The sequence below is a fragment of the Bradyrhizobium sp. CCBAU 53415 genome, from assembly GCF_028128735.1.
Classification (GTDB): Bacteria; Pseudomonadota; Alphaproteobacteria; order Rhizobiales; family Xanthobacteraceae; genus Bradyrhizobium.
The window spans coordinates 627,939-743,281 of sequence record NZ_LBJF01000001.1 but is presented as its reverse complement, the minus strand read 5'-3'; the positions used below and the strand labels follow the sequence as shown (position 1 = coordinate 743,281).

Genomic DNA, 115,343 nt, shown 5'->3' with positions numbered 1-115,343 from the left:
CGGCATCGGTCGAGCCGCAGCTCTCCGTTTCGCCAGCCAAGGCGACAGGGTGCTCATCACCGGCCGTCGTGCCGGGCCTATTGAGAAGACGATGGCGGAGCATCAGAACATCACGGGCCTGATTGCGGATACCGCTTCCGCAGAAGACGCCGGGCGGACCATTGCCGAGGCGATCGGTAAATGGGGCCGGCTGGACACGCTCGTCAACAACGCCGGCGCAGGAGCCATCCTTCCGTTGTCGGATGTTGCGGCCGAGCGGATCGCGGACATCTTTTCCGTCAATGTGGTCGGTCCAAGCCTGCTGGCCCGCACCGCCCTTCCTCACCTGCAGTCAACGCGGGGCACCATCATCAACATCTCCTCGACATTTGGTCACCGGCCGGCCGCGGGACTGTCCCACTACGCTGCGAGCAAGGCGGCGCTGGAACACCTGACACGCTGCTGGGCGCTCGAGCTCGCGCCACTTGGAATAAGGGTGAATGCGATCGCGGCCGGCCCGACCGAATCCGGCGCCTTGACCGGAATGATGGGGCTGTCCGCGGAAGCGGCAGAAGCCGTCAAGGACGAAGAGCGCGCGCGAATTCCGCTCGGTCGGCGCGGCGTTCCCGACGACATCGCGCGATGGATCGTGCAGCTTGCAGGTCCCGCCTCGCAATGGATGACGGGCCAAGTTCTCGCAGTCGATGGTGGCCTGGGACTGGCCTAGTTTCATGATCCGGAAAAGTGCAGCGGCTTTCCGGAACGATCATGCCCGAAGAATAACCCGAAGCGCGACAACGAATCGTCCCTACCGCATCGCGCTTTGAGTCCTGCGCCGACATTGAATCCGCCGCGCTTCGTATACGCCTAGAACGTCACCCGCATCCCGGCATAGAACGCGCGCGGCCGTGCCGGGCTCAGCGAACGCGGGTCGATGAAGTCGTTGCCGCCGTTGGTGAAGTTGGGCAAGGCCTCACGGTCGAAGAACTGGCCGTAGGTGACGTAGCGCTTGTCGAACACGTTGTCGACGCGGCCGTAGAGCTGGATGTTCTTCGTCACCTGGTAGGACGTGTGGAGATTGAACACCGTATAGGACGGCAGCTTCGCGAACTGGTTCGACTCGTCGCCGACGAGATATTGGCTGGAGACGAACAGCGCGTTGCCGCCGACCTTCCAGACGTCGGTCACGGCGTAATCGACGCCGACCTTGACGCGGTGGCGCGGGATCGCAGGGATCTGGTTGCCGGGTCTGACCTGGATGGTGTCAGTGGCGTCATCGGCGAACGGGCTTTCCGAGCCGAGCTCGAGCGGATCGAGGAAGCGCGCGTCGACGAAGGCGTAGCTGGCCTGGAATTGGAGCGTGGGCGACTTGATGTTGACCTCTGCTTCCAACCCTTGCCGCCGTGTCCGGCCGACATTGGTGAAATAGCCAAAGCCCGTCCGCCCAACGACGGGCACCGCTACGATGTCGTCATAGTTGGTGGCGCGAAAGCCGCCGATTTTCCATCCGAGCGTGCCGATATTCAGCTCCTTGGTGCCGCGGAAGCCGGCCTCCACGGTCTTGGAGACGACCTGCTTCAACGGCGGGTCGGAAACAAGGAACGCCGCGATGAGACAGGGCCGGGCGGGATCCGCGCAGCCGAGCTCGAGCGGCGTCGGCACGCGGTTGGCCTCGGAATAGCCGGCATAAGCGGTCAATCCCGGCGTGATCTTGTAGGTCCCGCCGATCATCGGATTGAAGCGGGTAAAGGTGTGATCGCCGTTGAGCGCGGTCCCGAGTTGATCCTCCAGCGAGATCCGCGCCGCGTTGAAGCGGCCGCCGCCCGTGATGGCGAAGGCATCCGTGACGTTGAACGTGTCCATCGCGTAGAGACCGTTGTATTGATTGACGGTCCGCAACGAGACGGGGCCGGCAACGGGGTCTACCGTGGGAGTCGCTCCCAGGAAGACACCGCTGCCGCTGACGACGTAGTTCTCTCCCATCGAGCCGATCTCGGCGGTGGCGTTGTAGCGCGTGACACTGGCGTCATAGGTTGCGCCCATCACGAAGCGGTTGTCGTGGCCGGACAGTTGATCGGTGTTGGTGGCCTGTCCCGACACGCCGAACGTGGTCGAACGTATCGAGCCCCGGTCGATTTCGCCGAGGATCGTTCCCGGAGCAAAGGGGTTGGCAAGCTGCACGCCGCCCGCACCGTTGGCGGGTGTGGTGTCGTCGCCAAAGCAGAGCAACGCCGGATCTGCACCGCACTCCTCCACGTCGGTCGGATTGCCGTCGACGACCTTCTGCTCGAACCTGCGCACATGGGCGGTACCTTCGAGCGTCCAGGTCGGTGTCGCGTCGACCTTGCCGGTCAGGTTGAGATAACCGACGCGATTGGAGGTGGTCTGCGGCGTGGTGTAGGTCGCGCCCCAATATTTGTCGAGTAGCTCGGCCGGAACGGTCGCGCTGGCGCCGAAATCGTTCTTGGCCACTCCCATATTGGCGTGGAATTCGCTGTCGCCGGCCTTGTAGCCGACGTCGCCGTAGAAGCGCCGTACGTCCGATTGAGAGAAATTGCGGAAGCCGTTGTCGTGCAAGCCTTCGAGCGCGGCATAGACGGCGTAGTTCTTGTCGACCTGCTTGCCCCATTGCGCCGAGCCCTGGATGCGGCCGAACGACCCGCCCATGATGTCGATCTCGGCGCCCTGATAGGTGAAGCCGTCCTTCATTTGCAGGTTGATCGCGCCGCCCAGCGCGTTGAGACCGAAGGCGGGGTTGTTGGTCACCAGCGTCACCGACCTGATCGCGGCGGTAGGGATCAGGTCCCAGTTGACCGCGTCCGAGAACGCCTCATTGATACGGACACCGTTCTGATACACGGCAAGGCCCTGCGGCGTGCCGATCACGGGGGAGGCGACGAAGCCGCGAAACTCGACATCCGGCGTGAACGGATTGCCCGTGACTTCGCTGATATTGACGCCCGGCACGTAGTCGCGCAGCGCATCTGTGACGTTCAGCGAACCCGTGCGCTTGATCTGGCTGGCATCAACGGCATTGATCGCCGACGGGACCTTGTCGACATCGAGACCCCTGCCCGTGCCCGGCGCGGTGGGGTAGACGTAAAGACGTGTCCTGGGGCCGGCGGACCCCGGCGCTCCCACGCGCGCGACCGGTCGCACCGGCGCGGTGCGCCTCGCCGCCGAAGGCGGCGGCGCCGCCACCTCGACCGGCGGCAGGTTCTGGACGTTGGTCTCTTCGTCCTGAGCGGCCTCGGCAGGGCTCGCGAAAACCAACCCGGACACCAGCCCGGTCGAAACCGACGCCATCAACAAACGACGCTTGAACCACAGACGCTCGCCCATCCCTGCCTTCCCATCCGTCACCACCGGCTGTTCTGATTTTCGCCGTTTGGTCGAGCGAGGAGTGTAATCTGGGGCCGTTCGCGCGCCAGCCACAAAAGGTCGGGCAGTATCCGCACCCGTTTTCCCGACAGAATCGGGAATTTTTCCCGATTAACCTGAAGCGCGATGAGATCATCGCGCTTCAGGTTATTATTTTGAGCATGACCGTCTCGGAAATCCGCCCACACTTTTCCGGATCATGCCCCGGGCGCGATCAGGCAGAAGCGGTCGGAACCAGCGCCTCGACGGTCAAGCCGGCATCGCCGGAGACGACGTTGAGCGTGCCGCCCAGCGCCAGGATCCGCTCGCGCATGCCGACGAGGCCAAAGCCGAGCTTCTGGCCCGGCTCCATGCCGCGGCCGTTGTCGCTGACCCGCACCCGGGCGCAGAAGCGGCCATCGTGAGCCATCTGCTCCGCCGGCTCGATGACGACATTGACCGAGGTCGCACCGGCGTGGCGGAAGACATTGGTGAGTGCCTCCTGCACGATACGATAGATGGTGAGATCGGCGGTCTCGCCGGTTGCGCCCAGCGCCGGCGAGATCGAGGTCTCGATGGCGACGTCGGGATGCGACTCCCGCCACAGCCGCGACAGGGATTCGAGCGCCTTGCGCAGGCCGAGCTCGGCAAGGCCCACGGGCCGAAGGCGCTCCAGCACACGGCGGTTGAATTGCTGGAGTGCATTGATCTGCTCCAGCATGGCGCTGCCGTGTTTTCGCACGGCATCCGCGCTCGGGTCGCGCCCGTCCGCCTGCTTCGCCAGCGCGCTCGCATGCGCGCGCAGCGAGAACAGGTAAGGCCCGAACTCGTCATGAAGCTCGCGCGCAATCTCCTTGCGCTCGATGTCCTGAAGCGACACCGCACGCTCGGCAAGACGCCTCTTGTCCTCGACCGCCTCACCGAGCGTCGCGGCAAGGTGATTGAGCTTGGTGCAGATCGCGGCGAGTTCCGGCGCGCCGCCCGGCGCGGCACGGGCATCGTAGCGTCCGCCTTCGAGCTTCCCCATTGCCTCCGCCAGCGACTGGAGCGGTGCCAGCGCCCGGCCGACCACGTTCGTCATGACCAAGAACAGCGCGAACGCGATCACCGAGCCGACCTCGAGCTGGGTCACGATCCCGTCCCAGATCTCGGCGATCTCGTCGTCGGGATGCGAGGTGATCACGAGTGAGGCGGGCGTGCCGCGGATCGAGACCGGCACGCTGACCGCGGTCTGCTCGGGATGAACCAGGGCGACGAACCAGGCCGGCGGCGCGCGCGTGTCGGCGTCGGCGTCAAGCCGGGGGGGCGTCAGCGGATGGCCGCCGCCGTCCCGAAGCGTGATGCTGACATGGCGCAGGCGGCTGAGATCGCGCGCGATCCGGTCGAGCCTGGCATCCGGATCGGTGGCCTCGTTGAGATCCGCCACGATCATCTCGATGAACTCGCGGGCAAGGCGGATCACGCTCTGGTCCTCGGCCTGCACGCGCGGCCCGGCTTCCGCGACCTGGCGGCCGATATTGACGGCGAGCCCCAGCGCCAGCAGCAGCGCCAGCAAGAGGTTGATGCGTCCGCGCAAGGATAAATTCTGCCACATTGGTATCGCCCGTGCCTCGCGAAGGATGCCCGCGCCTGTCCGATGACGTTGACAGAGGCGAAGCGCCCGATATCTAATCGGAAGCGTACAGCAATTCCGGCCGGGTTGCATGAAGCCACATAAGACACACGCGTCTTGCCTGGCAGTTCATGCGGCGCAGAACAGGCCGAGGCTGTCGCGGGGAACGCCTATGCGCATTCTGATCGTCGACGATCATCCCATCGTCGCCTCCGGCTGCCGTGCCGTGCTGGCGGACGAAGGCGAGGTCGAGATTTTGGAGGCCGCCGACGCCGAAGACGGCGAGTGCGTCTTCATCGTCGAACGCCCCGACCTCTGCATCATCGACATCAATCTGCCGACCGTCTCCGGATTCGAGCTGGCACGCCGCATCCTCGAGCGCGCGCCGGAGGCGCGTATCATCATGTTCAGCATGAACGACGATCCTGCTTTCGCCGCGCGCGCGATCGAGTGCGGCGCCAAGGGCTACGTTTCCAAGACCGGCGATCCCCACGACCTCGTCGAGGCGATCCGCGCCGTCGGCGGCGGCGGCACGTACCTTCCGACCGCGATCGCGCGCAGCATCGCCTTTGCGGGGCCGACGCTGGCGCAAAGCCCGCTGTCGAAGCTGAACGCGCGCGAAATGGAGATCCTGCGGCTGCTCAGCGCCGGCAAGAGCCTGTCCGAGATCGCCTGGCTGGTGCAATCGTCCTACAAGACGGTGGCCAATACCTCGTCCATCATGCGCCAGAAGCTCGGGGTGAAAACCTCGGTCGAGCTGGTGCGGCTGGCGATCGACAGCGGCGTCGCCTGACGACGCCGCAAAATTCGGTCACACAAGCGTTGCAATGTTGGTGTGGTGAGATGCCACGGAGCTCTAGGGCATGACGATCCAGACTGTCTCGACGAATAAATCCTATGGCGGTGTGCAGGGCGTCTATCGCCATGCAAGCCAGGCGACCGGAACCGACATGGTGTTCTCGGTCTACGTTCCGCCGCACGCGAACGACGCCAGGCTGCCCGTGGTCTGGTACCTCTCCGGGCTCACCTGCACGCATGCCAATGTCACGGAGAAGGGCGAATTCCGTAAAGCCTGCGCCGAGCTCGGCCTGATCTTCGTCGCGCCCGACACCTCACCGCGCGGGCCGGACGTGCCGGGTGACGCCAACAACGCCTATGATTTCGGCCTGGGCGCCGGCTTTTACGTCGACGCGACGCAAGAACCGTTCGCTCGCAACTATCGGATGTGGAGCTACGTCACCGACGAGCTGCCCAAGCTGGTCGCCGAGAACTTTCCAGTCGACGCCAAGCGGCAATCGGTGATGGGCCACTCGATGGGCGGCCACGGTGCGCTGACGGTGGCGCTGCGCAACCCGCACCGGTTTCGCGCTGCGAGCGCGTTCGCGCCGATCGTGGCGCCCTCGCAGGTGCCCTGGGGCATCAAGGCGCTGACCGGCTATCTCGGACCGAACAAGGATGCCTGGCGCAACCACGACACGGTGGCGCTGATCGAGGACGGTGCGAAATTTTCGGGCTTCCTGGTCGACTATGGCGATGCCGACAATTTCTTGAAGGAGCAGCTCAAGCCGGAGCTGCTGCAGGAGGCCTGCACCAAGACCAACATCCCGCTGACGCTGCGGCGGCAGGCGGGATACGACCACAGTTATTATTTCATCTCGACATTCATGAGCGACCACTTGCACTGGCATGCGGCAAGATTGACGGCGTGATCTTACGTCTCCCTCGCCCCGCTTGCGGGGAGAGGGTCGGGGTGAGGGGGACTCTCCACGCGGTCGGTCGCAGTTGGACTCGCGGAGACTCCCCTCACCCGGAATTTGCTCCTGCAAATTCCGGCCTCTCCCCGCAAGCGGGGAGAGGCGAAGACCTCACGGTTTTCCGTAATTCGGCGCCAGCAGACGGTTGCGGATGAGATAGCTCATCGTGCGTGACCAGGATTCATCCGTGTTGCCGCGCATGTCGGCGCTGGCGACGGTGATCATGTTGCCGGTCTTCACGTCGCGCAAATAGATGTTGAGATTGATGATCAGGTTCGAGACCTTCTGTACCAGGCCGGTAATCTCGAGCTCGGCGCCCAATTGTCCGGCGAGTTTGAGGTCGCAGCCGCCGCACGCCTGTAAGTTTGCGTGACTGGCGGCGTCCCTGACCGGCGCGATATCGAGCACCTGGAACTTGCCTGACTCTGCCAGTTCCTTGCGCAGCTGCTCGCTAATGCGCTCGAGCCGCGCCTCCTCGGGCCTCGACCCATAGAACTCGCCGGGCAGGCTGGTGTCGATCAGCTCGAAATCGAACACTGCGAGTTTCGGCGGATCGGCAAGAGCGACTGAACCCGTCAACAACAAGGCGGCGGGACAGATCAGCGCTCGCAGGATCGTGATTCCCGGCCTCGCGCGCGCGAGGACGAAATGCGGGGTTGCATGCCCTGACAAATTGGTCATGCTTGAAGCAGAAACAATTCTCCAGCGGCGGTCAAGCCGGGGAGAACGCCTGGAGGAAACATGATCCGATGGCTGGTCGGCCTGATCGGCTGGAGTCTTGCCGCAACGAGCGCACTCGCGGCCGACCCCGTCATGATCGGCGTCGGTTATCTCGGCGTCGCCGGCACCAGAGCGACTCTGTCGCTGGTCGAGCAGCCCGCGGAGAATGACGGCGTCGCGGGCGCGCGCCTCGCCATCGAAGACAACAACACCACGGGAAAATTCCTCAACCAACGCTTCACGCTGGAGGAGCGCCGCGTCAAGGAGGGCGAGGACGTCGTGCAGGCGGCGACCGACCTCGCCGCACGCAACGGCTTCATCGTCACCGACCTGCCGGCGGACGCGCTGTTGAAAGTCTCGGACGTCTTGCGCGAGCGCGGCACGCTGCTGTTCAATGCGGGGGCGATCGACGAACGGCTGCGCGAGGCCGATTGCCGCGCCAATGTGATCCACACCGCGCCGACGCGCGCGATGCTGGCGGACGCGCTCGGCCAATATCTCGTTTGGAAAAAGTGGTCGCGCTGGCTGCTCGTGGTCGGCTCGCATGACGAGGACAAGCTGTTTGCGGACGCGCTCCGGCGCACCGCTACGCGGTTCGGCGCCAAGATCGTGCAGGAGCGCACCTTCGAGGACAAGGGCGGCGCACGCCGCACCGATAGCGGCGTCACGCTGATCCAGCGGCAGATGCCGGTGTTCACACAACAGGCGCCGGCCTATGACGTGCTGGTCGCTGCCGACGAGAGTGAGGTGTTCGGCGCCTATCTACCCTATCGCACCTGGGATCCGCGGCCCGTCGCGGGCTCCGCCGGCCTCGTGCCACGCAGCTGGGACGCGGCGCAAGACCAGTGGGGCGCGATCCAGATGCAGAACCGCTTCTTCAAGCTGAATTCGCGGCGCATGACCGCGCTCGACATGCAGGCCTGGACCGCGGTGCGCATGATCGGCGAGGCTACCTCGCGCACCAATTCCGGGGACGTCAAGAAGGTCACCGACTTCATCAAGAGCCCGGATTTCTCGGTCGCCGCGTTCAAAGGCACGCGGCTGACCCTGCGCGACTGGAACCTGCAGCTGCGCCAGCCGATCCTGCTGGTCGACGGCCGCATGGTGGTGTCGGTGTCGCCGCAGGAGGGCTTCCTGCACCAGGTCTCCGAGCTCGATACGCTCGGATACGATCGCCCGGAGAGCAAATGCAAATTGAAGTGAGGACGCAGATGTCGCGCATATGGCGTGTTGGGCTTCTCTCCGGACTGGCGCTCGTCGCGGCGCCCGCGCATGCGTTCATCGCCTACGTCTCGAACGAAAAGAGCAACACGATCTCGGTGATCGACACCGACACCTGGACCGTGACGAAAACCATCAAGGTCGGGCAACGCCCGCGCGGCATCGATTTCACGCGCGACGGCAAGTTCGTGATGGTCGCGGTCGGCGACGACGACACCATCCAGGTGATCGACGCCAAGACGCAAAGCGTGGTGGACAGCCTGCCCTCGGGGCCCGACCCCGAGCTGTTCGCGCAGGATGCCGCCGGCAAGACCCTCTATGTCGCCAACGAGAACGACAACACGGTCACCGTGATCGACCTCGAGAAGCGCGCACGCCTCGGCGACATCCAGGTCGGCGTCGAGCCCGAGGGCATGACCATCAGCCCTGACGGCAAGACGCTGATCAACACGTCTGAAACCACCAACATGGCGCATTTCATCGACACCGCCTCGCGCCAGATCGTCGCCAACGTGCTGGTCGACGCGCGCCCGCGCTTTGCCGAGTTCAGGCATGACAGCTCGGAAGTGTGGGTATCCTCCGAGATCGGCGGGACGGTGTCGATCATCGATCCCGGGAAGCACGAGGTGATCGGCAAGGTCACGTTTGAGATTCCGGGCTTGCGGAAAGAGGCGATCCAGCCGGTCGGCATCGGCATGACCAGGGACGACAAGACCGCCTTCATTGCGCTCGGTCCCGCCAACCGCATCGCCGTGGTCGATGTCGCCTCGCGCAAGGTGACGAAATATCTTCTGGTGGGGCAGCGCGTCTGGCACATGGCGTTCACGCCGGACGAGAAATATCTGCTCACCACGAACGGCGTGTCGAACGATGTCTCCGTCATCGACGTTGCTGCGCAAAAGGTGATCAAGACCATCCAGGTGGGCGAACTGCCCTGGGGCATCACGATCGCGCCATGACCAGCCCTGCCCCCATCACCGAGCCACACGATGCCGCACCAGGGCCTGATCCCGCCGCCGTGCCGGCGCTGTCGATCGACGGCGTCAGCCATACCTATGGTCCGCGTCGCGCGTTGATAGACGTCTCTTTCAATGTGCAGCCCGCGAGCTTCACTGCGCTGCTTGGGCTCAACGGCGCCGGCAAGAGCACGCTGTTCTCGCTGATCACGCGGCTGTTCGGCATCCAGTCCGGCCGCGTCGGCATTTTCGGGCATGACGTCGGCAAGAATCCCGGCGCGGCGCTGCGGCTGCTCGGTGTCGTGTTCCAGCCGCGCACGCTCGATCTCGATCTGTCGCTGACGCAGAACCTGCTCTATCACGCCGCGCTGCACGGCATCGGCCGCCGCGAAGCCGCCGCGCGCAGCGGCGAACTGCTCGACCGCATCGGGCTCGAAGAGCGCGCCGGCAGCAAGGTGCGCGATCTCTCCGGCGGACAGATGCGGCGGCTGGAGATCGCCCGCGCGCTGCTGCATCGGCCACGTCTGCTCCTGCTGGACGAGCCGACCGTCGGCCTGGATGTCAAGGCGCGGGCCGATATCATCCGCCATGTTCGCCAGCTCGTGACGGAGCACGGCATCGGCGTGCTCTGGGCCACGCATCTGTTCGACGAGATCATGCCCGGTGACGATCTCGTCGTGCTGCACCAGGGCAAGGTGCTGGCGCGGGGGCCGATGAGCCGCGTCATCGCGGAAGCCGGCGCGCAGGACGTCAACACCGCCTTCATGCGCCTCACCGGCGCGCAAGTGATGCCGGGAGGCGGCGCATGAGCAGCATCGCCACGCGCGAGACGCCGCGCGGCTTCTCGGTCCAGGAGTACCTGACCTGCCTCACCGGCATCGTCTGGCGCGAGGGGCTGCGCTTCCTGCATCAGCGCGAGCGCTTCGTCTCGGCGCTGGTGCGCCCGCTGGTGTGGCTGTTCATCTTCGCCGCCGGCTTCCGCCAGGTGCTCGGCATCTCCATCATCCCGCCTTACGAGACCTACATTCTCTACGAGGTCTATATCGCGCCCGGACTGATGGCGATGATCCAGCTCTTCAACGGCATGCAGTCCTCGCTCTCGATGGTCTATGACCGCGAGATGGGCAACATGCGCACGCTGCTTGTGAGCCCGCTGCCGCGCGGGTTCCTCTTGTTCTGCAAGCTGCTCGCGGGCACCGCGGTGTCGCTGCTCCAGGTCTATGCGTTCCTGCTGATCGCCTGGTTCTGGGACATCACCCCGCCGCCCTCGGGCTATTTCACCGTGCTGCCGGCGCTGATTCTGTCCGGGCTGATGCTGGGCTCGCTCGGTATGCTGATCTCCTCGGGCATCAAGCAGCTGGAGAACTTCGCCGGCGTGATGAATTTCGTCATCTTCCCGATGTTCTTCGCCTCCTCCGCGCTCTACCCGCTCTGGCGGGTGCAGGAGGGTAGCCCTTATCTATATTATCTCTGCGAAGCCAATCCATTCACCCATGCGGTCGAGCTGATCCGCTTCGCGCTGTACGGGCAGATCAACTGGGTCTCGCTGGCGGTGGTCGCCGCTTGCACAATCGTCTTCATGATCGGAGCGATTTTGGCCTATGATCCCTCGCGCGGGCTGGCGCGACGCGGGCCTGCGGGAGGCGAAGGATGAAGGTCAGGCTCTTGGCTGCCATGGTCGTCGCGCTGTCCGGCACAGCCGCGCGCGCGGCCGATCCGCGCTACCCGGACTGGCCCTGCACCCAGGCCAAGGTGCCGGAGATCTCCCTGGCCGCCGTGTGGGCCGGTCCGCCGCTCGACGATGTCCAGAACAAATGGAAGGACGACGCCAAGGTCAGCGCGCTGGTCGCAAAGCTGTCCGCGCGCAAGACGCCGCTGGACGAGGCCGAGAAGTCCGTGAAGGAATTTCTGGCCTCCTCTGCCGACAAGACCGCGAACGCAAAGCTCCTGTTCGCCGGCCTATTCGACACGCTCAATGCCCAACGCTTCCAGGTCATGAACGGGCTCGAACGCGTCAGTCGCAAGCAGCGCGAGGCCGCCGACAAGATCCGTGAGGAGACGCTTCAGCTCCACGCCCTGCAAGGGGCGACACCGCGCGATGAGGCCAAGGTCGAGGCACTCGGCAACGAACTGATCTGGAAGACCCGCATTTTCGAAGACCGCAACAAGGTCGTGCGCTTCGTTTGCGAGGTTCCAACAGCGATCGACCAGCGCCTGTTCGCGCTCGGGCGCGTGATCCAGCAGGAAATGGAATAGCGGCAGCTCCGCTGGCGGCTCGCGACGAGTTCCCGCGATTGCCACGGGATCGTTAACTGTTTTGCGGCGCTATCTGCCGGAACCAAATCGATCTAGGATGGCTTGTCGAAGTGAATTCCAGACGTCGGGAGGCCTCGATGGGAACCACAAGAATCATCTTCGCGAGCGCTGCGGCCCTCGGCATGCTCGCAACCAGCGCCCTTGCTGACGATATGACCGGGATGATCACGCGGATTGATCGGCTCAACGGCACGATCTCGATCCAGCAGACCCAGAAGGGTACGGTCGGCACCAGCGCTGGCAGCGCCGGCGCGCTCCAGCAGTACAAGGCAAAGGACGCTGCGATGCTGGACGCCGTACATGCCGGCGACAGGGTGACGTATTCGGCGACCGATAGTAACGGCACCGGCACGTTGACGAAGCTGCAGAAGCAGAAGTAGTCGCTTCGCCTCTACCGCTTGTAGGCGAAGCTGCGCCCACATCGTCTTTGCGGGCGGGAGGTTTACCCGTGCCCGATCGCTACTGCTCCGGCCGCGGCTCCGGTTGTACCTCCTCCGTGGGAAGCCTCGCGCGCTCCCAGCCGTCGGTGCCGTCGGGGTACCAGGCAACGTTGGAGTAGCCGTAGGCCAGCGCACGCTTGGCGGCGTTCCAGGACATCCAGCAGTCGGCCAGACAATAGATCACCAGCAGTGCGGCCTTGTCGTCACGCGACGCGCGCGCGAGGCCGTGCCGGAGATAGTCGTCCATCGCCGGCGGGAGCGTGCCGTAGCCGGTATCCGGCAGCCACAGGCTGCCCGGAATGTCCTTGCGCGGCGCATCGCGCCACACCGTGCCTGCGGGAAGGTTCTTCGGCTTCGGCGGACGGGGCAACACGTCGACGAACGCGCCGCTCTTCGCGCGCCAGATCGCCTCCGCCTCCTCGGTCGTGAGCACGCGTGCGCCGGCGAGGGTCGCCGGCACCGGCGCGCGATAATTGTCGGTACGATAGCCCTCCGGCTCGAACGGCTCCTGCTGCTGCGCCAACGCCGGTGCCGCGAGCAGGGCAACGACGATCGCAGCGGCAAACGGCGGTCTCATGGCGTCTTCTTGGCCGTCTCCGCGCCAAGCGGCCGGTCGCTCTCATCCAGCAGCGGGATGCCGAAGTCGAGCAGGATCCTGTTGATCTCGCCCTGGTTCTCCTGGATCAGTTTGTTGAGCTGCCGCTTCCAGTTCTGATCGGCGGGACGCACGCCCATGCCGATGCGATAGACCAGCTTCGGCCCGGTGGTCTCCTTGACCAAGGGCGTGACATGGAGCGAAGGGCCGGCCTTCTTCGCATAGTAGCCGGCCATCGGTCCCCACAGCACGCCGGCATCGATCTTTCCAGCGGCGAGGTCGTCGATCATGGCCTGCGCCGAATTGTCGAAGCGCGTGTCGATCATCAGCGGATAGGGCTTAGCGTCGGCCATCAAGCCGGCCAACGCCATGTTGGTCGCCGGCGGCGTGCCGGCGACGATGCCGACATGCTTGCCCTTCAACTTGGGGTGCTCGAGCGTATCGACATCCTCGAGCCCGCTGCCGGTCTTCGCGACCAGCGCATAGGTCGTGCGGTAATAGGGATTGGTGCCCTGCACGAGGTCATCACCTTGCGGAAAGCCCATGATGACGTCGCAGCGATGCGCACCCAGCGTCATGCGCACGAAACCGGTAGCCTGCGGAAAGAAGACGTAGTCGAGCTTCTTCTGCAGCTTGTCCGCAAAAAACTCGGCGAGCTTGTTCTCAAACCCCTCGCCCTTCTCGTTGGAGAACGGCAGATTGCGCGGGTCCGCGCAGACGCGCAGCACCTTGGGATCGACCAGCTCGAACGAAAGATCGCCGGTCTCGCTGGTCTGCGCGATGGCGCCAGCGCCGATCGCACAGGATGCAACCACGACCCACAGTGAAAACAACCAGCGACGATGTCGTCCGGCCTCCGTCATCGCGCTTCCTCCTCGTTCTGGTTGAATGTTATCCATGCAACGCATGACGCGCCATGTGTGCCAACTTTGTCTGGCTTTGTTTTGTTGCAGCGCAATGAGAGAAACCCTTTGAACTGAGGCAGAAAAGTGTCTCGCATCGGCCTCTTGATCGCAGCCTTGTCCCTGCTTGAAGCAACGCTAGCATGCGCGTGGGCTGCCGAATTGCCTGTGAGCGAAATCGCACCGGGAATCTTCGTACACTCCGGGACTATCGCCCTGATGACCCGCGAGAACGAGGGCGGCATTGCCAATGTCGGCTTCATCGTCGGCGATGAGGCCGTGGCCGTAATCGACACCGGCGGCAGCCTGCGCGAAGGCGAGGCGTTGCTGGCCGCCGTGCGGGCCCGCACGCCCAAGCCGATCCGCTACGTCATCAACACCCATGGCCATCCCGATCATGTCTTCGGCAATGCCGCCTTTGTTGCGGAGAGAGTGAGCTTCGTCGGTCATAGCAGGCTGCCGCAGGCGCTCGCGACGCGCGGGCCATTCTATCTCGACAATTTCCGCCGCATCATGGGCAGCGAACTGATCGATCCCGTCAAGATCATCGCCCCTGCTCTGCTCGTGACCGACACGATGACGCTCGATCTCGGGTCGCGCCGCCTGAGCTTGCGCGCCTGGCCGACCGGACACAGCGACAGCGACCTGACCGTGTACGACGAGATGACCAGGACCCTGTTCGCTGGCGACCTCGTCTTTCTCCGCCACATTCCGGTCATGGACGGCAGCATTCGCGGCTGGCTCGACACATTGAAGCGGCTCGAGGCGATCCCGGCGCTGCGGGTCATTCCCGGTCACGGCCCCGTGAGCGACTGGCCCGCCGCGCTGACCGATGAACGGCGCTACCTGTCAAAGCTGCTGTCCGACATCCGCACGCTGAACAGGAACGGCGAGCCGATCCGCGCCGCCGCGGACAAGGCGGCCGCGTCGGAGCGGCCGCATTGGCAGCTGTTCGACGATTACAACGCCCGCAACGCAACCGCAGCATTCTCGGAAATTGAATGGGAGTAGCAGGCGCGCTAGGCTGTATCCAACGACTGTTTCGTCCGCGCGGGATCATGACCATGACGGGATGCACACGCCGCCTCACTCTCACCGCGCTCCTGCTCGGCCTCGCTTTCGCCATGCCGGCACAGGCGGAAGAGGCCTACGATCCCTGGCCCGGCCTGGTGCAGGACATATTCAGCAACCGTCCGATGAATGACGGCAGCGCCGTCATCGGCATCGAGATGCCGTATCGCGCCGAGGACGCGGCCATCGTGCCGGTGACCTTGCGCAGCAAGCTGTCGCCCGGCGATGCGCGGCGCATCCGTTCGATCACGCTGGTGATCGATCGCAATCCCGCGCCGATGGCGGCGCGGTTCGAGCTCGGGCCGGACGCCAATGTCACGGAGATCTCCACACGCGTGCGCGTCAACAACTACACCGATGTCCACGCGGTCGCCGAGCTTAGCGACGGCCAGCTCTATGTGTCCAAGACTTACGTGAAGGCGTCCGGCGGCTGCTCGGCGCCGGCAGGAAAGAACGTCGAGGAAGCCCGGAACCGGCTCGGCCAGATGCGCTACCGGCAGTTCGCACGCGAGGAGGCGCCGGCGAGCCGCGTCCGCGAAGCGCAGATCATGATCGGCCACCCCAACAATTCCGGGCTCCAGATGGACCAGGTCACGCAGCTCTATATTCCCGCCTTCTTCATCAACCAGCTCAAGCTGACGCAGGACGACAGCCCCGTGCTGTCGATGGAAGGCGGCATCTCGATCTCGGAAGATCCCAATCTGCGCTTCACCTACGTGTCCAACGGGGCCAAGCGCTTTCGCGCCGAGGCGAAGGACACGGATGGGCACGTGTTCCGTAACGAGTGGGACGTGGAGAAGCCGGGGACTTGATGGTCACGCCGTCATTCCGGAGCGCGCAAAGCGCGAGTCCGGAATCTCGAGATTCCGGGTTCGGTCCTACGGGCCGCCCCGGAATGACGGTGCAAAATCAGAAACACCTCACCTCGGCTTCCGCCTGGGCGCGCCTCAAATCATTCACCGCCGAGTTCGCCTGCTCCGAGGTGCGGAACTGGACGCCGAGATTGCCGCGGACCTGAGACATGCTGAGCGCAGTCTCGGCTGTAACATAGCGCGCGTAGGGCACGATCGAAGCCACCACGTCGATCGAGCAGGAGCATTGCTCGATTGCAGCCCGTGTCTCGCCGTTGGCCTTCATGCAGCCATAAACGTACTCCGCGCGCGCCGAGGTGGGATAATCATTGGCCTCCTCGGCCCGCGCCGCGCACGCGGTCGCAGCGAGCACCGCCAATGCGGCGACAATCGGTCGTAGCCGTCCGGCCAGATTCATGCGCGTCCTCCCGCTGGTTGCGACCGAGGCTATGCTATGCGTATTGTCCTGAAAAGCACTCTGTCAGAGGAAACGGCTCACAAGGCGATGAGAGCATTTGGCGTGACAAGGGCATTTGGTCGAACAGTAGCGCTCGCGACGATGCTGGCGCTGACGCTAGCCGCGCCCGGCCGCGCCGCGGATACGATCCGCCTTGCGGTGCAGAAAACCGGAACATTCTCCTGGGAGCTGGCCGCGATCCGCGCGAGCGGTCTCGATAGGGAGGCCGGCCTGTCGCTCGAGGTCACCGAACTCGCGAGCACCGAGGCCGGCAAGATCGCGATGCGCGCCGGCAGCGCCGACATCATCCTGTCGGACTGGCTGTGGGTGTCGCGCGAACGCGCGCTCGGCGCCAAGCTCACTTTCTATCCTTATTCCAGCGCGCTGGGCGCGGTGATGGTGCCGGCGGCTTCTCCAATCAAGACGCTCGCCGACCTCAGGGGCCGCAAGCTCGCCGTCGCCGGCGGGGCGATCGACAAAAGCTGGCTGCTGCTCCAGGCGCGGATGAAGCAGGACGGCATCGACCTGAAGTCGGAGGCAACCATCGTCTACGGCGCGCCGCCCCTGATCGCCGCCAAGGCGCTCGACGGCGAGATGGATGCAAGCCTCAATTTCTGGAATTTCTGCGCCCAGCTCGAGGCCAAGGGTTTTCGCCGCCTTGCCGGCATCGAGGACATCCTGCCGAAGCTCGGCGCCAAGGGCGCGGTCTCGGCCGTCGGCTATGTCTTCGACGAGAGCTGGGCGGCGAACCATCGCGAGGCGATAGCGCGCTTCATCGCGATGACCCGCAAGGCCAAGCAGTTGCTGGTGACCTCGGACGCGGCCTGGGAGCAGATCGCGCCGCTCACGGGCACCACTGATCCGGCCATGCTCAAGACCTACCGCGACCGCTATCGCGATGGTATCCCGCGCCGAAGCATCGATGAAGAGGAAAAGGACGCACGCGTGCTCTACCGCGTGCTGGCCGAGATCGGCGGCCGCGATCTCGTTGGCCCGGCGGCCGAACTCGATCCCGGCACCTTCTATCACGCAGTCCCCGGAGACTGAGTTGCTGCGTCTTCTCTCGTTCGCCCTGTTCCTCGCAATCTGGTGGATCGCCGCGTTGTTCGCCGGCGGCGCGAAGCTGCCCTCCCCGCCGGCCGTGCTCCAGGTGATGATCGCGGAAGCTTCGTCCGGGGCGCTGTTCCTGCATCTCGGCGCCACACTGGCACGCGTCACGCTCGCCTTCGTGCTGGCGATGTCGCTCGGCAGCGCGACCGGCTACCTGATGGGTCGGGTGAAGCTCGCCGACCGGCTCGGCGATCCCTGGCTGATCCTGCTGCTCAATCTCCCCGCATTGGTCGTGATCGTGCTGGCCTATATCTGGGCAGGGCTCACTGAAGCCGCCGCGATTGCGGCGATTGCCATCAACAAGCTGCCGACCGCAATCGTCACCTTGCGCGAGGGCACCCGCGCGCTCGACCGCTCGCTCGACGAGATGGCGAGCGTGTTCGCGATGCCGCGCTGGCGCGCGTTCCGCCACGTCGTGCTGCCGCAGCTTGCGCCCTATATCGCGGCCTCGGCCCGCTCGGGACTATCGCTGGTGTGGAAGATCGTGCTGGTCGCCGAACTGCTGGGACGGCCCAACGGCGTCGGCTTCGAGATCGGCGTCGCCTTCCAGCTGTTCGACACGCCGCGGCTGCTGGCCTATTCCCTGACCTTCGCCGCCGTCGTGCTCGTCATCGAAACCGTGCTGGTGCAGCCGTTCGAAGCCCGCGCAAACAGGTGGCGCCCCCGTGCGGCTTGAGGTCGAGATCAAAGGCAAGACCTTCAGAAGTGCCGCGGGCGGAATGCACGAGGTGCTGGCGCCGGTCCAATTCGCGCTTCAATCCGGCGAGGTCGGCGTGCTGATCGGACCGTCCGGCTGCGGCAAGAGCACGATGCTGCGCATCATCCTGGGATTGGACCATGACTTTGCAGGCCACGTCGCGCGACCGCCGGAGGCGCGGATTGGCATGGTGTTCCAGGAGCCGCGGCTGCTGCCGTGGCGCTCGGTCGAGCAGAACGTGCGGCTCGCTGCACCCGACGTCACCGACGCCAAGCTGTCGGAGCTGTTCAAAATCCTGGAGCTGGACGCGCATCGCAGCCATTTCCCGGGCGAATTGTCGCTGGGCCTTGCCCGGCGCGTCGCGCTGGCCCGCGCCTTTGCCGTCGAGCCGGATATTTTGGTGCTCGACGAACCGCTGGCATCGCTCGATGACGCTCTCGCTGGACGCCTGCGCGATGAGATTGCGACGCTCGTCGCGAGCCGGCCGGTGATGACGCTTTTGGTGACGCACAGCCTGGACGACGCAGTGCGGCTGGGCGATCGGCTGTTCTTCCTGTCGCCCCGGCCAGCGCGGATCGTGGCGGAAGTGCCTATCGACGTCCCGCGTGACACACGCGGCGAGGCCGAGATTGCGGCGATCAAGGCCGGCCTCGCCCAACGAACTCAAGGCAACCGCGTCGAACGAGATATCTCATAGCCGGTCGCCTGGCGGACGTGCTAGAAAGGCCGGCGGCGGAGTTGATGATGACGCGGACGCTCGCCCTCTCAACGCTTGCAACGCTTGGTCTTGCACTCGTCACCATGACGGCGGGCGCGCAGGACATGATGCGTGACGTCGACCTCACCTCCCCCGCGATGGTCTCGGCCGAAATGACCAGGCCAGAGGTCGAGGCGGTGCTGGCCAAAGCCAGTGCTGCCCAGCCCGCCGATTTCACCGGCAAACGCCTGTCGGGCCTCGATCTCTCGGGCCTGGACCTGTCCGACGCGGTTCTCCGCGCCGCGCGGCTCAACAGGACGATACTCCGAGACGCCAGGCTTGACCGTGCAATCCTCGATCAGGCGTGGCTGCTGGATGCGGATCTTACCGGCGCAAGCCTGAAGGGAGCCAATCTGTTCGCGTCGCAAATGGCCCGCGCACGTCTCGACGGCGCGAACCTGTCGGGAGCGCGCATCGCGGCCGATCTCACCGGCGCAAGCATGGTCGGCGCCTCGATCGCGGACGCGAAGCTTGGCGCCGATATGCGCAACCAGTCGATGGGGCTGATCCGCGCGGTGCTGCGATCCGCCAACCTGGAACGGCTGAACGCGCGCAACGCCGATTTGTCACGCGTCGACCTCGAATTCGCGGTCCTCAGGAGCGCCGACCTGAGCGGTGCATCGCTGAAGAACGCCCAACTCGGCGGAGCCGATCTGACCGGCGCCATCGTCATCGACGCCGATTTCGACGGCGCCGATCTCGCCTCCGCCAAGCTGATCGCGCCGAACGGCCTTGACCGCGCCAAGAATTTCGACAAGGCAAGGAACCGCGAACGCCTGATCAGGGAATGACGGCGCGCCTTTGGGAGGACTTCTTGATGCGTTGGGTTCTGGCATTGATCGCGTCGCTGACGCTTGCCGGCGAGGCCGCCGCGCAGGCCAAGGGCAAGGGAATCCGGCTCTGGAATCTGACGACCGAAACCATCTCCGGCTTCCAGCTCGCTCCCGCTGGCAGGACCGATTGGGGTCCGAACCAATGCTTGAACGACAAGGACAAGGAGGTCGACCACGACGAGCGGCTGCGCATCAACGGCGTCGAGCCGGGCCATTACGACGCCAGGGTAAGCTATCCCAACGGCCGGCAGTGCATCGTCCGCAGCATCGAGATCAGGGCCGACGCGGTGTTCTCAATCGCCGACAAGGATTTGAAGGATTGCACCAAGTAGCGCCGCCGCTCACGCCTTGTCATGCGTGTGCGGATATTCGCAGCGCCACCGCACCGCGTGCCATTTCGGATGCTCGCCGACCCATTGCGCGATATAGGGCGGCGCGGCCATCACACATTGCCGCGGCGACCCGAAATAGTTGAACACCAGGTGCTGCTCCTCGCAGGTCGCCGGCGAGAGCACCGCACACACAGTCACCACCAGGTCAATCGGGTTCATGCCGGGATCCTCTCGCAAGGGGCAATGGAGGTTAGCACGAAAGATTACGTGCCAAGGAGGGGGAAGTTTCAAGCGGGTGAGGAATGCAGTGGGAACTATCTCACCTCCCCCTCGCTGTTGTGGCGAAGCAAAACGCCGAAGCCGCCACATCGTCATGGCCGGGACAAGTCAGGACACGCCCGGGGATCACGACCCGCAGCTAGAAGTTGATCCCGAACACCATCCGGGCCTGGTGCCGCTCGAAATTCACGAGGTCGAGATTGGCGCTCGATCCGACCGGACGTCCCCAAGCCTGCATGCTCCAGCTCAAGGTCAGCCGCGAGCGCTCGGACAGCTGGAAATAGGCGGTGGGGCCGACGAACAGGGCCTGGCCTGAAAACTCGCCAAGGCCGATCCCCTCATACTGCCGGAAATAGCGCAACTCCCCACCGAGCAGCACATTCGGCCGCACGCGCACCAGGCCGGCAAACGCCGCGCCGATCGTTGAACTCTTCTCGGATACCCCTCCAACCTCGAAGCGCGCCCATTCCGGTTGATAGATCAGGTTGACGGCGCCGATGGCGAAGTTCGGGATGAGTTCGCGGTCGAGGGCCAGCGTGAACTCGGTGCCGTACATCTGCCCTTTCGCGCCGCTGGTCTCGTCGATCCGGTCTCCGTGCAGTTCGGCAGCGACGGTGAGGCCAAACGGCGCGCGGTTGCGATCCAGCAGCCGATAGCGCAGGTCGAGCGAGGCGCCCTGGAAGCTGAACTGGCGGCGGTCGTCGATTTCAGGGACGCCGGTGATGTCGTGCAAGCTGGCGGTGCCGCCGACCTCGACACGAAAATTCGGCAGCGGCACCACCTCGATCTCGACCTCGTGATCGAGGGCGCGATAGGCCCCTCCGCCCTTGCCGAAGCGCCCCGTCGTCTGGGTCTGGAATTCGCGCTCGCCGGCATTGCCGACATCGGTGCCGATCATGAAGCCGAAAATGTGCTCGGTATCAAAACCTTCTTCGGCGCTGGTGCGCGCCGGTGCGAGCGCAATCGCGCACCCGATCACCATCCAAGACTTAAAGGCTTTGCCGCGCATCCCTTGTCCCGAAGGCGCACGCCGCCGTGGATGCGGCGGCAGCGCTGACGAGCGTCAGCGTAACACACCGCCGCGGAGCGCGGTCGAGATTTTGATGGGAGAGGATTGAAGCCTGCACACGCGCAGCTCGGCGTCACTCGCGAAGCACGGAGGAAGCACGGAGCACGACGAGGCCAGGCCGAAGTCCGACACTGCCGCGGCTTCGACCGCATTCGCCATCGAAGCCGCCGCAGGTCGTCGATCTTACTTGCGCGAAGCGCAGGCGTACATGTTGATTTCCATGCCGACCGGCACTTCCACGATCTTCGGAGCTTTCCAAGCCATTCGGGTCTCCCAAGGTGTTGAGCGCGACATCGCGCGGCGCAAAACCTAGGGCTGCGTCAGGTGCAGTTCAAGCCTCGATTCGACTCCCGCGACCGTCAGCGTCGATTCTTCGCGGCTGCATTTCACTCTCGGACAAAGCCAGTTCCCTCTTGGTCAAACGAGACCCGGGAAACAGCACCTTGTGCGATGCACCGCACTTCGAATCGACAACGGCGCCGTCAGCAGCCCTTCTCGGCCATTGCGGCGTTCGGCCTGGCAACTTCGGCACGCCGGGCCGCCGCCGGCTCACTCTGCATTTGCCGCTGCGCATCCTCGGAGGAAGCCGCGGTTTCGCCCACCAGGACGATTTATCGTGCTGGTGGGCGGATGTTGCGCGGGCCCCGAGCGTCAGGCCGGAATCATCGCAAACGCTGCCCTCGGCATGTCCGTTCCGATTGCGGCGCTCACCGCAACAATCGCAGCAGCGAGCGGCCGGCGCGCGAATTCAGCTCCTTCGCATCCAGCGTTCCATCCCTGTCGGGATTCGCAGCGTTGAAGCGCTGCTCGACCACGGACAGATATTCGTCGAGCGTAAGTGTCCCGTCGCGGTCGGGATCTGCGGCGGCGAGCTCCTTTGCCGTCAACCGCCCACGCAATTCGCGTGCATCAAGCGTGCCGTCGTGATCGGGATCGAGCTTTGTGAACAATGCGGCGGCCGCCTTCTTCACCTCGGCAAGATCGAGCGTGCCGTCATTGTCGGTGTCGAACAACTTGACCGCGTTGCCGGAGGCCGACCACGTCGGACCGGCTGACAATGCAATCGTAAGCGCAAGAGCAATTGAACGACGCGAAATCATCTGGACCTCCCTGACGAAGAGCCCCGATCGGTGGGGACAGGAACGACATAAATCCACAAGCGAGCCTCGGTTCAAGTCTGGACCTGCAACTTGCGCGGGCCACAACCCGGGACAACCCGGCCATGCGCCCCGCGACCTGCGCCCGAGACTGCTTCGTGCCGCGGAATTTTATCAGCGTCTCCGCACAAGTAGGAGTTGCTTGCGTCAGGTTTCCGTCGGGTGACCGGCACCGCGTCCAACCATATCGGCACGACGCTCACGACTTTCGTATTGACGTGTTTTGCTTTCAGGCCGAGTGTTGCAGTCGCAGCGTCAAAAGGCGCGCATATTGGGAGGAACGGATGAAACGCTTTGCGATGGCCGCGAGCCTCGTCATGCTTGCGTCAACCTGTGCAAATGCACAAACCACCGATCAGCTGGTCAAGGGCGCGACCGACACGTCGAACGTTCTCAATTACGGAATGGGCTACAATCTCCAGCGCTTCTCGACGCTGAACCAGATCAACAAGGACACCGTCAAGAACCTCGTCCCGGTCTGGAACTACTCCTTCAACGACGATCGAAGCGAGGAATCGCAGCCGCTGGTGTACCAGGGCGTGATCTACGTGACCTCGCACAACGCGACCATGGCGGTCGACGCCAAGACCGGCAAGCAGATCTGGAAGACCAAGGTCGAATATCCCGCCGAGACGCCGCGCATCGTCTGCTGCGGCATCATCAATCGCGGCGCCGCGCTGTATGACGGCAAGGTATTCCGCACCACCCTCGACGCGAACGTGATCGCGCTCGATGCCAAGAACGGCAAGGAGCTGTGGCGGCAGAAAGCGGCCGACATCAAGGAAGGCTATTCGATGACGGTGGCGCCGCTGGTCGCGGACGGCGTCGTCATCACCGGCATCTCCGGCGCCGAATTCGGCACCCGCGGCTTCATCGACGGCTGGGATCCGGCGACGGGCAAGCATCTGTGGCGCACCCACTCGATCCCCTCGCCGGACGAGCCCGGCGGCGACACCTGGAAAGGCGACACCTGGAAGCTCGGCGGCGGCTCGACCTGGATCACGGGCTCTTACGACCCCGAGCTGAACACGGTCTATTGGGGTATCGGCAATCCCGGGCCGTTCAATTCGGCGGTCCGCCCCGGCGACAACCTCTACACTTGCTCCGTGCTGGCGATGGATCCCAAGACCGGCAAGATCAAGTGGCACTATCAGTTCTCGCCGAACAATCCGTTCGACTACGACGCCGTGGCCGAGATGGTCCTCGCCGACATGACGATCGAGGGCAAGCCGACCAAGGTGCTGATGGACGCCAACCGCAACGGCTTCTTCTACGTGCTCGACCGCACCAACGGAAAGCTGCTGGCGGCGAATCCTTACGTGAAGGTCAATTGGGCGACCGGCATCGACATGAAGACCGGACGTCCGATCGAGACCGACGTCGCGAAGGATGCGCGCGAGGGCAAGAAGGTGACGGTCTACCCGTCGATCCTCGGCGGCAAGAACTGGGAGCCGATGTCGTTCAATCCGCAGACCGGATTGGCCTACGCCAACACGCTCAACTTCGGCGGCAAGTACAAGGCCGAGCCCGTCACCTTCAAGCAGGGTGAGTGGTATCTCGGCATGGACCTGACCGACCCCTGGGAGTTCGGCGATGGCCCGCGCGGTCACCTCAAGGCCATCGACCCCATGACCGGCAAGTCGAAGTGGGAAGCGCCGAGCGACATTCCGCGCTTCTCGGGCGTGCTGTCGACGGCCGGCGGCGTCGTGTTCTCGGGCGCACTGACCGGCGAGTTCGAGGCCTTCGACGCCGACACCGGCAAGAAGCTCTGGCAGTTCCAGACCGGGTCGGGCATCGAGGGACAGCCGGTGACCTGGCAGCAGGATGGCGTGCAGTACGTCGCGGTGACGAGCGGCTATGGCGGCGTCTACTCGTTGTTCTCCGGCGACGAGCGGCTTGCCAAGGTGCCGCCCGGCGGCTCGCTGTGGGTCTTTGCGGTCAAGCAATAGCCACGGCACGATGCTGAGAGAAGTATTGCACAGGACGGTGGCGACGATCGCCACCGTCGCGGTGCTGACGGTCGCGCTTGCGGCGACCGTTCGCGCCGCGGATGACGCAACCGGAAATCCCCTGCAGGCGCAGATCGACCACGGCAAGTCGACCTATGCCGAGAAATGCTCACACTGCCATGGCCCCAACCTGATGAACTCCGGCACCATCACGCCGGACCTGCGCGTCTTCCCGGACGACAGGACGCGCTTCGTCACCACGGTCAAGAACGGCAAGAACAACAGGATGCCGCCCTGGGGCGACATCCTCAGCGACGACCAGATTGGGGATCTCTGGGCCTTCATCTCCAGCCGGAGGAAGCCATGAGGGGCCGGCACATTGCGTGGAGCGTTGCGGCCTTTCTCTCCACGATGGCGTCGGTCGCTCTTGCGGCCGACGATCCCCTGAAGATCTGTCTCGACGAGGACCGGCCGCCGCTCTCGATGCACCACCGCGGCAAGCCGGATGCCGGCTTCGACGTGCTGCTGGCAAAGGCGATGGCGGAGCGGCTCGGACGGCCGCTGGCGATCCAGTGGTTCGAGAGCAGGCTGGACGAGGATTCGAGCCCGCAGCTCGAGGCCAACGCGCTGCTCTCGGATGGGCGCTGCTCGCTCGTCGGCGGCTACGCACTGACGCAGGATTCGCTCGTCGTGCCCGGGATGAAGACGGCGCGCTTGCCGGATTTCGCCGGGGCCACGCGTGACGATCGGCGGCGCCGCGTCCCGCTGGGCGTGCTCGCGCCGAGCCGGCCTTACGTCTATTCGCCGATGACGGTGGTGCTCGGGCCGAAGGCCCGCGGCCGCAAGATCGGCGACATCGGCGATCTCGCCGGCCTTCGTCTCGTCATCGAAAGCGGGTCGCTCGGCGACGCCATCCTGATGACCTTCGACAAGGGCCGACTGATCGACAGCATCACTCATCTCGTCCCCGGCCGCGACGATCTCCTGGGCGGGCTCCAGCGTGGCGACCATGACGCGACGCTGATCGATCTTGCGCGCTTCGACGCCCATCGCGCCGCGCACCCCGACACGTCGATTACAGCCTCCGGCTACTATTATCCGATCGGCGCCAATCGCGGCTATGTCGGGCTCGCCAGCGATGGCGCGCTGATCGAGACCGTCAACAAGGCGCTGGGCCAGCTTGCCGCCGAAGGCAAGATCGCCGAATTCGGCAGGCAGGCCGGCCTAACCTATCTGCCGCCACGCGAGCCCGCGATCCTGGGCGACGTCTGGACGAAAATCATTCAGCGGTGACGCCAATCTGTCTCGCCTGGCGGCCATGAAGGAGGTTCTCGCCACCTTCGTGCTCGAACCGGCAATTGGCTTCAAGGAAACCAATGCGCTGTACCAGCGTGAGCTGCCGATCCGGATCGAGAGCGCACGGTCGCTCGGCCTCGAGCCGGCCTGAACGTTAGGACAATTGTCATCGCGCTCAAGGTTGCGGTTTGAGCATGATCTCCGCGCAAACGCGTTCCGCGTTTGTCGCGAGGGAAAACCGCTGCGCGCCTTTCCGGATGATGCTTTGGGGGCATTCGCTCGAAAACGTCTAGTGCTCGTTCGAACTCGCCGTGCCCTGCTGCGCCTTGTGGATCGAGGACGGCACCACGCCGAAATATTTCCGGAACACCCGGCTGAAATGCGATGAGCTGGAGAAACCCCAGGAGAACGCGACGTCGGTGATGGTCTTGCCGGCGTGGGCCTCGAGCTCCTGGCGGCAGTTCTGCAACCGCGCCTGCCAGATGTAGTCGCTCACCGTCGTGCCGCGCTCCGAGAACAACATGTGAAGATATCGTTTGGAGCAGCCGAGCTCGGCCGAGATCTGGTCGATGCACAGATCCGGATCGCGCAAGTGCTCGCGGATGAAGAACTGCGCGCGCACATACATCGCTTCGGGCCCGACACGATCGAACATCGTATCGGCCTCCCGCAGCGGCAACAGCAACAGATCAATCAGCGAATCGGCGACGCCGACCGCGCTGTTGGCCGACAGCTTTGCCGCCTCGTCGAAGGTCGCGTGGACGAAATCATGGGCGATACGCCCCGTACCTGTCTTCGACGACAGCTTGCAGGCGGGCATCCGCTGCGACGGGAATCCGCGATCGCGCAGCAGCGCCTTCGGCACGATCACCACGTCGTGACGCGTGAACGCGGGGCTGATGATCGAATGCGGGCAGGAGACGTCGTAGGCGATGATGTCGCCGGGGTTGATTTCGATGTGGCGGCCTTCTTGTTCGAAATAGGACACCCCGTAGGTCTGGAAGTGGATCTTGATGTAGGGGTGTTCGTTGGCCTTGGCTCGCGCCAGCGTGTGCGCGATGCGATGCTGGCTCACCTCGATCTGGCAGAGCTTCAGGCGCGAGACGCTGGTGTAGTCGATGCGACCTTCGAGCGAGGACGCCTCCAGCGGATCGACGTCGAAATGCCCACACAGGCTCGTCAGCCCGTCGATCCAGCTCTGGATCTGCCGCTTCGGCGTCAATCCGGTCGTCGAGAGCGTGTGAATTGTGTCGGACATTAATCCAGCCACTGGTTTGATCGGGAGATTCGACGCGAATCGCGACCAGCGCTGCCGGAGCCCTCAGCCGTGATTGCGTGACGTTTACCTCGAAATCGAGCGATCTTGTGGAACAAGGCGCCATCGTTCCATTGCCACCCTTGGGTACAATCCTCCGCCTTAGTTGCACGGCCGTCAAGGGGAACCTGAGCGCTGAGCTTCCGCACGGCGCAGCGCCGAAGCCGCTGAATTCGCTACTGCAAAATCAAAATCTTTACCCTCGTGCGCTGTCGAGCAAACTGGCTTCTCTCTTGGGCAAGTTTCCCGTTGCCGAAGTCGTTAGGGATTGCGGCAGGAACAACAAGGACGGGCCGCTCCTGCACGTGGACCCGTGGCCCTCATCAGGAGGAGGAAACAGCACAGCATCGTTTCTGGTCCCAATCGTGACCGCCCTGCACGAGCAGACGCCGGAGAGAAGCCCGGTGAATCGGTAATGCTTCGGAAACAATAAACGAGACCAACGGAGGAATGACTATGCGCAAGGTGCTACTGGCGACCTTTCTCGGCTCCGCGGCGGCTCTCGCCGTCGGGGGCGCCTCAGCCAATGACGAGCTGATCAAGATGTCGCAGAACCCGAAAGACTGGGTTATGCCGACCGGCGACTATGCCAATACCCGCTATTCCAAGCTCAACCAGATCAACGCGCAGAACGTGGGCAAGCTCCAGGTTGCCTGGACCTTCTCGACCGGCGTGCTGCGCGGCCATGAAGGCGGCCCGCTGATCATCGGCAACATCATGTACGTCCACACGCCGTTCCCGAATAAGGTCTATGCCATTGACCTTTCGCAGGAGAACAAGATCGTCTGGAAGTACGAGCCGAAGCAGGATCCGAACGTCATCCCGGTGATGTGCTGCGACACGGTCAACCGTGGCCTCGCCTACGGCGATGGCAAGATCTTCCTGCATCAGGCCGACACGACCCTGGTCGCGCTCGATGCCAAGACCGGTCAGGTTGCATGGTCCGCCAAGAATGGCGATCCCAGCAAGGGCGAGACCGGCACGTCGGCGCCCATGGTCATCAAGGACAAGGTGCTGATCGGCATCTCCGGCGGCGAGTTCGGCGTCCAGGCTCATATGTCGGCCTACGACATCAAGACGGGCAAGCTGGCCTGGCGCGGATATTCGGAAGGGCCGGACAACCAGCTTCTGGTCGACGCCGAGAAGACCACCGCGCTCGGCAAGCCGATCGGCAAGGACTCCAGCCTCAAGACCTGGCAGGGTGATCAGTGGAAGATCGGCGGCGGCGCTACCTGGGGCTGGATCTCCTACGACCCAGAACTGAACCTCGTCTATTACGGATCGGGCAATCCCTCGACCTGGAATCCGAAGCAGCGTCCCGGCGACAACAAATGGTCGATGACGATCTGGGCGCGCAACCCGGACACCGGCGTCGCCAAGTGGGTCTATCAGATGACGCCCCACGACGAATGGGACTATGACGGCGTCAACGAGATGATCCTCTCGGATCAGTCGATCAACGGCCAGCCGCGCAAGCTGCTGACCCATTTCGACCGCAACGGTCTCGCCTACACCATGGACCGCGCCACCGGCGAACTGCTTGTTGCCGAGAAGTACGATCCGAAGGTGAACTGGACCTCCGGCGTCGACATGGACAAGAACTCGCCGACCTACGGCCGTCCGAAGGTGCTCGACGCAGCTTCGACCGACAAGGCGGGCGAGGACGTCAACGTGAAGGGCATCTGCCCGGCCGCGCTCGGCACCAAGGACGAGCAGCCGGCGGCCTACTCGCCGGACACGCAGCTGTTCTACGTTCCGACCAACCACGTCTGCATGGACTACGAGCCGTTCAAGGTGAGCTACACCGCGGGCCAGCCTTATGTGGGCGCGACGCTCTCGATGTATCCGCCCCCGGGTGAGAGCCACATGGGCAACTTCATCGCCTGGGACGGCAAGACCGGCAAGATCGTCTGGTCGAACAAGGAGCAGTTCTCGGTCTGGTCCGGTGCGCTCGCAACCGCCGGCGGCGTGGTGTTCTACGGCACGCTCGAAGGCTACCTGAAGGCGGTCGATGCCAAGTCCGGCAAGGAGCTCTACAAGTTCAAGACTCCCTCCGGCATCATCGGCAACGTCACCACCTATGAGAACGGCGGCAAGCAGTACGTCGCCGTGCTCTCCGGCGTTGGTGGCTGGGCCGGTATCGGTCTGGCGGCAGGTCTGACCGATCCGACGGCCGGCCTCGGCGCAGTCGGCGGCTACGCGGCCCTCAGCAACTACACGGCACTCGGCGGTACGCTGACCGTGTTCTCGCTGCCGAACTAGGCCTATCAGCATCGCTCCGGCGCGTGGATAACCTCCACGCGCCGGCTCGTCTCCCCCCGGGCTCCTCGAGGAAAAATCTCTTGCGTAAAATCCGCTCTCTCATCGCTGCGATGGTCTTGGTTGCGTCCGGAGGAATTGCTGTTGCGGACGGCTCGGGCGATCCGACTGCCGTCAAGCAGAACGACACTGGTGAATGGCTCGATAAGGAAGGAAACCCGACCTACAAGATCACCGAAGGATCCGTGGACTGGTACACCTATTCGGGATACCGCCGCTATCACTCGGACTGCCATGTCTGTCATGGCCCGGACGGAATGGGTTCGACCTACGCGCCGGCGCTGAAGGATTCGCTCAAGACGATGAGCTACGCCGATTTTCTGGGCGTCGTCGCCTCGGGCCGCAAGAATGTCTCAACTGCCGCAGAGAACGTGATGCCGGCCTTCGGCGACAACCCGAACGTCGCCTGCTACATGGACGATCTCTACGTCTATCTGCGGGCCCGCTCCAACGAGGCCTGGGGCCGCGCCCGACCGAGCAAGCACGAGGACAAGAACGCCGCCTACACCAAGAACGAAGACTCGTGCATGGGCAAGAAGTGAACGTTTGGAAGCCCACCGATACTTGGTCCTGGGCGTCCTTTCGAAAATCTGAGGAGTTTTACGATGAAGACACGTGCCGCGGTCGCCTTCGAGGCGAAGAAGCCGCTCGAGATCGTCGAGGTCGATCTGGAAGGTCCGAAGGCCGGTGAAGTCCTGGTCGAGATCAAGGCCACGGGCATCTGCCATACCGACGCCTACACGCTCGACGGCTTCGACAGCGAGGGAATTTTCCCGTCGATCCTCGGACATGAGGGGGCGGGCATCATCCGCGAGATCGGTCCGGGCGTGACCTCGGTGAAGCCGGGTGATCACGTCATCCCGCTCTACACGCCGGAATGCCGGCAGTGCAAAAGCTGCCTCAGCCAGAAGACCAATCTCTGCACCGCGATCCGCGCGACGCAGGGCAAGGGCGTAATGCCCGACGGTACCAGCCGTTTCTCCTACAAGGGCAAGCCGATCTACCACTACATGGGCTGCTCGACCTTCTCGAACTTCACCGTGCTGCCCGAGATCGCGGTTGCCAAGATCCGCGAGGACGCGCCGTTCGACAAGAGCTGCTACATCGGCTGCGGCGTCACCACAGGCGTCGGCGCCGTCGTCAACACCGCCAAGGTCGAGCCGGGCGCCAACGTGGTCGTGTTCGGCCTCGGTGGCATCGGCCTCAACGTGATCCAGGGCGCCAGGATGGCCGGCGCCGACAAGATCATCGGCGTCGACATCAACGATTCCAAGGAGGAGTGGGGCAAGCGGTTCGGCATGACCCACTTCGTCAACCCGAAGAAGGTCACCGGCGACATCGTCCAGCACCTCGTCGGCCTCACCGACGGCGGTGCGGACTACACGTTCGACTGCACCGGCAACACCACTGTGATGCGCCAGGCGCTGGAAGCCTGCCATCGCGGCTGGGGCACCTCGATCATCATCGGCGTCGCCGAAGCTGGCAAGGAGATTTCCACCCGCCCGTTCCAGCTCGTCACCGGGCGCAACTGGCGCGGTACCGCCTTCGGCGGCGCGCGCGGCCGCACCGACGTGCCGAAGATCGTCGACTGGTACATGAACGGAAAGATCCAGATCGATCCGATGATCACCCATGTGCTCAAGCTCGAGGAGATCAACAAAGGTTTTGACCTCATGCACGAGGGCAAATCCATCCGTTCCGTCGTCGTGTTCTAGCTCACAGCCATCACACCAAGGAGGATCGACCCATGACTGTTGCACTCCATCCATCGATCGACAACGGCATCAAGCAGGGCAGCGGCACCTTCGCCGGCGGCACGCTGGTCTGCAAATGCAAGGACCATCCGGTCAAGGTCGGCATCAAGGGCGACGTCGCACACAACCACGCCTGTGGCTGCACCAAGTGCTGGAAGCCGCAGGGCGCGACCTTCTCCGTCGTCGCCGTGGTACCGCGCCAGAACGTCACCGTGCTGGAGAACGGCGACAAGCTGCAGATCGTCGACCCCTCCGCGGTGATCCAGCGCCACGCCTGCAAGGCCTGCGGCACCCACATGTACGGCCGCATCGAGAACAAGAACCATCCGTTCTACGGCCTCGACTTCATCCATCCCGAATTGTTCCAGGAGCAGGGCTCGCAGGCGCCGCAATTCGCCGCCTTCGTCTCCTCGGTGATCGAATCGGGGGTGAAGCCGGAGCAGATGGCCGGCATCCGATCGCGGCTGAAGGAGATCGGGCTCGAGCCCTATGACTGCCTGTCGCCGGCACTGATGGACGCGATCGCGACCCATGTGGCGAAAGCCAAGGCCGCCTAGGAAGTCCCTGGCTGGGCCGCGAGCCTTAGGCCCAGACCTTCTTTCTTCGGCTCGCTGGCTGCCTATCGCCGCCGGCGAGCCGCACAGGTCCCGTTCCGGGACCCCCGCGGCGATGCCGCCGCTTCGGCACCGTAGTGAGGGCCACCAAATCCTCAGTCCTGGTCTTCTGAATGACTGCGCAGGGGCCGTCCGCTTCCTGCTTGAAGTTCGCGGCACTTGCGTTTCTCCCTCCCTCGACTGAGGCCTCCTGCTTCGTCCGTGCAGTCTTCCTGGCGGACGAAGCTTTTCTGTTTGGGCCCCTTTCGCGCAGCACGCGGCGCGATGCCGCGCCCTGCTTTTGACAAACCATCGATGCAATCTTTTCCCGGTGAGAACACTCGGCTGTGAATGCCGAGCCGGAGCGGTCTCTGCTACGATCGCGCCGTCACGATGCCGCACGAAACACAATCAATTAAGAACAAAACGGGAGGTATCGAGCACATCCAGACATCGCCATTGGCGTTCCTGCTCCCCTTCGGGATTTGCCCGTGCGGGATAACGGCGGGACCTGGCGAAACGACGCAACAACCGTCGCCGACCGGCGGCGGACTCTGAATTTGGCATGCTTATGAAGAGCGAGGGACGATCATGATCAAGGTGAAGATCAACGGCCAGGAACAGAGCTGGGACGGCGACCCGGATCTCCCGCTACTCTGGTTCCTGCGTGACGAGGCCGGGCTGACCGGCACCAAATACGGCTGCGGCCAGGCCCTGTGCGGTGCCTGCACCGTCATCGTCGACAAGGAAGCGGTTCGCGCCTGCATCACGTCGATCAACGACGTCGCCGGACGCGAGGTCACCACGATCGAGGGATTGCACCCCAACGGCGACCACCCGGTGCAGAAGGCCTGGCGCCAGGTCAACGTGCCCCAATGCGGCTTCTGCCAGGCCGGCCAGATCATGCAGGCGGCAGCCCTCCTGATGGACAACCCCAAGCCCTCGCACGACCAGATCCGCGAGGCGATGTCCGGCAACATATGCCGTTGCGGCTGCTACCAGCGCATCGAGAACGCCGTCCATCTCGCATCGACGGGAGTGTGACATGAATTTCATCGACAATCCCCGCAGGCTTCGCGGTTTCGAGAAGCAGATCAGGGTCGAGAAGGTTTCGCGCCGCAGCATCCTGAAGGGGCTCGGCGTCACCGGTGGCTTCGTGCTCGCCGCCCCCGTGATGTCGCGCCAGGCGCTCGCCTATGAGACCGGCGCCGGCAAGATGCCACACGGCGTCGTGGTCGATCCGCGCGTGTTCGTTTCGGTCGCGCCCGACGGCATCGTCACCATCATTGGGCACCGTTCGGAAATGGGCACCGGCGTGCGCACCAGCCTGCCGCTGATCGTGGCCGAGGAGATGGAAGCCGACTGGTCCAGGGTCAAGGTGCAGCAGGCCCATGGCGACGAGGTCAAGTTCGGCAACCAGGACACCGACGGCTCGCGCAGCACGCGGCACTATCTGATGCCGATGCGCCAGATCGGCGCCTCCGCCCGCGCCATGCTGGAGCAGGCCGCGGCCAAACGCTGGGGCGTACCGGCGACCGAGGTCAAGGCGGTCAACCACGAGGTCGTCCACAGTGCCAGCGGCCGCAAGCTGGGCTTCGGCGAGCTCGCAGCAGACGCGGCCAAGGAATCGGTGCCTGCTATCGAAGGCCTCAAGCTGAAGGATCCCAAGGACTTCCGCTATCTCGGCAAGGGCGAGGTCAGCATCGTCGATCTCCACGACATCACCACCGGCAAGGCGCGTTACGGCGCGGACGTCCGCTTGCCCAACATGAAGTATGCGGTGATCGCGCGCCCGCCGGTGACGGGCGGCAAGCTGGTCTCGTTCGATCCCGATGCGGCGCTGAAGGTCCCCGGCGTCGAGAAGGTCATGCAGGTGCGCGGCTGGCCGTGGCCGTCGAAGTTCCAGCCGCTCGGCGGCGTCGCCGTGATCGCGCGCAACACCGGCGCGGCGATCAAGGGCCGCGACGCACTGAAGCTGGTCTGGGACGACGGCCCCAACGGCAAATACGACTCTGTCGCCTATCGCAAAGAGCTGGAGGAAGCCTCGCGCAAGCCCGGCCTCGTCCTGCGCAAGGAGGGCGATGCGGACGCTGCCCTGAAGGGCGCCGACAAGGTGATCGTCGGCGAGTACTACATCCCGCATCTCGCCCATGTCGCCATGGAGCCGCCGGTGGCTGTGGCAGACGTCAAGGGCGACAAGGCGGAGATCTGGGCGCCAGTGCAGAGCCCTGGCGGCACCCGCGAGGACGTCGCCAAGACGCTGGGCATCCCCGAAGGCAACGTCACCGTCAACGTGACGCTGCTCGGCGGCGGGTTCGGCCGCAAGTCGAAATGTGACTTTGCGCTCGAGGCCGCCTTGCTGTCGAAGGAGCTCGGCGCACCGGTGAAGGTGCAGTGGACGCGGGAAGACGACGTTCACAACGGCTTCCTGCACACCGTCTCGGTCGAACGGATCGAAGCCGGCCTCGACAAGAGCGGCAAGGTGATCGCCTGGCGCCACCGCAGCGTGGCTCCCAGCATCGCCTCGACCTTTGCCGCCGGCACGGTGCATCAGGCACCGTTCGAGATCGGCATGGGTCTCGTCGATATGCCCTTCGAGATCGCAAACATCTCCTGTGAGAATCCGGAAGCAGCCGCGCATACCCGCATCGGCTGGTTCCGCTCGGTCTCGAACATCCCGCGCGCCTTCGCGGTGCAATCGATGGTCGGCGAGATCGCGCAGGCGACCGGCCGCGACCAGAAAGACATGTTGCTCGAACTGATCGGCTCGCCCCGTATCGTCAAGCCCAACGTGAAGGACCTCTGGAACTATGGCGAGCCCCAGGACAGCTACCCGATCGACACCGCGCGCCTGCGCAAGGTGGTCGAACTGGTCGCCGAGAAGGGCGAGTGGGGACGCAACGTGCCGAAGGGCCACGGTCTCGGCATCGCCGTGCACCGCAGCTTCGTCAGCTACATCGCGACCATCGTCGAGGTGGCCGTCGACGACAAGGGCAAGCTGACGGTGCCAAGGGTCGACACCGCAATCGACTGCGGCACCTACGTCAACCCCGAGCGCATCGCCTCGCAGATCGAAGGTGCGGCGATCATGGGGCTCAGTCTCGCCAAATACGGCGAGATCACCTTCAAGGACGGCAAGGTGCAGCAGAAGAATTTTGACGACTTCCAGGTCGTCAGGATCGACGAATCTCCCTTGGTGACCAACGTCTACATCGTGCCGCCCGGACCCGACACGCCGCCGAGCGGCGTCGGCGAGCCCGGTGTTCCCCCGTTCGCGCCAGCCCTGATCAATGCGATCTTCGCGGCGACGGGAAAACGCATCCGCTCGCTTCCGATCGGCAAGCAATTGGAGGCGTGAGACGGAACTGAAGCGTGAGGCGGAACACTGGGCGCCTCACGCGGTTTCCATCGATCTGACAGGAGCAGATCGATGACCAACATCTCGAAGGCGCTCGCAGTGTCGCTGTCGGGCGCCTTTCTTTTGACGGCCGCAGGCGCGTTCGCCCAAAGCAACACCAGCCCGCCGACCACAGCCACGCGCCCCACAGCGCCGGACCAGAGTTCGCTGCCCAACGCCAACGCCCCGCCAGCCTCGACCACCCAGACCACGGGGCAGCACAATCCCGATCCCAAGATTCGTGAAATGAACCAGAAGGAAAAGGACAAGGTGGATCGTCAGGGGAAGTAGAGCCCTTGCGCACCTCACGCCGCGGCGGCCGGGCTTGTCTCGGCGACCCACGGCTTGTGACGCAGCAAGAAGAACGTGGATGCCCCGGACAAGCCCGGGCATGACGACGAGTACGTGGCACGCCGGCGATCCCGCTCCGCAGCAAAAAATGCGGCGGACGTACCCGTCCGCCGCATTCGCCACCCCCCGGCTGCTCAGCCTCTTTCGATCCGCCAGCGGAGCTATTTCTTCAGCGCGAACACCCAGACGACACCGCCCTGCGGCACGTTGGCTTCGATACCGATATTGTTGGTCACCAGCGCATCCTGGATGCGCTGTGCGTCCACGCCCCATCCCGACTGGATCGCGATGTACTGAGTGCCGTCGATCTCGTAGGACACCGGCATGCCTACGATGCCCGAGTTGGTCTTCTGCTCCCACAGGAGTTCACCGGTCTTGGCGTTGAAGGCGCGGAAGTTGCGATCATTGGTGCCGCCGACGAAGACGAGATCGCCCGCAGTTGCCGTCACCGAGCCGAACAGCTGCGACTTCGGGAAGTTGTGCTGCCACACCTTCTTGCCGGTCGCGGGATCCCAGGCCTGGAGTTCGCCGAAGTGATCCGCGCCCGGCTTCGTCTTCAGGCCGATGTCCTCCGGCTTGGTGCCGAGCCAGAGCTCGCCGGGCTTGAGCGCGACCTTCTCGCCGGTGAAACCGCCGCAGAAATTTTCGTTGGCGGGCACGTAGACGAGGCCGGTCTTCTGGCTGTAGGCCGCCGACGGCCAATCCTTGCCGCCCCACAGCGACGGACAGAACTCGACGCGCTTGCCGATGACCGGCTTGTGCGCGGGATCCACGATTGGCTTGCCGCTCTCGGGTTCGATGCCCTTCCAGACGTCGGTGGAGACGAACGGCCAGCCGGCGACATAGTTGATCTTGGTCGGCGTGCGCTCGAGCACCCAGAAGATCGCGTCGCGTCCCGGATGGACCAGGCTCTTGATGTTGCGGCCGTCGCGTTGCAGATCGATCAGCATCGGCGCCTCGACCTCGTCCCAATCCCAGGAATCGTTCTGGTGATATTGGTGATAGGTCTTGATCTTGCCGGTGCTGGGATCGAGTGCGAGCACCGAGGACGTGTAGAGATTGTCGCCGGGATGGGTCTCGCCGGGCCACGGTGCGGCGTTCCCGACGCCCCAATAGATCGTCTTGGTCTCCTTGTCGTAGTTGCCGGTCATCCAGGCCGAACCGCCGCCGTTCTTCCAGTCGTCACCCTGCCAGGTGTCGTGACCCGGCTCGCCTTCGCCCGGAATGGTGAAGGTCCGCCACAGCTCCTTGCCGTCCTTGGCGTCATAGGCAGCGACGTAACCGCGCACGCCGAACTCGCCGCCGGAGCCGCCGACGATGACCTTGCCGTCGACGATCAGCGGCATCAGGGTCATGTACTGGCCCTTCCTGTAGTCCTGCACCTTGGTGTCCCACACCACCTTGCCGGTCTTGGCATCGAGAGCGACGACGTGGTCATCCGTGGTGGCGAGATAGAGCTTGTCCTCCCAGAGGCCGACGCCGCGGCTGGTCGGATGCAGCTGAAACAGATCGTCGGGAAGCTGCCGCTTGTAGCGCCAGTATTCGTCGCCGGTCTTGGCGTTCAGCGCGATCACCTGTCCCATCGGGGTCGCTACGAACATCACGCCGTTGTTGACGATCGGCGGTGCTTCATGGCCTTCGACCATGCCGGTTGCAAACGTCCAGACTGGCGTGAGATTCTTCACGTTCGAGGTGTTGATCTGGTCGAGCGGGCTATAGCCCTGCCCGTCATAGGTGCGCCGGTAGAGCATCCAATTGCTCGGCTCCGGATTTTCCAGCCGCTGCGCGGTGACCGGAGAATAATTCTCGATCGGACCCGACACGGCGGCGGTCGAGGCGAGGCAGGTGAAGGCGACGAAGCCGGACAGTAACCATTGCTTCCTGGTCATGGAAGATTTCATGGACGTTCCCCTTTTTCATCCGTTTGAATTCTTGTTGTGAATTCTTGTCGTTCGTCCCGTCGTCCGCCCATCGGCGGAGGCGGCCTCTCGTGCGCGGGCCCAACCCGCAACGCCCATCATCCTGGTTGCGCGCCACCTACCTTTCCGATGAAATTGCCGGCGACGCTGAGCGATCCGTCAGCCAGCGCCAGCGGCAACGCCGCGAGCCGTCGCGGCGCCGGTCCGAACACGACCTGCGCGCCCGCGCGAGGGTCGTATTCGGAGTTGTGGCACATGCACTTGAACACCTCCTTGTCGCCGACATCGCTCTTGACCCAGGCGGTGACGGGACAGCCGGCATGAGCGCAGATCGCCGAATAGGCGATGATACCATCCACGGCGCGCGCGCGGGTCTTCTCGTCGAGCTCGGCTGGATCCAGCCTGATGACCAGGATCTCGTTCAGCCGCGAAGCGCTGCGCACCACCGATGTCTGGGGATCTTTCGGCCAGGCATGGACCGGCGGTCCGCCGACATGCAGATCGGCCGCGGTAATGAGCTTTCCTTCCTGGTCACCTTCGGAGAAGACGAGCAGATCGCCTTTCTGCGGCCGTTCGTCCGAGCCGGGCGGATCCTCGCCCGCGCGCGCCGGCGGCGAACAGCCGAGGCACGCGGTGGTCGCAAGCGCGCCAAGCAGCAGCGTCCGCCGTGTCTGCTCGGTGCCCGCGTCGGCTTCAGCTTCCGCAATGTTCTCGGATGGTGAGGAATTGGCGTTGAACGGTGCACTCGACATGCCCGCTAGCAGGCGCTGGAACTCTGCCGAAAACAAGGCGAAGAATTGGCGCCGCAGTGCATCAATATGGCTTTGCTCGCGATGATTGAATCATACTGAACGCGTTCAAGCGCGTTTTCGCGAATTCTACATCGCATTGCGCGAACAGCATGATGATTTTGCAGATCAGACCGATGAGGTTGGAATTGGTGCAGCGCGCCATCGCGCGATGCGAGCTGCGCGTTTCTCGGGCAAGTATTTTGTATTCACGGCCTGAGCACGTGACGCGGCGATGCGATACGACCCGCAACAGTTGCCGATGCCATCTCGAAACTGTCGGCGATGCGACGCGCCTTGTCGATGAAGAGCGCCGCCGCCGCCGGCGGGCAGACCTCGCGCGCGGTCTGCTCGAACAAATCGAGCCAGCGGTCGAAATGATGGCCAACCAGGCTCAGCGGCAGATGCGCCCGCATCGGCGAGCCATGATAGCGGCCGCTCATCAGCACCACCGAGGACCAGAAATCCCTGAGCCTGGCGAGGTGCTCGTCCCAGTTCCGGACGATCGCAAAAACCGGACCAAGCAGCGCGTCCTCGCGCACGCGTCCGTAGAAGCGGGTGACGAGCTCCCCGATCATCTCCTCGGTAATCCCGGTGCGCTCGATCGCATCCTGGGTCAACAGGTTCCGCCGCGCGGCCGCAGCTTCCCGCTCGGCCTTCAGTCGATCCGACATGTCCCTTGTTATCCGTTCTATGTTCCCGCACGCCGCCCGTTCGCCATTGTCGGGTCAATTGCGCGCGGCGTCTTTGTCGCAGCGCAAATTGCGGGATCTGGTGGCGGGCTCCGAGTGCCCGCCGCCGATGCCTTCATCAGGCGCTATAGGTGTAGAAGCCCTGCCCGGTCTTGCGGCCGAGATGACCGGCATCGACCATCTCTTTCAGCAGCGGCGCTGGCCGGTATTTGGGATCGTTGAAGCCTTTGTAGAAGACCTCCATCACCGAAAGCATGGTGTCGAGCCCGACGAGATCGGCCAGAGCCAGCGGCCCGATCGGATGATTGCAGCCGAGCTTCATGCCGGCGTCGATCTCTTCCGCGGTCGCAATGCCCTCCTGGAGCGCGAAGATCGCCTCGTTGATCATCGGGCAGAGGATGCGGTTGACGGCGAAGCCCGGGCTGTTCTTCGCCGTGATCGCCACCTTGCCGACGCGCTTGGCGAAATCGAGTGCCTTGGCATGAGTGTCGTCCGAGGTCTGCAGCCCACGGATGAGCTCGAGCAGCGCCATCACGGGCACCGGGTTGAAGAAATGCATGCCGATGAACCGATCGGGACGATCGGTCGCCGCAGCGAGCTTGGTGATCGAGATCGACGATGTGTTGGTCGCGACCAGCGTGCGCGGCGACAGCGTGGCGCAGAGATCCTTCAGGATCTTGACCTTGAGCTCCTCGTTCTCGGTCGCTGCTTCGATGACCAGATCGCAATCCGACAGCTTCGCCCGATCGGTCGTGCCGGTGATGCGCTTGAGCGTCGCCTCGCGGTCGGCCGCCGTCATCTTCTCCTTCTTGACCAGGCGCTCGAGGCTGCCGCCGACGGTCGAAAGGCCGCGGTTCACCGCCGCATCGGAGATATCGACCATCACGACCGAGAGTCCGGCTGCAGCGCAGACCTGCGCGATGCCATTCCCCATGGTCCCTGCCCCGATGATGCCAACGGTTTGGATCATTGCGTCACATCCTTCATCCTTGCGGGCGAGCCAGTCGCGGCCCGGCCCCATTGCTCCTGCATCAGGGTCTAGCACCGCCACCCCGCGTGTGCGACCTGATCCTGTCCCTTCCTTAGTGCATCCACGGGCGGAATAAAGCCGTCCACGGCCGCGCCGCGCCAGGATTTGGGCTCTCCCTGCCCGAAATTGCCGGATCTTGTGCCTTCCGGCCCCTGGAGCGCCCAATGAAGGCCGGGCATCGGGCATCCCATTCGTATGGACAAAAGCTCTCCATGAGGACTCTGGATTGCGCCCCCTTGATTGTGGCGACCGCAGCGGCCAGAACCGGCGCGGTTGCCATCCGAGGATGCGCATGGAGGAGCCGGCCTGCCGCCGAGGCGGGCCGAAGCTGTCAGGGGCAGGCTGCCGGGGACGAGGGGATTTCGCGATGGACGTGGTCAGGATCACCGGCATGGAGCCGCCGCAACGGCGTCGGGCCGGATGAACGATTTCGCACGATCCATCGGTGCCGCGTTCGCGCTGATCGGCGAAGCCGACGCCGAGCTGCTGGGCATCGTTGCATTGTCGGTTCGGGTCAGCCTGACCGCCAGCATCGTCGCGCTCCTGGTCGGCGCACCGTTCGGGGCCCTGCTCGCGATCACCCGGTTCCGGGGGCGTCAGGTCATCATCATTCTGACCAATGCGCTGCTCGGCCTGCCGCCGGTCGTGGTCGGGCTCGCCCTCTATCTCCTGCTGTCGCGGTCTGGGCCGCTCGGGGCGGCGGGCTTGCTGTTCACGCCGGCCGCCATGGTGATCGCGCAGACGCTGCTGGCCACGCCGATCGTGGTGGCGCTGGTGCATCGGCCGGCGAGCCTGCTGTGGGCGGAATATGGCGATCTGGCACGGATCGACGGACTGTCGGCCCTGCGCAGCATGGCGCTGCTGTTCGCGCTCGGCCGGACCTCGTTGCTGACGGCCTTTCTCGCGGCGTTCGGGCGCGCCATTGCGGAAGTCGGCGCCATCATCATCGTCGGCGGCAACATCCGCGGCTTCACCCGCACGATGACGACAGCGATCGCACTGGAAACCAGCAAAGGCGACCTGCCGCTGGCGCTCGGACTCGGTCTGGTCCTGCTCGCACTCAGCGTGGCGGTTTCGACCGTCGCCTTCGTGCTAGTGGGACGCGTTGGGGAAAAATAGCTGCTCGCCACCGACCTTGTACCCGGCGATCGCTTCCTGCCCCTTCGACGAAACCAGCCAGTCGATGAAAGCCTGCCCGTCTTTCACCTTCACGTTCGGATGCTTGGCAGGATTCACCAGCATGACGCCGTACTGATTGAACAGCCGCTTGTCGCCCTCGGTCAGGATGGCGAGCTCGCCGCGATTCTTGAACGACAACCAGGTGCCGCGATCCGACAGAAGATAGGCGTTCGACGACGAGGCCATGTTCAGCGCCGGACCCATGCCCTGACCGATCTCCCGGTACCAATGGTCCTTGGCGGCACTGAGGTCGACGCCCGCCTCTTTCCATAGCCTCAGCTCTGCCGCGTGCGTGCCGGACTTGTCGCCGCGCGAGATGAACGGCGCCTTTGCCGCCGCGATCTTGCGCAGCGCATCCGCGACATCCTTGCCGCCGGCGATCTTCGCGGGATCGCTCTTCGGGCCGATAATGACGAAGTCGTTGTACATGACGTCGAAGCGCTTCACGCCCTGCCCTTCCGCCATGAACTTGTCTTCGGCAGCCTTGTCATGGACGAAGACCACGTCGGCATCGCCGCGTCGTCCGATATCCAGCGCCTGGCCGGTGCCGACGGCGACGACCTTCACGCCGATGCCCTCGGCCTTGGTAAACAGCGGCAGCAAATGGCTGAACAGCCCCGACTGCTCAGTCGAGGTCGTCGAGGCCACGGTGATGGTGCGATCCTGTGCGAATGCGACGGTGGACCAGAGCAGAACCGCTCCGATAGCGACTATTCGTTTCATACCTCGTCCCTCGCACCAGATGCTTCCAAACTATCCCGAGACAACGACGCAGGGAACCCCACCTTCGGTACAATACTTCAGCACTACGCTGCGAGGCGGTCGGCCAGGAACGTCCTTTCCGCGCGCAAGTTGTTTGACGATGAACCCAGGAGGAGAACGAGATGAAGAAGGTCATCTTGGCATCGGCATGCATCATGGCGCTGGCGACCGGTAGCGCCTCCGCGCAGACACAACCCGCTCCCGGCGCCGCCAGTCAAGGCGACGTCGGGCCTTGATCGCGAGGTCCCGCCACCAAGGGCATGACCACCGGACGTTCGTCGAACCTGCAGAACGAAACCAGCGACAGCAAGGGTGCGCAGCAACCATCGGCCGGCGGCACCAACACCAACAACATGGGCAGCCAGGCCGGCGGCGGCTCCGGCTCGGGCAAATAGCCGGACGATCGAAAATCCCGAGAGGGGGTCTTCGTCCCCCTCCCACGGGCCGACAGGCGTCGATCACCGGCCGGGGCAATATCTCATCACGCTACGCACGCCCCGCGGCTCCGGCTCCTTCATCCATTCGACCTGCCAGGCCAGCCAAAGCTTGTCGTCGTCGATGACATACGCAAACGTCGATGTCGAAAACGAGTGGATGTTCTGCAATTGATCTCACCTAGATTGACAGGGGTGTGACGGCCGGGGCAGTTTTTCACATTGCTGGCGAATCAGCGATTGCCTCACGCCGAGTACCTCTTGGACAACTCCTAGTGCTTTCGAGACTGATATCGTTGCTGCGCCGTATCCCGGCGGTGAAATGGGCATTCACTCGGCTTCGGCCCGTGCCGCATGACGGGAGCATTGACGCCACACCGGTCGCCGCAGACGTCTCGCCCGTCATCGCCGAAGCCGTTGCGGCCGAAGGCATCGCAGCCGGAGCCATCGCGGAAGCTGCTTCGACTGACACCAGCGAAATCAGCACGCTTCCGGCGCGCGACGAAGCCGAGATCGCGGTCGTCGCTTCTTCCCAGGATGATACTGCGATCTCCATCATCGCGGAGAGCCCGCCGGCCGCGCCAATCGATGCCAGCGCCTGCGAAGATTCCTCACCGGAGACGCCGCCGGACATCGAGCCCGTCGTCGCGCCGAAGGTTTCGGTCCCCGCCGCCGAGATTGTCACCGCGGCAGAAGATGCTGCCGAACCCGCCGTCAGCAACCATCCGGCTGTGGAGGTCTCGGCGACGGTCGAGTCCATCGACTCGGAGCAGGTCGTGGTCGATGCCGCCGAAGTCGCCATCAGCAGCGATCCACTCCCGCCCGAGGCCGAGCCCGCCGTCACGGCGGAGACGTCGCCGCCGCCCGTCGACGTCGAGACCGCTCCGGTCGACGCTCCTGCCCTCGTCGTGGACGACCATCGTTCCCCTGATATCATCGTGGACGTCGAGCCGACTGTAGACGAGCCGTGCATCACGTCTGCCGATGCCGAAGTTCTGACGGAGCCTGTTCCCGAGAATCATTTCGACAGCGATTGCTCGACCGGCGATGCTGTGGCCATCGAGCCGGCCGCCGCAGATATTGCTGCGTCCGTGGTCGCAGAGCACGGTTCCCCTGATGCCGCCAGCGCCGTCATCGACATCGATCCGGCTCCGGCGCTCGAGTCTCCTGCTCCGGAGATCCGCAGCGCACCGAAACTGCGCGCGAGAGCTGCGGAGCCCGCCGATCGCGCCGCGCTGATCCGGCAGCGCTGGGCGGAGACCGGGATCAGGATGTGGAATCCGCGGCTTCACGGCACCGGCGAGGCCGCGCTGAACATCCAGGGAAGCGTCGGGCTGCTGCCGCCGGCGCCCGGCGAGACGATGCCGCGCTACGACAAGCTGGAATTCAAGATGCTCGGCGGGCAGATCGTCTGCGAGGGCGTCATCGTCGAAGCCCCTGCGCAGGCGAGCCATCGCAGCTTCACGCGGCTCGCCGAGCCCGGGAAAATCGAGCGCGTTCGCGAACCGACGCGTGAACGCCAGGCCGCTTTGGCCTGATCCTTTCTCCTGCGACCACCGCCACGATGTGCTAGGCTGAAATCCCGACACGGGAGGTCGCACATGCGCGCAAGGCCGTTGCTTCTGGTCGTGATCGCCTTCTCCTTCTCACAGCCAGCGCTCGCCGCGAGCAAACGGCCACGTCCTGCAGCCACGGCCGTTCCCGCCACCGATCCGGCTGCGCCCTACAAGGCCGATCGGCTCTCGTCCTCGCGCGGAGAGACCATCCTCGACACGCCCGGCCAGACCACGGTGCTGACGCGACAGGTGCTCGACGACATGAACGCAACCAGCCTGAGAGGCGCCATGCGCTCGACCGCCGGGGTGACGATCGGGCGCTGAGAGGTGCGGCAAGACGTTGCGCCGACCCGCATGGTTAGCAGAGCGTAGCGGCGGCCCTGCAGGACTTTGCAGCCGACGCGCCTCCCGACGCGTCCCCTGATCGTTAACGCCGCCTCACCAATGCAAGCGACCGGAAACATCTGCGATCGCGCGCAACCTGCGCTGGCTTCCGGTGCAGGATCGATCTAACGCGCCCTTTACCCCTGCCATGCAAGATCGGCCGCGTTTTCAGGGGAATCCGGGGCTCGTATTTCAATGCCTGTTGCCGATTTGAAGTCTCGCTTTGCCACCGCAATGCAGCTGTTTCGCGTTCCGGCGGACAACCCGGACCTGACGCGCGCGCAATTCGATGCCTTCTCGAAGCAGATCCCGCTGCTCTACTTCATCCTCATGAGCAACACGATCGCCGTCGCCTATACGTATGTGAACGTGGCGCCGGACTGGCTGACGATGATCGTGCCGAGCGTGCTGACCGTGCTCGCGGGCTTGCGGACCTTCTGGTGGCTGCGTCAGCGTCACCTCGTGCGCAGCGACGCCGACATCCTGCGCAATCTGCGCGCCACCAACTGGCTGACCCTGCCGATCGGCGCCGGTTTCACCGCCTGGTCCTTCGCGCTCTACCCCTACGGCGATCCGTTCGCCAAGAGCCAGGTCGCTTTCTACATGGCAGTCACCGTGATCGGCTGCATCTTTTCGCTGATGCATCTGCGCTCGGCAGCACTGATCGTGACGCTGATCGTCGACGTGCCCTATGTACTGTTCTTCTTCGCCACCGGCGAGCCGACGCTGAAGGCGATCGCCGTCAACAACCTGCTGGTTTCCGGCGCGATGGTGACGGTGCTGTTCATTTACTACCGCGACTTCGCCGATCTCGTCGCCAGCCGCAAATCGCTGCTGGCACAACAGGCGGCGACGCAGGCGCTCTCGGACGAGAACTTCCGCCTCGCCAATCTCGATTCCCTCACGGAGCTGCCGAACCGCCGCCGCTTCTTCGCCGAGCTGTCGAGCGCCTTCACCGATGCCGAGCGCAGGACCGTTCGCGTCGCGGTCGGCATCATCGACCTCGACGGCTTCAAGCCGATCAACGACAATTACGGCCACTCGGTCGGCGACCGCGTCCTGATCGAGGCGGGCCGCCGCATCCGCGAGGTCTGCGAGGGCTTCGGCCCGCAGCGCGTGGAGTTCGCCCGGCTCGGCGGCGACGAGTTCGGACTCGTCGTGTGCGGCGATCCCGATGATGCAGATCTGATGCGGCTCGGCGAACGCATCGCCAGCCACGTCAAGCTGCCCTACCAGCTCGACACCGCCCATACCGGATTGTCCTGCTCGATCGGCTTCGCATCGTTCCCGGACTCCGCGACGACGTCGGAAGCGCTCTATGAATGCGCCGATTACTCGCTCTACCACGCCAAGCGTCATCTGCGCGGCCGCACCGTGATCTTCTCGAGCGAACTCGAGGCCGAGATCCGGAGCCGCGGCGTCATCGAGAATTTGCTGCGCACGGCAAATTTCAGCACCGAGATGGAGCTGGTGTTCCAGCCGATCGTCGACGCCATGAGCGAGCACACCGCCGGCTTCGAGGTCCTCGCGCGCTGGCACAGCTCTCGCCTCGGCCTGGTTTCACCGGCCGATTTCATTCCGGCCGCCGAGCGCATCGGCCTGATCAGGCCGTTGACGCAGGCGCTGCTGGTTCGCGCGCTCGCGACCGCCAGAACCTGGCCCGATCACATCCGCCTGTCGTTCAACCTCTCCGCCCACGACATCTGCGCGGCCGAGGGCATTCTGCCGCTGATCCCCATCATCGAGAAGAGCGGACTGCCGCCGCACCGGATCGATTTCGAGATCACCGAGACCGCCGTCACTTTCGACTTCATGCGCGCACAGCAGTCGATCGCGACGCTGAAGGCGATGGGTTGCGGCATTTCGCTGGACGATTTCGGCACCGGCTATTCCTCGCTGAGCCACGTGCATCGGTTGCCGCTCGACAAGATCAAGATCGACCGCAGCTTCGTCGCCGAGATCAACGAGAATCCGGTGAGCCACAAGATCATCAAATCGCTCACTGGCCTGTGCGACGACATGGAGATCGCCTGCGTCGTCGAGGGCGTCGAGACCCGCGCCCAGCTCGACAGCTTGCGCCGCCTGGGATGCGACTTCATCCAGGGCTATTATTTCGCAAGGCCCATGCGGGGCGATGCGATCGGCGACTATCTCGCCAGGGAAGGCCAGCGCCTCGAACAAGCCGGGGCCAGGGTCGTGGCGTGAGCCGCGACTACTTCGGCAGACTCGGCAGATCGAGCCCCTTGTCCCGGGCGCAGTCGATCGCGATGTCGTAACCCGCGTCGGCGTGACGCATGACGCCGCTCGCAGGGTCGTTCCACAGCACGCGCTCGATGCGCTTCGCCGCTTCCGGCGTGCCGTCGGCGACGATCACCATGCCGGCGTGCTGGGAATAGCCGATGCCGACGCCGCCGCCATGATGCAGCGACACCCAGGTCGCACCGCTGGCGCAATTGAGCAGCGCGTTGAGCAGGGGCCAGTCGGAGACGGCGTCCGAGCCGTCCTTCATCGCCTCGGTCTCGCGGTTGGGGCTCGCCACCGAGCCGCTGTCGAGGTGGTCGCGGCCGATCACGATAGGCGCCTTCAATTCGCCGCGCGCCACCATCTCGTTGAAGGCAAGGCCGAGGCGATGGCGATCGCCGAGACCGACCCAGCAGATCCGCGCCGGCAGGCCCTGGAACTTGATGCGCTCCTTGGCCATGTCGAGCCAATTGTGCAGATGCTTGTCGTCAGGCATCAGCTCCTTCACCTTGGCGTCGGTCTTGAAGATGTCCTCGGGATCGCCCGACAGCGCGGCCCAGCGGAACGGCCCGATGCCGCGGCAGAACAGGGGACGGATATAGGCGGGGACGAAGCCCGGGAAATCGAAGGCGTTGTTCAGACCCATGTCCTGCGCCATCTGGCGGATGTTGTTGCCGTAGTCGAGCGTCGGAATGCCCTGGGCGTGGAAATCCAGCATGGCCTGGACATGGTCGACCATCGAAATCTTCGACGCGCGCTCGACCGCCTTCGGATCGGACGCGCGCCTGGCTTCCCAATCGGCAAGCGTCCAGCCCTTCGGCAAGTATCCGTTGATCGGATCATGCGCGCTGGTCTGGTCGGTGACGATGTCGGGCTTGACGCCGCGGCGGACCAGTTCCGGGAAAATCTCCGCGGCATTGCCGAGCAGGCCGACCGAGACCGCCTTCTTCGTCCTCGCGGCCTCCGCCATGATCGCGAGCGCCTCGTCGAGCGTTGCGGCCTGGCGATCGAGATAGCCGGTGCGCAGGCGCATCTCGATGCGGCTCGGCTGGCATTCGACCGCGAGCATCGAGGCTCCGGCCATGGTCGCGGCCAGCGGCTGCGCTCCACCCATGCCGCCAAGGCCGGCGGTGAGGATCCACTTGCCGGCAAGGCTGCCGCCATAGTGACGCCGCCCGACCTCGACGAAGGTCTCGTAGGTGCCCTGCACGATGCCCTGGCTGCCGATATAGATCCATGACCCCGCCGTCATCTGGCCGTACATCATCAGGCCCTGGCGATCGAGCTCGTTGAAATGGTCGAGCGTCGCCCAGTGCGGCACGATGTTGGAGTTCGCGATCAGCACGCGCGGCGCATCGGCGTGGGTCCGGAACACGCCGACGGGCTTGCCGGACTGCACCAGCAGCGTCTGGTCGGATTCGAGCTTGCGCAAGGCCGCAACGATCCGGTCAAAGCTGTCCCAGTCGCGGGCGGCGCGGCCGATGCCGCCATAGACGACGAGCTCGCTCGGGCGCTCCGCGACATCCGGATCGAGATTGTTCATCAGCATGCGCAAGGGCGCTTCCGTCAGCCAGCTCCTGGCGCTGATGTCGCTGCCGCGGGGAGCACGGATGGTGCGGTCATTGTCCAGTCGGCGGTTCATGCGGAGCACCTCATCAGTCGAGTCGCGGAAACGGATCGGTTGAAAGCGCGGCAGTCGCGACGCCCGGCAGCATGTCGGCCTCGATCAACGCAGCCGCCCTGGCGAGATCGCCGGCCATGTAGCGGTCGATACCGAGTGCCGGCACCTGCTCGCGCAGCGCCGCGATGACGGCAGCGAGTGGCTCGCTTGTCGCATGCGGCGCGCGCAGCGTGATGCCCTGGGCGGCGACCAGAAGCTCGATGCCGAGAATGGCGGCGAGATTGTCGGCCATGTCGGACAGGCGCCGCGCGGCATGCGCGGCCATCGAGACGTGATCTTCCTGATTGGCGCTGGTCGGGGTCGAGTCGATCGAGCAGGCAGCTGCGCGCTGCTTGTTCTCGGCATAGAGCGCGGCCGCCGTGACTTCGGCGATCATGAAGCCGGAATTGATGCCGGGATCGGGGGTGAGGAACGGCGGCAGGCCGAAATTCAGCGCGGGATCGACCAGCGTCGCAATGCGCCGCTCGCTGGTCGCGCCGATCTCCGACAGCGCCAGCGCGATTGTATCGGCGGCAAAGGCCACCGGCTCGGCGTGAAAATTGCCGCCGGAGACGATCTCACCGGTCTCGACCAGCACCAGCGGATTGTCGGTGACGGCGTTGGCCTCGACGATCAGGGTGCGCGCGGCCTGCGTGATCAGGTCGAGCGCAGCGCCCGCGACTTGCGGCTGGCAGCGCAGGCAATAGGGATCCTGCACGCGCTCGTCGCCTTCGAGGTGCGACAGGCGGATGTCGCTGCCGTCCAGCAGCGCGGTCAACGTCGCAGCCGCGGCGATCTGCCCGGCATGGCCGCGCAACGCCTGGATCTCGGGGCGGAACGGCGCCGTTGAGGCCATCGCCGCGTCCACTGACAATGCGCCGGTGACAAGCGCGGCCCGCGTCAGGCGAAATGCGCGCAGCACGCCAGATATGGCGTAGGCGGTCGAGAATTGCGTGCCGTTGATCAGCGCAAGACCTTCCTTGGGCCCGAGGGTCAGCGGCGCAAGGCCGGCAGCTGCCAGCGCCTCAGCACCGGACACGGTTTTCCCGTCCACGATCGCCTGGCCCTCGCCGATCATCACCGCGGTCATATGCGCGAGCGGCGCGAGATCACCGGAGGCGCCGACCGAGCCCTGCTGCGGCACCAGTGGATGGACACCGCACGCCAACATTCCCTGCAGCTGCTCGATCACCACGGGGCGCACGCCGGAGGCGCCGCGGCCGAGCGAGACGATCTTCAGCGCCATCATCAGCCGCACGATCGATTCGGGTGTCGCCGGGCCGACGCCGCAGCAATGCGAGACGATGAGATTGCGCTGGAGCAGCGTGGTCTGATCCGGCGGGATGCGCTTCGAGGCCAGTTTGCCAAAGCCGGTGTTGATCCCGTAGACGGGGACGTCGGCTCGCGCGGCCTTGGCGACGATCTCCGCAGCCGCCTCGACGCGCGGCCAACATGATGGATCGAGGATGACCGAAGCGCCCGCGAGCACCTGCGCGAGATGGTCGAGGCTGACCGTCCCCGGCGTGACGACGATCGCTGCGCCCTGCTCCCTCATTGTCCCCTCCACACCCGGCGGTGCAGCGGATTGAAGCCGATGCGGTAGACGAGTTCGGCGGGCCTCTCGATGTCCCAGATCGCGAGATCGCACCATTTGCCGGCCTCTAACGTGCCGGCTTCACCGAGAATGCCGAGCGCGCGCGCCCCCTCGCGCGTGACGCCCGCGATGCATTCGGCCACATTCATCCGGAACAACGTCGCGGCCATATTCATCGCGAGCAGGAGCGAGGTCAGCGGCGAGCTGCCGGGATTGCAGTCGGTCGCGAGCGCCATGGCAACGCCGTGGGTGCGGAACGCCTCGACCGGCGGCTTGCAGGTCTCGCGAATGAAGTAGAAGGCGCCGGGCAGCAGCACCGCCACTGTGCCGGCCTTCGCCATCGCGGCGGCGCCGGCTTCATCCGTGTGCTCCAGATGATCGGCCGATAGAGCTGAAAATCCTGCAGCGAGCGCGGCACCGCCGAGGTTCGAGAGCTGATCCGCATGCAGCTTGACGGGTAGCCCGAGCTCCCTCGCCGTCTCGAACACGCGCGCGGTCTGCTCGGCCGAGAATGCGATGCCCTCCATGAAGGCGTCGACGGCATCGGCGAGGCCTGCCTTTGCAACCGCCGGCAACATCTCCTTGCAGACGAGATCGATGTAACGGTCCTTGTCGCCATCCGCCTCCACCGGCAGCGCATGTGCGCCAAGAAAGGATGTGCGGATCGCAACCGGTCGCCGGCCTCCGAGGCTGCGCGCGGCTGCGAGCTGCCGCATCTCGGTAGCAGTGTCGAGGCCGTAGCCCGACTTGATCTCGACCGTGGTTGCGCCCTCGCCGATCAACGCATCCAGCCGCGGCAGCGCGCTTGCGACGAGATCGGCCTCGCTCGCCTTGCGCGTCGCGGCCACCGTAGAGACGATGCCGCCACCGGCGCGCGCGATCTCCTCATAGCTCGCGCCCTTCAGGCGCAGCTCGAATTCGTGCGCGCGGTTGCCACCGTAGACGAGATGGGTGTGGCAGTCGACGAGGCCGGGCGTGATCCAGCGCCCCCCGCAGTCGATCCGCTCCATGGCATCCGCGCTCGCAGGGAAGTCTGCCCTTGTTCCCGCATAGACGATGCGACCGCCGCGCACGGCGATCACGCCCTGTTCGATCTCACCGAGATCGGGACGGTCGGCTCGTAGCGTGGCGAGCCGGGCATTGTGCCAGATCCGGTCGAAGCGCTCTGCCATGCAACGGCCCCTTCGTGGGATGCTTGACTTATATGTCTAGACATATAATCGTGGGGCGGTCCTGTCCAGCCGGCGTGTAATCATGACCCGACTGCATTTCGCCTCCGCGCTCCTGCCCTCGGGCTGGGCCAATGACGTGCAGGTGGTGATCACCGCCGGCGCGATCGCGGAGGTGACGCCGGGCGTGGCCCCGGTCGCCGGCGACGAGCGTCACCAAATCGCGCTTCCGGGACTTGCGAGCCTGCACAGCCACGCGTTCCAACGCGGCATGGCGGGACTTGCGGAGTTGCGTGGCGACAGCACCGACACGTTCTGGACCTGGCGCGAGACGATGTACCGCTTCGCGCTGGCGATGACGCCCGACGACGTCGCCGCCGTCGCGACCCTGCTCTATGTCGAAATGCTCGAGCAGGGTTTTACCCGCGTCGGAGAATTCCATTACCTCCATCACGATTGCGACGGCTCGCCCTATGCCGATCCTGCCGAGATGGCCGCGCGCATTGCGCAGGCTGCTGAAGCATCGGGCATCGCCCTTACGCTGCTGCCGAGTTTCTATGCGCATGGCTCGTTTGGGGGAGCAGCACCGCATGCCGGCCAGCGTCGCTTCATCTGCTCGCTCGATCAGTTCGCGGCATTGATGACTGCCTCACGCAAGGCGATCAGCGCATTGCCCGGCGCCAACGTCGGCATCGCGCCGCACAGCCTGCGCGCGGTGATGCCGGAGGAACTGGCGGCGATCATTCCGCTGGCCGAAGGCGGGCCGGTGCACATCCATGCTGCCGAGCAGGTGAAGGAAGTCGAGGATTGCCTCGCCTGGTCGAGCCGCCGTCCGGTGCAGTGGCTGCTGGAGCACGCGCCCATCGATCAGCGCTGGTGCCTCATCCACGCGACCCACACGACGGATGAGGAGGTCGCCGCGTTCGCGAGGACGGGTGCAGTGGCGGGCCTATGTCCCATCACGGAAGCGAGCCTCGGCGACGGCATCTTCCCGGCGCGCGAATTTCTTGCCGCCGGCGGTGCGCTCGGTGTGGGCACTGATTCCAACGTGCTGGTGGGCGTCGCCGACGAGCTCCGTCAGCTCGAATACGGCCAACGTCTGAAACATCGCGAGCGCAACGTGCTCTCCAGCGGCGCGGGCCGTTCGACCGGACGCACGCTGTTCGATCATGCGCTCGCGGGCGGTGCACAGGCGCTGGCGCAGTCGACAGTCGGCCTCACGCCCGGAGCGCGCGCCGACATCGTCACTCTCGACACTGCGCATCCGTCGCTGGCTGGACGTCGGGGAGATGCGGCCATCGACGGCTGGATCTTTGCGGCCGGCAGCGGCGCGATCGATTGCGTCTGGGCCGGCGGCGACAAGGTCGTCGAAGGCGGCCGGCACAGACTGCGTCAGTCATCGCGCGAGCGCTTCAATGCGTCGGTGCGGAGGCTCGTCGCATGAGCCTTGCCACCGATGCGGCCGACAAGCCGACTCTCTACAAGCGCATTCGCGCCGATATCGAGAAGCGCATCCTGACCGGGGAGTGGCCGCCCGGCCATCGCATTCCGTTCGAGCACGAACTGGTTGCGCGCTACGGCTGCTCGCGCATGACCGTGAACAAGGCGCTGTCGGAGCTGGCGCAGGCCGACCTGATCGAGCGGCGCCGCCGTGCCGGCTCGTTCGTGCGCCGGCCGCAGCATCAATCAGCGGTGCTCAAGATTGCCGACATTCGCGCCGAGATCAGCGCGCTCGGCCGCGCCTATGGCTACGAGCTGATCAGCCGCAAGCTGCGCGCGGCGACTACTGCCGATCGCGATCGTCTCGGCGTCAAGAAGGCCGGCAAGGTGGTCGCGATCACCTGCCGGCACAGCGCGGACAACGTGCCCTTCGCTGCGGAGGACAGGCTGATCGACCTGTCGTCCGTGCCGGATGCCGCGACCGCGGATTTTTCGCGCGAGCCGCCCGGTTCCTGGCTGCTTCACCATGTCCCATGGACGGAGGCCGAGCACACGATCAGCGCCATCGTCGCGGACGATCGCACCGCGGAGGCGCTCGACATCGCCGTCGGCGCGCCCTGCCTCGTCATCGACCGCTACACCTGGCGCAGCGCACGCACGATCACCGCCGTGCGCCTGCTTTATCCCGGTGATTCTCACCGTCTTGTCGCGCGGTTCAAGGGAGGCTGAGAGATATGTCGGCACAAATCGTGCAACGCTTCGGGCAACGGTCCAGATGGACCGACATGAAGAGATCAACACGGCGTCAATCCATCGATCGGTAAGAGGACGACAATCATGCGTAGCTCAAAAGTATTTGCGACAATCATTGCTCTCGCGGTCTCCACTCCGGCGCTCGCCGACGACGTCAAGGTCGGCATCGGCATCTCCGGATGGACCGGCTTCGCGCCGCTGACGCTGGCGAAGGAGGCGGGCATCTTCAAGAAGAACGGCCTCGACGTCACCATCAAGAAGATTCCGCAGAAGGACCGGCATCTCGCCATCGCGTCCGGCGACATCCAGTGCGCCGCGACCACGGTCGAGACTTGGATCTCCTGGAACGCCAACGGCGTTGCGACCAAGCAGATCTTCCAGCTCGACAAGAGCTATGGTGCCGACGGCATGGCCGTGCGCAACGACGTCGCCGCGATCAAGGACCTGAAGGGCAAGACCGTCGCCGCCTCCGCGCCCGGCACCTCGCCGTATTTCGCGCTGGCCTGGATGCTCAAGAAGAACGGCCTCACCGTGAAGGATGTCACCGTCGTCAACCTCGAGCCGGCCGCGGCCGCGCAGGCTTTCGTCGCCGGCCAGAACGATGCCGCGATGACCTATGAGCCATATCTGTCGACGGTGCGTGCCGCGCCCGACAAGGGCAAGATCATCGCAACCACGCTCGACTACCCGATGGTGATGGACACTTTCGGCTGCACGCCGAAGTTCCTGACGGATAATTCCAAGGCCGCCAAGGCGCTCGCCGACAGCTATTTCGAGGCGCTCGACATGATCGCCAAGGACCAGGCCAAGGCCTACGAGATCATGGGTGCCGACGTGAAGCAGACCGGCGAGCAGTTCGGCAACTCGGCGAAATATCTGCGCTGGCAGGACAAGGCCGCGAACCAGAAGTTCTTCGCCGGCGACTTCCTGACCTTCAACAAGGACGCCGCCGAACTCCTGCTCGAGATCGGCATCATCAAGGCCGCGCCGAAGGTCGAGGACCTCTACGACGCGAGCTTCATCAAGTAAGTCTCTGCAAGCCGTCGGTTCCGCCTGGAAAGGGAGCCGGCTCGTGATCGACTATTCGGATAGACAGTTTGATGCGTCCCCTGGACCCTGTTACATCGAGGCAGCGCGTGGCCTATGGCCTCGCGTTCTTCGTTCTGTTCGTTGCGCTCTGGTCATGGGCGACGCTCGGCGGCCATGTGTCGAAGACCTTTCTCGCCAACCCGCTGACCATGGTGCAGGAAGGCTTCGACCTGCTGACCAAACAGGGATTCGCGTTCGACATCGGCATGACGATCTGGCGTGTCGTCGGCGGCTTTGTCCTCGCGGCGATCATCGCGGTGCCGCTCGGCGTGCTGATGGGCGCCTACAAGCCGGTCGAGGCGTTTCTCGAACCGTTCGTGTCCTTCGCCCGCTACCTACCCGCCTCCGCCTTCATCCCGCTCCTGATCCTGTGGGCGGGCATCGGCGAGCTGCAGAAGCTGCTCGTCATCTTCATCGGCTCGGTGTTCCAGGTGATCCTGATGGTCGCGGTCACCGTGGGCACCACGCGACGCGATCTGGTCGAGGCGGCCTATACGCTGGGGGCCAGCGACCGCGGCATCATCCGCCGCGTGCTGCTGCCTTCCTCCGCGCCCGAGATCGCCGAGATCCTGCGGCTGGTGCTGGGCTGGGCCTGGACCTACGTCATCGTCGCCGAGCTGATCGGCTCGTCCTCCGGCATCGGCCACATGATCACCGACAGCCAGGCGCTGCTCAACACCGGTCAGATCATCTTCGGCATCATCGTGATCGGACTGATCGGCCTCCTCTCGGACTTCCTGTTCAAGGCGTTCAACGCCTGGCTGTTTCCGTGGAGGCTCGCATGACGATCCTCAAGATCGAACAAGTCTCGCGCACCTTCCCCGCGCGCCACGGCAACGCGCCGACCCGGGCGCTGGAGCCGACCGACCTCACCATCGGCAACAACGACTTCGTCACCATCCTCGGCCCGTCCGGCTGTGGCAAGTCGACGCTGCTGCGCATCGTCGCCGGCCTCGACCGTCCGACCAGCGGCCGCGTCACGCTCGACGGGCGCGTGGTGACCGGCCCGGGCGCCGATCGCGGCATGGTGTTCCAGTCCTACACGCTGTTCCCCTGGCTGACGGTGCGAGAGAACATCGCCTTCGGCCTGCGCGAGCGTGGCGTGTCCGAGGCGGAGCGAAACAAGGTCGCGGATGCCTTCATCCGCCAGGTCGGATTGTCCGGTTTCGAGAACCACTGGCCGAAGCAGCTCTCCGGAGGCATGCAGCAGCGCACCGCGATCGCGCGCGCGCTCGCCAACGATCCGAAGATCCTGTTGCTCGACGAGCCCTTCGGCGCGCTGGACAACCAGACCCGCGCCTTGATGCAGGAGATGTTGCTGGGGATCTGGGAGCGCGACCAGAAGACGGTGCTGTTCGTGACCCACGACATCGAGGAAGCCATCTTCCTCGGCAGCCGCGTCATCGTCATGAGCGCGCGTCCCGGCCGCATCAAGGCCGAGATCAATGTGGACCTGCCGCATCCGCGCTCCTACAAGATCAAGACCACGCCCGAATTCGTCCAGCTCAAGGAACGGCTGGTCGAGGAGATCCGCACCGAGGCGCTGAAGGTTGCCGAACATGCTTGACACTCAGCCCCGCGCCGACGGGAATCGCGTCCTCTCCGACCTCAATGCGCTGCGCGCCATCGGCGCCTACAAGTCCGGCGTGCACAAGCCGACCTTTTCCGAGCCGCACAAGCAATCGCTGGAGTGGCTCGCTCAGAAGCTGCCCGAGGCCGACCTCTCCGTGACGATCGACGGCATCGGCAATGTTTTCGGCACCAGCACGAAGCCCGGACCGAAGCTGTTGGCGGGCTCGCACCTGGAAAGCCAGAACTACGCCGGCTGGCTCGATGGTCCGCTTGGCGTCGTCTACGCGCTCGAGGCGGCGCGCGTGCTCAATCCCGATCCATCGCTCAAGGGCGCGGTGGAAGTCGCCGCATGGTGCGACGAGGAAGGACATTTCGGCCATTTCCTCGGCTCACGCTCCTATGTCGGGCAGGTGACCGAAGCCGACATCGACGCCGCACGCGACCGCACCAGCGGCCGCGCCATGCGCGATGCACTTGCCGAGATGGGGCTGGCCGGACATTCGCGCATCACCGCCCCGCTAGGCCGCCATGTCGGATATCTGGAGGCCCACATCGAGCAGGGCGACACGCTCGAAAGCGGCCGCCTCGCGATCGGCGTCGTCACGTCCATCGTCGGCATCTGGCAGTACCAGATCAATTTTAGCGGCGAACAGAACCACGCCGGCACCACGCGCATGGCGGTGCGGAAGGATGCCGGCCTGGCGCTAGCCAAATTCTGCGTGGCGATCGACCAACGCTTCCCGGCTGCCTGCGGTCCGCGCACGGTCTGGACCACCGGACGCATCACGCTCGATCCGGGCGCGCCGAGCATCATTCCGGGTGGAGCAGAGATGCTGTTCCAGATCCGCGACGACGATCCGGCTGTCATCGCGCGGCTGGAACAGCTGCTGCGGACCATGGCGGACGAGGCCAGTGCGAACGGTCCCTGCACCGTCACCGTTACGAAGCTGCGCACCGGTGCGCCCGCGATGATGAATTCCGGCTTTCAGGATGCGATCGAGGGCGCGAGCAAGGCCCTGGCCGGCGGACGATCCATCCGCATGCCCAGCGGCGCCGGCCACGATGCGCAGATGCTCGCGACCGTCATGCCCGCGGGCATGCTGTTCGTGCCGTCGATCGGCGGCATCAGCCATCACTGGACCGAGAACACCGCCGACGTCGATATCGTCACCGGCGCAGAGGTCTTTGTCGACGCTTGCCGGCGGATCCTCGGCGGCTAGAACGAGGCTTGCAGCTTTCGAGCGCCAGCCGCGACAATCCGAGCACGCCGCGGACACAAAGCCGCGACATTTCTCGGCTTTGACCTCGGCCCTGCCGCTGCTTCCCCCGGAGTTCTCATGTCTTCTGCCGACCGGCCGGCGACCCGCCTTGCGACCCGGCTTGCCTTCCTCGTTGCGGGCTTCGGCATTGCGTGCTGGGCGCCGCTGGTGCCGTTCGCGAAGGCGCGGCTCGCCGTCGACGACGGGGTCCTCGGCCTGCTCCTGCTCAGCCTCGGCATCGGCTCGGTCGTCGCGATGCTGCTGACCGGCGTTCTCAGCGCGCGCTATGGCAGCAGGCCGATCATCATCGCAGGCGGGCTCGGTCTTGCGCTGGTCCTGCCGCTGCTCGCGGTCGCAAGCTCGCCGATATTGCTGGCGCTGGCGCTCTTTGCATTCGGCGCCGCGCTCGGCTCGATCGACGTCGCCATGAACATCCACGCCGTGGAGGTGGAGCGCGCCGCGGGACGCCCGCTGATGTCCGGCTTCCACGCCCTGTTCAGCATCGGCGGCTTTGCCGGATCCGCGCTGATGACGGCGCTGCTCTCGCTGCAACTCGGTGCCCTCACCTGCACGCTGATTTGCTCCGTGCTGATGCTGATCGCGATGTTCGTGAGCTGGCCGCGCCTGCTTCGCTCGGTGCAGGTGCAGGAGAGCCCACTGTTCGTGCTGCCGCACGGAGCGGTGCTGCTGCTTGCTCTGCTCGCCGCCATCACCTTCCTCGTCGAAGGCGCAATGCTCGATTGGGGCGCGCTGCTCGTGATCGGCGCGGGGCTCGTCACCGAGGCGCAAGGCGGAGCCGGCTACATCGTGTTCTCGATCGCCATGACCATAGGCCGGCTCGGCGGCGACGCGGTGGTTGCGCGCATCGGGGACCGCACGACATTGGTCTGGGGCAGCCTCATGGCGATCGCGGGTTTTGTGGTCCTGCTCGCGGCGCCCGTCGCAGCGGTCGCCATCGGCGGATTCCTTCTGATCGGGCTCGGCGCGTCAAACCTCGTGCCGGTGCTGTTCCGCCGGGCGGCGCGGCAAACGGTGATGCCTGCCGGGCTTGCGGTCGCGGCGATCACGACTGCGGGGTACGCAGGGGTCCTGATCGGCCCTGCCGGCGTGGGCTTCGTCGCGCGTCTTGGCGGATTGCCAATGGCGTTCTGGCTGCTCGCTGCGTTGATGGGCCTCGTCACGTTGTCGGCGCGGATCGTCACGGCGGAGCACCGCCAGATGTCGCGCGTCGATGGCTGAGGGCCTTGCGCCGAATTTACGGATGAAAGAGCCAGGGGCCATAGTGGTCCTCGGCGGCGCGTCCGGGCCATCGTCCTGGCATGTCAACCTAAGCCCTTCTTCCGCAGGCACTTTTTTGGCAGGTCGACGCAAACCCAAGCCATCTGCGCCGGACTGTCTGCCATGCGGCTTTCGGCCAGTTTACTGGACGCGTCGTTCTGCTAGACCACAATAAAATACCTTTTGACTCCCGTGGCGGGGGCAATGGCACGTGCAGGCTCACAGTAATCACGACTCGCACATTTCATTCGGGCCATTTCGGCTTTTTCCAAAGTCCCGGCTCCTGGAGAAGGAGGGGGCGCCGCTTCACATCGGCGGCCGCGCGCTCGATATTCTGATCTTGCTTGCCGAGCGCCCCGGTGAAGTCATCGACAAGAGGGAGCTGGTCAAGCGCATCTGGGCCGACGTGAATGTCGACGAGGGCAGTCTGCGCTTCCATGTCGCAGCGCTGCGCAAGGCGCTCGGCGATACCGGCAAGTCGGCCCGCTATGTCCTCAATGTGCCCGGTCGCGGCTATTGCTTTGTCGCTCCGTTCGCCCAGGCGGCTCAACCGGTCCTCTCGGCCGAAATCATCCCTCCTCGCTCCCTGCCTGCTCAGCTTGCGAAGATGATCGGACGAGAGGAGGTCATCGAGAAGATCTCGACTGGACTGACGCTCTATCGCTTCATGACATTGGTCGGCCCGGGCGGCATCGGCAAGACTGCGGTTGCCGTTGCGGTCGGGCATCGCCGCTCGGTGGATTTCGGCGGACGCGTCTTCTTCGTCGACTTCGGTCCACTGCGGGAGGCCAGCCATGTCACAACCACCATTGCCTCGGTCCTCGGACTGACCACCAGCTCGGAGGACCCGACGCCGGCCCTCCTGACATTTCTGAGGACCGGACCGTCCCTGCTGATCTTCGACAGCTGCGAGCATGTGCTGGACACGCTGGCCCCGCTCGTGGAGCGCATCGTTCGCGAAGCGCCGCAGCTTCGTGTTCTCGCGACCAGCCGCGAGTCGTTCCGCAGCGAAGGCGAGCGGATCTTTCGGCTGTTCCCGCTGGATTGTCCGCCGGAGCGCGAGGGCCTCGATGTCGGCGAGGTTCTCGCCTACCCCGCGGCTCAGCTCTTCGTCGAACGCATCGCGCAGAGCTCGGGCCCGTTCCAGCTCAGCGCTGAAGACGCGCCGCTGGTCGCGAACATCTGCCGGCGCCTCGACGGCATTGCGCTGGCGATCGAGCTCGCGGCGGGCCGTGTCAATGCTTACGGCATCGCCGGCACGGCCTCCCTGCTCGACAGCCGCTTCTCACTGCAATGGCGGGGGCGACGCACGGCCGTGCCGCGGCACCAGACGCTCGCCGCCGCCCTCGACTGGAGCTACGACCTCCTGCCTCCGGCGGAAAGCGCCACCTTGCGGCGACTGTCGGTGTTCGCCGGACCCTTCGCACCGGAGGCAGCCGCCGCGGTCGCATCCGGCGATGGCCTCAGCACCTCGGAGACGTTGGAGGCGATCGACAGCCTGGTCACCAAATCGCTGATCTCGCCATCCGGTTCGCGGGCGCTGCGCTATCGCCTGCTCGACACCACCCGCACCTACGCGCTCGGAAAGCTGAACGAGCGCGGTGAAGTCAGGCAGTTCGCGCGGCGCCATGCCGAGCATTTTCGCGATTTCTTCGAGCATGCGGAGGCCGATGTATCGACACCGCTGCCCGAATGGCTGAGCATCTATGCGGGGGAACTGGACAATGTGCGCGCTGCGCTGGACTGGGCCTTCGCGCCCGACGGCGACGCAAGGCTCGGTATCGCGCTGACGGCGGCCGCAATCACCCTGTGGGTGCGTCTTTCGCTGTTCGCGGAATGCCGTGAGCGCAGCAGAACGGCATTGGCGGCGCTCGGAGACGGCGGGGACGACGACCGCATCCGCATGCAGCTGCTGTCGGCACTCGGCTGGTCGCTGATGTATGGCGAGGGTCGCGCGCGCGAGGCGCGCCCGATCCTCGAGACGACTCTCCAGTTGGCCGACAGGCTCGACGACAAGGATTTCCGGCTGCGCGCGCTCTGGGGGCTGTGCATCGACCAGTTCAACAACGGACAGTTCGGCAAGGCCCGCGTGTTCGCCGATCGTTTTGCGAGCGCGGCGGCGAACTCTCCCGACAGGACCGACCTCATGCTGGGCGACCGGCTGATGGCCGTCGCGCTGCACTATCTCGGCGACCAGAACGAAGCGCGACAGCGCATCGACCGGGTCAACGCATCGCTGCACGTGCTGGCGGAGAAGCCGAAGATCTTCCCGCTCGATCTCAGGATCTCGACGCAATATTTCCGGGCCCGCATCCTGTGGCTGCAGGGCCTCGCCGACCAGGCCCGGGCGCTGGCGGCAAGAAACATCGAGGAAGGCCGTGCCAACGGCCACGCCCTGACCTTCTGCAGCGTGCTGGGGCAGGCCGCCTGCCCGATCGCCTTCTGGGCCGGCGATCTCGACGCCGCGGAACGCCACGGCAGCGAGCTGCTCGAGCACACCGAACGGCACGCGATCCGGCTGTGGGGCCTGTGGGCAAGGGCGTTCAATGCGGCCGTCATCGCCAGGCGCGGCGACGTCGCGATCGGCCTGCCGCTGCTGCGCGAAGAACTCAATCGCGCCGGCGATGCGCGCTTCCTGCCGCGCTTTCTTCCCCTGCTTGGCGAGCTCGGGGCGTGCTTCGGCGAAGCCGACCAGGTCGATCGCGGCCTCGATGTCATCGAGGACGTCCTGACCCGTTGCAACGACCGGCAGGAGCTCTGGTATCTGCCTGAGCTGATCCGCATCAAGGGAGAGTTGATGCTCAGGAGCGCGCGGCATTCCGCGGACGCCGAAGCACGCGTTCGCGAGGCCATGGAGATTGCCATCCGGCAGGGCGCGCGCTTCTGGGAGTTGCGCTGCGCGATCAGCCTCGCGCGGTTCAAGATGGCCGCCGGCCAGAACGCGGACGCTCTGGCCGTTATGGAGAACGTCTCCGGTTCGTTCACGGAGGGCGCCGACATCGCCGACATGAGCACTGCGCGCGAGCTGATGGCGCAACTCCGGAACTGACCGCGCGCTGATGCCCGTTAGCCTCCTACCGCAGCCGCGCGCCGCGGCAGCTTCCAGCCGGGCCGGATGAAGTGGCAGGTGTAGCCGTCAGGATAGCGCTCGAGATAATCCTGATGCTCCGGCTCGGCTTCCCAAAACTCGCGAGCGGGCGCGACCTCGGTCACCACTTTGCCGGGCCAAAGCCCAGATGCCTCGACGTCAGCGATGGTGTCTTCGGCAATCCGCTTCTGCTCGTCGCTCGTGTAAAAGATCGCCGAGCGGTAGCTCGTGCCCAGATCATTGCCTTGGCGATTGAGCGTGGTGGGATCATGGATCTGGAAGAAGAACTCCAGCATCGCGCGGAAGCTGGTCCTGGCGGGATCGAACATGATCTCGATAGCTTCGGCATGGCCTTCATGATTGCGGTAAGTGGCGTTCTTCACCTGCCCACCCGTGTAGCCGACGCGGGTGGAGATCACGCCCGGCTGCTTGCGAATGAGATCCTGCATGCCCCAGAAGCAGCCTCCGGCCAAAACTGCGCGTTCCGTCGTCATTTGTCCGCTCCCAATTGATCGCTCTGCCCGTCCTGCATCTGCCACATCATATATGCCTTCGGCCGCCCGGCCGAAAGCCACGCATTGCACGCGCGTCCACCCGGATCCCAGACCCGGATGGACCCCGGGGAAAACTGCCTCTAGCCCAGCTTGGCGTCGAGGGTGACTGCGGCATTGAGCACCTTCGACACCGGGCAATTCTTCTCGGCCTCGCCGGCGATGCGGGCAAAGCCTGCGTCGTCGAGATTCGGCACTTTAGCCCGCAAGGTCAGCGCGGATTTGCTGATCTTGAAACCCTTGCCTTCGGGCTCGAGCGTGACGGCCGCTTCCGTCGAGAGCTCATCCGGCGTGAACCCCGCCATCTGAAGGCCGAAGGCCAACGCCATGGTGAAGCAGCCGGCATGGGCCGCCGCAATCAACTCCTCGGATTGGTCCCTTTCTCGTTCTCGAAGCGGGTCTTGAATGAATAGGGCGTCTCGGCGAGCACGCCGGATTCACTCGAGAGATGGCCCGTGCCATCACGACCAGTGCCCTTCCATACTGCCTTTGCCTTGCGGATCATCCTCGTTCTCCTGGTTTGTTTTTGAGTACCGACGCTCGGTACCGGTGGAAGGCGACATCGGCGTGACCGCCTGTCGCCAATCCAACCGACCGAGCGCCGCGGCGGTTCCGTTCACGACGGCAGCGGCTGGCCGGCCTGCTCACGAACGATATGGTCGGCGTACCAGTCCGCCCAATTCTCGTCGTGTCCGCCGGTCCGCGTCTCGTGCTCGCCATGGGCGATTGCCGCACGGCGCAGCGCCGCGGCCAAATCGGTCGTCGATGCGAACGTCGCGCCGCCGCCGGCGATGCGCCCGGGCAATCGTGTCGTGACCTCCTGGAACAACCAGCCATTGCCGTCGGGGTCGCTGAACGATGCAAACGAGCTATAGCTGCCGCGTTTCGGGTCAGCACCGCCGACCCGGACGCTACCGAACAGATACGGCTCGTCGGGTCCGACATGAACATCGCCGGCACCGTGGAATGGCTCTGTGACCTCGACGCCGCGGTCGAGCAGATCCTGCCGTGCCGCATCGAGATCGGAGACGATCAGGTACAGGCCTCGCGCTGAGCCCGGCGCTGCAGCCGTCACGTTCCTGCCGAAGATCACCGAGCAGGCCGAGCCCGGGGGCGTGAACTGGATCACGCGCCAGTCGTCGCCTGACGAGAAATCGGCGTCCAGTCGCCAACCGAGGCGCGCGTAGAACGCCTTGGCACGGTCGACGTCGGACACGGGGATCACGACGACCTCGAGCTTCAAGTCAACGCTGCGCGATGTCGAGGGCTTTGTCCCGGTTTCGCGATCGATTTCGATGGTGGTCATGCCGAACTCCCTGGTGTGAGACGCGATTTCCAAACTCGGACGGCCTTCATGCGAGGGCCGGCATCGCAATGGTCACCCGCGTGCCGCCCTGCCCCGCCTCGCCGTGCAACCTCGCGTGGATGCTGCGTGCGAGTCCTTCGAGGATCCGGCTGCCGGTGCCCCGAAGCGGCCCGGTCGCACCAATGCCGTTGTCCGCCACCGTGCAGAACCAGGCGTCGTCGCGGTTGACCAGGTCGATGCGGATCAGCGCACCATTCTTGTTCGGGAACGCGTGCTTTGCCGCGTTCGTAACCAGCTCGGTGAGCATCAGCGCGAGCCGATGACATTTTGCGGCCGGCAGCCTGCCGCTCTCGATCGCAGCCTCGCAGCGGATGCCTGCCGGCTCCAGCACCGCTTCGGAGAGGGCTCCGCACAGATTTTCGAAGAACGGCTCCACGGCGATAGCCGATGGATCGTCGGTGTCGCACAGGAGCTGATAGAGCCGGCCGAAGGCGACGATGCGCCGCTCGAACCGGTCCACCGCCAGCGACACATCCCTCTTGCTCGCGCGCGTGAAGTCGCGGCGGACTGACGCACCGAGCAGCGTCAGCGTGTTCTTCATGCGATGGTGTGACTCCCGCAGCACAAGCTCCCAATCACGCGACTGATCATCGAGACTGGCGACGAATTGAGGTCGACCGACGTGGTCGTTCGCCCGAGCGTCGATACCGGACATCATGGCCTCCCCGTTGAAATAGGGTCTCACCCGAAGGCCATACTGGATGGGTCGCGCGCGTTTTGCCCGTTAGACGTTGCAAGATTCTGTTATGAATTCTGTTATGATCGGCGCCCATGATCTCGCGGCCGACACCGTGGCCTCGACGGTCAGGCACGCTGACGAATTGTCGCGGTCCCGCCGTAAACTGCTCGCGTTTAAGCAAAATTTGCAACACGGGTCCCGTGCGATCGGCGGTCGCCACGCGATTTCGCCACTTTCGGCCAGTTTACTGGACGTCTCGATCTGGTAATCAGATTGCACACTTCAGCTCATTCACTGGAATTGTTGGACCGTGCCGGACACTAACGAGCAGGATTCGGTCATTGCCTTCGGGCCGTTCCGCCTGTTCGCGAAATCTCGGCTGCTCGAAAAGGACGGCGCCTCGCTTCACCTCGGCGGCCGCGCGCTCGACATTCTCATTTTTCTCGCCGAGCACGCAGGAGAGGTCATCGACAAGCGGGAGCTGATCAAGCGCATCTGGGCCGACGTCAACGTCGACGAAGGCAGCCTGCGCTTCCACATCACGACGCTGCGCAAGGCTTTGGGCGATTCGGGCGAAAGCTCCCGCTACGTCGTCAACGTCCCCGGACGCGGCTATTGCTTCACCGCTCCGCTGCTCCGGCCTGCAGCATCGGAGAGCCGGACGAGCCCGCCCGCCGCTTCGCCCCGCTCGCTGCCCTCGCCGCTCGCGAAGATGATCGGCAGGCACGATGCGGTTGAGAGGATTTCCGCCGAACTTGCCCAGCATCGCTTCGTCACAATCGTCGGGCCCGGCGGGATCGGCAAGACGTCGGTTGCACTCGCTGTCGCGCAGGGCGAACTCGCGGCCTTCGACGGCCAGGCGTGTTTCGTCGATTTCGGCGCGCTGACGGATACCCGGCTCGTCCCCGGAACGATTGCGGCCGCGCTGGGCCTGACCGTCAATTCCGAGGACCCGATACCGGGCCTGCTGACGGTCCTGCGCAGCCGGCGGGTCCTGCTGGTGCTCGACAGTTGCGAACATATCCTCGACGAACTCGCCCCTCTGGCCGAGCGCCTCGTCCGCGAGGCGCCGCAGCTGCATATCCTGGCCACCAGCCGCGAATCCTTTCGCGCCGAGGGCGAACGCGTCCATCGGCTATTTCCGCTGGATTGCCCGCCGCAGCGCGACGGGCTCGGCATCGCTGACATCCTTGCCTATCCCGCAAGCCAGCTCTTCGTGGAACGCATCGCCGAGAGTCTGAGCGAATTCGAACTCCGCGAGGAGGATGCGCCGCTCGTCGCCGAGATCTGCCGGCGACTGGACGGCATTGCGCTCGCGATCGAGCTCGCGGCCGGGCGTGTGAACGCCTATGGCATAGCCGGGACCGCCTCGCTGCTGGACAGCCGCTTCTCGCTGCTGTGGCGGGGACGGCGTACCGCAATTCCGCGGCATCAAACCCTGAGCGCGGCGCTGGCCTGGAGCTACGACCTGCTGCCTCCGGCCGAAAGCGCGACGCTGCGCGGATTGTCGGCGTTCGTCGGGCCGTTCACGCTGGAGGCCGCGCTTGCCGTCGCGTCCTGCCAGGGGATCAGCGAGCCTGAAGCGGTCGAGGCGATTTCGAACCTGCTATCCAAATCCCTGATCGCGACCTCGCCTGCGGAGCGGCGGCTGCGCTATCGCCTGCTCGATACCACACGTGCCTTCGTCGCGGACAAGCTCGTCGAGCACGGGGAAGCGGACCGCGTCGCGCGCGCCCACGCCGAATATTTCCGCGACTTCCTGCACGACATTGCCCTCAAATCCACCGGCATGCAGAGCGCGGGCGGCTTCCTTCCCTATGCCGACCATTTGCCGAATGTCAGGGCCGCGCTGACCTTCAGCTTTTCGGAGCGCGGCGATCGGACGCTCGGCGTGGATCTGGCGGCGGCGGCGGCCCAGTTCTTCCTCGAACTGACATTGCTGACGGAATGCTACCGCTGGACCCAGCAGGCGCTGGTGTCCCTCGATGCGAGCGCCGTCGACGGCCGCCAGGAGATGATCTTGCAGGCCGCGCTCGGCGTCTCCGTGATGTTCTCGCAGGGCAATGCCGACGTGGTTCGGGCGGCGTTCACGCGCAGTCTCCAGCTTGCCCGGGAGCTCGAGGATCTGCACTGGCAGCTCTGGCTGCTGCGCGGATTGCACATCTATCTGACCAGGGTCGGAGATTTTCACGGCGCGCTCGGAATCGGCGAACAGAGCGAGAGCGTCGCGCGGAAGCTGAACGATCCCGCCGCCACGCTGAACGTCGAATGGATGCTTGGCGTGGCGCATCATCTGATCGGCAACCAGGACAAGGCGGTTCGGTACTGCGACAGCGCCATGGTGCACAATCCCGGCTCGCAACGGCTGAACATCGGCCATCTCGGGTATGACGACCGCATCGTCGCGCTGGTGGCGCTGGCGCGCGGGCTCTGGCTCACCGGCCGGCCCGAGCGTGCGATCGAAGCCGCCAGATACACGGTTCGCGAGGCTGAGCTGCTTGAACAACCGCTCACCCTCGGCATCTCCCTGATCTGGACGATTTACGTATTCCTCTGGGTCGGCGACTGGGAGAACGCTGAAATCCTGATCGAGCGGCTGATCGATCATTCGGCGCGGCACTTCCTCGGCCCCTATCATGCGGTCGGCATCGGCCAGAAAGGCGAGCTACTGCTGCGCCGCGGCGACGTGGCTGCGGGTATCGAGCACCTTCGCCGCAGTCAGGCCACGTTGCATGCGACACGGCACCGGATCATGACGACCGTGTTTGCGACCGCGCTCGCGGAGGGGCTCGCCTCCCAGAATCAGCCCGGCGAAGCCCTGCAGACCATCAACGAGGCGATCGGCCAGATTCCCGATCACGGGGAGTCCTTCGACATGCCGGAGATGCTCAGGATCAAGGGCGACATCCTCGCCCGGTCGGGCAACGCCGTGGAGGCCGAGAGCTTCCTGCGCAAATCGCTCGATCTATCGCAGCGGCAATGTGCGGTCGGCTGGGAGCTCCGGGGCGCGATCAGCCTCGGCCGCATCTGGCGCCAGGCCGGAAAAGCCGGCGAAGCACGCAACCTGCTCGCCCCGCTCGTCGCGCGCTACCAGGAGGGACTCCAGACCCGCGATCTGGTCGCCGCAAGGGAGCTGCTGGGCACCCTGAATTGACAGCATGTTCAACGGGATACCGCCAAAAGGCCTGCTCGCAAATCCTAACAACTTCTAACACGCCAAGCCGCATACGCCCCGCCATGGTGGCGACACTTCATGGCGGATATGGCGGGACATGACGCTTCTTGACGATGTAATCGATGCCAGCGGCGGCTTGGCCCGCTGGAACAGCTTGAGCCGGTTCACGCTCCACCTTTCCGTCGGCGGATCGCTATTCTCCAGCGCCGGGCATGCTCGGGAATTCAAGGATGTGACCGCGGAAGGCTCGACCCGCACACAGTCGCTCCGGTTCACGGGCATCACCGGAGGCGAACACTCCGGCTCCTTTCAACCCGATGCGATCACGATCGAGAGCCTGGATGGTGAAGTCCTGCGGAGCTGGCGCAACCCGAGCCTCGCGTTTCCGGAGGTCGGCGTCCCCGCGCTCGCGGACGAGCTGCATCTGGTCTTCTTCTGCGGCGTCGCGATCTGGAACTATCTGACCAACCCATTCCTGCTCGCCCATCCCGATGTCGTGGTCGAGGAGTTGCCGCCGTGGCGTGAGGGCGCCGAAACGTGGCGGCGGCTGCGGGCGCAATTCCCCTCGCACCTCATCACGCTCGCGCCTGAACAGATCTTCTATTTCGACGAGAGCGCCCTGCAACGGCGGACGGACCACGATCTCTTCGGGATCAAGGTCGCACAATACTCGTGGGCTCATGACAGCTTCGGCGGCATCGTGGTGCCGACACTTCGGCGCGCGCAGACGCTACAGTCCGACGGAACGGTGATCGCCAAGCCTGTGCTGATGGACGTCGAGATCTTCGACGCCGTCTTCGAATAGGGACGATCCGCCAGCCGGCTTCGGCAACAGCAGCGCGCTGCCGCCTTCCGCTTTCACCTACACGTTCGACAACATCGCCGGCGTGTTCGCGAGCTCACGACGAAGCTCGCTCTCATCATCTGCGACGAGTTGTCACATCTGATGCACATCTACAGAATCTAACAGATCCTAATCACCACTAACGGGCGTCCTGGCCAGCTCACGTCTATCCTCTCAGCGTGGAAAGCATTGGTTTGCGCGCCTGCCGGTCGTTGCAAGCTGCGGCGAAGCCAGGAGAGGACCAACGATGTCGAGTAACTTGCACACGGTGCATGCCTGGATTGAATTTCCGACCACCCCGCGGGATCATGAGGGTCTTCGCCCCGTACAGGCGATCGCCAGGGAGAGCCAGTGGCGTCAGATCGATCGCGCTCCGGAGGGTACGATCGAAGAGATCACGATCTCGCGATGGGACGACCCGCGGAGCACCTCGTCGCACGAAACGACGACGCCGAATGATCGCTATTTCGTCGGCATTGCCCTGAAGAACACGCGCGCGAAGCTGGTACGGGACGGCCGGATCATCTTCGAAGGCACCATGCCAGCGGGATCGCTGTATGTCACCGCGCCGTCGAAGCCTCTCGGCGCGCAATTCCAGTCGCCGTGCGCCTTCCTGCACGTCCACATCTCCGTGGACCATCTTCCGGCGCACGCCGACGGGCTGGATGACCTCGTGCTGTTGCGCGATCCGCTCGCCGCGGAGCTCGCCAAGGCACTGATCGAACATGGTGATGCCGCGGATCGGCAGTTTACGCGCTGCATCGGCCAGACCCTTGCAATGCATCTCACCCGGATGGAATTGCCCCGCGTCAGGGTCAATGCCTTGCCGAAATGGCGGTTGCGGCGCGTCGAGCAGTACATCGCCGATCATTTCGACCGCTGCATCAGCCTGTCCGAGCTTGCCAATGTCGCCGGCCTGTCCCGGATGCACTTTGCGGCGCAATTCCGCGCCGCGACCGGTTACCGTCCGCGCGAATATCTCCTTACGCAGCGGGTCGAACATGCGAAGACGCTGCTCGCGACCACCGAGCGGCCATTGGCGGAGATCGCGCTTGCCGTGGGCTTCAGCACGCAGGCGCATTTTTCCACCGTCTTCAAGCGCATCAGCGGTCAATCTCCGGCACGCTGGCGCCTTGCCAATGAGGGCGGGCAGCTCGAGGTCGAAGCACGGCCGAGGCGGCGTGCGTCTCCGGAGAGGGATTGGATCGCCAGCGCAGCCGCGTAGCTGATCCGCCAACGGCCAGACGACAGGGATGCCGAGGTATGCCCCCCTTTTCCCGTTGAATGCTCCTGCGTCGATCTCATCATTGCAACTCGTCGTGTCCCGGACAAGCTGCAACGCGTAGAGCGTTGCGGCTCAGAGCCGGGAGCCGGAAGGCGATAAGGTGAAGCGCGCGGTGCGAGACAGGCTCCGCGAAGCAATCCAGAATTCCTCCGCGGAAAGACTCTGGGTCAAGGCCGGGCGATGACGGCGCGTGTGTGGCTGCGGACATGCCTTCGCATTCTCGCGGCGCGTTTCGCCCGAGTTTTGCCTGGTCACTCCACCCTCTCGATCCAAGAGGGCACAGGGAAGGCCGGGTGCTGACCTCGCACCCGCGGTCTGCTGCGCGAAAGGCACGCGCAGGAAGAACCGCACAGCAGCATACAGGTGGTGCCAATCACTCGGCCTTCCCTGCGCGATGGTCGGACGGCTTATGCCGTGATCTCCCGGGAGCCGAACTTTCCTTTGGCCTCCCTCGCCCCCGCGGAATTCACCGGCACCGCGCCGGTTGACGCAGATGCCGCCTCCGCAAGAGCTTGACCGTAGCAACGACGGCCAGGACCACACGGTTTTGCCGTACGCGCGGCCCGCCATGTCGCCGCAGTTTTCCCGGCCCCGTCGACGGAGCCGGAAACTTACAGACGAGACGAACCTGTCAGCGCCGCTCGTCCGCACGATGCCTTGGGCTCACGGAGAGCAATCCGCCCTGCCCCTGACATCTCGTGCACGACGCTGCCGCGTCCACCGCAAGCCCGGCTCGCGAAAATGACGACCTCATGATCGCCCCTCGAGGATGAGCCGGGATGGACGACACATACGCCATTTCCGAATTTCGGTAAAGTGGAATATTTTTGCCCGAAGGGATTGACAAAGCGCGACACGGGCGCGGCGGACAAGCCGCTCCATCGGGGCCACGACGTAACGAGAGCCCCTACACCGGATCGAACGCCCGGATCGGCGGCAGATTGCCCGTGAACTTCTCCACCTCGACGGTCGTCAACTGACCGGTGCAGCCCTGCGCCAGGGACGAGGTGCCGACGTCGCGGGTGAGCACGTTCGGATTGCCGTGAACGCAGAGCGGCGCATCGTCCTCGGGATCCATCGGATCGTACCAGGCGCCGGTCGGAAGCTGCACGACGCCGGGCGCGATGCCGTCGGTGACGTGAACTGCGGCGAGGCAGGCGCCGCGCTCGTTGAACAGGCGAATGATGTCGCCGTCCTTGATGCCACGCGCGTCCGCATCAACCGGGCTCATGCGCGCGACCTCGCGGCCGCGATGCTTCGCGGCAAGCGAATGTCCGCCGAAATCGAGCTGGCTGTGCAGGCGCGTCACCGGCTGATTGGCGACGAGAAAGCACGGCGCCCCGGGCTTCGGCATATCGGTCTTGTCGAGCCAGACCGGATGGCCGGGACAATCCGCATCGCCATGACCCGCGATCCTGGCGGAGAAGATCTCGATCCGCCCACTCGGTGTCGGCAGGGCATGATTGACCGGATCCTCACGGAAGCGGCGCAGCCGGCCGCCGTCGTCCGCCTGCTGCGGCACGACCAGGCTGCCGCGCTGCCAGAATTCGTCGAAGCTCGGGGCTTCAAGGCCGCGCTTGGCCAGCGAGACCCGGGTCGGCTCGTAGAGATGTTCCAGCCACTGCCGCGACGTGCGCCCTTCGGTGAAGGGTTCGCGCGCGCCGAGGCGCTCGGCGAGATCGGCAAAGATCTCGTAGTCGTCGCGCGAAAGGCCAAACGGCTCGGCGATCCGGTGCATGGCGACCATGAGAGGATCGTTGCTGGAATAGCCGATGTCCTCGCGTTCGAGCGTCATCGTCGAGGGCAGCACGATGTCTGCGTGACGGGCGGTGGCGGTCCATGCGAGCTCGTGCACGACGAACGTGTCGACTTGCGCGAACGCCTTGCGCAGGCGGTTGATGTCCTGGTGGTGATGGAAGGGATTGCCGCCCGCCCAGTAGACCAGGCGAATGTCCGGATAGGTGCGCGTCTCGCCATTATAGCGATACGTGCTGCCGGGATTGAGCAGCATGTCGGCGATGCGCGCCACCGGGATGAAATCGGCGACACCGTTGCGGCCCTGCCCCAGCGTTGGCCCCGGCACGTCGTTGACGCGCCGGCCGTAATAGCCGATCGCACCCAGCGAATAGGCATAGCCGCCACCGGGAAGGCCGATCTGGCCGAGCGCCGCCGCCAGCACCATCCCCATCCACACCGGCTGCTCGCCATGCTCGGCGCGCTGGAGCGAATGGGAGATGGTGATGAGCGCGCGCCGTCCGGCAAGACGCCGCGCCAGCTTGCGAATCGCATCCGCCCCGACGCCGCAGATTGCGGCGGCCCATTCGGCGTGCTTGGCTTGCCCGTCGCCCTCGCCGGTGAGATAGCGCAGGAAAACCGGCCAACCCTCGGTGTAACGATCGAGGAAGGCCTGGTCGTGCAGACCTTCCGCAACCAGCGTGTGGACGATGCCGAGCATCAAGGCGGTGTCGGTGCCGGGCACGCAGGTCATCCATTCGGCGCCGGCTTCGACCGGCAGATCGTCGCGCAGCGGGCTGACCAGGACGAACTCGCAGCCGCGCCGGCGCGCCGCTGCCATCGCACCGCGCTCGACATGCTTGCTGATCGAGCCGCCGGCCACCATGGAGTTCTTCAGCGCCATGCCGCCGAATGCCAGCACGATCTCGGTGTTATCGGCGATTTGCTCCCAGGTGACGTTGCGCTTGGTGATGTCCTCGTAGCCCGCCAGGATCTGCGGCAGCAGCACCGAGGACGCACCCGACGAATAGGAGTTGACCGAGCGCACATAGCCGCCCATCGCAATGTTGAGGAAGCGATGCACCTGGCTTTGGGCGTGATGGAAGCGGCCGGCACTCGACCAACCATAGGAGCCGCCGAACACCGCGCCCGGCCCGCGCGTGTCGCGGATGCGGCACAGTTCGTCGCCGAGAAGGTCGAGCGCCTTCTCCCAGCTCACCGAGACGAACTCGTCGCGGCCGCGGCGATCGTCGGGGCCCGGCCCGCGCTCCAGCCAGCCGCGGCGGACCGCCGGCTGGGCGATGCGCGCCTGGTGACGGAGCGCGCCGGGAAAATTGTCGATGATGCCGTTCGGATCTGGATCGCCCGCATAGGCCCTGACCTCCAGCCCGGCCGCGCCCTGACGCGCGGAGAACACACCCCAATGCGAGGTGTGCGGCTTGAAGCCGTCCGACAGGTCGAGACCGGGGTCGGGGAAGCCAATCGTATCGTCCATCATCTGATCCTTGTCCGGGCGGCCTGCAGTCGAGGTGGTAATATACCGATCCGCTTCGGACGTCGTCGAGATCAGCGTTGACGGAAACGCTGGCCTGCCCCGCGCAAAGGCGTCGAAGGCGTCGCTGAGGCACCTGCAACGATGATGGCAGTCACCTGCACCGGTCGAGAGCCGCAGGGGCAACTTGCCTGGACCGCCGGCTAGTGTCGCTGGGCCTGCGAGGAGAATTCGTTGCGAGGGCGATCGTCTATCCCGGCATGCGCCGGGCACCGGAGCCCGCACAGGGCGAATGCGTCATGCCTCCGGGCCGGGCATCAACCGCGTGCGCAGCAATCGACCAGCAGATCCCAGATCCGCTGCGCCTCTGCTCTCTTGTGAGCCTCCTGCGCCCTGTCCGCACTCGACCGATCATACGCTGCGATGGTGCGTGTTTCGCGAGGCGCGATCCACCGCTCCGAAATCGGGTCATACCATTTTCCGATGTTCATCTCGATCACGCCGGTCGGCTCACAGATTTGATCCAAGGTTGGGCGATGCGCCTGCCGCGGCCTGTTCGAGGCCGTTCGGCGGCGCGACACCCGTCTCACCAATCAGGAGTTCGCGCGATCGTTCCAGGCCGCTGCGTCAGCCTGGCCGGGCCGGATGAAGCGTGCGCGGATGCCGCTCGTGCAGCAACCGCGCGAGCTCCTCACGCTCCGTTGCGCGTCCCTTCATGGCGGTCTCGAACAGCGCTTCCTGGATGTCGCGGGGCATGTCGCCCCACACCTCCATCGCCGCACGTCCGAGCAGGCCCGCAAGATGATCCACTCCATCGCTCATTCGGCTCTCCTGATCTGCACACCGGAATGGAACAGCCGCAGCCGCACCGCGTTCCACTGCCATCATTGTGGAGCGACCAACACGCAGGTCGAGCGCCTCGACGAGATCTTCGCGAAGCTCGGCAAGGGAAGCTCGGCAAGGGAAGCTCGGCAAGGGCCGAGCGGCGCGCATCGTCCGGCCATCGACGGCCCGATCGAGGAAACCGACGTACACTCGGATCAAAGCCGTCTCGGCGGATCAATTCACCTCGGCAAAGCCGAGCGAGGCCTTTACGCCCGGCGAGATCATCCAGGGCTGCCAGGGCGGCTCGAACGTCATGGTGACGTCGACCGATTCCACGCCCGGAACGAGACACGCGCTGCTCGCGACACCCTCCTTGAGAAAGGACGCGGCGGGACAACCTCGCGTCGTCGCCGTCATGACGATGCGCGCGACGCCGTCATCGACCGACACATCATAGACAAAGCCCAGGTCGACGATGTTGTGTCCGAGTTCCGGATCGATCACGACCTTCAGGGCCTGCCTTATCCGGGCCACGAGATCATCGTCCTTGGTCGTCATGTGCGCACCCTCACCGTCAGTTGATAGATGTCCCTCTGTGGCGTGAAGCCCCCGCGCCACTGATGGCCGCGCCTGGTCAGCTCCCGAAACAGGAAGACCGGTTCACGACTGAGCAAGGCGGAGAGCGTCTGCCCGGGCGCAAGCCGCTCCACCGAGGCCAGAATCCGGACCATCGGCTCCGGCGGATCGAGGTCGCGGTTGTCGAGATGAACGGTGGGCTCGGGCCAGTCGCCATCGCTCGGCGCAGCAGGCGCCGGTTCGGCCGCTGCGGACGAGCCGTCGTCCGGCATGAACCGGATCTCCCATTCGCCGCCTTCGAGCTCGGCTTCGCGATGCGCGAAGCCCTTGCTCGCCATGACGTCGAACAGAGGAACCGGCTTGAAGGGGGCTAGGAGCCGCAGGCCTTCCCAGGGCTCCAGCCGCTCGAGCGCGGCCATGATGATCGAGAACGGCTCGCCCCCTGCACGAAGAATCGGCCGGACGTCGACGTCGATGAATTCGGTCATTGCATTTTCCTTCAGTTGCGTGAAACCAGAAGACGGGGCACGGCTGCTCCCGCCGGCAGGCGCAACGGCTCCGCCACATCCGCAAGCCGTCTGGCCCTGACGAGCTCCTCAACGAGGCCGAGTGTTGCAACCGTCACGACTGCGACAGCAATGCGAAAGCCGGGCGCCGCGTCGATCCACAGCATCATCGTGGCCGCCCAGATGCCGGCAAAGAACAGGACGAACCATTTTGACGCGCGACGCTCGGCGACGAGATCCTGTACGCGGGGCGTCGGCACCCTGCCCATCACCGGACCATAGGTCTCGAGCCAGGTCAGGAACGGAACGATCTTGTAGAGATTGGCAAGCACAAGGCCGGTGAGCCAGCCGAACGCGACGAGAAAGACGAGCGCTCCGGCATGCGACTGCAACGAACCGGTCGCAGCAGACGCGGCGCCAAGGATGGCGACTGCGACGAGGCTCCCCAGCGCAAGCAGGCTCATGCGCGTGTTGAGCTCGAGCGCGCGGCGCTTGCGGGTCCTGTACAGGCCGAGCACGTCACGGCCGTAAGCGGCCAGCGATAGAAGGGCCGCAGCTCCGGCAAGCAGAAGCACCAGGTTCAGTCCGCTCGCGCGCCAGGGTGCGAGCACGCCACCGACAACACCGACCGCCAAGGCGGCGGCTCCGGCACGCCAGGCAGGCCGACCCAGCCTCGCATCGCCATCGGGCGCGAGCATGAACATCGCAAGCAGGCGATAGCTGACGCCCATGGCCGTGAATGTCAGCCATCCGCCAAGCCCCGCAATCGCGTGGATCGGAATACCCGATAGCAACAGGTCCGGCCATGGTGCAGCGACAGCCGTCCCGGACAGCACCAGAGAGAACATGCCGCCGAATGCCGCCGTGACACAGATGCAGGCAAGCCCGACTGCGACGAACCGCGCAGGCCCCGGCAGCGGGCGAGCCGACCAGAGCGTCATGCCGAGATTGGCAGCGACCAATGTGAAACCGGATGTCAGCAGCCCCGCGCCGACCGGAAGCAACCAGCGCGGCCCGTTGAAGTGGCCGCCGAGAGCCAGAAAACCCGCGAGCAGGACCATCAGCCCAAGCGCCAGCAGCGCCAGAGCCGGCAGCGTCCAGCGCTCCGCATAGAGCGGCCTTGCGACCAGCACCGGCACGAACTGGAACAGCGCGCCACACACCGCCGTGCTCAACCAGCCGATGCAGACGATATGAACGATGACGAGCGTGTCCGGTCCGCCGATGTCGTCGTGCGGAAAGCCGAACCCGGCGACCATCACGCCTTCTGCGAGCAGCAGCCACACGACGGCGAGCGCGAAGTAACTGACGGTCCATTTGCAGAGGCTTGTTCCGATCACCGGCTTGCTTCCCATCGCCTGCACGCGATCCCGTGGCAGCGCCCGAAAAGGTAAGCAGTTGCAGTCACGGCCTCTTTGTCGAGGCGCAAACTCCGGCACCTATGGGACGTGGACCATCGCGATGGACTCGGATTCGAGCCGGAGGCACATGACCTCCGCGACAGCGTGCGGTTATCGGGCCCGCGCATGCACGCCGTCCATCATGGAACCATATGTACGGTAGCCAGTTGGCTTGCTGTCGGCGCTCGGCAGAGCGGCTCGACGACCGGCATGAGTTCTAGCGCCGGTCATCCGTCGGGGGCCAATCCCGTGATGGACCACGCGACCAGAGTCGGTAATCGATTGTTAGCCGCGTTGCCGCCAGCAGATCTTGCCCTGCTTGCGCCCCATCTGCGGAAAGTCGTCATCGAACGCGATTCCGTGCTGGTCCGATCGGGCGATCGGGTCGAGCATTTCCTCTTCCCCCTGAGCGGCGCGATCGCCGCCATCACGGAGCTGCCCAACGGGCAGACGGTTGCCACGGCGATCATCGGACACGAGGGGGCAGTGGGTCTGACTTCTGCGCTCGGCGCATCCCGCTCGCCCACGACGGCGATCGTTCGCTTGCCAGGGTCTGCGCTGCAGATCTCGCCGGTGCAATTTCTGGCGGCGCAACACCGCAGCCCGCCCATCAGATCCATGATGCAGGTCTTCACGAGATCGTTGTTGACGCAGCTTCAGCACGTGGCGGCCTGCAATGCACTGCATTCCGTCGAAGCCCGCCTGGCGCGCTGGCTGCTTCATATTCACGACCGGGCGAATGGAAGCGATCTCCTCCCGCTGACCCAGGAAACGTTGTCAGAATTGCTGGGCGTCCGCCGCACCACCATCACGCATGTCGTGAGCACAATGCGCGCGTCACGAGCGCTGAAATCCAGTCAGCGCGGCCAGCTCGAGATCGATCGGCCGCGACTCGAAGCCATGGCGTGCGAGTGCTACAAGGTCATGAGCCGCAAGATCGACCGGATCGTTTCGCACGGCGCGGTCGGGCTCGTTCATGGGGCGCCAGCGCGGAGCGTCCCACTCGCCCGGTAGCCGACTATCCAAGGCAGGCTCGTAAAGCGCGATGCGATTAGGATGAATCGTCATCGCGCTTTAGGTTGTTGTTTGCGCATGATCTTTCCGGAAAACCGCTGCGCACTTTTCCGGATCATGCTTTAGACCCAGGCCTCTCTCGCGAACCACTCGTGTGTCGCCGCGCAGACCCGGCAACAGGCGCGCGAGAAGAATACTGAAATTCAAACCGGCCAGGTTGCAGCGACCGCTCGCTTGCCCTCCGAGCTCGCTCATCTTCCGGGGATAGCTCGAGTTGCGAAGGCGGCGCCGACGGTTCTCTTCCCAAGACGCTCAGTCTCCGAGACTCTCAAGTCCAGCTTCTTCGACGCCGGCGCAGCTCGAATTTCGACTTGAAATCAGCATTTAATTTATTTATTTCTCGCTCATATTAATCGGGTGACGGTCCGACCACCGCAATGGAATCATTGCCATGCCACTGCAGTTTCATCGCCCCGTCGAGAACATCGAGATATGGAGCGCGAGCAGCGATGGCTTCTCGTTCGTGATCAGCTTCGGAAGCCCTACCGGTCCGGGCTTCCACGGACGTACCGGCTACCTGGCGAGCTGGCGACCGCTCTACCGGAACGACGGCGCGATCAAGATCAGCGGCTCGCCCTTCCGAACGCTGGCCGAGGCCGAAGGGGCCTGCCGCGACATGGCCGAGCATCTGACCGCGACAACCGACACTCCCCACCCCAGCATGATGAACGATACACGGCGAGGCTGGCGCGCCTGAGCACCCAACTCCCGCATCAGACTCCCTCTTTGGTGGTCCTGGGGCGGGCAGGCCGCGGATAAAATCGTCCTGTCCTGCTTGCGCGCACCGGCCCCGCTGCACGCCCGTGAACAACATCCGATCCAATCAGTGGATTTGCAGCTAACGCGAGCGCCCCGGAAGGACACTGTTACGCTTGGCGTCCTCGTCATTTCGGACCGCCGGATCCTGCTGAAGCTGCCCGGAAGAGGTGAGCTCACGCGGGGCAGCATGCTGCTCGTTTTGCGAAATCGCCAATGCCGCGAGAACCGTACGATTGCTGATATCCAGCTTCTGGAAGATATGGTGAAGGTGGACTTTGATCGTACCGTCGGCGATGTTCAGACGACGCCCAATCTCCTTGTTCGACAACCCCTCCGATACGAGCCTCATGATCTGCCGCTCCCGGTCGGTCAGTTGCGTCAGGGACTTCTCCCCAGCTGCGCGAGGCTCCTCGCCGATCTCCCCGTCAGGGCTCGTCGGTTCCAGTGCAAGTCCCTGGTCTTGTGCCACTTTCCGCAGGGTTGCGACCAGCATCTCCGGCTTCGCATCCTTCGTGAGGACGACGCACGCGCCGTCGGCGACCAGCCTTTGCAACTCGCGATCGACGGCCTTCCCGAAGAAAATGACCTGGGCCCCTCGGCCAGCGGTGTTTGCGAGAGCAAGGAAGTCCGGGCGGTTGATGTCGGGCATTGCGCTATCGATCAGCACAATGTCCGGCTCGACGAGTCGGATCGCCTCAATGCAGCTCGCGGCATCGCCGCAGGCGGCCACGATCGCAAAATCGTGCTGCATCGCAAGGACGCTGCTGATGCCCTGCAGGACGATCGGGTGCCGGTCCGCGATGACGACTCTGATGCGGCGCATGCTTTCCTTGCCTATCGCTAAAACTCCGCATGCAGCCGTTTAATCCAACATTCTCTCTATGGAGACGCGCGGGAGGCATGACCAATTCGTGCTGGCAAAACGTCGCACTGCCAGCTTCGTCACGGCAGATATCGGCCAACGCCAGATGGCCGCATCAACGTAACTCGCCTGGAGAATGCGTGCGGCAGCGCAAGAACACGGTCCCCCCGAGGGATATCGAAACGGCATATTCACCGACCAAATCCGATTATTTACCGCAATGCTGGATTGTCGCAATATTAAAACTCTCCTAAAGAGTGTAGTGCGCGGCAATCTGGCTGCTTCGTCAGTACTGGTTAACGGCGTCTAACTCGTCACCGGCCACTTATTACGAACGATATATAGGGACACTCAGGATTCAAATCTAACATTCAACAAAGTTTCACCAGAGCGAGGCAATCTGGCAGGCCTCGTCAGACCGGAAGAGGAGGGACATAAAAAGTAATACTATTCATCAAGATTAATATGAGAACTGATCATCAAGCGCGACAGCGGCTGGAATCCTTCCGATCTCAGTCGTGTGCCAGCCGGGAAGCTCGAATGGCGGGCACGGGGCTTGTTTCCGATCATTGATCAGGGATCTCGAACGATAACTGTTCTGCTTCACTAGTAGCACCGATGAAGACCTTGTCAGCAAAGTTGGGGGCGGCATTTCGTCATCCTTGCAACTTCCAGTCCGCGGTCACGGCGTCATCGCTGATCATGAGTAGGTGGTCACATGTATTCTTCGGCTATTTTGCGCCAAACGCGTGAGGCGCTGATCGTTCAATTCACCGAATTGCAGAATTTACGTCGTCGCGTGTTGATGGCCGAGCAGCGCTTGCTCGGTCCAACGCGAACGGTGCGCCGGCGAAGAGCGGCCGGGAGGCGGCCGGTCGGTCGGAGGTACAGACCCGGCCGTTAGCCCAAGAAGCACCCGCATTGCACACTTGCGAGCTGTGCGCGAACCGATCGTGCTTGCCCGACCCGGCTTTGACCTGATAAGCCCCCTCCGATTTCGTATCGGAAGTAGTGGGGACGGCTTCCATGGAGAAGGACGACTGGGCATCTGCGACCACCGCCGAGCTGTGGCGGCTCTACGATGAGGTGACGACTGTTCTCAGTCGGAGAATGATCGCGGAAAAAGCCAAGCTCGAAGAACGGCTTCGCAGGATAGAGGGAACCGCCGGGGCCCCGAGCGCGGAGCGTGTGCGCCGTCCCTACCCTCCGGTCCTGCCGAAGTACCGGAACCCGAAGAACCCATCCGAGACCTGGTCCGGTCGTGGCAAGCAGCCTCGATGGCTAAAAGCGCAGCTTCGGGCCGGCAAGAAGCTGAACGATCTCCTGATCAATCGCCCATCCGGACAAGGCCGCCGTCGGACCGGCTGAGCGTCAGGGCCATATCCCGACGCCGCGCGCCGCGAGGATACGCATTTTGCTGCGCACGGGTTTCCCAGCGGTTCGGGCCGTCCTCGCCGCCGGAAGATCGCGGCAGCAGCCCATTGACCGCAATGCCGAACTGCACGGGGACGGCAGCGGCGGCCATGGCGGGCCGACTTGCAGATCTTGCCGTGCCCCCCATGGGCAGCAAGCCGATCCACCGGAGCGCGGAGCCAGGGGACAGGAAGGGGCGATCCGCATCGCGCTCGCCCGTTAGCGATCACGTCCCCTTCCCGTCGACCGTCGCCCAGAGTTGATGATTGCTCGGCATCTGCACGCGAAGCCAGCGATAGGGGACTTCCGACCAGGGCTTGATCTCCAGGGAGAGATTGTCGAGCACGAGATCGCCGCTCAGGGTGCGGACGAGCAGCACCAAATGATGCTGTCCGGAACCGATGATGACCTCGCTCAGCAGCAGGGCCCGCGCCGGCCAGCCACGCCGAAGGAGTTCGTGGCGTTTGCTTACGGCGTAGTCATTGCAATCCCCTCGATCGGGATTGATGCTCCACGCCTCGCCAGCCAGGCCGTGGTCGTTGGGCGCCGGCACAATGGCCAGATTGACCATGCGATTGACGTCCAGGAGTTCCAACCACCGTTCGCCCGTCAGCCGGACCGGACCGCCCCGGAAGCCTCGCCGCGAGCGGCACTCGGCCTCATAGCGCAGACAGAACATCGTGTACGACAGAGGCGGAAGCGTGGGCCGTCCGAGTTCGATGCGGCCCGGTGCTGCTTGAGGAGTCGTGGCCATCGCCAGGCGCCCTGCGCCCGCCCACGTGGCACCTCCGGCCATCATGGCGACCGCTGCAATCAAGACGGAGCCGGAGACTCGATACATCTGCCGATCCCCTTGCGAGCACCATTGAGGTTCGGATCCAGCCGCAGCGAAGCCCTGGCCGGAACCGTGCGATTAACCATCTTCCCTTATTTAATTATATTAATTTTTATATAATTATCAACTAAAATAGCGATGCGATTAACTGATCCCGCCCCGGGGCCAAAGGGCTCGGCCTGCCGTAGACAAGCAAGGTCAAATACACGCTTCATTTCGGGAGCGCCGCTGCTCTTGCCCGGCCCTGCCGTCTCTCGTCGGCCAATGACTCGGGCTTCAATCCGAACGCTCGGATTGGACATTCAGGGTTATTGTGCCGCGCCTTGGTCGCGTTGAGGCAGCCGAATGAACTCCGCCATCGAGTCCGGCCGAGCCATCATGACGGCTGCGCCTTTTCCATCGCCTCCGGTACGCTACCGGCGGCCTCTTGATCGGTGGGCAAAGTGCTCGCGACGGCCGCAGGGCGCGCGCGGCTGATCTCCCATGGCCACAAATCCACAGGCTCGCCTGCTGCCGAACGGGAGATCTTCGCACGTAGCGCCGGGGCGAGCCGCTCCAAAATCAGGTGCCGCTCCAAACGGATCTCGCGCTCGAGGGCGTCAGAATAGACCGGGAGCGCGTGGATCGTCTCACGAGGGATTCTGCAGGACACGTGCCCAAACGGGGTCGCTGCCCCGACCACGATCGCCTTGCCATCCCATTCGATTTCGCCGACGAACTCGACGTCTCCGAGAGAATTCAGCGTCATGTTTAAATTCCAATCCAATGATTTGCGGTCATCGATTCACAATATTAAATACCACAGTTAAATAAATACAAGCGCAATTCAATTTCGGCGATTCAGCGAACCGCACTTCGAGGTCGTCAAAATCAATCGCTTCAGATTCTCGCAATGATCGCGCACCCTATTTTTGGCGGGATAGCGGCGCGTCACCAGCCATTAGAGCCGGATTGTCACCGTCCAACACGAAGGCGACTTTGCAGCGAATTCCCCCCGGCAGCGCCAAACGCGGGTTCGGCAAGGCAAGACGCACCCCGAACGTTCCGCTGGCAGCGTCGAGGACACGGTCGACAACGGCGACAGAGGCGATATAGACGCCTCCGATGGGCAGCTCCGGTCGCACCTTGGCTCTGCTGCCGGTACGGATCTGACCAAAATATGCGGTGGGCACGAACACCTCGACCCTCAGCGGATCAATCTGTGCGAGAGTGAGGACCGGGCTCTGGTCGTTTCGATATTCACCCGGAACGAGAAGCCGCTCGACCACCACGCCGTCGACCGGGCTACGCAGCTCGCGTTGATTCAAAACCTCTTCGGCGTGCGCGACCTCTAAACGAGCGAGTTCCTGATTGAGTCGCGCCTCCTTGAGCTGCTGTTCGGCAACCTGGGCCTCCGCTTCGGCTTCCTGGAGTGAGGCGAGAGGACTGACGGACCTTGCATAAAGCTCTTTCAGACGCTCATGCTTCTGACGTAGGAACTGCACGCGGGCGTCGGCCGACTTCACGGGAGCATCATTGGTTGCACGCGCCCGCGCGAGCGCCAGCGTTGCGGCCTCGACTCCATCTTCGATCTTGCCAATAATCTGGCCCTGCCGAACGATATCGCCGCGATCAACATCAAGGCGCGCGATGGTACCAACCGCCGGGCTCGCCAGCTTGACGGTTTGTTGCGGCTCGATCACGCAATTGAATTCCCGCTCCCCCGCCGAGATTTCCGTGGTCTCTGCCCCTGCACCGGATCCGGCAAGCAAGCTCCCTGCCGGCAGGTGCAAGCACAACACGATGTAGCTCATGTACCGAGCTCTGCGGACAACTCTCTCAATCGAACCCACCATGCGAGTTCCCCAATTCCGCTTCGGCTCCCAGGCTCATTGTACATAATATTAATGCACATTAAATAAAACTAAAATCACGCAACACGAACATAATATGATAAAGGGATTTGGTTTAAAATGGCGGCCGCCCTTCGACGGGCGCCATCCAGCCATTGCTCGGCCCTTGTCCCGGACAGTACATGTCTGAACCCGACTTGACGGCAAGCGGGGGCCCCGCCCCACAATTGCGGAGGGTGCCCGCAGATAGGACGTCGTCGCCGCACTGGCAAGGATTGCTGAATGCGGAGAACGAAGCGGCATTTGTTGCGGCCTGGCTGGCGCTGCAATGCAGCCGTATTGCCGGCGTGTCAGCGGGCCTGTTGTTCATGCGCCGGGTTGATTCAGCTGCGCCGTTACTATCGGTAACGTGGCCGCCTCGGGATGTCGACGCCAGCGATCTCATGCGCCTGGCCGAGACCGCCTACGCGGAGCGCCGCCTGGTCGTTGCTCCCGGTCGCGTCGGTCCTGATTCGCGGCCCGCGCAACCTGTGGTCCTAATAGTTGCTCTGCCGCTGGGCACTACGAGCGAGCCGATTGCGGCTGTGGCCATCGCATTGACGACGACTGCCGCCAGGCCGCTGGTCACCCCGGCCATCGTCGCCGAGCAATTGCGCTGGGGCGCGGGCTGGCTCGAGTCATTGCCCTGGGCCAGGCGCACCAAGCATCTCTCGTCTGACGTATCGCGAGCCGCATCGTGCCTCGACCTCCTCGCGACGGTGAACGCGCAGCCGCGGCTGAGCGGCATGGCAATCGCGGTCGTCAATGAGCTGGCAACCCGCCTCCAGTGCGAGCGTGCGTCGCTGGGTATCGTCGGCCGAAACGGCACAATCAGCCTGCGCGCAGTTTCGTTCTCCGCCAGCTTCAAACGCGAGAGCCGCCTCGTCAATGCGATCGAGAGCGCCATGGAAGAAGCGATCGAGCAGCGTGCATGCGTCGCTTATCCACCATTGCCGAGGATGGGGCGCGTCGTGGCCATCGCTCATCGGGCGCTGGCGGCGGAAGCAAAGGCGCCGGGCTCGTCGGCGATGTCAGCTATACTGGTCGGCCCCGATGGAGAACCGATCGGCGCTCTCACCTTGGAACGTCACCGCGCCGATCCCTTTACGGACGACGCGCTGAAGCTGATAGAGGGGATCGCGGCGCTGCTGGGACCTCAGGTCGGATTGCAGCTGCGGGCGAACCGGCTCCTGGGCGGGCGGGCGGTTGACGGTATCGGCGACGGATGCGCGGCACTGTTCGGCCCACGGCGGCCGACCCTCAAGCTCTGCATCGGCAGTGTCATGGTGCTTGCGCTGACCTTGGTCTTTGCGAAAGGCGAGCACCGAGTCACCGCGAAATCGGTGCTTGAGGCCGAAGTGCAGCGCGCAGCTGTGGCTCCGTTCGACGGATTTGTTCGAGCGGCCCCGGCTCGGGCTGGCGACACGGTGCGGCAGGGCGATCTTCTCGCCCTGCTCGACGACCGGGATCTTGTTCTCGATCGGTTGAAGTGGCGAGCCGAACTCGACAAGCTACTTCAGCGCGATCGCGAGGCGCTCGCCAAGCACGATCGCAACGGCCTCGCGGTACTGGAACCGCAGATCCGGCAGGCGGAGGCCCAGTTGGCTCTTGCGGAAGACAAGCTCGCGCGCACCCGGATCCTCGCTCCGTTCGACGGTGTCGTCGTCTCCGGCGACCTGAGCCAGATGCTCGGCTCCCCCGTCGAGAAGGGAAAGACGCTGTTCGAGGTGGCGCCACTCAATTCCTATCGCCTGATCGTTCAAGTCGACGAACGTGATGTTCGCTTCGTGGCGGTCGGACAAAGCGGAACCGTCGCGCTCGCAGGCAGGCCCGGCGAACCGGTGCCGATGACCCTTAGCAAGATCACGCCGGTTACGCTCGCCGAGGAAGGACGCAATGCTTTTCGAATAGAGGCCCGCCTCTCGGAGCCGGGCCTTGCATTGCGCCCCGGAATGGAAGGCGTTGCAAAGATCAATTCCGGACGACGCTCGATTGCGTGGATCTGGATGCATCCTGTCATCGATTGGCTGCGCCTTGCCGCGTGGAAGTACCTGCCGTGAGAGGGGCAACATGACCGCAGCCCCGTTTCTAAGCTCATCCTGGTATCGCGTCGCGCAACGCAGGCCGAGGCTTCGCGATCATACCTCGGTCTACCGACATCGGTATCGGGGCTGCACTTGGTATGTCGTGCAGGATCACGCGACTGGCCGCATGCACCGTTTGTCGCCCGCCGGCTACATGATCGTGGCCGCGATGGACGGCGCGCGAACGGTTGACCAGATTTGGCACGAGGTCGGATCCACTCTCGCGGAGGAGACGCCGAGCCAGAGCGACGTCATCCAGTTGTTGGCCGAACTCAGCGCTTACGACCTGTTACAAACCGAAGTGACTCCGGATGCAAGCGCGCTGGTCGCGCGTGCTTCGAAAGCCAAACGGTCCAGGTGGCTCGGCAACGTGCTCTACCCGCTGGCCCTACGGATTCCGCTCTGGCATCCGGTCAGGTTTTTCGAGCGTACCCGGCCACTTGCAGAATGGCTGTTCGGCTTGCCGGGTGCCGTGCTGTGGCTGCTGGTGGTGTTGCCCGCCCCTCTATTTGCGGCCCAACACTGGCAGGCACTCACATCCGACGCCTCCGACCGAATCCTGGCCACCGATAACCTTCTATTGCTCGCGCTGGTGTATCTCCTGCTCAAGACCCTGCATGAATTTGGGCACGGATTTGCGGTCACGGCGTTCGGGGGAACAGTCCCAGAATTCGGAGTAATGATCCTGGTGTTCGCCCCGCTGCCCTATGTTGACGCCTCTGCGGCATCGGCATTCCGCAGCAAGTGGAGGCGCGCTCTTGTCGGCGCGGCCGGAATGATCGTCGAAGTGTTCTTCGCTGCGCTCGCGCTCTACGTATGGCTCGCAGTGGAGGCTGGACTTGTCCGCGCGCTCGCATTCGACGCACTGGCCGTTGCCGGCGTCTCGACACTGGTCTACAATGGTAATCCACTCCTGCGTTATGATGGCTACTACATTCTCGCGGACCTGCTCGAAATCCCGAACCTGGCGCAGCGTGCTACCCGGTATTCGGCCTCCCTGGTCAATCGTTACGCGTTTGGCGCCGATGAACCGGGGGATTTCGTAGCCATGACCGGCGAACGAACCTGGCTCCTTCTCTACGCACCGGCTGCTTTCGTCTACCGACAGGTCGTGATGCTCGCGATCGCCGTGTTCGTCGCCTCGCAGTATCTCGCCCTCGGCGTCTCGATCGCGGTCTGGAGTCTGCTGACAGGTGTTGTGCTGCCGATCGGCAAGGCACTGTGGTTCGTGCTCGCAAGCCCGAGGCTTCATCGCAATCGCGCCCGCGCCGTAACAGCGACCTTCGGCATGATCCTGGCCGCCGGGCTGATGACTTTCCTGGTTCCGGCCCCTTCTTACAGCACGACGGAAGGCGTCGTTTGGTTGCCGGAGAACGCAATCGTGCGCGCGAGAACCGATGGCTTCGCACGCGCGCTTCTGGTCCGTCCGGGCGCGCACGTCACAGCCGGGGAAGCGCTCGTCGAAAGCGAAGAATCGACACTCAAGGCCCAGCTCGCAATTCTCCGCGCACGGGTCGCCGAGCTCGAGACGAGGCTTGCCATCGAGCGCTTTACCGACCGGGCGAGCGCGAAGATCACCACGACGGAATTGGAACAAGCACGCGCCGAGCTCGCGACCGCAACCGATCGCGACGCACGCCTCATCGTGCAGAGCCGCAGCGAGGGCACCTTTTCGGTTATGAAACCACAAGATCTGCCAGGACGCTTCCTGCGCGAAGGGCAACAGATCGGCTACGTACTTACTCCCGGTTCACGAGTCGTGCGCGCAACAATCCGTCAGGACGACATCGACCTCGTTCGCCATCGGCTGCAGAGCGCCGAAGTCAAACTCGCAGAGCGCCCAGATGAGACGCTGCCAATAGAATCCATTCGCGAAATACCGTCAGGCCGTGATGTTCTTCCCAGCAGGGCTCTGGGGGGCTCCGGCGGCGGCGCCTTCACTGTCGACCCCAGCGATCCCGAAGGGCTAAAGACGCTGCAGCGCGTCTTTCAAATTGATCTCGTACTGCCCGAGAATGCACCGGCAGCCACCGCGTTCGGCGGTCGCGCCTACGTCCGCTTCAACTTCAGTTGGGAGCCGCCGGGCCAGCAGATCTGGCGCCGTCTCCGACAATTGCTGCTGTCCCAGCTGCAAGTCTGAGGGCTCCGTATGCTCAAGCGCAAACGACACTTTGTCGGTTCAGCCCCGGTATCGGTGGACGCACCCTACGCGGAGCAAGCCGCTCGCCGAGACATTGCGCTCGACGCCGTCCTGCTCGACGCTTGGGGCCGGGTGTTGCCCTTCCTGCAGCCGGCCCTCGCGCGTGACCGCCTCGGCCGCTTTGTCCGGCTGGTCAGTGATCTGGAACCGCAGTTCGCTGTCCTGACGAACCGGCGTTTGCGCGAAAGCGCGGAGGAGCTACGCGCATCATTGCTGTCAGCCCCCCTATACTCGCACCAGATGGCGCGTTCGTTTGCACTTACGCGCGAGACGGCGCGACGTCACGTCGGGAAGCGTCTCTTCCCGGTACAATTGCTCGGCGGCGCCGCCATGATGGGGGGCGCGGTCGCCGAAATGGAAACCGGTGAAGGCAAGACTTTGACGGCATTGCTGCCGGCGATCACCGCCGCACTCATGGGACGTCCGGTTCATATCATCACGGTCAACGACTATCTCGCGCGCCGCGACGCCGAACAGCTCGCACCTATCTACAACGCGCTTGATCTCACCGTCGGACTCGTCGAGCCTGGGCAGTCGCCGCAGGAGCGGCAAAGAGCCTACGCAAGCGACGTCACGTATTGCACCAACAAGGAGCTTGTGTTCGACTATCTCCGCGATCGGCTCGCGCTCGGCCCCCGCCGCGCCCGTTCTCGACTTTCTCTCGACGCGATATTCAACGGCCGACCTGCCGGTCACCATCAATCCCTGCTTCTGCGCGGGCTGCATTTTGCGATTGTGGATGAGGCTGACAGCGTCCTGATCGATGAGGCCCGTGTGCCACTGATCCTCTCCGGAACGCAAGAAGGGCCCGAGAACACCGACGGCCTCTACGAGATCGCACTGGATCTCGCTCGACGCCTGGTGGCCGGCGATGACTTTCATGTGCGTGCAAACGAGAAGTCGGTGCGGCTAACAACCCGCGGCGAGAGCCAGATCGCTCAGTTCGCTGCAGGACAACCGGGCCTATGGGCGATCCGGCGCGCACGTGAAGAACTCGCTCAACACGCGCTTGCCGCCCTTCATCTCTACCGACGCGACGTTCAGTATATCGTCGCTGATGGCAAGGTGCAGATCGTCGACGAATATACCGGGCGCGTCATGCCGGACCGTTCGTGGGAAGGCGGCATTCACCAGCTCATCGAAGCCAAGGAACATTGCACCATCACGGAGCGACGCACGACCCTTGCGCAAATTACATATCAGCGATTCTTTCAGCGCTACATGCATCTTTGCGGCATGTCCGGGACGGCGATCGAGCCGACGGGGGAACTGTACGGCATCTATGGCCTCCGAGTTGCGCGTATCCCGACGAACCGACCATTGCGACGAACGAATGCCGGCACACGCCTGTTTCCGACGGCCAACCTCAAATGGGACGCCGTGGTCGATTCTGTTCACAACATCGTTCGCGAGGGTCGCGCCGTGCTCGTCGGGACCCGCTCGGTTGAAGCCTCTGAGCAAATTGCGCGGCTGCTTAACAAATCCGGACTCGAATCCGAGGTTCTTAACGCGCGACAGGACCAGGCAGAGGCCGAGATCATTGCGGGCGCGGGTCAACCGGGCCGAATTACCGTCGCCACCAACATGGCCGGCCGCGGCACCGACATACAGCTACATCCTGCGGTCCGGAACCGAGGCGGCCTGCATGTCATCCTAACCGAATATCACGAGTCTCGCCGCATCGACCGCCAACTCTTCGGGCGCGCCGGTCGCCAGGGTGATCCCGGTAGCTACGAAACGATCGTCGCGCTCGATGATGAGCTCTTCAAACGCTTCATGAACCCGAAGCTTCTTCGGTTGCTAGGCAAGCGATCGAAACGGGCGCAGCCGATTTCAGGACCAACAGGACGCGCACTCCGCAGTTATGGCCAACACGCGGCGGAGCGCTTGCACGCGCGCGCCAGACGGGCTGCCCTCAGCGAAGATCTTCGCTTCAACAGAATTCTCAGTTTCGCCGGGACTGAATGACGGCTCGCTTCGCGGAACTCGATGATTATATTCTCCCTAAAATATTATAAACCAGTGGCGATTGCCATATATTGTGATATTAATAAAACGACAATTAAATATATTATTATGCAGTAGCGATTTCGCTTCTGGCATTTGGAGACAAGATGTCACGTTCCAGAGGCCTGTTCAGCCATCTGTCGCGACGGATCCTTCACGGCAGCGCGAGGAACGATCGCAAGCGCGATGCCAGCCATTCGCCGCTGATCCTCGAGGTACTCGAGCCACGCATGCTGCTCGCTGCGGATCCCCTCGGCATCACCGCAGGCTACGCCTTCAACGAGGCCTCGGGCACCACGACGGCAGATGCGTCGGGTCACGGCATCGTCGGCACGCTCACGAACGGTCCGACCTTCACAACCGGACGATTTGGCAATGCAGTCGCACTCGATGGCGTGAACGACTTCGTCAATCTTGGCAATCCGACTGCGCTACAATTCACGGGCAGCATGACGGTCGGTGCGTGGGTTTACGTCAGTGCGTTCCCCTCCGATGATGCCGCGGTCGTGTCCAAGCGTACATCGGGCGAGTCCGGATATCAGCTCGATATCACCGCCGATACCGGTCCCCGCACCATCGGATTCAAGCTCACCAACAGTGCCGGCCAGCCGATGTTTCGCTATGGCGCGACGCCGCTGCAACTCGACACCTGGTACCACATCGCCGGCGTCTATGACGCTGCGAACCAGACCATGGACGTGTACCTCAATGGCACGCTGGACAATGGTCAGCTGATCGGCACCGTCACGAGTTCCCAGCAGAATTCGACAGCCAATGTGGACATCGGCCGGCGGGCCGGCAGCACCGGCTACGAATTCTCCGGCCGCATCGATGACGTGCGCATCGCCGACCATGCGCTCACTCAGGCGCAGATCCAGACCGACATGGCAACGCCTCTCGCCGGAACGGCGGACACGACGCCTCCAACCGTGTCCCTCGTGCCTCCGGCCCCGATCGTATCCGGAACGGTGAGTCTTGCAGCGAACGCGTCAGACAATGTTGGCGTTATCGGCGTCAAGTTCCTGCTGGACGGCAACACCCTGATCGGTAAGGAGGATACCACCTCGCCGTACGGTGTCTCATGGACCACGACGACGGCATCGAACGGCTCTCATGTGCTGACAGCACAGGCACGCGATGCTGCCAATAACATAACCACTTCGACGCCGGTCAACATCACGGTCGACAATCAAGCGCCGACCGGTACGGTGACGATCAACGGCGGCGCGGCGGCGACCAACAGCACCTCGGTCACGCTTACGCTCACTGCGACCGATGCAATCACTTCCGTCAAGCAGATGCGCTTCTCCAATAGCGGGAGTTCGTATTCGACGGCGGAAGCCTTCGCCCCGACCAAGGCCTGGACGTTGTCAAATGCAACGGGCACCAAGACCGTCTATGTCCAGTTCATGGATGCCGCGGGCAACTGGTCCGCGGCGGCGACAGATACCATCGTGCTCGACACGACCGCACCAACGATCTCCGGGCAGACAGCAACGAACATTACCGCCAGCACCGCACGAGTCACGTGGACGACCAATGAGGCCGCGACTTCGCGGGTCGAGTATGGGCTGACGACCAGTTACGGATCGTCGACGACGCTTGATGCGACCCTGGTGACGGCGCACAGCGTTGCGCTAACCGGTCTTGCTCCCAACACCACTTACAATTACCGCGTCCGTTCGATCGACGCTGCCGGGAACGAAAGGATCGGCTCAAACGCCACCTTCACGACGACTGCTGCCCAGGACACCACGCCGCCATCGACTCCTACGGGCCTGGTGGCGACCGCGGCTTCGACAACGCAGATCAATCTTTCGTGGAACGCCTCGACCGATAATGTCGCGGTCACCGGCTATCAGGTCTTCCGCAATGGTGCGCAAGTCGGCACCCCAGCGACGACCACGTTCAGCGATACCGGTTTGTCGCCGGGCACATCCTACACTTATACCGTGCAGGCGAGGGACGCGGCGGCGAACCTTTCCGGACAATCCGCACCGGCCAGCGCCACGACGCTGTCGCCCGACACGACATTACCCACGGCCACGATCACAGGGCCGACGGGATCAACGACCGTTTCAGGTACGATCACGATCAGTGCCAATGCGTCCGACAATGTGGGGGTGGCGGGCGTGACCTTCCTGGTGGACAATATCGCGGTCGGCGGGGGCGAAGACCTGACATCCCCCTACAGCGTCAGCTGGGACACAACGACGGTCGCTAATGGTGTCCACACGATCACGGCGCGCGCACGGGATACTTCCGGAAACACCGGCGATTCGCTGCCCGTCAGCATCACGGTGTCAAACACTCAAACACCGGGTCTGGTCGCTGCCTATTCCTTCGATGAGGGATCGGGAACGACTGCGGGCGATTCCTCAGGACAGTCGAACCTGGCGACACTCAACAACGGCGTCGCTTGGGTAGCCGGCAAGAATGGGCTCGCCGCGAGCTTTGACGGAGTCAACGACTTCATTTCCATTCCAAACTCTGCCTCGACCGACATTTCCGGTAATGCCCTTACACTGTCGATGTGGATCAATCCCCAGCCGCTCGCGAGCGGCGATGCTGTCGTCATCGGTAAGTTCTGGAATACGACAATGTCGTCGCCGTACTACCAATATGGACTCGAACTGCGCGGCGGCAATCAGACCGATTTCTATATTGGGACATCCAGTGGCGCGCGCCTCGCCGCCGGAGGAACCACTTTGCCATTCAACCAGTGGTCTCACCTCGCCATCACTTTTGATGGTGCGCAAGTCAAGACCTATGTCAACGGAATCCTCGTCAACACGCAAGCGCTGTCAGCAACCATCACGGCGCGCGGCAACCCCATGAGCATCGGAGCGGATGCGTCGACCGCCCAATTCTACAAGGGAGCGCTCGACGATCTGCGCATCTACAACCGCGTACTGACCTCTGCGCAAGTGCAATCGGACATGGCGACGCCCGTCGGCAACCCGACGGCGGGATCACCGCAGGTCTTGATAGATTCCCCAATCAATGGCGCGCAAGTTAGCGGCATCGTCAATGTGACCGCGGATGCAACCGACGATACCGGTATCGCCAATGTGCAGTTCTATATCGACAACGTGGCAACCGGCTCCCCCGATACGACCGATCCTTTCGCGCTTGCGTGGGACACGCGCACGGCAAGCAACGGCGCACACACTATCACGGCGATGGCGACCGACATAGACGGCCATACGACACTGTCAGCACCGATAACCGTCAACGTCGCGAACAGCAGCTTCTTCCAGAACGAAATCCTGGCGACGGGATTCAATCTGCCGACCGCGATCAAATTCCTTCCCGACGGCCGCATGCTCGTGGTGGAACTTGCGGGTACAATCAAGATATTGCCGCCGCCTTATACCACGCCCGATCCGACGCCTTTCCTGCAACTCACCAACATCGGCTCGGCGGGCGTACAGCAAGGAATCTATGACATAGCGCTCGACCCTAACTTCAGCACCAACCACTACTATTACATCTTCTATACGCTCGGGACGCCGAACGTGGATCGCTTCTCGCGCTTCACGGCGAACGCAACGCTGACGGGCACCGTTCCCGGCAGCGAGTTCGTCATTTATCAGGACACGGAAATTGCCAATGCCGAGCACCACGGCGGAGCAATCAACTTCAGCAACGACGGCAAGATCCTGCTCACGACCGGGGAGCATTTTCAGGCCGGCGAAGCTCAGGATCTCACGAGGCCGCGCGGCAAGATCCTGCGATACAACATGGACGGTACCGTTCCCACCGACAATCCGTTCTATGACGGCAACGGACCGAACTACGATGCGGTATGGGCACTTGGTCTGCGGAATCCCTTCCGCGCCTACTACGACGCGCCCACAGGGCGGCTGATCATTGGCGATGTCGGCGGGAACGTCTATTCAACCGCAATCGAAGAAATCGACATCGGAGCGAAGGGTGCCAATTACGGCTGGCCAAACGTAGAAACTCCGAACGGGAATCCCGCCTACACTGCACCGGCTTACTACTACCCGCACAATGGACGCGACGCCGCAGTCGTCGCCGGGTTTGTCTATCACGGCACACAATTCCCAAGCAGCTATCAGGGTAGCTTCTTTTTCGCGGATTACACTCAGAACTGGATCAAGCGCCTGACGTTTGACGCCAACGGAAACGTCACCGGCGTCTTCAACTTCGAGCCAGCCGACGGCTCGGTAGATGGCCCCTACGGCGACATTGTCTACTTGACCGAAGGTCCCGATGGCGCGCTTTACTATGTCGACCTCGGCTATTCTGATATCAGCGGCACATTCGGCGTAAGCAAGATCCGCCGCATCGAGTTCATTGAATCGGATCTGCCTCCGGTCGCGACGGCTTCCGCATCGCCAACGAGCGGACCCAGCCCGCTCACCGTCAACTTCTCCAGCAGCGGTTCATCTGATCCGGAAGGAAAGCCTATCACCTATTCGTGGAACTTCGGTGACGGCGTGACTTCGACCGCGGCCAACCCGTCGCACACATATACGGTCTCCGGCCCGTATCAGGCCCGGCTGACGGTCTCCGACGGAGTCAATTCCACGCTATCGACCCCGATCGCGATCAGCGTCGGCAATAGTCCCGTTGTCAGTCTCCTTGCGCCAACCGATGGCGCGACCTTCAGGGCGGGCGACGTGATCACATTCAGCGGCACCGCGACCGATGCCGAAGATGGTACACTCCCCGCAAGTGCTTATACCTGGAATATCGATTTCCTCCATGAAGGCCATGTTCATCCCGGGATTCCCATCACCGGCGTGACGAGCGGAACGTTCACGATTCCGACTAGCGGTCACGACTTCAGCGGATTCACGCGGTATCGAATAACGCTCACCGTAACCGATTCCAGCGGGCTGCAATCGAGCCAATCCGTCACGATCTTCCCTGATAAGGTCGATCTAAACTTCGCCACGGCGCCGGCCGGCGTCACGCTGTACCTGGACGGTATCGCGCATACGACACCTTTCACCTACGATACGCTCATCGGCTTCAACCACGAAATCGAAGCCCGCAACACGACGGTCGGCGCGACCACCTACAACTTCGTCTCGTGGTCGGATGGCGGCACTCAGGACCACATTATTGTCGTTCCCGTTGGCGGTGCCACCTACACTGCCACGTACGATGCAGTCACGGCGCCGGCACCATTGGCATTCGTCCAAGCTAATTACGCCACCCCACAAACCAACCAGACTCAGGTATCGGTGGCCTACACGAATGCCCAGACGACAGGGAATACGAACATCCTCGTAATCGGATGGAATAATACGACATCGAACATCACGTCAGTCACGGACTCGGCCGGCAACGTCTATCAGCTCGCCGTCCCGACGGCGCGAGGCAGCGGTATCAGCCAGGCCATCTACTACGCCCCGAATATCAAGCAAGCCGCCGCTGGCGCGAACACTGTGACAGTGACCTTCAACACTGCGACTCAATACGTGGACATTCGCGCCCTGGAGTACAGTGGTCTCGCTCCCCTCAATCCGTTTGATGTAGGCACCTCGGCGTCAGGCACCACCAGTTCGGCAAACAGTGGAGTCGTTACGACCTCCACCGCGCACGAACTCATTTTTGGTGCCGGAACGACCGTCGGTGGGTTTACGGAGGCAGGCAGTGGTTTTACCACGCGTCTCATTACGAGACCCGACCTTGATATTGCTCAGGACCGTTTCGTAACCGCCACGGGTACCTACAATGCGACCGCGCTTCTCCAAGGTTCCGCGGCATGGGTGATGCAAGTCGCGACCTTCAAGGCAGTGGGTTAGTCCGCATGCCACGATCCCGAGGCTCATGCGATGCCGGCGTGCGCCACCTCGTGTGTAGCAATGCCCTGAACGGCCAACCTACCCACGCGATCCCAGCCGTTTGGTGGCTGGTCGGTCGAACTGACGCACCGAGGTCTCGGACCGAGCAGGACGACCGCTTGCAAGGAGCCCTTGCATGTACTCGACCGCCGCGGAGGCTCCAGGGATGGAGAGACCTCGGAGAGTTCGAAATGGCACTCCGGTTGTCGCCTGGGCCTCTCACGGCTAGGCTGAAGTGGCACGAGGCATTTACATTATGACTGCTTCGGATGAACCGATTGTCGGAAGTTACGCATCGCCCCTGGTGAAGGATCTAACTCGTGGCGGATACTTCGGAGGATTATTTGCTCTGGGGTGCGCCAGTGGCCTTGCATCCCGTGTCATTCAATCGGTCCACGGACGTGGATGGCTAGACGCGTTTCTCGACACCTTTGAGATCAGTATAATCGTTTGGATATCGTGTGTCGCCGGAGTTTCCCTCGTTCTTCAAGACCGAACGGTTGGGATTCGTTCTTCAGAACTCGTCTTGGGAGCGGCCTTTGTGCTGCTCGCTATTCTACCGGTGGGTCCCGCCAGCTGGCTGGCGGTAACCGCGCTCAGTCTCCATGTCATCAGCACGTCGGGTGCCTCTTCGACGCGGCGTGGCACTCTTATTCTTCTTGCCGTTACTGTGCCCATGCTTTGGAGCCGGTTGTTATTTCATTTCTTTGCTGAGCTGATTTTGCGGATCGACGCCGCACTCGTCGGTTGGATATTGCGCACCCCCCGAACCGGGGACGTCGTCGAATTTGCCGACGCGTCCGGCGTTCTCGTCATTCTGCCGGGCTGTTCCTCGCTCGCAAACGTGTCGCTTGCATTTCTCTGCTGGGTGACTGTGAGCCAGTTAGCCGGCCACAAGAGATCTGCTTACGATCTATTCTGGTGTCTGATGGCTTGCTTCTCGGTCGTAGCTGTGAATGTCACTCGTATAAGCTTCATGGGTTTGAGCCAATGGCACTACGCCATGTTCCATAGTTGGTGGGGAGGCGCGGTCGCGAACACAGCCATTTTGGGCCTGACGGTCGGCTTCTGCTTGCTGGGGGTGAGGCGTGAGCTGCTCCGTCCGCTTTAACTGGGTTATCGCCGCCGTGCTGTTGCTGGCCACTGCATGGAAGATTGCGATACCCTTCGAAAATCCAGGCCAGCTAAGAGAGGATCTTGTTAGATTTCTCGAACAAAATCACTTCAGCGTCGTAGCGACCAATGAAGTTACGACCGGCACTCTGATCATCCGCGCCACCAGAGCGTCATGTCAATTGCAGGTCGCAAGGCTTACTCCCGACGGCTCCAACAGAAATCTCGTTCGACATCTGGCAACAGGGACCGATCGCTCGTTCGTCGTGTTTCGGGGCGAAGTGTACGCGCAACAGCCGATAGCCTGGACGGTGCTTCATTATCTGTGGTCGAGATTTCTTCGCGAACTCGGATTCGTTCAACACATCACTCCGGTCATCGACGTGGCTGAGAGCTTGGGCTGCAACGCGGAACGGCTCCCATGGGCGACGATTCAGGATCGCACCACGTGATTTAGTTTCGACTTTCTCGTGCGACCATCGGGTCTTGATGTCCTGGCGTCAAATCGTTGCGCGCGTATTCTCCATCAAGCTCTTTCCGAGATTTATATTGACATGGATTTAATTTTTGTTGATTATAATACCGTGAACATTTATTTTATAAACTGCAGGAGAAAAGGCCATGACGTTGCCCGGGTGGGTCCTCGCAATTTTCCTCACGATGGCCGCAGCGGTGCCGGCCGGCGTCTATTTCACGGCTACGCTGTTCTTTCCTCCTGACCAAAGCTACACCTACGTCGGCCAGGGAACAGCACAGGGCGCGCCTGGACCGGTCGCGGGCGCGGGGCTATCCTTCGCCGCGGTTGCCTATGCGGCCTATTGGATAGTCAGGCGCCGTCAACGCAAACCGGACTAGGCACGACGTGATCGAGCTCTGTACCGCGCGAAGTCGAACAATCCTGCTCAGGGCGTATGGCGTGCGAGCAGGGAGGTAACGGCCGCCAGCTTCATGCCCCCGCGCTGTTTGCAAGCCGGGTCCCACCGCCGTCTCGACCGGCAGGCCACAGTTGCGTAAGCGGACGAATGCCGGTTCGGCGCGACGCAGCCCCAGTTACGACTCATGCCGGCGCGCTGTCGTGTTGTGACGGCTGTCGAGACTATCCAGCCAATCGTCGATTGAACCAGCTGTTCACCGAGGCCAGATCTTCAAACAGGCCTTCCTCGGGGAGGACAGATTTAAAATGCCAGGTGAGCTGCTCGTCATTCTGGGGGCCGAAACTATAATACTTGCCTGTGTGGCGGTGATGACCCTGTACGCCAAGCGAATGGACGTGCTGAGCGGACGGTCGCTCGAGCGATCGGTAGTTCCACCCAGGAGCAACAGGCATCCGCCACGCTCGATCCGTCGAAAGCCGCGTGCTCTACTGCGGTTGATCGGGAGGTGGGGCAACCTCACCATGTTCGCCCCGCCAGACCTCTTGCGGCGAGCTGACATCACCAGAACGGCGCGGTTGGGTCTTCAAGCCAGGCTGCAGATTCCGTCTCGGCTCGTGACGCTCTTTCGTCGGTCGGGCACGCCCGGTGCTGACGCCGTGCCTTCAGAGGCTGCTGCCCCAACGCCGACGCCCACGTATAGGCGTTGGCCCGATCGCCCTGAAGTCGAGCGCCGCTAGCTTCCCGAGGAGTCAGCGCTCCTTGAATGCACGCTCGGCCTGATCGTGCAGCGGCTTGAGCAGGTAGGACAGCGCGGTCCGACCTGCCGTCTTGATGAAGACCTCCACCGGCATGCCGGGCAGCAGCTTGGCCGACCCGAGTTTCGCCAGCTCTTCGGGCTTCAGCAGGACGCGCCCGGTATAGTAGCTCGTGCCGGCACGCTGATCCTGCGTAATGTCCGCCGAGACCATGCTGACCTCGCCGTCGATTTCGGGCGTGGTCTTCTGGTTGAAGGCCGCGAAGCGCATTGTCGCGGTCTGCCCCACATAGACCTGGTCGATGTCCTTCGGTGCGATCTTGACCTCGACGGCGAGCGAATCCGCGTCAGGCACGATCAGCATGATTTGCTCGCCGGGTGCGATTACACCTCCGACCGTGTGGACGCTGAGTTCGTGGACGCGGCCGGATTGCGGTGCCCTGATGTCGACCCGATTCAATTGATCGACCGCCGCAGTTCTGCGCTCGCTCAGTTCGGAGAGTTTCGAGCGCGTCTCGATCAGGTCCTTACCGACCTCCGTCCGAAGGTCTTGGTCGACCTGAATGATCTGGAGTCCGATTTCGGAGATCTTGCCCTTCGACTGAGCAATCATTCCTGCGAGCTGGCTGCGCTCGCCTTCGATGCGGGCCGAGTCGCGCTCGAGGGAATTGAGCCGCGTGATCGGCACCAGATTCTTCTGCCAGAGGCTGCGCACGCCCTCCAGCTCCTGCCGGATGAATTCGACTTCCTTCTGCTTGGCCTCGGTCTGCCCCACATAGCCCTTGATCTCGTTCTCCAGCTGCGTGCTTTTCTCCTGCAGCTGCGCCTTCTGGCCGCTCCTCGCCTGGCGACGCAGGTCAAACAGCTTCCGCTCCGCGGCGATCGCACGGCTCGCTTCCGAGTTGTTCTCCTTGGCTCGGTCGAGCAGCACTTTGGGAAACGTCACCCGCTCGGAACCATCGCGCTCGGCCTCGAGACGCGCCTGCCGCGCGAGCAGCTCATCGATGCTGTTGGTGACGATTGTCGCATTCGCGAGCGTCTGAGTCTCGTCGAGGCGTATCAGAATGTCGCCCGCCTTGACCCGGTCGCCCTGCCGCACGCGCAACTCTCCCACGATCCCGCCGGTGGCGTGCTGAACCTTCTTGACGCTCGAATCCACCACGACCACGCCCTGGGCGATCACCGCGCCCGACAATTGGGTCGTCGTCGCCCAGCCGCCGACCCCAAAGGTCACCAGAGCGAGCATGATCATTCCGACGATCATGTAACGCTGGATGGATTGCAGCGCCGGCGCTACCTGAGCGTTCATCGCCCTCCTCCGTGAGCTTCGGCGACGACCTTGAGCGGCACCGGATTCCGCAACACTTTCTTGAGAACCTCCTCTCGCTTGCCGAAGGACTGAACCCTGCCTTCGCCAAGGCACAGGACATGGTCTACGCCTTCAAGCGCCTTGGGACGATGCGCGACGACGGCGACAATCCCACCGCGGCGGCGCACGTTCAGGATCGCCTCGGTCAGCGCCTCCTCGCCCTCGGCATCGAGATTGGAGGAGGGCTCATCGAGCACGACCAGGAAGGGTTTACCGTAGAAGGCACGCGCGAGACCGATGCGCTGCCGCTGCCCGGCGGACAGCGCCAGTCCTCCCTCGCCGATTTTCGTGCCGTAGCCGTCCGGAAGCGAAAGGACGAGATCGTGCGCACCGGCGGCATGTGCGGCCTCCAGAACAGCGGCAGCCGTCGCCTGCGGATCGAACCGTGCGATGTTCATGGCAATGCTACCGTCGAACAATTCGACGTCCTGGGGCAGATAGCCGATGTGCTTGCCGAGGGCATCCGAAGACCAGTGATCGAGTGCGGCATTGTCCAGCCGTATCCGGCCGCGAATGCACGGCCATACCCCCACCAGCGCTCGCGCCAGCGTGGATTTGCCGGATCCGCTCGGCCCGATGATTCCGACGGCCTGCCCGCTCCGCAGTTGGAACGACACTTCGCCGAGCGTGGGCTTCTCCGAGTTTGGCGCGCCGATATAGAGATGCTCGACCGTGAGCGTTTCGGCAGGGGGAGGCAATGCCAGCCGCTCCTCCTCGTGAGGCAGCAGCTTCAGCAGATGATCAAGCCGTTGCCCCGACTGCCGCGCGGCGACGAAACCCTTCCAGTTCGCAATAGCCATTTCGACGGGCGCCAGCGCCCGCGCGGTGAGGATCGATCCGGCAATGATGATGCCGGCCGTCGATTCCTGGTTGATGACGAGAACCGCGCCGACGGCAAGAACCAGCGATTGCAGGATCGCTCGAAAGATCTTGGAGGCCCCCCCGAGCCCGTTTGCGACGTCGCTGGCCCGCTCATGGGCCGCGAGGTACTTCGCGTTGACTTCCTGCCAGCGCAACGCCGCCTGCTGCCGCATGCCCATGGCCTGCAGAACCTCGGCATTTCGCCGCCCCTCGAGCGCCAATGCCGTTCGCGAGACCGCAAGACGCGAGGACGCCTTTGCCGGCCCTCGTGTCCGGGTCTCCGTGAGCACCGTAATGCCGACCAGCACCAGCGCGCCGGCCAGCGCAGTGACGCCAATCCAGAAGTGAAAGAGGAAACAGACGCCAAGATAGATCGGCATCCAGGGCAGATCGAACAGCGCCGTCGGCCCTCCGCTCGACAGGAAGCTGCGGACCTGATCAAGGTCGCGCACCGGCTGCAAGCCGTCGCCATCGGCTCTGGTCTTCAGGGGCAGGCGAACGAGCGCGTCGAATATGCGAACGCCGAGCCTTTCATCGAAATACCGGCCGACCCGGGCGCTGATCCTGCTCCTGACGAGGTCGAGCCCGCCCTGAAACAGGTAAAGCACCGTGGCCAGAACCATCAAGGCGATCAGCGTCGGTATGCTGCGCCCGGGCAGCACCCGATCGTAGACTTGCAGCATGAAGAACGAGCCGGTGAGCATAAGGAGATTGCTCATCCCGCTGAAGGCCGCAAGTGCCCAGAATATCCGGCGGCAAGACCGCAGGAAGCCCGACAACTCCGACCGCGACTCATCATAGTCGTTAGCCGGCCGCGGATGACCGGAGAACAGTCGTTGCCGCAGGACTTCGACGAGGTGCTTTGCCGAGCCGATCGGGCCTCGCGTCCGCAGTTCGGCGTCTTCCACCCACTGTCGTGCGACAGCCCCAAATCTCGCCAGATGCGAAAGTTGGATCCGAAAAAAGCTTGCTGGCAGGGGGATCACCCCCCACCGCTCAAAGTTTGTCATGGCTCCCACCCTTGAACCGTGCCTTATGTGACGATCCCAAGAAGATCCCGAAGGCAGATTTGAGTTTGATGTCCCTGTCGTCGAGCTAGTTACGCGAAGTAGAAGTCAGGCCAATCTGCGCACCGAGCCTTGTCAACTTGAGCGTGTTGCCTGCCGGCGCTACCGTGAGATGATGGCCATCCTGCCATTTGATCTGCGCTCCCAGTTTCTTCGATCCGTACTCCACGACGAAGTCGTTCGCAGAGCGCGTATCGTGGCGATCCGCATCACCACCTCATGGTTAATCAGCCTGGCCTCACGTGCCGGTCGCCATGGGCTTTTTTGGGACCAGATGGGGGCCGGGCCGAGGTTTTTTTAACCATCACGCCAACTCGCGGCGCCGAAATAATCGCGCATTTTCCCTGATTAAATCGTCGCGCATCTCCCTGATCTCACGCCGGACAGCCAGACTCAACACGCTTTCCGTTGCGGCATGGCCTTAGCCCACAGAAATCGTTTGCTTCAACGCCCCGACGAGACCGTGCGGGGCACGCGACCGGCACTGCATTTAATTCTATTTATTCCCACGCACTCGCAATCGCCCTGACGCGATGAGAGCCGGACAAGACCGTCAAATCGGAGCGACAAAGTGTAGCGGCGCGCGCCTGGTTGCTGGCGGTCCGAGAAAGACCGTCGCCGAAGCGCCGGCCGGCCGAGGTCGCGCATAGCGATCCTGTCCGCGCCTTGTATCCCGCCAACACGGCGAAGCTGCTCATGCGTAGGGCAAGAGAGGCAGCCGGAATAGAAGAAGGCGGGGGACCATCCCCCGCCTTCCATGATCTGCACCACAGTCGGGCGGCTACTTCCTGTCGCCGAACTCGCGACTACGCGAAATGGAAGTCGTGGCTGTTCAGCTTGTCGAGCTGCGTGTTCTTCAGCGTGAGGGTGTCGCTCCCCGTCGCGATCACGACGTCGTGGCCCGACTGGGCCGCGTGGGAGAGAACGCTCGCAAAACTGTCGAACACGCTCTTGCTGAACTCGATCGTGTCGTGAGCCGGCCCGCGGGCAGCGAAGTCCTTGATGACGTCATGGCCGAAGTTCGACGCGAACTGGAACGTATCCGCACCCCATTTGCCAGCCATGATGTCGTTGCCCTTGGTACCGGTCAGCGTGTCGCTGCGGCCCGAACCGACGATCGCCTCGCCCGAGCTGGTCCCGACCACGTGGCCTGTGGTGTCGACCTGCTCTGCGGAAAAGGCGTGGCTCTTGCCCGACAGGTCCGAGGTCTTGAAGCTCCACTTGCCGTCGGCTCCCGTGGTGACCGAACCAACCGAGGTCGTGCCGTCAAACAGCTTGATGGCGCTGTTGGGATCGGCAGTGCCCGTGATCGTTGCCGTGTGACCCCAATGGTGCTGCACATTGGCGACCTCCACGGTTGAGGTGCCGCCGCCGCTGTGCGGGCCAATCGGCGGATCAATCGGCTGCGACAAGGCGCTGGTGTTGCCGGCAGCGTCGGTGGCCGTCGCGGTGAAGGTGTGGGACCCCTGCTTGAGATTCGGGGTCGTCACGCTCCAGCCGCCGTCACTTGCAACGGTCGCGGTACCGAGCAGGTTCGTGCCCTCATAGAGCTTGATCAAGCTCCCCGCTTCCGCGGTGCCGGATACCGTTGCCCGGTTATGCGTGGTCGAATCGCTCAACATAACCGGAGCATCGGGGGCAGCGGTATCCACCGTAACATCCAGCGCAGTCGATGCCTTGCTGGTGACGCTGGAAACCGTATCGGTCGCGGTGAAGCTGTGCTTGCCGTCGGGCAGCGCTGCAGTCGAGTAGTGCCACGCTCCCTTCGCATCCGCCGTGACCGTGCCGAGCTGGGTCTTGCCGTCGAACACCTTGACCGTGCTGTTGGCTGCCGCGGTCCCCGTCAGGGTCAGCGTGTTGTCGCTCGTGATGTGATCACCGGCGACACCGGTGTCTTTCGAAAAAGTGGCGATCTTCGGTGCGGCCGGTGCAGAGGTGCCCGTGCCCGATGTGCCGGTGCCAGAGGTACCCGATCCGGAAGTACCCGAGCCGGAGGTGCCTGTACCCGAGGTACCTGAGCCAGACGTGCCCGAGCCGGAAGTACCTGTACCCGAGGTACCCGAACCGGACGTGCCCGAGCCGGTGGAGCCCGTCGTTCCGGAACCAATGACCGGATCCACAGCCGTCGACGCAGCGCTGACGTTGCCGGCAACGTCCGTCGCCTTGGCCGTCAGCAGGTGCGAACCGGACGACAGCGCAGACGTCGTGACACTCCACGCACCGCTCGAGTTGGTTGTCGCCGTCCCGACCTGCGTCGTTCCGTCATACACCTTGATCGCGCTGTTCGCTTCGGCAGTTCCCGTCACTACCACCTGATTGGCGGAGTTCACGGTGTCGCTCGCGATCGTCGGAGCAGCCGGTGCCTTGCTGTCGATGGTGACAACCGTCGCAGCCGACGCCGCGCTGGTCTGGCCCGACGAGTTGGTCGCAGTCGCGGTGAGCGTATGCTTGGCGTCGGTCAGGACCTTGGTGATGTAGTCCCAGCTGCCGGTCGAGCTCGCAGTGGTCGTACCGATTTGCGTCGAACCGTCGTAGATCTTGACCGTGCTGTTGGCCGCAGCTGCGCCTTTGAGCTCGATGGTGGTATCGTTCGTGATACCGTCGCCGGCAACGCCGCTGTCGCCCGAGAAGGAGGCGATAACCGGTGCAGCAGGGGCGCTCGGAGCAGGTGAGTTCGGCGCCGTGTAGGTGGGCCCGGTGTAAGCAGGCGCATTGGCATCCTGCTCGACCTCGCCGGTCACCATGTTCACATTGTGCACGAAGGAGGTCTTGGAATAGGAGTCGTCCGGCCCGGCGGCCGGATAGTTAAAGCCGAGGGCTTTGGTCACATCGAAATAGTTGTCGTGCGTGGAAAATGCCCCGCTGAGATTGGCGGCATCGGTCCCCGGACCGGAGACGGACATCCAATAGCTGACGCTGCCGATCAGCGTGTTGCCGGCGAACTCGCCCGACTTCGTGTTGTCGGCAATGAAGCCCTGGGTCGTACCGCCATCCTGGACCGCCGTGTTGTAAAGGATGTGGGTCGAATCAATGGTCGGACCATAAACTTGCAGATAGTCGCCGTGGGTGCCTGAGCCGCCCATGCCGGCCTGCTGCAGCAGGTTATATTGGATCGTGATATCGCCACCGTCCTGACCATGGCGGCCGATCAAGTCGGAGTTGGAATTCTTCAGCCACGAGTATTCGATCGTGAGGCCAGGTCCCTCCATTTCGACGAGAAATTCGGCATGCCCGCCGCCGCTCAGGCCGTCGATGGTGCAGTTGGCGATATGGAGATTGGAGGAGGTCTGTGTACCGCTGATGACGCTACTCTGCGGACCGCCTGGATTTAAGCCATTGAAGTTCGAGTTGGTCAGGGTGGTGTTCGCTGCCGAGGTGACGACAGCCCAGCCGCCGAAATCATAACCGTCGAGCGTGACGTTGCTGCCCGTCACCGTGATGCTCTTGTGGGCCGTGTCAACGGACACGCCTGCCATCGAGATCGTTGCCGGATCCTTGAGCGCCAGTCCCGTGGGCACGCCGACGTGATAGTCTACCCCTGCGACTTTCCATGCCGGCCGGTTCGCACCATACGTATCCAGCAGGCTCGAAAGCTGCGCTGATCCAATTGGCGCGTTCGCAGAACCGTCGTTAACTGCCATTACCTGTTCTCCTGATTTGATGTCATCCGCATGTGCTCGACCCCGAAGGGCCTTCCCCGAGCAACATGCCGTTCACTTTGATTATTGGACAAACCACCACGTGATGATCGCCGAGCCGACTATTGGCCGGGCGCCGCGGGCTTTTTTGGGACCACAACTAGGCTACGCCGGGGTGATGTTTGGCTCCCACCTGCCACACTCACTCGGATACGAATCAAATTGTGGACGACCGCATTGTGAATCGCCTGCGATTCAAAAACAAAGAGTATTATTGTCGGCTGCGACCGCTTTCTTTGGAATGGCTGCCGTTGCGCACTGCGGGCATGACACTTACGGCACTACGTAGAATCCGCAATTTAATATTTTCATTTTGCGCCCTAATTTAATCAGCGTCATGATAAATATTGTAGCAAGGCCCATTTGAATCTTCATCACACGTGGCGCGCGGCTCGCCCCGCCGCTAATGGGAGAAGACAGCGAACCGACCAAACTCGATCAACCGCGTCTTGTCCTCGTGGAGCGTCGGGCCGAAGGTGGCCAACCGCGCGTTGAGGGCCAAGAAGCATTTCCTGCGCATCTGCCTCGCTCTCGAAGCCCATGACGAGGTCGTGCGTACAGCGCACGGTCACAACGCGACCGCGTGCATGGCGACAACGCATCGGTGGCCCCAGAGATCGAGGATGTAATACAGGAAGATGTTGGCAAGGAGCGGACTGATGCCTACTCCTTGCAGCGTGCCCTGTCCGTCTCTTGCTTCTCGCCGCTCTCGAGGACGCCAGCTCGTAGCCACGGCCCGACGAGCCGTAGGATACGAGGATCGGCAATCCTGTGCGCCATCCGCAACAGCCACTCGTGATCGACCGCTTCGAAGAAGCCGCGCATGTCGGCATCGAGCCCAGTTCACATGCTTCGCCAGGCGACTCCGGCCAGGCGACGAATCATCGGCGACCACCGCAAAGCGGGCATTGGGGGCACGACCAAGCTACGTCCCCGCGGGACAAACAGAATGCTGATTGAAGGGGTCATAGTTGGACGAGGTCCGGCGAACCGGCCTTGCCCCATGGCCGATCGTCCGCCGCTTGAGTCCAGAGCTGACCTGTCTTGAGGCGATGCTCGGCCAGTGTCGAGCAACGAATTAATCTTAAGTATAGTATTTCGCAATTTATTTATCTAACGGATTAATGTTGCCTATCAATTGATGGAGTTGCACGCATGGACCGGAAATCTCGCAAAGAACCATGAGAGGTCATCTTTGCTTTCGGTCATCCCTGCAGAGGGCACGGGCGCCGTCTGGGATGGACTGTCAAAAAGCACATTTTCCGCGTTAATAATTGCGCTCGCCGCTGCGATCTTCGGATTGCAGTTTTCCGCGGCAAGATTCAGCGAGACCGCAAGCGGCATCTGGGATCGGGACCTTCTTCTCAGGCTCAGCTCGCTGGCCGCAACTGACTCGCTGCACATCCGGGAGCTCGACAACAATTCCTTGTTCAGGGGATCTCCGATATTCGTCTCCCTGCTCGCATTGTGGTTCGCCGGCGACGACCGAAAGCCGTGCAGCCGGATGCTCGTAGGACTAATTGCGGTTTGCCTTGCAACCGTTATCTCCGTCTGGATACAATTTCATGTCACCACTCACATGCGCCCGCTTCTCGACCCCGCGCTTCCTTTGAATGTGGCCGATCCACGATGGAGTTTGGTTTGGGATCGCAGAGACTCATTTCCCAGCGACACCTCGACGCTATTCTTCGCACTGGCTACACTGATCCTCATAGAGCATCGGTTGGCCGGAATACTTTGCTTTCTCTGGGTCGCCGTCATTGTAGCAGTGCCGCGGGTCATCTTTGGATGGCACTATCCGAGCGATTTGGGCGGCTCCCTGGCCTTAGGGCCGGCATGCATCTTACTCTTTCCATACCCGCAAGCGCTGTGTGAGCGGATGTTGATCCGATTTCAGAACCACATGTATCTTGTCCATGCATTTCTATTCATTTTATTGAGTGACGTGTCCATGTTGTTCATCAGCCTACAAAAATTCGGAAAAGATCTTGTGCGATTGTTCGGTTAGCCACACTGCGCGCGCGCCGCGCCCCCCGCCAACTGGCGCCTTGCCGTCATCAAAGGATATGCGATCGGGCGCTTCGCGAAAAAGAAATGATCTCGCCTACGGATCGATCCTCTGAACATCGTCTACATCTTGCCCGACGTTGCAGAAGACATCGGTCCACACGAGCGCCTAGCCAAGCACGTGCAATTGCAGGGATGCGTCCGGCTTTCCAGTCTTTCCCAACACTCCGTCTATCAGTCCCCTGACCGTGATCTTCGCGGCGGTTGGAGCCCCGATGGCGACGTATCTGATCGCGTACAACAAGCCGAAAGCAAAATGGAGGCCCCACCGCCATCCTGCCTCCCGGCGAGCGTAGACAATGCTATTGCGTGCAGACAGATACACAGACAAGTAGGAGCGTTTCCTCGGATCGACGGCAGAGCCGATAGCCGTGCCTCCAACGTGCCGTACGATCGCTCTTTCTGCAAATCCTATCCGATGCTCGCCACGACGACGCCCCCAGTCCAGGTCCTCCATGTAGAGAAAATAGTCCTCAGTCATCAGACCGACCTCTTCAACGAAGTCGCGCGTGACCAGAACGCAAGCACCGCTGATGGCGTCAATCTCGGACATCTCCTCGCGCGATGGAGCCCTCCCCGCCGGAGCGTTTCGGCCAACTGCTACGACACGGCCCGTCGTCGACGACCAATGAAGACCGTAATTGATAATCTTGTCCGGCACGTGATCGAACACCAAGGTCGCACCGACCATGCCAAATCCTGCGGCAGCCTTTGCCACTAGTTCAGACAAGCAATGGCTGTCCACTTCGGTGTCAGGATTGAGAACGAGCACCGAATCCCAGCCCGGGCTCTCAAGGACTTGCTCGAGCCAGGCGTTGACACCACCGCCATAGCCGAGATTGTCCACCGCAAGTCCAAGCCGAACGATATTTGCCCGGCTCCGAAATCGACATTTTTCGACGACGGCTAGTCTTCCTCTCGCGTGGTCCAGAATATCCGAGCCGCCGTGCAGTTGCTGGAGCGTTCGGTTTGGACCGGCAACCACCGCAAACAACCGCTCGAACGCCTCCTTCCCTCCGTTCTCACAGACGAAGACTTCGAAATCCTTCCAATCGGAATGCGCCAACGACTTCAAACAGCGATCAACGTCATCCGGATTGCAATAGGAGACGATGAGCACCGCAAGTTTGGCGCGATCAGTTGCCATAGCCTAGACGCCCTATCATTTGCTCGCGGCGCCTGCCAGCGACCGTGGTCCACGTAAAACGCTCCGCATGCTCAAGCGCAGCAGCCGACATTCGTCGTCGAAGTTCAGTATCCTCCGCCAGCCGCCGAATGGCAGCGATCCAACCAGCTGCGTCATACGGATCCAGCACAAGGCCCTCACATTCATTTCGGACGATCCGTCCCGCACCCATGCTGGTCGTTATAACCGGTAGCCCGCAACCGCACGCCTCGTAGGTGACTTGGGGCCCTCCCTCCTCCAAGGATGGGAAGACGAAGATGTCGGCCGATCGATAAAGCGATCCAACATCCTCGACATAGTCGAGCACCGTCACGTCATCCCGCGCGAGCAAGTCGCTGTATTTTTCCTTGATGACTGGCTCCATTCTTCCAGCCAATACAAGCCGGCCCTTCACCCCGCTTTTCGCCCAGTAATCAAGGATCAAGTGGGCTCCCTTTCGTACCCCGATGATCCCGACGAAGACCGCAGTAAATTCATGATTCGAGGGAAGAAGCCGATTCTTTCCCGATAAGCGAACCGGGTCCCAGCCATATGCTGTTTCCAGACATTTGCTCTTCGAAACGCCATTCTCGAGCAACGAACTTTCGACCGGTTGATTCGGGCAGAATATGTAGTCCATCGCCTCCAGAATTTCGGTTTCGCGATCAACTGTCGCGTCGGTGATCCCATGCATAGGCGCTACACCAATCTTGCCGTATGCATCGTCGAGAATGGCCTTGGCGGTCCTGGTATGACAATTGAACTGCTCTCGAAATACCGGGATGTCACGCCGTCTCAACTCCTGGAGCAATTCCATGCTAGCGCTGGGCCAGAGATACGCAGCCACCCTGCGCGATCGAGAGCGATCCAGGTACGAGAGGAATGCAGCCTCCATGCGTCGGCCAGCGCCGCTCTTCACCCAGCCATAAGGGAAATACCGCTTCCAAGCGGGCAAGGTCTCGATCACTTCAACCAGGGGCAAAGGCCATCGGCTGCGCGGAGTGATGATCGTCACGCCAAAATCCCGATCGGCCATAGCCTCTGCGAGGGAGCCGCAGGTGTAGCCCACTCCTTTGCCTGTAAGCGGCAGCGGCATCAAAACGCCCGTCGAGAAACTCAATGCAGCCTCTGTAGTCTGACAGTCTAGATCGGGTACCATCCCCGGCGCATGGTTCTCCAAAACGCCGACATCCCGCGCCCAGTTCGATTGGATGCTTTCACGTGCGCCTCTGTGAGATACCAAGTGAAGGTTACGGACAGCGGTGCAGTTCCCGGCCTAAAGCATCCCCGCTCGTAGACGTGGGGGCGATAGCCGAGATCATCCAGGAATTCGGTAACCGCCGGCGAGGCAAACGCACACATCAATGCGGGTCTCTGCCGCTGCAATGTTCCTTGCGCACCCTTGAGGATATCCAGCTCGGCTCCCTGGGCATGAAGCTTGATCAGAGCCGGAGCTAGATCGAGAGAATCGAGAGCTCTGCACGTAACCCGATGCTCCCGGACAGACAGCTTCCTTTCGTCAAAACGGTACATCCGTCCCGGATTCCTCAACCATTCCGTCGCCCCCTCGTAGGACGTCGCGGCCATTCCGTCGCACTCCCATCGACCGTATCTTGGAAGAAAAAAGTCGATAACCTCGGACCTGCAGCCAAGCGCGCAGTCGAGAATGGTCACGGCGTCGTCTCGGCGATGGCGAAATGAAAGTCGCTTCGCTGACCGCGGTTCGGGCTCGAAGGCCATGATACGGGACTTTGGCGCAAGTTTCTTGAACGCCGCCGTGCTCTGGCCTCGGTTCGCGCCCACGTCCACTATCAAACCGCTTCCGATGCAGAGCAATCCAACTCCACGAAACTCCGGCTTGAAAAGGTACGGTGCAACACCGTCTTTGACAGCAAACCTCACCGCCGCAACGCCAGGAACGTTGGCGTAGAAATAGCGGGCTACTGCCTTCAAATTCATATTGCTCTCGCAATTCTCATTTGGCGATCTTCCAGACAAGCGACTTCTGGCGTTCCTCGCCATCAATCGCTTCTCCGAGCATGATGTACTGCTTCGCCAGATGGTGCTTCAACAGGCCGAACGAAAGACGATGAAGCGTCTTTGCCTTGTAGCCTTGCATTCCGGAAATCAGCCCCTTGGAGACCTTCAGGCCCGCGGAATTCATGAGCCCGATCGCGGTATCCTCGACAAAGAACCTCAGATGGGTGCGGTCCAGGATACCTGCGTCCTGATAGTCAAACCGGCGCTTGAACAGAAGCGGAACCGCAACACTGAGATGCGCGACATTTGGTACGGATACCACGACATGACCACCAGGCTCGAGCAATCCTCGCACGTTCTGCAGAACGGTTTTCGCATCGACAAGATGCTCGAGGACGTCGAGCAACAGTATGAGATCGTACTTCTTGAGCCGAGGTAGGCATTCATCAATGCTGCCCAAGACCGCCACATCCGCATTGAGGCTCAGTTCCTCTGCGACCGCGTCATTTATCTCGACGCCGGTCGTCACTGCGTCGGGGTAGATCGTTCTGATCCAGCGCAACGTCTGCCCGGAGGCGGCCCCGATCTCGAGGATGCTGTTCGCGGCCTTCGGCAGCAACGGTCGTATCTCGGCGCGCACATGATGAAAGTACCGGCTCATGTCTGCTTCGGGCGCAGGGGCGCGTTGCCTCTTCATATCGCTCAGCGGAGGAGCACGGGGGCTTTCGACCGCATGTTCGAGGCTCCGCATTTTCCAAACCCTCCAGTTGCCGTATCTATCAAAGCGACCAAATTCTCGCCCGCAGAACTCCAGCCGTTGGCCCAGTGCGCAATGCGTGGCCAGCCTGACCGGTCAATGCAGTTGCGTTGCCCCATCCGCCTGATTCAGCTCGCCCCTCGAGAGCGACTTCGGCAATGACGCGTCCGCTATCATTCTCGCGAAGTCGCTCGGATCTACGGAATCCGGGTCAATCACAATACGATCGGCGCGGTATTTTCGTCGGATCTGAGACGATTTGAAGTGATACGAGAGGCTTCGAAAAGCGAAAGGACCTATGAACTCATGAAGCACGCGCTTCCACCTTGGAATATTCCGTCTATCCCAGGCGGCCCAGCTTCCGGTCGCGAAGCTCGTCCACGTCGCATCGTAGTCTGACTGTTGCACGCTCAAGTCGGAAGCGTTGCGGACCTTTCTCGAAAACACCACCAGCACCGTCTGCTCCTCAAAGGGGATCTGGTTCCTGCGGTTGAGGGCCACTGGCGGCTTGATCAGATGCCACCTCTTCGGGCGGGATGGCCTGACCAGAAAGACACCGGTATCTTCGAAACCATTTCGTTTACTGAAAAGGCTGTAGAAAAACTCCGGCGAGTACTGGTAAAGGCCGTGCGCGGGAAAGCCGTTTGCATTCGTCGCTATGAGGACGTGTCCGCCCGGCCTGACCAAGTTCACTATGTTGTCGACGACCTGCGCAACATCGAAGACGTGCTCGATCGACCCGAAATCGAGGAACGTATCGAACTTCCCGTGCATATCGCTCGGTATCGGAAGATTGAAATCATGTACAAGCGACGCCCCCTCGAAAGCTGAGGCGTCAACCGAGACGATGTTCTCGGCACCAAGCTTGCGGAGGAGGGGCTCGCAGTAGAGCCCCACTGAAATCGACTGATCATACGCGAGGCTCGAATTCCTCTGAACCGCTTGAAATTCCTGTTTCCAGAAATGAATCTCATGTCTTCCGAGAGTAACCGTGTTCCGAAAATCGAATCCATAGACTCGGTTCGCGAAGCTGAGCGCACGGAGGCCCGTCAGATCGATGCCCACAACTCTCTCCCTCTGGACGCTAGACCATGACGTGGCCCCTCCTGCGAGGTCACGTAATTCCCGCGGCCCGCTGACAATTCTCACACTCCAACTCTGCGTACTTGGTCGACGTCATCGTGCCGGACTCCAGGCCTTGATGAAGCCCGACCGGGCATAGTAGACGCGTCTACGTGCGCCTCGAACCATTCGCAGACCTTCACGCGCAAGCGAGGATGGAATCGAAGGCGGCACGGTGACCGGCCCCTGAGGCTCGAGCCATTCACGGATTTGCGGATGCCCAGGTATGAGCGTATCGAGAAGCCTGTTCCAGAGCTTCGGCTCCATGGAATCGTGAAAGTGAAGTACACTTACTCCCGTCATCTTTGCCCCGTCATAGTTCCTCGGCAGATAGCTACACAGCGGAAAGTTGCTGGCATCCGGCAGTGCTTGCCAAGCCAACCCAAGCCGGATCACCGTCAAGCCCAGAACGACTTGATCCATGAAGTGCACTTGCGAGTGTGTGCGGGCCACTTGCCGATCAAGAAATCTCTTGAAATCGGCGAGAAATTCTCTGCCGAACCGCGTGCTGCGCCGGTACACGTAGAGGCCGGCGTTCCAGTAGAACCTGATCCGGTGTCCATCGCCCGTCTGAAGCCATGGAAGGTCGTCAGCAACTCTTCCGATGAGTGCAGCGGACCGCTCCCAGAACGGATCATTTGGATCGGTTACCCCCCTCGACCCGATTACCCCTGCATCCGGAGCACTCGCGAGGAAATCTACCCCAGGCGGCAGTTCAAGACCGTTGGGCTCACGCAAGAATAGGATATCACTATCGATCCAGGCAATCGCCTCCGTCGTGACCATGTTCTCGACGGCAGCAATCGCTTCCGCCTTATTCATATAGTGGTGCCAGACATAAGGATTGTCGGGAAAGACACGCAGATGCTTGATCCCAAGCTCCTTCATTCGGCGATGCGTCTCTCGCGCGAGAGCCGGAGTAGACCGAGGCGTGATGGCAATGACTTCCAAGTTTGCAAAGCGGCCGCCGAAGCGCCGAAGGCTCTCCACCATGCGCAGCGTAAGTGGCTCCAGCATCCCCGACTCGATGCAGACCACAATCGTCATCGACGGCTGCTTGCCGGCCGCATTGTCCTGCACGGCACCACTCAGGCAATCGGTCAAATTGCATCCTCGCTTGCTTGTGCAAATCCGAGCTCCCTCGCCTTCGCTTCAGGACACTCGAACTTGGGGTTTAGCGTGGGCGCGCTCAACATGGCCCGGTACCTCAGCCGGAAGCGACGAAGCAGCAGCGGCAGTGGATTCCGGCTCAACTGAACGATCACCGTCGGCCAAGGGAGTTGCGCCCTCCACTTCCGGATCATGAAGCGGTAGGCAGCCAGGTAGGAGGGGTCGAGACGAAGAGTTGCCTTGCTATTGTGGATAATCGGCAGGTCGATCACATAAGACTTCATGCCGGCCCTCTTTGCCTCGAGCACGATGTCCGTTCCGTACAGATGAAAGGAGGGCAGACTTGGATCGAACAGGGTGCCCGCTGCCCGGCGCACGATCAGAACAACTTCGTCGAGGCTCGCAGCAAGGCGCGGTCGGTCAAATCGTCCGCCGCATACGGTGCCTAGACCGGAATCCCACAGATGGCCGACGAATTCTCCGTCGGGCGTCATGCCGCAAATGCCGGCGACGGCCCAGGACGGATCAATCGAATTCAATCTGTCGCAAGCTGCTCGCAGTGCCATGAACCAGCCCTCGGGAAAATAGACGTCCTGATGAGCGAACACGACAATATCCGACCTGGCCGCAGCGATTGCCTGGGAGTATGCCGCTGATGCAGCCGCAGCCCCCCAGATAACGGAAACCCCAATACGGTTGTCCGCAAGTTCTGGAGATCGCTTCAGATTTCGAGCAAGTGTCGCTTGCTCGTTGGCAACGCAGTAAACCTCTATCGAGCAGGTCATTTCCCACCTTCGGCCGCCGCGGCCCAACCAAATTAAATATAATGCGGTGCGATTTATTATCAACATATTATTTGGCAGTCGCCATTAAATAATATATCTTTATTCCAGTCCAGTTAATGTTCTCGGATCGAGAAGGCACATGCCATCCTACGACCTCAGCGGATCCGGCCTAGCGGAGAGCGGACCGCCAGCCCAGGCCGTTACGCTCGAAGGGAGAACCGCGACAGGTTCAAACGGATGGGCGGCATGGTTGATATTGCTCGGGTGCGCCATGCCCTCCTACATGACGATTTACGTGGGGGGCGCCAAGTTCATTCCGGCGCGGATTGTAATTTTCTTGCTGCTGGTTCCTGCCCTGACCGAACTGTTCCAAAGAGGGCGACGGCTATGCGCACCGGATTTCTTCATATGCGCTGCGTCAGCTTGGATGTTTGCGGCCGTACTGCAAACGGATGAGGGGTGGTCTTCCGCGGCCGCTCTCATACTCGAATTTTCCGGCGGCTACTTCGTGGCTCGCGCCTACTTTTTTGGGCGCCGGGGATTGGAGGCTTTTGTCCGAGTGCTCAAGCCCGTTAGCGCAGGGATCGTTGCTGTTGCGGTCCTGGAGCATCTTACCCAGCACAACGTCGTCGCAGCCCTTATGGGCTTGCCGAGCACGGGGTATGAATATCGCTATGGCTTGCTGCGGGCGACCTCGACATTTCCTCACGCGATCCTATACGGCTCGTTCTGCGCCGTTGCCGGCGCTGTTTTTGTGTACTCGGAACGCAGCTTTCGTGGTCGAATTTTGTATTGCGGGCTGTGCCTCTTTGGATGTGTCCTATCAATGTCTTCGGCGCCGCTAATGGCATTCGGGATTGTACTATCCGTCTATTTTTACGATCACCTGCTGCGAGGGCGCCGCTGGAGGTGGCAAGCTCTGGTGGCAGGCCTCTTTATGTTCCTTGGCGTCGTATTTCTGGCCGCCAACAAGCCTGTCTCTTGGATCGTTGCAAATCTGACGCTCGACCCAGCTACGGGATATTTCCGCGTCGCGACTTGGGACAGCGCCAGCTACTACATCGATCTCTCTCCCTATGTGGGGTACGGATTTGGATCGTACGCCTCCCCCGATGATTTCTTTGGCAACGCCTCAGTAGACAGCGTCTGGCTGACCTTGGCGCTCCGGTTTGGCATTCCATTGGTCATATTCATACTTTTGGCGAATACTGCGTCCTTTTTTCCGTCCAAACGGACCGCCAGCATTCCGCACTGCCACGATGCCTATATGAGCAATATGCGTACGGCATTCACTTTGGGCCTCGCAATGTTCATGTTCGTGGGATTGACAGTCCATTATTGGAACAACAGCTGGATACTCTGGGGAATATGGATCGGCATCCGCGCATCGCTGAAGGAGGAGTCCGTAGCGGCAACCGGGAGGCCTATGCTCGATCGAGGGATGGCTAGCCCCGATCGTGACCTCACCGTCGGGCCCGCAACTCGGGGATTCTATGCGTCCAGGTAACGAACCGCGCCGGGCAAGGCTCCTGTTTTCAACATGACAGCCCACTACTTCAAACCCCTTCTCGCGTTCGCGCTGCCTTGGTCGATAGCCGCCAGCCAGGCGCAGAACGTTCCGCCCGGAGATATCCGCCCGCCGGAGCCCGCCGCAATCGACAAATCCTCCCTCGATGACGGCTCCTCACGGGCGCCCACCTGTACAATTCAGTATCCATCTCTCCTGACCAAGTACCGATTCCGTCCGCAGTGGAGCGTAGCGGGTGTGGACTATTGCGTTGGCTATTCGACGAATACTCCCACCAAGGATCCGGCAACGATCCCGATGGCCGGCGTATCGCTCAACGTGGCTCAGAAGAGCATCACGGTGACGGGCGATGACGTCATGCTCGACGGTTATGATTTCAGCGGCTGGTCGGTTGTAATTACCG

Annotated in this window: 96 protein-coding genes and 2 pseudogenes (2 of these 98 cut by a window edge); 56 read left to right on the top strand and 42 right to left on the bottom strand. The window is 63.2% G+C overall.

Annotated features, from left to right (window positions below):
- Positions 1-706, top strand: the 3' portion of a protein-coding gene (locus tag XH87_RS03380) for an SDR family NAD(P)-dependent oxidoreductase (protein ID WP_271586160.1). It extends 41 nt beyond the left edge of the window; only the last 706 of its 747 coding nucleotides appear in the window; the start codon falls outside the window, past its left edge; its stop codon occupies positions 704-706.
- Positions 707-846: 140 nt separating this feature from the next.
- Here XH87_RS03380 and XH87_RS03375 read toward each other — a convergent pair whose 3' ends face one another.
- Together XH87_RS03375 and XH87_RS03370 are read right to left on the bottom strand one after the other, a co-directional pair.
- On the bottom strand, positions 847-3,321 hold the full coding sequence (locus XH87_RS03375) for a TonB-dependent receptor (RefSeq protein ID WP_271586159.1): 2,475 nt from the start codon (positions 3,319-3,321) through the stop codon (positions 847-849).
- 253 nt (positions 3,322-3,574) lie between these two features.
- Complete coding sequence (locus XH87_RS03370) at positions 3,575-4,933, bottom strand: histidine kinase (protein WP_271586158.1); 1,359 nt, start codon at positions 4,931-4,933, stop codon at positions 3,575-3,577.
- A gap of 190 nt (positions 4,934-5,123) precedes the next feature.
- Here XH87_RS03370 and XH87_RS03365 point away from each other — a divergent pair, with 190 nt between their 5' ends.
- Positions 5,124-5,744, top strand: a complete 621-nt coding sequence (locus tag XH87_RS03365) for a response regulator transcription factor (protein ID WP_035705228.1) — start codon at positions 5,124-5,126, stop codon at positions 5,742-5,744.
- Between the two features lie 70 nt (positions 5,745-5,814).
- The gene (fghA, locus tag XH87_RS03360; protein WP_035705230.1) at positions 5,815-6,660 is read left to right on the top strand and encodes an S-formylglutathione hydrolase; all 846 of its coding nucleotides are present in this window, start codon (positions 5,815-5,817) and stop codon (positions 6,658-6,660) included.
- Between the two features lie 156 nt (positions 6,661-6,816).
- On the opposite strand, the gene XH87_RS03355 is transcribed toward fghA, so the two are convergent.
- Positions 6,817-7,386, bottom strand: coding sequence for a DUF3280 domain-containing protein (locus XH87_RS03355; protein ID WP_271586157.1), 570 nt, complete (start codon positions 7,384-7,386; stop codon positions 6,817-6,819).
- A gap of 60 nt (positions 7,387-7,446) precedes the next feature.
- Between XH87_RS03355 and XH87_RS03350 the strand changes: the two genes are divergently transcribed.
- The 6 genes from XH87_RS03350 to XH87_RS03325 all read left to right on the top strand — a co-directional run bounded on the left by XH87_RS03350 (position 7,447) and on the right by XH87_RS03325 (position 12,298).
- On the top strand, positions 7,447-8,628 hold the full coding sequence (locus XH87_RS03350) for an ABC transporter substrate-binding protein (RefSeq protein WP_271586156.1): 1,182 nt from the start codon (positions 7,447-7,449) through the stop codon (positions 8,626-8,628).
- Positions 8,629-8,636: 8 nt separating this feature from the next.
- Positions 8,637-9,605, top strand: a complete 969-nt coding sequence (locus XH87_RS03345) for a YVTN family beta-propeller repeat protein (RefSeq protein WP_271586155.1) — start codon at positions 8,637-8,639, stop codon at positions 9,603-9,605.
- Entirely contained in the window at positions 9,602-10,411 is an 810-nt protein-coding gene (locus XH87_RS03340; protein WP_271586154.1) for an ABC transporter ATP-binding protein, read from the top strand. Before XH87_RS03345 ends, XH87_RS03340 begins: the two co-directional genes overlap by 4 nt.
- Positions 10,408-11,256: an ABC transporter permease gene (locus XH87_RS03335; protein WP_035705238.1), complete on the top strand. Its 849-nt coding sequence runs from the start codon at positions 10,408-10,410 to the stop codon at positions 11,254-11,256. The genes XH87_RS03340 and XH87_RS03335 overlap by 4 nt, the downstream gene beginning before the upstream one ends.
- Positions 11,253-11,858 carry a hypothetical protein gene (locus XH87_RS03330; protein ID WP_271586153.1) on the top strand — a complete coding sequence of 202 codons (606 nt, stop codon included), beginning with the start codon at positions 11,253-11,255 and terminating at the stop codon, positions 11,856-11,858. Before XH87_RS03335 ends, XH87_RS03330 begins: the two co-directional genes overlap by 4 nt.
- Positions 11,859-11,995: 137 nt before the next feature.
- Positions 11,996-12,298, top strand: coding sequence for a copper-binding protein (locus tag XH87_RS03325; protein WP_035705241.1), 303 nt, complete (start codon positions 11,996-11,998; stop codon positions 12,296-12,298).
- A 79-nt stretch (positions 12,299-12,377) separates the two neighbouring features.
- On the opposite strand, the gene XH87_RS03320 is transcribed toward XH87_RS03325, so the two are convergent.
- On the bottom strand, positions 12,378-12,935 hold the full coding sequence (locus XH87_RS03320) for a PQQ-dependent catabolism-associated CXXCW motif protein (protein ID WP_271586152.1): 558 nt from the start codon (positions 12,933-12,935) through the stop codon (positions 12,378-12,380).
- Positions 12,932-13,816: a substrate-binding domain-containing protein gene (locus XH87_RS03315; protein ID WP_271586151.1), complete on the bottom strand. Its 885-nt coding sequence runs from the start codon at positions 13,814-13,816 to the stop codon at positions 12,932-12,934. The genes XH87_RS03320 and XH87_RS03315 overlap by 4 nt, the downstream gene beginning before the upstream one ends.
- 126 nt (positions 13,817-13,942) lie before the next feature.
- Between XH87_RS03315 and XH87_RS03310 the strand changes: the two genes are divergently transcribed.
- A complete protein-coding gene (locus XH87_RS03310) occupies positions 13,943-14,866 on the top strand; it encodes a quinoprotein relay system zinc metallohydrolase 2 (protein WP_271586150.1) in 924 nt (307 codons plus the stop codon).
- Positions 14,867-14,919: 53 nt separating this feature from the next.
- Positions 14,920-15,738 (top strand): quinoprotein dehydrogenase-associated SoxYZ-like carrier, encoded by an 819-nt coding sequence (locus XH87_RS03305; RefSeq protein WP_271586149.1) that lies wholly within the window; start codon positions 14,920-14,922, stop codon positions 15,736-15,738.
- Between the two features lie 97 nt (positions 15,739-15,835).
- On the opposite strand, the gene XH87_RS03300 is transcribed toward XH87_RS03305, so the two are convergent.
- On the bottom strand, positions 15,836-16,195 hold the full coding sequence (locus tag XH87_RS03300; protein ID WP_158670189.1) for a hypothetical protein: 360 nt from the start codon (positions 16,193-16,195) through the stop codon (positions 15,836-15,838).
- Positions 16,196-16,282: 87 nt separating this feature from the next.
- Here XH87_RS03300 and XH87_RS03295 point away from each other — a divergent pair, with 87 nt between their 5' ends.
- The 5 genes from XH87_RS03295 to XH87_RS03275 are packed head-to-tail and all read left to right on the top strand — an operon-like array spanning position 16,283 to position 19,963.
- Positions 16,283-17,281 carry an ABC transporter substrate-binding protein gene (locus XH87_RS03295; RefSeq protein ID WP_271586148.1) on the top strand — a complete coding sequence of 333 codons (999 nt, stop codon included), beginning with the start codon at positions 16,283-16,285 and terminating at the stop codon, positions 17,279-17,281.
- A gap of 1 nt (position 17,282) precedes the next feature.
- A complete protein-coding gene (locus tag XH87_RS03290) occupies positions 17,283-18,020 on the top strand; it encodes an ABC transporter permease (RefSeq protein WP_271586147.1) in 738 nt (245 codons plus the stop codon).
- Positions 18,010-18,738, top strand: coding sequence for an ABC transporter ATP-binding protein (locus tag XH87_RS03285; RefSeq protein WP_271586146.1), 729 nt, complete (start codon positions 18,010-18,012; stop codon positions 18,736-18,738). The genes XH87_RS03290 and XH87_RS03285 overlap by 11 nt, the downstream gene beginning before the upstream one ends.
- A 47-nt stretch (positions 18,739-18,785) precedes the next feature.
- The gene (locus XH87_RS03280; protein ID WP_271586145.1) at positions 18,786-19,589 is read left to right on the top strand and encodes a pentapeptide repeat-containing protein; all 804 of its coding nucleotides are present in this window, start codon (positions 18,786-18,788) and stop codon (positions 19,587-19,589) included.
- 26 nt (positions 19,590-19,615) lie between these two features.
- On the top strand, positions 19,616-19,963 hold the full coding sequence (locus XH87_RS03275; RefSeq protein ID WP_035705315.1) for a hypothetical protein: 348 nt from the start codon (positions 19,616-19,618) through the stop codon (positions 19,961-19,963).
- Between the two features lie 9 nt (positions 19,964-19,972).
- Here the strand turns inward: XH87_RS03275 and XH87_RS03270 are convergent, their stop codons facing one another.
- The 4 genes from XH87_RS03270 to XH87_RS03255 all read right to left on the bottom strand — a co-directional run bounded on the left by XH87_RS03270 (position 19,973) and on the right by XH87_RS03255 (position 22,411).
- Positions 19,973-20,182, bottom strand: a complete 210-nt coding sequence (locus XH87_RS03270; RefSeq protein WP_035705255.1) for a hypothetical protein — start codon at positions 20,180-20,182, stop codon at positions 19,973-19,975.
- A 199-nt stretch (positions 20,183-20,381) separates the two neighbouring features.
- Positions 20,382-21,224 (bottom strand): hypothetical protein, encoded by an 843-nt coding sequence (locus XH87_RS03265; RefSeq protein ID WP_271586144.1) that lies wholly within the window; start codon positions 21,222-21,224, stop codon positions 20,382-20,384.
- Positions 21,225-21,494: 270 nt separating this feature from the next.
- Complete coding sequence (gene pqqA, locus XH87_RS03260) at positions 21,495-21,575, bottom strand: pyrroloquinoline quinone precursor peptide PqqA (protein WP_008562446.1); 81 nt, start codon at positions 21,573-21,575, stop codon at positions 21,495-21,497.
- Positions 21,576-22,018: 443 nt separating this feature from the next.
- Positions 22,019-22,411: an EF-hand domain-containing protein gene (locus XH87_RS03255; protein ID WP_271586143.1), complete on the bottom strand. Its 393-nt coding sequence runs from the start codon at positions 22,409-22,411 to the stop codon at positions 22,019-22,021.
- Positions 22,412-22,752: 341 nt separating this feature from the next.
- Between XH87_RS03255 and XH87_RS03250 the strand changes: the two genes are divergently transcribed.
- The 4 genes and pseudogenes from XH87_RS03250 to XH87_RS03235 form a co-directional block, all read left to right on the top strand.
- Positions 22,753-24,417 (top strand): methanol/ethanol family PQQ-dependent dehydrogenase, encoded by a 1,665-nt coding sequence (locus tag XH87_RS03250; RefSeq protein WP_271586142.1) that lies wholly within the window; start codon positions 22,753-22,755, stop codon positions 24,415-24,417.
- Between the two features lie 10 nt (positions 24,418-24,427).
- Positions 24,428-24,784, top strand: a complete 357-nt coding sequence (locus XH87_RS03245) for a c-type cytochrome (RefSeq protein WP_035705261.1) — start codon at positions 24,428-24,430, stop codon at positions 24,782-24,784.
- Positions 24,781-25,710, top strand: a complete 930-nt coding sequence (locus XH87_RS03240) for a transporter substrate-binding domain-containing protein (RefSeq protein ID WP_271586141.1) — start codon at positions 24,781-24,783, stop codon at positions 25,708-25,710. Before XH87_RS03245 ends, XH87_RS03240 begins: the two co-directional genes overlap by 4 nt.
- A gap of 25 nt (positions 25,711-25,735) precedes the next feature.
- Positions 25,736-25,864, top strand: a pseudogene (locus XH87_RS03235) (tripartite tricarboxylate transporter substrate binding protein); the annotation flags it as partial.
- A 138-nt stretch (positions 25,865-26,002) separates the two neighbouring features.
- On the opposite strand, the gene XH87_RS03230 reads toward XH87_RS03235, so the two are convergent.
- A complete protein-coding gene (locus XH87_RS03230) occupies positions 26,003-26,971 on the bottom strand; it encodes a helix-turn-helix domain-containing protein (protein ID WP_035705265.1) in 969 nt (322 codons plus the stop codon).
- A 513-nt stretch (positions 26,972-27,484) separates the two neighbouring features.
- Here XH87_RS03230 and xoxF5 point away from each other — a divergent pair.
- From xoxF5 to XH87_RS03195, 7 genes are all read left to right on the top strand, one after another.
- Positions 27,485-29,290: a lanthanide-dependent methanol dehydrogenase XoxF5 gene (gene xoxF5 / locus XH87_RS03225; RefSeq protein ID WP_271586580.1), complete on the top strand. Its 1,806-nt coding sequence runs from the start codon at positions 27,485-27,487 to the stop codon at positions 29,288-29,290.
- 110 nt (positions 29,291-29,400) lie between these two features.
- Complete coding sequence (locus tag XH87_RS03220; protein WP_035705268.1) at positions 29,401-29,889, top strand: c-type cytochrome, methanol metabolism-related; 489 nt, start codon at positions 29,401-29,403, stop codon at positions 29,887-29,889.
- A gap of 63 nt (positions 29,890-29,952) precedes the next feature.
- Positions 29,953-31,062 carry an S-(hydroxymethyl)glutathione dehydrogenase/class III alcohol dehydrogenase gene (locus tag XH87_RS03215; RefSeq protein ID WP_158669201.1) on the top strand — a complete coding sequence of 370 codons (1,110 nt, stop codon included), beginning with the start codon at positions 29,953-29,955 and terminating at the stop codon, positions 31,060-31,062.
- A 32-nt stretch (positions 31,063-31,094) separates the two neighbouring features.
- Complete coding sequence (gene gfa, locus XH87_RS03210) at positions 31,095-31,658, top strand: S-(hydroxymethyl)glutathione synthase (protein ID WP_035705272.1); 564 nt, start codon at positions 31,095-31,097, stop codon at positions 31,656-31,658.
- Between the two features lie 627 nt (positions 31,659-32,285).
- Entirely contained in the window at positions 32,286-32,738 is a 453-nt protein-coding gene (locus tag XH87_RS03205; protein ID WP_008144235.1) for a (2Fe-2S)-binding protein, read from the top strand.
- A 1-nt stretch (position 32,739) separates the two neighbouring features.
- Positions 32,740-35,052, top strand: coding sequence for a xanthine dehydrogenase family protein molybdopterin-binding subunit (locus XH87_RS03200; protein WP_271586140.1), 2,313 nt, complete (start codon positions 32,740-32,742; stop codon positions 35,050-35,052).
- Between the two features lie 72 nt (positions 35,053-35,124).
- Positions 35,125-35,382, top strand: a complete 258-nt coding sequence (locus XH87_RS03195) for a hypothetical protein (RefSeq protein WP_035705276.1) — start codon at positions 35,125-35,127, stop codon at positions 35,380-35,382.
- A gap of 221 nt (positions 35,383-35,603) precedes the next feature.
- Here XH87_RS03195 and XH87_RS03190 read toward each other — a convergent pair whose 3' ends face one another.
- From XH87_RS03190 to XH87_RS03175, 4 genes are all read right to left on the bottom strand, one after another.
- Positions 35,604-37,331: a methanol/ethanol family PQQ-dependent dehydrogenase gene (locus XH87_RS03190; RefSeq protein ID WP_271586579.1), complete on the bottom strand. Its 1,728-nt coding sequence runs from the start codon at positions 37,329-37,331 to the stop codon at positions 35,604-35,606.
- Positions 37,332-37,459: 128 nt separating this feature from the next.
- Positions 37,460-38,113, bottom strand: a complete 654-nt coding sequence (locus XH87_RS03185) for a QcrA and Rieske domain-containing protein (RefSeq protein ID WP_271586139.1) — start codon at positions 38,111-38,113, stop codon at positions 37,460-37,462.
- Positions 38,114-38,358: 245 nt separating this feature from the next.
- Positions 38,359-38,823 carry a group III truncated hemoglobin gene (locus XH87_RS03180; protein WP_271586138.1) on the bottom strand — a complete coding sequence of 155 codons (465 nt, stop codon included), beginning with the start codon at positions 38,821-38,823 and terminating at the stop codon, positions 38,359-38,361.
- A 136-nt stretch (positions 38,824-38,959) separates the two neighbouring features.
- Positions 38,960-39,811, bottom strand: a complete 852-nt coding sequence (locus XH87_RS03175; RefSeq protein ID WP_035705282.1) for a 3-hydroxybutyryl-CoA dehydrogenase — start codon at positions 39,809-39,811, stop codon at positions 38,960-38,962.
- A gap of 480 nt (positions 39,812-40,291) precedes the next feature.
- Here XH87_RS03175 and XH87_RS03170 point away from each other — a divergent pair, with 480 nt between their 5' ends.
- Positions 40,292-40,990: an ABC transporter permease gene (locus XH87_RS03170; protein WP_158669347.1), complete on the top strand. Its 699-nt coding sequence runs from the start codon at positions 40,292-40,294 to the stop codon at positions 40,988-40,990.
- Here XH87_RS03170 and XH87_RS03165 read toward each other — a convergent pair.
- Positions 40,964-41,773, bottom strand: a complete 810-nt coding sequence (locus XH87_RS03165) for a substrate-binding domain-containing protein (protein ID WP_271586137.1) — start codon at positions 41,771-41,773, stop codon at positions 40,964-40,966. The two genes, XH87_RS03170 and XH87_RS03165, sit on opposite strands and share 27 nt — an antisense overlap.
- A 299-nt stretch (positions 41,774-42,072) precedes the next feature.
- Here XH87_RS03165 and XH87_RS03160 point away from each other — a divergent pair, with 299 nt between their 5' ends.
- From XH87_RS03160 to XH87_RS03145, 4 genes are all read left to right on the top strand, one after another.
- Positions 42,073-42,207: a hypothetical protein gene (locus XH87_RS03160; RefSeq protein WP_271586136.1), complete on the top strand. Its 135-nt coding sequence runs from the start codon at positions 42,073-42,075 to the stop codon at positions 42,205-42,207.
- Positions 42,208-42,542: 335 nt separating this feature from the next.
- Complete coding sequence (locus XH87_RS03155; protein ID WP_271586135.1) at positions 42,543-43,784, top strand: hypothetical protein; 1,242 nt, start codon at positions 42,543-42,545, stop codon at positions 43,782-43,784.
- A gap of 63 nt (positions 43,785-43,847) precedes the next feature.
- Positions 43,848-44,126, top strand: a complete 279-nt coding sequence (locus tag XH87_RS03150; RefSeq protein WP_271586134.1) for a Plug domain-containing protein — start codon at positions 43,848-43,850, stop codon at positions 44,124-44,126.
- Positions 44,127-44,381: 255 nt separating this feature from the next.
- On the top strand, positions 44,382-46,391 hold the full coding sequence (locus XH87_RS03145; RefSeq protein WP_271586133.1) for a putative bifunctional diguanylate cyclase/phosphodiesterase: 2,010 nt from the start codon (positions 44,382-44,384) through the stop codon (positions 46,389-46,391).
- Positions 46,392-46,398: 7 nt separating this feature from the next.
- On the opposite strand, the gene hutU is transcribed toward XH87_RS03145, so the two are convergent.
- The 3 genes from hutU to hutI are packed head-to-tail and all read right to left on the bottom strand — an operon-like array spanning position 46,399 to position 50,853.
- Complete coding sequence (gene hutU, locus XH87_RS03140; protein WP_271586132.1) at positions 46,399-48,069, bottom strand: urocanate hydratase; 1,671 nt, start codon at positions 48,067-48,069, stop codon at positions 46,399-46,401.
- A 13-nt stretch (positions 48,070-48,082) separates the two neighbouring features.
- The gene (hutH, locus tag XH87_RS03135) at positions 48,083-49,642 is read right to left on the bottom strand and encodes a histidine ammonia-lyase (protein WP_271586131.1); all 1,560 of its coding nucleotides are present in this window, start codon (positions 49,640-49,642) and stop codon (positions 48,083-48,085) included.
- Positions 49,639-50,853 carry an imidazolonepropionase gene (gene hutI / locus XH87_RS03130; RefSeq protein ID WP_271586130.1) on the bottom strand — a complete coding sequence of 405 codons (1,215 nt, stop codon included), beginning with the start codon at positions 50,851-50,853 and terminating at the stop codon, positions 49,639-49,641. Before hutI ends, hutH begins: the two co-directional genes overlap by 4 nt.
- Before the next feature lie 82 nt (positions 50,854-50,935).
- Here hutI and XH87_RS03125 point away from each other — a divergent pair, with 82 nt between their 5' ends.
- The 8 genes from XH87_RS03125 to XH87_RS03090 all read left to right on the top strand — a co-directional run bounded on the left by XH87_RS03125 (position 50,936) and on the right by XH87_RS03090 (position 61,290).
- Entirely contained in the window at positions 50,936-52,294 is a 1,359-nt protein-coding gene (locus tag XH87_RS03125; RefSeq protein WP_271586129.1) for a formimidoylglutamate deiminase, read from the top strand.
- Positions 52,291-53,019 (top strand): histidine utilization repressor, encoded by a 729-nt coding sequence (hutC, locus tag XH87_RS03120; protein WP_035705299.1) that lies wholly within the window; start codon positions 52,291-52,293, stop codon positions 53,017-53,019. The genes XH87_RS03125 and hutC overlap by 4 nt, the downstream gene beginning before the upstream one ends.
- 108 nt (positions 53,020-53,127) lie before the next feature.
- Positions 53,128-54,072, top strand: a complete 945-nt coding sequence (locus XH87_RS03115; protein ID WP_271586128.1) for an ABC transporter substrate-binding protein — start codon at positions 53,128-53,130, stop codon at positions 54,070-54,072.
- Positions 54,073-54,143: 71 nt separating this feature from the next.
- A complete protein-coding gene (locus XH87_RS03110) occupies positions 54,144-54,917 on the top strand; it encodes an ABC transporter permease (protein WP_271586127.1) in 774 nt (257 codons plus the stop codon).
- The gene (locus tag XH87_RS03105; RefSeq protein WP_199763235.1) at positions 54,914-55,699 is read left to right on the top strand and encodes an ABC transporter ATP-binding protein; all 786 of its coding nucleotides are present in this window, start codon (positions 54,914-54,916) and stop codon (positions 55,697-55,699) included. Before XH87_RS03110 ends, XH87_RS03105 begins: the two co-directional genes overlap by 4 nt.
- The gene (locus XH87_RS03100) at positions 55,692-56,924 is read left to right on the top strand and encodes a Zn-dependent hydrolase (RefSeq protein ID WP_271586126.1); all 1,233 of its coding nucleotides are present in this window, start codon (positions 55,692-55,694) and stop codon (positions 56,922-56,924) included. The genes XH87_RS03105 and XH87_RS03100 overlap by 8 nt, the downstream gene beginning before the upstream one ends.
- Positions 56,925-57,041: 117 nt before the next feature.
- Positions 57,042-58,202: an MFS transporter gene (locus XH87_RS03095; protein WP_271586125.1), complete on the top strand. Its 1,161-nt coding sequence runs from the start codon at positions 57,042-57,044 to the stop codon at positions 58,200-58,202.
- Positions 58,203-58,524: 322 nt separating this feature from the next.
- The gene (locus XH87_RS03090) at positions 58,525-61,290 is read left to right on the top strand and encodes an ATP-binding protein (protein WP_271586578.1); all 2,766 of its coding nucleotides are present in this window, start codon (positions 58,525-58,527) and stop codon (positions 61,288-61,290) included.
- Between the two features lie 17 nt (positions 61,291-61,307).
- Here the strand turns inward: XH87_RS03090 and msrA are convergent, their stop codons facing one another.
- The 4 genes and pseudogenes from msrA to XH87_RS03070 all read right to left on the bottom strand — a co-directional run bounded on the left by msrA (position 61,308) and on the right by XH87_RS03070 (position 63,901).
- On the bottom strand, positions 61,308-61,823 hold the full coding sequence (msrA, locus tag XH87_RS03085) for a peptide-methionine (S)-S-oxide reductase MsrA (protein WP_035705326.1): 516 nt from the start codon (positions 61,821-61,823) through the stop codon (positions 61,308-61,310).
- A gap of 140 nt (positions 61,824-61,963) precedes the next feature.
- Positions 61,964-62,385: pseudogene (locus XH87_RS03080) on the bottom strand (OsmC family protein).
- A gap of 111 nt (positions 62,386-62,496) precedes the next feature.
- Positions 62,497-63,186 carry a VOC family protein gene (locus XH87_RS03075; protein WP_271586124.1) on the bottom strand — a complete coding sequence of 230 codons (690 nt, stop codon included), beginning with the start codon at positions 63,184-63,186 and terminating at the stop codon, positions 62,497-62,499.
- Between the two features lie 46 nt (positions 63,187-63,232).
- On the bottom strand, positions 63,233-63,901 hold the full coding sequence (locus XH87_RS03070; protein WP_271586123.1) for a sensor histidine kinase: 669 nt from the start codon (positions 63,899-63,901) through the stop codon (positions 63,233-63,235).
- Positions 63,902-64,235: 334 nt separating this feature from the next.
- Here XH87_RS03070 and XH87_RS03065 point away from each other — a divergent pair, with 334 nt between their 5' ends.
- From XH87_RS03065 to XH87_RS03055, 3 genes are all read left to right on the top strand, one after another.
- Entirely contained in the window at positions 64,236-67,079 is a 2,844-nt protein-coding gene (locus XH87_RS03065) for an ATP-binding protein (RefSeq protein ID WP_271586122.1), read from the top strand.
- 118 nt (positions 67,080-67,197) lie between these two features.
- Positions 67,198-67,905: a hypothetical protein gene (locus XH87_RS03060; protein ID WP_271586121.1), complete on the top strand. Its 708-nt coding sequence runs from the start codon at positions 67,198-67,200 to the stop codon at positions 67,903-67,905.
- Positions 67,906-68,191: 286 nt separating this feature from the next.
- Positions 68,192-69,169, top strand: coding sequence for a helix-turn-helix domain-containing protein (locus XH87_RS03055; RefSeq protein ID WP_271586120.1), 978 nt, complete (start codon positions 68,192-68,194; stop codon positions 69,167-69,169).
- 967 nt (positions 69,170-70,136) lie between these two features.
- Here the strand turns inward: XH87_RS03055 and XH87_RS03050 are convergent.
- From XH87_RS03050 to XH87_RS03030, 5 genes are all read right to left on the bottom strand, one after another.
- Positions 70,137-72,458: a molybdopterin guanine dinucleotide-containing S/N-oxide reductase gene (locus XH87_RS03050; RefSeq protein WP_271586119.1), complete on the bottom strand. Its 2,322-nt coding sequence runs from the start codon at positions 72,456-72,458 to the stop codon at positions 70,137-70,139.
- A gap of 624 nt (positions 72,459-73,082) precedes the next feature.
- Positions 73,083-73,277 (bottom strand): hypothetical protein, encoded by a 195-nt coding sequence (locus XH87_RS03045; RefSeq protein ID WP_027576697.1) that lies wholly within the window; start codon positions 73,275-73,277, stop codon positions 73,083-73,085.
- Between the two features lie 237 nt (positions 73,278-73,514).
- Positions 73,515-73,838 carry a metal-sulfur cluster assembly factor gene (locus tag XH87_RS03040; RefSeq protein ID WP_158669546.1) on the bottom strand — a complete coding sequence of 108 codons (324 nt, stop codon included), beginning with the start codon at positions 73,836-73,838 and terminating at the stop codon, positions 73,515-73,517.
- Positions 73,835-74,344 carry a DUF2249 domain-containing protein gene (locus XH87_RS03035; RefSeq protein ID WP_271586118.1) on the bottom strand — a complete coding sequence of 170 codons (510 nt, stop codon included), beginning with the start codon at positions 74,342-74,344 and terminating at the stop codon, positions 73,835-73,837. Before XH87_RS03035 ends, XH87_RS03040 begins: the two co-directional genes overlap by 4 nt.
- Positions 74,345-74,355: 11 nt before the next feature.
- Positions 74,356-75,702 (bottom strand): hypothetical protein, encoded by a 1,347-nt coding sequence (locus XH87_RS03030; RefSeq protein WP_271586117.1) that lies wholly within the window; start codon positions 75,700-75,702, stop codon positions 74,356-74,358.
- 312 nt (positions 75,703-76,014) lie between these two features.
- On the opposite strand from XH87_RS03030, the gene XH87_RS03025 reads away from it, so the two are divergent.
- Positions 76,015-76,776, top strand: coding sequence for a Crp/Fnr family transcriptional regulator (locus XH87_RS03025; protein ID WP_333909166.1), 762 nt, complete (start codon positions 76,015-76,017; stop codon positions 76,774-76,776).
- Between the two features lie 451 nt (positions 76,777-77,227).
- Positions 77,228-77,533, top strand: coding sequence for a hypothetical protein (locus tag XH87_RS03020; protein ID WP_271586116.1), 306 nt, complete (start codon positions 77,228-77,230; stop codon positions 77,531-77,533).
- 141 nt (positions 77,534-77,674) lie between these two features.
- On the opposite strand, the gene XH87_RS03015 is transcribed toward XH87_RS03020, so the two are convergent.
- Entirely contained in the window at positions 77,675-78,418 is a 744-nt protein-coding gene (locus XH87_RS03015; RefSeq protein ID WP_271586115.1) for a LuxR C-terminal-related transcriptional regulator, read from the bottom strand.
- Positions 78,419-79,483: 1,065 nt separating this feature from the next.
- Between XH87_RS03015 and XH87_RS03010 the strand changes: the two genes are divergently transcribed.
- Entirely contained in the window at positions 79,484-79,825 is a 342-nt protein-coding gene (locus tag XH87_RS03010) for an H-NS histone family protein (RefSeq protein ID WP_158669550.1), read from the top strand.
- 271 nt (positions 79,826-80,096) lie between these two features.
- Here XH87_RS03010 and XH87_RS03005 read toward each other — a convergent pair whose 3' ends face one another.
- The 3 genes from XH87_RS03005 to XH87_RS02995 all read right to left on the bottom strand — a co-directional run bounded on the left by XH87_RS03005 (position 80,097) and on the right by XH87_RS02995 (position 82,498).
- Entirely contained in the window at positions 80,097-80,711 is a 615-nt protein-coding gene (locus XH87_RS03005) for a transglutaminase-like cysteine peptidase (protein WP_158669551.1), read from the bottom strand.
- A 370-nt stretch (positions 80,712-81,081) separates the two neighbouring features.
- The gene (locus tag XH87_RS03000) at positions 81,082-81,453 is read right to left on the bottom strand and encodes a hypothetical protein (RefSeq protein ID WP_271586114.1); all 372 of its coding nucleotides are present in this window, start codon (positions 81,451-81,453) and stop codon (positions 81,082-81,084) included.
- Positions 81,454-81,610: 157 nt separating this feature from the next.
- Complete coding sequence (locus XH87_RS02995; RefSeq protein WP_271586113.1) at positions 81,611-82,498, bottom strand: efflux RND transporter periplasmic adaptor subunit; 888 nt, start codon at positions 82,496-82,498, stop codon at positions 81,611-81,613.
- A 221-nt stretch (positions 82,499-82,719) separates the two neighbouring features.
- Between XH87_RS02995 and XH87_RS02990 the strand changes: the two genes are divergently transcribed.
- The 7 genes from XH87_RS02990 (at position 82,720) to XH87_RS02960 (ending at position 96,657) form a co-directional block, all read left to right on the top strand.
- The gene (locus tag XH87_RS02990; protein WP_271586112.1) at positions 82,720-84,636 is read left to right on the top strand and encodes an HlyD family efflux transporter periplasmic adaptor subunit; all 1,917 of its coding nucleotides are present in this window, start codon (positions 82,720-82,722) and stop codon (positions 84,634-84,636) included.
- Positions 84,637-84,646: 10 nt separating this feature from the next.
- A complete protein-coding gene (locus XH87_RS02985) occupies positions 84,647-86,800 on the top strand; it encodes a PqqD family peptide modification chaperone (RefSeq protein ID WP_271586111.1) in 2,154 nt (717 codons plus the stop codon).
- A 9-nt stretch (positions 86,801-86,809) separates the two neighbouring features.
- Entirely contained in the window at positions 86,810-88,828 is a 2,019-nt protein-coding gene (locus tag XH87_RS02980; protein WP_271586110.1) for a preprotein translocase subunit SecA, read from the top strand.
- Between the two features lie 146 nt (positions 88,829-88,974).
- Positions 88,975-94,650 (top strand): LamG-like jellyroll fold domain-containing protein, encoded by a 5,676-nt coding sequence (locus XH87_RS02975; RefSeq protein ID WP_271586109.1) that lies wholly within the window; start codon positions 88,975-88,977, stop codon positions 94,648-94,650.
- A 580-nt stretch (positions 94,651-95,230) separates the two neighbouring features.
- Entirely contained in the window at positions 95,231-95,800 is a 570-nt protein-coding gene (locus XH87_RS02970; protein ID WP_271586108.1) for a hypothetical protein, read from the top strand.
- Entirely contained in the window at positions 95,778-96,254 is a 477-nt protein-coding gene (locus tag XH87_RS02965) for a hypothetical protein (protein ID WP_271586107.1), read from the top strand. The genes XH87_RS02970 and XH87_RS02965 overlap by 23 nt, the downstream gene beginning before the upstream one ends.
- Positions 96,255-96,423: 169 nt before the next feature.
- Positions 96,424-96,657, top strand: a complete 234-nt coding sequence (locus XH87_RS02960; protein ID WP_271586106.1) for a hypothetical protein — start codon at positions 96,424-96,426, stop codon at positions 96,655-96,657.
- Between the two features lie 769 nt (positions 96,658-97,426).
- Here XH87_RS02960 and XH87_RS02955 read toward each other — a convergent pair.
- The 3 genes from XH87_RS02955 to XH87_RS02945 all read right to left on the bottom strand — a co-directional run bounded on the left by XH87_RS02955 (position 97,427) and on the right by XH87_RS02945 (position 104,369).
- On the bottom strand, positions 97,427-98,740 hold the full coding sequence (locus XH87_RS02955; protein ID WP_271586105.1) for an HlyD family type I secretion periplasmic adaptor subunit: 1,314 nt from the start codon (positions 98,738-98,740) through the stop codon (positions 97,427-97,429).
- Positions 98,737-100,671, bottom strand: coding sequence for a type I secretion system permease/ATPase (locus tag XH87_RS02950; RefSeq protein WP_271586104.1), 1,935 nt, complete (start codon positions 100,669-100,671; stop codon positions 98,737-98,739). Before XH87_RS02950 ends, XH87_RS02955 begins: the two co-directional genes overlap by 4 nt.
- An 863-nt stretch (positions 100,672-101,534) precedes the next feature.
- Complete coding sequence (locus tag XH87_RS02945; protein ID WP_271586103.1) at positions 101,535-104,369, bottom strand: Ig-like domain-containing protein; 2,835 nt, start codon at positions 104,367-104,369, stop codon at positions 101,535-101,537.
- 1,252 nt (positions 104,370-105,621) lie between these two features.
- On the opposite strand from XH87_RS02945, the gene XH87_RS02940 reads away from it, so the two are divergent.
- Positions 105,622-106,434 carry a phosphatase PAP2 family protein gene (locus XH87_RS02940; RefSeq protein WP_271586102.1) on the top strand — a complete coding sequence of 271 codons (813 nt, stop codon included), beginning with the start codon at positions 105,622-105,624 and terminating at the stop codon, positions 106,432-106,434.
- Positions 106,435-106,602: 168 nt separating this feature from the next.
- Here XH87_RS02940 and XH87_RS02935 read toward each other — a convergent pair whose 3' ends face one another.
- The 7 genes from XH87_RS02935 to XH87_RS02905 all read right to left on the bottom strand — a co-directional run bounded on the left by XH87_RS02935 (position 106,603) and on the right by XH87_RS02905 (position 113,235).
- A complete protein-coding gene (locus tag XH87_RS02935; RefSeq protein WP_271586101.1) occupies positions 106,603-107,640 on the bottom strand; it encodes a glycosyltransferase family 2 protein in 1,038 nt (345 codons plus the stop codon).
- The gene (locus XH87_RS02930; protein ID WP_271586100.1) at positions 107,630-108,778 is read right to left on the bottom strand and encodes a glycosyltransferase family 4 protein; all 1,149 of its coding nucleotides are present in this window, start codon (positions 108,776-108,778) and stop codon (positions 107,630-107,632) included. The genes XH87_RS02935 and XH87_RS02930 overlap by 11 nt, the downstream gene beginning before the upstream one ends.
- A 23-nt stretch (positions 108,779-108,801) precedes the next feature.
- Positions 108,802-109,617, bottom strand: coding sequence for an FkbM family methyltransferase (locus tag XH87_RS02925; RefSeq protein ID WP_271586099.1), 816 nt, complete (start codon positions 109,615-109,617; stop codon positions 108,802-108,804).
- 16 nt (positions 109,618-109,633) lie between these two features.
- Positions 109,634-110,389, bottom strand: coding sequence for a class I SAM-dependent methyltransferase (locus XH87_RS02920; protein ID WP_271586098.1), 756 nt, complete (start codon positions 110,387-110,389; stop codon positions 109,634-109,636).
- A gap of 102 nt (positions 110,390-110,491) precedes the next feature.
- The gene (locus tag XH87_RS02915; RefSeq protein ID WP_271586097.1) at positions 110,492-111,460 is read right to left on the bottom strand and encodes a class I SAM-dependent methyltransferase; all 969 of its coding nucleotides are present in this window, start codon (positions 111,458-111,460) and stop codon (positions 110,492-110,494) included.
- A gap of 111 nt (positions 111,461-111,571) precedes the next feature.
- Positions 111,572-112,621, bottom strand: coding sequence for a hypothetical protein (locus XH87_RS02910; RefSeq protein ID WP_271586096.1), 1,050 nt, complete (start codon positions 112,619-112,621; stop codon positions 111,572-111,574).
- On the bottom strand, positions 112,618-113,235 hold the full coding sequence (locus tag XH87_RS02905; RefSeq protein WP_271586095.1) for a hypothetical protein: 618 nt from the start codon (positions 113,233-113,235) through the stop codon (positions 112,618-112,620). Before XH87_RS02905 ends, XH87_RS02910 begins: the two co-directional genes overlap by 4 nt.
- 316 nt (positions 113,236-113,551) lie before the next feature.
- Between XH87_RS02905 and XH87_RS02900 the strand changes: the two genes are divergently transcribed.
- A complete protein-coding gene (locus tag XH87_RS02900) occupies positions 113,552-114,919 on the top strand; it encodes an O-antigen ligase family protein (protein ID WP_271586094.1) in 1,368 nt (455 codons plus the stop codon).
- Positions 114,920-114,952: 33 nt separating this feature from the next.
- On the top strand, positions 114,953-115,343 hold the beginning of the coding sequence (locus tag XH87_RS02895; protein ID WP_271586093.1) for a hypothetical protein. Its footprint extends 680 nt past the window's final position; only the first 391 of its 1,071 coding nucleotides appear in the window; its start codon is at positions 114,953-114,955; the stop codon falls past the right edge of the window.

Coding starts and splice junctions, on each gene's coding strand:
- XH87_RS03375 (WP_271586159.1), bottom strand. CDS start 3,321: ATGGGCGAGCGTCTGTGGTTCAAGCGTCGTTTGTTGATGGCGTCGGTT.
- XH87_RS03370 (WP_271586158.1), bottom strand. CDS start 4,933: ATGTGGCAGAATTTATCCTTGCGCGGACGCATCAACCTCTTGCTGGCG.
- XH87_RS03365 (WP_035705228.1), top strand. CDS start 5,124: ATGCGCATTCTGATCGTCGACGATCATCCCATCGTCGCCTCCGGCTGC.
- fghA (WP_035705230.1), top strand. CDS start 5,815: ATGACGATCCAGACTGTCTCGACGAATAAATCCTATGGCGGTGTGCAG.
- XH87_RS03355 (WP_271586157.1), bottom strand. CDS start 7,386: ATGACCAATTTGTCAGGGCATGCAACCCCGCATTTCGTCCTCGCGCGC.
- XH87_RS03350 (WP_271586156.1), top strand. CDS start 7,447: ATGATCCGATGGCTGGTCGGCCTGATCGGCTGGAGTCTTGCCGCAACG.
- XH87_RS03345 (WP_271586155.1), top strand. CDS start 8,637: ATGTCGCGCATATGGCGTGTTGGGCTTCTCTCCGGACTGGCGCTCGTC.
- XH87_RS03340 (WP_271586154.1), top strand. CDS start 9,602: ATGACCAGCCCTGCCCCCATCACCGAGCCACACGATGCCGCACCAGGG.
- XH87_RS03335 (WP_035705238.1), top strand. CDS start 10,408: ATGAGCAGCATCGCCACGCGCGAGACGCCGCGCGGCTTCTCGGTCCAG.
- XH87_RS03330 (WP_271586153.1), top strand. CDS start 11,253: ATGAAGGTCAGGCTCTTGGCTGCCATGGTCGTCGCGCTGTCCGGCACA.
- XH87_RS03325 (WP_035705241.1), top strand. CDS start 11,996: ATGGGAACCACAAGAATCATCTTCGCGAGCGCTGCGGCCCTCGGCATG.
- XH87_RS03320 (WP_271586152.1), bottom strand. CDS start 12,935: ATGAGACCGCCGTTTGCCGCTGCGATCGTCGTTGCCCTGCTCGCGGCA.
- XH87_RS03315 (WP_271586151.1), bottom strand. CDS start 13,816: ATGACGGAGGCCGGACGACATCGTCGCTGGTTGTTTTCACTGTGGGTC.
- XH87_RS03305 (WP_271586149.1), top strand. CDS start 14,920: ATGACGGGATGCACACGCCGCCTCACTCTCACCGCGCTCCTGCTCGGC.
- XH87_RS03300 (WP_158670189.1), bottom strand. CDS start 16,195: ATGAATCTGGCCGGACGGCTACGACCGATTGTCGCCGCATTGGCGGTG.
- XH87_RS03295 (WP_271586148.1), top strand. CDS start 16,283: ATGAGAGCATTTGGCGTGACAAGGGCATTTGGTCGAACAGTAGCGCTC.
- XH87_RS03280 (WP_271586145.1), top strand. CDS start 18,786: ATGACGCGGACGCTCGCCCTCTCAACGCTTGCAACGCTTGGTCTTGCA.
- XH87_RS03275 (WP_035705315.1), top strand. CDS start 19,616: ATGCGTTGGGTTCTGGCATTGATCGCGTCGCTGACGCTTGCCGGCGAG.
- XH87_RS03270 (WP_035705255.1), bottom strand. CDS start 20,182: ATGAACCCGATTGACCTGGTGGTGACTGTGTGTGCGGTGCTCTCGCCG.
- XH87_RS03265 (WP_271586144.1), bottom strand. CDS start 21,224: ATGGTGATCGGGTGCGCGATTGCGCTCGCACCGGCGCGCACCAGCGCC.
- pqqA (WP_008562446.1), bottom strand. CDS start 21,575: ATGGCTTGGAAAGCTCCGAAGATCGTGGAAGTGCCGGTCGGCATGGAA.
- XH87_RS03255 (WP_271586143.1), bottom strand. CDS start 22,411: ATGATTTCGCGTCGTTCAATTGCTCTTGCGCTTACGATTGCATTGTCA.
- XH87_RS03250 (WP_271586142.1), top strand. CDS start 22,753: ATGAAACGCTTTGCGATGGCCGCGAGCCTCGTCATGCTTGCGTCAACC.
- XH87_RS03245 (WP_035705261.1), top strand. CDS start 24,428: ATGCTGAGAGAAGTATTGCACAGGACGGTGGCGACGATCGCCACCGTC.
- XH87_RS03240 (WP_271586141.1), top strand. CDS start 24,781: ATGAGGGGCCGGCACATTGCGTGGAGCGTTGCGGCCTTTCTCTCCACG.
- XH87_RS03230 (WP_035705265.1), bottom strand. CDS start 26,971: ATGTCCGACACAATTCACACGCTCTCGACGACCGGATTGACGCCGAAG.
- xoxF5 (WP_271586580.1), top strand. CDS start 27,485: ATGCGCAAGGTGCTACTGGCGACCTTTCTCGGCTCCGCGGCGGCTCTC.
- XH87_RS03220 (WP_035705268.1), top strand. CDS start 29,401: ATGGTCTTGGTTGCGTCCGGAGGAATTGCTGTTGCGGACGGCTCGGGC.
- XH87_RS03215 (WP_158669201.1), top strand. CDS start 29,953: ATGAAGACACGTGCCGCGGTCGCCTTCGAGGCGAAGAAGCCGCTCGAG.
- gfa (WP_035705272.1), top strand. CDS start 31,095: ATGACTGTTGCACTCCATCCATCGATCGACAACGGCATCAAGCAGGGC.
- XH87_RS03205 (WP_008144235.1), top strand. CDS start 32,286: ATGATCAAGGTGAAGATCAACGGCCAGGAACAGAGCTGGGACGGCGAC.
- XH87_RS03200 (WP_271586140.1), top strand. CDS start 32,740: ATGAATTTCATCGACAATCCCCGCAGGCTTCGCGGTTTCGAGAAGCAG.
- XH87_RS03195 (WP_035705276.1), top strand. CDS start 35,125: ATGACCAACATCTCGAAGGCGCTCGCAGTGTCGCTGTCGGGCGCCTTT.
- XH87_RS03190 (WP_271586579.1), bottom strand. CDS start 37,331: ATGACCAGGAAGCAATGGTTACTGTCCGGCTTCGTCGCCTTCACCTGC.
- XH87_RS03185 (WP_271586139.1), bottom strand. CDS start 38,113: ATGTCGAGTGCACCGTTCAACGCCAATTCCTCACCATCCGAGAACATT.
- XH87_RS03180 (WP_271586138.1), bottom strand. CDS start 38,823: ATGTCGGATCGACTGAAGGCCGAGCGGGAAGCTGCGGCCGCGCGGCGG.
- XH87_RS03175 (WP_035705282.1), bottom strand. CDS start 39,811: ATGATCCAAACCGTTGGCATCATCGGGGCAGGGACCATGGGGAATGGC.
- XH87_RS03170 (WP_158669347.1), top strand. CDS start 40,292: ATGAACGATTTCGCACGATCCATCGGTGCCGCGTTCGCGCTGATCGGC.
- XH87_RS03165 (WP_271586137.1), bottom strand. CDS start 41,773: ATGAAACGAATAGTCGCTATCGGAGCGGTTCTGCTCTGGTCCACCGTC.
- XH87_RS03160 (WP_271586136.1), top strand. CDS start 42,073: ATGACCACCGGACGTTCGTCGAACCTGCAGAACGAAACCAGCGACAGC.
- XH87_RS03150 (WP_271586134.1), top strand. CDS start 43,848: ATGCGCGCAAGGCCGTTGCTTCTGGTCGTGATCGCCTTCTCCTTCTCA.
- XH87_RS03145 (WP_271586133.1), top strand. CDS start 44,382: ATGCCTGTTGCCGATTTGAAGTCTCGCTTTGCCACCGCAATGCAGCTG.
- hutU (WP_271586132.1), bottom strand. CDS start 48,069: ATGAACCGCCGACTGGACAATGACCGCACCATCCGTGCTCCCCGCGGC.
- hutH (WP_271586131.1), bottom strand. CDS start 49,642: ATGAGGGAGCAGGGCGCAGCGATCGTCGTCACGCCGGGGACGGTCAGC.
- hutI (WP_271586130.1), bottom strand. CDS start 50,853: ATGGCAGAGCGCTTCGACCGGATCTGGCACAATGCCCGGCTCGCCACG.
- XH87_RS03125 (WP_271586129.1), top strand. CDS start 50,936: ATGACCCGACTGCATTTCGCCTCCGCGCTCCTGCCCTCGGGCTGGGCC.
- hutC (WP_035705299.1), top strand. CDS start 52,291: ATGAGCCTTGCCACCGATGCGGCCGACAAGCCGACTCTCTACAAGCGC.
- XH87_RS03115 (WP_271586128.1), top strand. CDS start 53,128: ATGCGTAGCTCAAAAGTATTTGCGACAATCATTGCTCTCGCGGTCTCC.
- XH87_RS03110 (WP_271586127.1), top strand. CDS start 54,144: ATGCGTCCCCTGGACCCTGTTACATCGAGGCAGCGCGTGGCCTATGGC.
- XH87_RS03105 (WP_199763235.1), top strand. CDS start 54,914: ATGACGATCCTCAAGATCGAACAAGTCTCGCGCACCTTCCCCGCGCGC.
- XH87_RS03100 (WP_271586126.1), top strand. CDS start 55,692: ATGCTTGACACTCAGCCCCGCGCCGACGGGAATCGCGTCCTCTCCGAC.
- XH87_RS03095 (WP_271586125.1), top strand. CDS start 57,042: ATGTCTTCTGCCGACCGGCCGGCGACCCGCCTTGCGACCCGGCTTGCC.
- msrA (WP_035705326.1), bottom strand. CDS start 61,823: ATGACGACGGAACGCGCAGTTTTGGCCGGAGGCTGCTTCTGGGGCATG.
- XH87_RS03075 (WP_271586124.1), bottom strand. CDS start 63,186: ATGACCACCATCGAAATCGATCGCGAAACCGGGACAAAGCCCTCGACA.
- XH87_RS03070 (WP_271586123.1), bottom strand. CDS start 63,901: ATGTCCGGTATCGACGCTCGGGCGAACGACCACGTCGGTCGACCTCAA.
- XH87_RS03060 (WP_271586121.1), top strand. CDS start 67,198: ATGACGCTTCTTGACGATGTAATCGATGCCAGCGGCGGCTTGGCCCGC.
- XH87_RS03055 (WP_271586120.1), top strand. CDS start 68,192: ATGTCGAGTAACTTGCACACGGTGCATGCCTGGATTGAATTTCCGACC.
- XH87_RS03050 (WP_271586119.1), bottom strand. CDS start 72,458: ATGGACGATACGATTGGCTTCCCCGACCCCGGTCTCGACCTGTCGGAC.
- XH87_RS03045 (WP_027576697.1), bottom strand. CDS start 73,277: ATGAGCGATGGAGTGGATCATCTTGCGGGCCTGCTCGGACGTGCGGCG.
- XH87_RS03040 (WP_158669546.1), bottom strand. CDS start 73,838: ATGACGACCAAGGACGATGATCTCGTGGCCCGGATAAGGCAGGCCCTG.
- XH87_RS03035 (WP_271586118.1), bottom strand. CDS start 74,344: ATGACCGAATTCATCGACGTCGACGTCCGGCCGATTCTTCGTGCAGGG.
- XH87_RS03025 (WP_333909166.1), top strand. CDS start 76,015: ATGGACCACGCGACCAGAGTCGGTAATCGATTGTTAGCCGCGTTGCCG.
- XH87_RS03020 (WP_271586116.1), top strand. CDS start 77,228: ATGCCACTGCAGTTTCATCGCCCCGTCGAGAACATCGAGATATGGAGC.
- XH87_RS03015 (WP_271586115.1), bottom strand. CDS start 78,418: ATGCGCCGCATCAGAGTCGTCATCGCGGACCGGCACCCGATCGTCCTG.
- XH87_RS03010 (WP_158669550.1), top strand. CDS start 79,484: ATGGAGAAGGACGACTGGGCATCTGCGACCACCGCCGAGCTGTGGCGG.
- XH87_RS03005 (WP_158669551.1), bottom strand. CDS start 80,711: ATGTATCGAGTCTCCGGCTCCGTCTTGATTGCAGCGGTCGCCATGATG.
- XH87_RS03000 (WP_271586114.1), bottom strand. CDS start 81,453: ATGACGCTGAATTCTCTCGGAGACGTCGAGTTCGTCGGCGAAATCGAA.
- XH87_RS02995 (WP_271586113.1), bottom strand. CDS start 82,498: ATGAGCTACATCGTGTTGTGCTTGCACCTGCCGGCAGGGAGCTTGCTT.
- XH87_RS02990 (WP_271586112.1), top strand. CDS start 82,720: ATGTCTGAACCCGACTTGACGGCAAGCGGGGGCCCCGCCCCACAATTG.
- XH87_RS02985 (WP_271586111.1), top strand. CDS start 84,647: ATGACCGCAGCCCCGTTTCTAAGCTCATCCTGGTATCGCGTCGCGCAA.
- XH87_RS02980 (WP_271586110.1), top strand. CDS start 86,810: ATGCTCAAGCGCAAACGACACTTTGTCGGTTCAGCCCCGGTATCGGTG.
- XH87_RS02975 (WP_271586109.1), top strand. CDS start 88,975: ATGTCACGTTCCAGAGGCCTGTTCAGCCATCTGTCGCGACGGATCCTT.
- XH87_RS02960 (WP_271586106.1), top strand. CDS start 96,424: ATGACGTTGCCCGGGTGGGTCCTCGCAATTTTCCTCACGATGGCCGCA.
- XH87_RS02955 (WP_271586105.1), bottom strand. CDS start 98,740: ATGAACGCTCAGGTAGCGCCGGCGCTGCAATCCATCCAGCGTTACATG.
- XH87_RS02950 (WP_271586104.1), bottom strand. CDS start 100,671: ATGACAAACTTTGAGCGGTGGGGGGTGATCCCCCTGCCAGCAAGCTTT.
- XH87_RS02945 (WP_271586103.1), bottom strand. CDS start 104,369: ATGGCAGTTAACGACGGTTCTGCGAACGCGCCAATTGGATCAGCGCAG.
- XH87_RS02935 (WP_271586101.1), bottom strand. CDS start 107,640: ATGGCAACTGATCGCGCCAAACTTGCGGTGCTCATCGTCTCCTATTGC.
- XH87_RS02925 (WP_271586099.1), bottom strand. CDS start 109,617: ATGAATTTGAAGGCAGTAGCCCGCTATTTCTACGCCAACGTTCCTGGC.
- XH87_RS02920 (WP_271586098.1), bottom strand. CDS start 110,389: ATGCGGAGCCTCGAACATGCGGTCGAAAGCCCCCGTGCTCCTCCGCTG.
- XH87_RS02900 (WP_271586094.1), top strand. CDS start 113,552: ATGCCATCCTACGACCTCAGCGGATCCGGCCTAGCGGAGAGCGGACCG.